Here is a 112,324-nt window from a genome sequence, read left to right as displayed (position 1 = left end):
AGGGCATCGTGGCGACCGTCAACGGCCAGCAGGTGGCGAACATCGTGCCCGCCGATTCCAACGCCATCGCCTTTGTCCGCACGCCGGGCCAGGTGTTGAACGTCGTCTATCTAAACAAGGCAGCGGTGACGGGCGGGGGCTTCTTCCCCGGCGGCCTGAACGGCACCGTCCGCACCAGCGCCGCCAGCGGATAACCCTCTCCCTCCCAAGGGCTCCTTGGCCCCGGTCGGTCCCTAGTCCCCTGGCCGATCGGGGCTTTTTTGTCTTTCGTCGGGATGTGGAGGCGTGCTGGCGCGAAACCCCTTCTTATCCGCCGCAATTCCGCCTATGCAGGGTCCATCCCCGGGGGAGCGCTGGCCTGCGCTTGAGAGGGGGGCAGGAGCCCCCGACCCGCTGAACCTGATCCGGCTGACACCGGCGTAGGGAGGGAGCGGCCCCGCCTCTCACGGTCCGTTTCCTCCGCATGGAGTGGACTATGGCAGATATCCCCGCAAAGGCCGAAATCGGCGTGACGACCGGCCCCATTCGTGGCTCGAAGAAGATCCATGTCGGCCCATTGGGCGTCGCGATGCGCGAAATCCATCTCGATCCGTCCTCGGGCGAGCCTCCCTTGCGCGTCTATGACACCAGCGGTCCCTATACCGATCCGACCGCGCGCATCGACATCATGGCGGGCCTGCCGCAAATCCGCCGTGACTGGATCGAGGGGCGTGGCGATGTCGAGGCCTATGACGGCCGCGCCATCCGCCCCGAGGATAATGGCCAGCTCGGCCCCGACCGCTCGGGCGGCGTGCCGCAATTCCCGCGCACCGGCCTCAACCGCCCCTTGCGGGCCAAGCCCGGCATGAACGTCAGCCAGATGCACTATGCCCGCCAAGGCATCATCACGCCGGAAATGGAATATGTCGCGACCCGCGAGAATCTGGGCCGCGAGATGCTGAAAGACTATGTCCGCGACGGCGAGAGTTTCGGCGCGGCCATTCCCGATTACGTCACGCCCGAATTCGTCCGCGACGAAGTGGCACGCGGTCGGGCGATCATCCCCAACAATATCAATCACCCCGAATCCGAGCCGATGGCGATCGGCCGCAACTTCCTGGTCAAGATCAACGCCAATATCGGCAATTCGGCGGTCGCCAGCAACGTCGCCACCGAGGTCGACAAGCTGGTCTGGTCGATCCGCTGGGGCGCGGATACGGTCATGGACCTGTCGACGGGGCGCAACATCCACGACACGCGCGAGTGGATCATCCGCAACTCGCCGGTGCCGATCGGCACGGTGCCCATCTATCAGGCGCTGGAAAAGGTCGGCGGCATCGCCGAGGATCTCACCTGGGAGATTTTCCGCGACACGCTGATCGAACAGGCCGAGCAGGGCGTCGACTATTTCACCATCCATGCGGGCGTGCGCCTGCCGTACATTCCGCTGACCGCCAAGCGCGTGACCGGCATCGTGTCGCGCGGCGGCTCGATCATGGCGAAATGGTGCCTGGCGCATCACAAGGAGTCGTTCCTCTACGAGCGCTTCGACGAGATCACCGAGATCATGAAGGCGTATGACATCGCCTATTCGCTGGGCGACGGCCTGCGTCCCGGTGCGATCGCCGACGCCAATGACGAGGCGCAGTTCGCCGAGCTCTACACGCTGGGCGAACTGACCAAGCGCGCCTGGGCGCAGGACGTGCAGGTGATGATCGAAGGCCCCGGCCATGTGCCGATGCACAAGATCAAGCAGAATATGGACAAGCAGCTGGAGGCGTGCGGCGAGGCGCCCTTCTACACGCTCGGGCCGCTGACCACCGATATCGCACCGGGGTACGACCATATCACCAGCGGCATCGGTGCGGCGATGATCGGTTGGTACGGTACGGCGATGCTCTGTTATGTTACGCCCAAGGAGCATCTGGGCTTGCCCGACCGCGACGACGTGAAGGTCGGCGTCGTCACCTACAAGCTGGCCGCCCACGCCGCCGACCTGGCCAAGGGGCACCCCGCCGCCAAGATGCGCGACGATGCGCTCAGCCGCGCCCGCTTCGAGTTCCGCTGGCGCGACCAGTTCAACCTGTCGCTCGACCCCGACACGGCGGAGTCGTACCACGACCAGACCTTGCCAGCGGAGGGCGCCAAGACCGCACATTTTTGTTCGATGTGCGGCCCGAAATTCTGTTCGATGAAGATCACGCAGGAAGTTCGGGAATTCGCGGCCAAGCAGAACGCGCCGGTCGAAACCTTCGTCGCGGCCGAGGACGCCGAGGCGGGGATGCAGCAGATGAGCGAGAAATTCCGCGAGAAGGGCGGGGAGGTTTATCTTCCGGCGGAGTGATAGCCGGCCAGCTTTACGCTGGCCGGTCTTACATCACTTAAGGCTAGGGTCCGCATAGACCGCAAGCCGCCATTTTATGGGTTGGCTCGTGGCATGTTGATGATGATTTTGAGGGGGGAAGGGGTCGCCTTTGTTAGACGCAATCTCACGACCACAGCCTTGGCACCTATAAATGCCCGAATGCGGCACAGTGGCCCCGGGTCCATAGGTCAGGTCGTAGGCGTCGCTATTAGATTTTTGCAAATACTGATCATACTTGTAGTATGCCATTTTAGCCTCTGAGTCTTACCGCTCCGGCACCAAGGGCGGGTTGCTTTGCAATCGGAGGCCCACTAAAGTCTCATACGCTTTGTGAAGCATGAGGTGGGATGCCTGCCTCCATCAGGGCCGTCGTTGGCGCGGCGGCCCTGATTTCGTTCGGCTGTCAAATCGGCCCATGCCTAACCCACGAGAGCATTGGCATTGGCGTCTTTGACGGCGTAAAAATGTCCCCGCTCGTGCGGGGGAATCGTGCCCGCACAACCGTGCATCGAAGCCTAGCGTGGGCCATTCCCGCGGGCGCGGGAGAGGCTTGTGCTTCGACTTTACAAACTTTTCATAAAAATATGTCGGGGTCAATATCGAAGCATAGCGGTTCAGTCAATTTGTTCAGGCTGTGAAAACACGACGCTCGGGGTTCGCTCCCCAATGCAAATGGGTCACGTTCTTTAGCCCCCGGGAGGATGTAAGGCCTCCTCGATCGACGCCCATTCGCTGGCCGAGATCAGCACGGCGCCTTCGCCCCGTTCAAGCGTGATCGCGAGGGGCGCGCGGTCGGCGACGACCTTGTCGATCATCGCCTCCAGATTTTCGGCTGCTTCATCGTAGGAGACTGCCTGCATAGGGCCATGCTCTCCCACGACACGCCGAACGTCAACCTCACCGCTTCCGCACAAACTCCGCCCTCAACACCAACCCCTTGATCCCGTCAAACTTGCAGTCGATTTCCTGCGCGTCGCCGGTCAGGCGGATCGACTTGATGAGGGTGCCGCGCTTCAGCGTCTGGCCTGCGCCCTTGACGGTCAGGTCCTTGATCAGCGTCACCTGGTCGCCGTCGCTCAGCACATTGCCGACCGAGTCGCGCACCACGACCGCATCGTCGTCGCTGGCCGCGGCACCCTTGGCAGCAGCGTCGGCGGCGCTGATCCATTCGCCGGTCGCTTCGTCATAGACATATTCGTCGTCGGCCATCGCCGGTGGTCCTTATTCTATCGGTGGAATGGCGGGCGCTATGCGCGCTTGCACCAAATGATGCCAGTGTGATTACAGATCGGGATCAGGACAGCGGCGGCAGCGCCCAGTCGATCGGCGGCTGGCCGTGCTCGACCAGAAAGTCATTGGCGCGCGAAAAGGGCTTCGAGCCGAAAAAGCCGCCCCGCGCCGACAAAGGCGAGGGGTGGACCGAGGTCAGGACACAGTGCCGCCCCGCGCCCATCTCACGAACGAAGCCCGCCTTTTTCTGGGCATAGGCGCCCCACAGGATGAAGACCACCGGCTCGGGCCTGGCGGCCACGGCGCGGATCACGGCGTCGGTGAACCGCTCCCACCCGCGCCCCTGATGCGAGGCGGCCTGTCCCATCCGCACGGTCAGCACGGAGTTGAGCAAGAGCACCCCCTGCCGCGCCCAGTGATCGAGCAGGCCGTGGGAGGGCGGGGCGATGCCCAGATCACTCGCCATCTCCTTGTAGATATTGACCAGGCTGGGCGGCGGGCGGACGCCCGGCTGGACCGAGAAGGCCAGGCCATGCGCCTGCCCCTCGCCATGATAGGGGTCCTGCCCCAGGATCACGACCCGCACCTGGTCGAGCGGCGTCAGGTCGAGCGCGCGAAACCATTCGGACGGGCGAGGGAAGATGCGCTGGCCGCCCTCGCGCTCTTCGGCGAGGAAGGTCTTCAATGCCTTCATATAGGGCTCGTCGAATTCGGGCCGCAGCACCGACAGCCAGCTTTCGTGCAATCGAACGTCGCTCATCGAGATGTCTTGCCGTTCGCGGCGGATGCGCGCAACTGGCGACGCCGATGATCGTTATGCAGGCGATACGGTCGCTCTCCCGCGGCCGCCACTTAGGGAAAGGAACTGGATCATGCAGCGTTCCACGATTCTCCTGGCCGTAATGGCCGCCGCGCTGCCGCTGGCGGCGTGCGGGTCCTCGACTGAACCAGCCAATAACAGCGCCGCCGCTGCCACCAGCAATGGCACGGAAATGAGCGCCGATACGCTGGGCGCCAAGGTTCGTGCGCTGCCCGAGGGCCAGCGTCGCGGCGTCCTGTTCCGTGCGATCCGCGATGCGGGGCCGAACGGGTCGAGCTGCCAGTCGGTGACGGCCATGAAGGAGGCCGCGCCTACCAACGGCAATCCGACTTGGGATGCGGTGTGCGACGATAAAACCCAATGGACGATCGTGCTGACCGCAGACCAGTCGGCGAGCGTCACCGGCCCAGGCCCCGTAACCATCAAGAAGTGAACCGGACAGAGGCTCGACCGTCACCGCCGGTGATGGTCGAGCCTCGTCAGGGTTGCCGGATCGTCCTGCCCGTCGAAGAAGCGCTCGAGCCCCTGGCGAAACGGCGCGGGGTCATCCGCGACGGCGGCAAACAGGGTCAGCGACGATCGCAGCTTCATCGCGTCGATCGCGCCGAATACCGCCTCGGCCGAACCAGGCGCTGCCACGGCGGCGGCCACGACCTGATGCAGACGCGGCCCCAGCACCGGATGCGCCAGATAGGCCCGCGCTTCCTCGGCATCGGCGATCGCATAGAATATCGCGGTGGGGCTGCGGCCAAGCCCGGCGATCTGCGGGAATATGTACCACATCCAATGGCTTTGCTTCCGGCCCGCGCGCAATTCGGCGAGGGCGGTGGCGAAACTGTTCGCCTGGGCCTCGACAAAGCGGACCAGTGCGGCATCATGGGCAGGCGGGGATGTCATGAACGGGCAACCGGCCGCCCCCTCAAAGCGTTCCCGCCTATAAGAGATTCGTCAGGAGAGAGACATGCGCCGTTTCGCCATCCTTGCCCCCTTGGCTCTGCTCGCATTGTCGGCGTGCGGCGGTCGGGGTGAGGATACCGACTCGGATGTCGCACCCGGCAACTTCACCCCGCCGGGCACCGCGCGGCCGACCCCACTGCCGGGCGTGGCGCAGGTCAATCCGCTGACCGCCTATATCGGCCATTATCCCGGAGACGCGGTGGACGGGGTCAGCTTCTTCGACCGGACCGAGGTGGCGACCGCGCTGCACGATGCGGTCGGCGATCAGAAGCTGGTCCAGCGGATGATGTCGCGCGGCGCGGTGACGGTGCCGATCTTCCGCCAGGGCGAACAGGGGATCGCCGCGCATGGCTGCACCCCGCATGACTGCGCCGACAATAACTGGACGGTCGAGCTGGACTTGAAGACGTCCAAGGCGCGGGTCTGCTACCATGACCGCGAGACGATGGGCGACCGCAGCCACTGGTATATGGGCGGCGCGCCGGTGACCCAGCCGGGGGAATGCCCGCAGGCGTGACAATCCTCCCCGGCACGGGGAGGGGGACCACCGCGAAGCGGTGGTGGAGGGGGGATCGCCGCCAAGGGACGTCCTATGTGGTAAGCCCCCCTCCGTCAGGCCTTCGGCCTGCCACCTCCCCTTGCAGGGGAGGATCGAAACTCAGAACGTGTACGCCAGCCCCAGCGCGCTCAGCCACTGGCTGCGCGATCCGGCCTGCGATACGATGGGGCTGTCCCCGAAATCGTTCACCATCCGGCCATAGGTCAGGCCGCCGACGACCTTCCATCCCTTCAACAGGTTGCCGGTGATCGAATAGGTGGCGAGCCCGCCGACCGACCAGTCCTTCCACCCGGACCGGGCGTTGTAGACGGGCAGGCCGCTTGCTGCGCTCTGGTCCGGCGTGATCGAGAAATAGCGGCGGGCATAGCCACGGCCGACATGCTCGGCGGTGGCGAACAGGCCGACCGCCGCCTTGGTCGACAGCGGGGTGAAGTAATTGACCGAAGGCTGCCAGATGCCGCTGTCATGTACGCCGGTCACGTCATGGCGATAGCTGACCGAGACGGAGAGCCGGTCATAGGGGCTGGTGACGACGCCGATCTTGCCAATGCCGACATAGCCGCCCAGCTCGACCGCCGCGCCGATCTTGCCCAGCGCGCGGACGCGGGGATCATCGATCCCCGAGGTGGTCGTGCGGTCGAGATTGACGACGCCGATCGGCCCGGCCTGGATATCCCAGTCGCGATTGGCCTTGTCGCCGATCAGGTCGACCGACAGGCGGTTGCCGATATAGGTGATGGTATGCCCGTCGATATAGGCGAGCGCGGCGGGCGCGGGGCTGAACTGGTAATCCTTCGACCCCTCATAGGACGGCAGATAGGCCGCGCCCAAGCCGACGGTGACGGTGTTCTTGCCCAGCTGGCCCGCCATTTCGGTGGCGGCCGGATTGCTGGAGGACGAGGCGTCCTGCGCAAGGGCGGGCGCCGACAGGGACAGCACGCCCAGAGCGATCAGCGTAGCGGAGACGCGCGGAAATTGGCGCAAGACGGAAAACTCCCTGAATTCGGTTATCCGAAATGCAACGTTACGGTGACGATTTTGCTCCGGCAATTGTGTCAGAAGATGTACCGCATCCTGATCTGTTGTGTTTCGGCAACAGAATCGAGCGTGAACCGCGCCGCCGAAAAGCGCGGCGGGCCGAAACGGATCACCGGATTGCGCGAAAATCCGAAACCCTCGCGCGGGATGCCTGCCAGCGTGTCGAGCTTGGCGTTGTTGTTCTCATCATGGATGACGGCGGCGGCATAGGTGCCATGCGGCAGGCCATCCAGACCGATACTCCGCTGGCCGGCGGGGACCGACCGGGTCAGCGCGCGGGCATCGTCGACGCATTGCGGGAAGTTATCCGGGTCGGCGGTCAGGCACAGCCGGATCATCCCCTTGGCCGAGCGCAACTGGTCGATCCCGATGTCCAAACGGCTGACCGGCGCGGCGCTCACCAGCGGCAGGGCGGCCAGCATCAGCGCTAAGCCCCGCCACACGGCGCGCGGCCTGCGCATGGGCGCGTCCGAAATCGCCGAGTCCGTGGTCCGTCCCGCACAGTCGATCCCAGAACCGGAAATAGAGTCCATAATTGCACCCATATTGCTCATGATGCCGCTGATGATGACTGGCCGTGATGAGCCACCCCCCCAGGTGCCCCTGCCACAGGAATCGCGGAAAGATCTCCCAACCCATGTGGTTGGTCACGCCCATAACGGTCATGACGGTCAGCACCAAGCCGAGCGCGCCGATATGAATCGGAATCAGAAAGACGAGTAGCGGAATTACCACAGCGCCGGTCACCGCCTCGATCGGGTGGAAGGCCATCGCGGCCCAGGCGGTCGGCGGGCGGCTGGCATGATGGACGGCGTGCGCGGCCTTGAAGACGGCGGGCCGATGCATCCAGCGATGCGTCCAGTAGAACCAGGTATCGTGTGCGACCAGATAAAGCAGGACCGATACCGGCCAGTACCAGAGCGGATAGGCGTGGACGTCGGCGTAAATCCGTGTCCATCCGCGATTTTGCCAGCCCCAGGCGACGATGCCTGCCGGCACACCGTAAATGGCGGCGGAGGCGAGGCTCCAGCCGATCTCCCGCCGGATCTGCGGATCGAGCCCGGTATAGAGATTCGGATGCCGCGCCCTGGTCGCCAGCGCGAACGCCCCGGATGCGAGCAGATAGCGCACGCCGACGATCAGAGTCATGGCGATGGCGGACAGGATCAGGGCAAGCGTCACGGGGGTCTTGTACCCTATCGGGGGCGGGGCTTGAACCGCGAACGTCTTGGCTCCGGGCTTTTGTTTGAGCGAACGCTACCCGACGTCGGTGAGGCGGAGCGAAATCGAAACCTATGCCCCCCAAAAAGTTTCATTGCTCAAAAAAAGCGACATCAATGTCACCTATTAGATAGACCCCCTGTTAAACTATTAACTCAATGCATAGATGGGCCACATGATTGATCCGGTTTCCCCTTCAACGATGGGCTCTCTAAGTGACCATGAGACGCTTGAAGAAGCGAAGATCACCGTGAAGGAAAAGTGGCAGGGCGCGGTCAACGAAGGATCCGGCTTTGTCGCTGTCCCGATGTCGCTGCTACGGCTCCAGTCGAAGTATCAGCTAAATCCGACCGACATGCTGGTCCTGATCAACCTGCTTGCGCACTGGTGGGATCCTAAGAAGCCCGTATTTCCTCGCTCGACCACGATCGCCAAGCGGATGGGCGTCGACCTTCGCACCGTCCAGCGCGCCACTCACAAGATGGTGAAGGCAGGATTGATCGAACGTGACAAACTGACAGACGGCAAACGTGTGTTTGCGTTCGACAATCTCGCAAAACGTCTAGCGGCTGACATGCCTCTAGCCTTCGTGGCGCAAGCACAGGAGACTTTTGGATCATGATCAGCTGATGGCTTCCCGCCTCGATCTCGCCGCAGAAAACAACGCTACTCCTCCGAGTCGGCGATCGAAGGCTGCTGGCAAGACGGCCGGGGCGAAGTCAACATTTTCTGCTGGGCAGACTTGCTCAACGACCATTCATTGGGATGTCGCTGCTGTAGTTAGATGGGCACTCTTCGGAACTGCTGCAGTGGTGTTAGCAATAGCTACGCTAATCATCGCAATTCGCGGCGAAGAAAATTACCCTGCTGCCACCGCAATCAAAGCAATTGGTTCGGTAGGCCAGGACGTCGCCACCCATCGCACAATTCGGCAATAGCTTTTACATCATCGAACTGTTGCTCTGCGCGCCCATATGCCGGACGACCTCCATTGCATGACCATAGGCATCAGCTAGCCTCGTTCTTTTTTGGATAGCGTTAATCAAGGAGGAGTAAACTGAACGTTGATCGGGTCACTGAGGCTTGTCACCCCCGGTGAAAAACCAAAATGACCCGGTCGTGATAAACCCCCTCGACCGGCGCGGCGTAACCCAGCTTCTCCGCCAGTCGGATCGACGCGGCGTTACCCGGATCGATGATGCAGCATGTCCGGCTGATCCCCTGCGCCTCCGCCCAACCGAGTACCGCGCGCATCGCCTCGCCGGCATAGCCCTTGCCATGCGCCGCCGGGGACAGCGTCCACCCCACCTCCGGCACGGTCAGTTCGGGTACGATCGCGCGCCGCGATTCGAGCAGGCCGATGTCACCCAACACCTCGCCGGTCTCACGGTCGCACACGACCCAGGCACCATAGCCGAACACGCTCCACTGCCCGACCGAGCGGAGCAGCCGAATCCAAACCTCTTCCCGAGGTCGAGGCTTGCCGCCGATCATCCCATACACCGCCGGATCGGCCCACATGGCCGTCAGCGCGTCCAGATCGTCGGGCCGATGGCCACGCAGGGTCAGCCGGTCTGTGGTCAGGGTAGGGGCACTCATGCCCGGCAACTTAGCCTGCGTCGCGGATCACCGCCAGAAACGCCTCGCCATAAGCATCCAGCTTGCGCGCGCCGATGCCGGACAGTAGCGACAGCGCGGCCCGGCTGGCCGGGCGCTGCGCCGCCATGTCGCGCAAGACCGAGTCGTGGAAAATGACATAAGGCGGCACGCCCGCCTCCTGCGCCAGCTCGCGGCGCTTGGCGCGTAGCGCCTCGAACAGCGGATTGTCCGCCGGATTGGCGGCGGCGGGGGCCGCACGACGCCCTTTTCGCTCGCGCTTGGGCGGCAGGACCAGCGACAGCCGTGCCTCGCCCTTGATGAGCGCGCGGGCGGCGGGACCGAACTCCAGTCCGCCATGATGATTGGTGCGCAGCGCGTCGCGTAGCAACAGTGCGCGGTGGACGGGCTTGAGCAGCGCCACCTCTTCGCCCTCCACGATATTCCATACCGACAGCGCCTCATGCCCGTTCATCAGGCTGCGCTCGCTCGACTGGCCGGTCAGCACTTGTTCGATATAGCCCGCGCCGAACATCTGCCCGGTGCGGAACACGGCGGACAGGAATTTCTGCGCGGTGGTCGTCGCGTCGACCGCATCGGGTGATCCCAGGCAATTGTCGCAATTGCCGCAATCCTCAGGCAAATCCTCGCCGAAATGGCGCAGCAGAATGCGGCGGCGGCACCCGCCCGTCTCGACCAGCGCGCCCAGCGCCGACAGCCGCGCCCGCTCGCCAGCCTGCCGTTCGGGTTCGACCTCGGCCATGCGCTGGCGCGCGCGGGCGAAGTCGTCCGCGCCCCAGAACAGATGCGCGACCGACGGATCGCCGTCGCGCCCCGCGCGCCCCGTCTCCTGATAATAGGCCTCGATCGACTTGGGCAGCCCGGCATGGGCGACGAAGCGGACATCGGGTTTGTCGATGCCCATGCCGAAGGCGACGGTGGCGCAGATCACCATGTCCTCGCTCGCCACGAAATCGGCCTGGTTCTTCGCGCGCACCGCCGGATCGAGCCCGGCGTGATAGGCGCGCACCGGACGGCCGGTCCGCGCGAGCGCCTCGGCCAGTTTTTCGGTCGCCGCGCGCGTCTGGGCATAGACGATGCCGGGGCCGGGCGTCTCTGCGACCACCCGCGCGATCTGAAGGTTCACATTCGACTTGGGACTAATCGCGTAGCGGATATTGGGCCGATCGAAGCCCGAGACGATCATCCCCTCGGTGGGGATGCCCAGCTGTTTGGCGATATCGGCGCGGGTATGCGCGTCGGCGGTCGCGGTCAGCGCGAGCCGGGGCACCTCGGGAAAGGCGTCCATTAGCGGTTCGAGCAGCCGGTAATCGGGGCGGAAGTCATGCCCCCATTCGCTGACGCAGTGGGCTTCGTCGATCGCGAACAGGCTGAGTGGCGCGGAGGCGAGGAGTTCGCGGAAATGCCCCGAGGAGGCGCGTTCGGGCGCGACATAGAGCAGGTCGAGCTGTCCGTCGCGGAATCGCGCGACCGTTTCGGCCCGGTTCTGGTCGACGCTGGTCAGCGTGGCGGCACGGATGCCGACCGCCTCGGCCGCGCGCAACTGGTCGTGCATCAGCGCGATCAGCGGGCTGACCACGACGCAACAGCCGTCCATCATCACGGCGGGAAGCTGGTAGCAGAGCGACTTGCCAGCGCCGGTCGGCATGACGGCCAGAGTGCGCTGCCGGGCGAGCACGCGGTCTACCACCTGTTCCTGCACCCCGCGGAACTGGCTGTACCCGAAAACTTCGTGGAGCTTGGCAAGGGGGTCGGCGACCATCGGGGCTGCATGTAGCGAGCGCATGGGGGCGGGGAAAGGGCAGCGATCCGATTGTCGTGACGACCGGATAGCCGGTTCCCGATCGCTTTCCTGCGATCCCGCCCGGGAAACATCGGCGGTTTGCGGGGTTTCCACGCTCCGTCACCCCTGGTTTCCCAAGAGGAGGTTTTCATGAATACCGACACGATCAATGGCACGGCCACGGATTTCGGCGGCAAGGTCAAGGAAGGCCTGGGAGTCGCGATGAACGACAAGACCATGCAGGCCGAAGGCAAGGGCGAGCAGCTGAGCGGCAAGACCCAGAAGGTATTCGGCGACGCCAAGGACAGCGTCGATCAGGCGGTTCGCCCGCTGTTCGATCAGGCGCGTCAGTTCGTCCGCGATCGTCCCTTTGCCTCGGCGGCGCTGGGCGGCGTGCTGGGCCTGGCGCTCATCAACACGCTGCGCGGCAAGTAAGCCGTGAACATGGGCGGCAAGGGGGCGGCTTTTCCGTCCGCGCCGCCCATGGTCATTCGAGCCGCCCGATCGGCTAAGCGTGCCGTTCGATGACCGTCTGCCCATCGGCAATGCAGCGTATCGGGCATCTGAGGGTCGCAGCAGAAGGGGGCATCCACCCCGGGCTTCCCGCTGCGCCCGCCGAACGGCACGCCTTTCCGGCGTGAACCCTGGCGAACCGACCGCAACCCCGCTTGCCCCACCCGGCCCCATCGCCTAGCGGTTTTCCCATGAAGCGATTGGCCATCTACTGTGGGTCGGCGACCCCCTCCGACCCGCAATATATCGAGACGGCGCGCGACGTGGGGCGCGGCTTGGCGGAGCGGGGGATCGGCGTCGTCTATGGCGGCGGGCGACTGGGCCTGATGGGCGCGGTGGCCGATGCGGCGCTGGCGGCGGGCGGTGAGGTGATCGGCATCATCCCCCAGGCGCTGGTCGATGCCGAGGTCGCGCATCGTGGCCTGACCGAACTCCATGTCGTACCCGGGATGCACGAGCGCAAAAAGGCGTTCACCGATCTGTCCGACGGTTTCATCACCATCGCGGGCGGCACCGGCACGATGGACGAGTTGTGGGAAGCGCTGAGCTGGGCGCAACTCGGCTATCACGCCGATCCGGTCGGGCTGCTCAATACGGGCGGCTATTACGACCATCTCGTCGCCTTCTGGGACAAGATGGGCGAAGTCGGTTTCCTGCGGCCGCAGCACCGCGAGTTGCTGATCGTCGACAGCACGCTCGACGGGCTGCTCGACCGGATGGGTGCGCATGTGCCGACCCAACCCATTGTACGCATGAACGCGGACGACCTGTGAGCAGCGTCGCCGCTCCCACCGAGCGCGACGCGCTGGTGGCGGCGGCGCGGGCCTCGATCGCTAGGGGCTCTAAGAGTTTCGCGGCGGCCAGCCTGTTGTTCGATCCCGAAACGCGCGCGCGGGCCTGGCTGCTTTATGCCTGGTGCCGCCGCTGCGACGATATCGCCGACGGGCAGGATCATGGCCATGGCATGACCCCCGTCGCCGACGCGCCCGCGCGGCTGGCCGAGCTGACCGCCAAGACCGAGGCGGCGCTGGCGGGGCAGGTGGTCGGCGACCCGGCCTTCGATGCGCTGCGCGTCGTGGTGGCGGAGACGGGGATGCCGCATCGCTGGCCGCGCGATCTGATCGCCGGGTTCGCGCTGGACGCGCGGGACTGGCGGCCCGAGACCGAGGAGGATCTCTACCGTTATTGCTATCATGTCGCGGGCGTGGTCGGCTGCATGATGGCGGTGACCATGGGCGTCGCGCCCGATGACGAAGCGACCCTGGATCGGGCCTGCGATCTGGGCATGGCGTTTCAGCTTGCCAATATCGCGCGCGACATCGCCGAGGATGCGGGCGCGGGACGGCATTACCTGCCGCGCCAGTGGCTGGCGGAAAAGAGCATCGCGGCCGATGCGATCATGTCCCCCTCGCACCGGCCCGGCCTGAGCGCGCTGGCGCGGCGGCTGACCGAACGCGCGGCGATGTTCGAGGCGAGCGCGCGGATGGGCACGCCCGCCTTGTCCTATCGCTCGGCCTGGGCCGTGCTGTCGGCCGCGGCGATCTATGGCGCGATCGGGCGCAAGGTCGCCAAGCGGGGGCGCCGGGCCTGGGATAGCCGGGTTGGCACGGGCAAGCTGGAAAAGCTGGGCTTCATGACCCGCGCAAGCGTGCAGGCGGCGCGGCGTAACACGATGCGGATCGCACCACGCGACGCGGCGCTGTGGACGCGGCCGCGCTAAAGTCCTGGCCTACGCCCATGGGCCGCTCGGGCCGAACGGAGCGGCGATCGGGTCAGCCCCTGCTGGGCTTGCGCTCCGCCTTGGCCATCTGTGCGCCCATGCGGCGGCAGTCGGCGCCGATCACGGGATAGGGGACATCGGTATTGGCGGCGATCCGGTTGGCCAGGTCGGCCCGGCATTGCGCCATGGTCTGGTACCGGGCTGGCACGACCCGTGCCTCGGTGCAGTCGACGCTGGCGTCGCCGCAGCCCAATATTGCCATCACATAGAAAATCGGTTCCATCTAACCGCCTCCAGTTAAAGGTAAAACGTGGGTAAGCGGTGAGTGGTTCCGGGCTTCCGACGACCGCTGGTGGCTCCTCTTGCATTTGCGGCCATTGAAGTTGGCCGCGCCTGGTCCGACATGATGCCCACATGCCCCCACTCGACCCCACCGCCGGGACGGCCGACCGGCCGCTGATCCCGACGCTCCGCCGCTTCCTCCCTTATCTCTGGCCCGCCGGAGAGCCCGGCTTACGCGTGCGGATCGTGGCGGCGATGGCGCTCGTCATCCTGTCGAAGCTCGTCCAGGTGCTGGGCGCTGCCTATACCTTCAAATATGCGGTCGACCGGATGGCGGGTGGCGACCGGGGAGCAGTGACGCTCGTGATCCTGCTTGTCGTCGGCTATGCGGCCGCGCGGTTCGGCACGACGCTGTTCGACAATTTGCGCAATGCGGTGTTCGAGATGGTCGGGCAGGATGCGACCCGGCGGCTCTCGGCGGACGTGTTCCGCCATCTCCACCGCCTGTCGCTGCGTTTCCATCTGGAGCGGCGGACGGGCGCCGTCACCAAGGTCGTCGAGCGGGGGACCAAAAGCATTGACACGATGCTCTATTTCCTTCTTTTCAACATCGCGCCGACGGTACTGGAGCTGGCGCTGGTGCTGACCATCTTCGGACGCAGCTTCGGGCCGGTGCTGGTCGTCACGACGATCGCGATGGTCGTCCTTTACATCGGCTTCACCCGCAAGGTGACCGATTGGCGCAACGCCTTGCGCAACCAGATGAACGATCTGGATACCGGGGCGGTGGCCCATGCCGTCGACTCGCTGCTGAATTTCGAGACGGTCAAATATTTCAACGCCGAGGAGCGCGAGGCCAAGCGCTATGAGACCGGCGTCGCCGCCTATGCGCGGGCCGCCACCAAGTCGGAAAATTCGCTCGCCTGGCTGAACGTCGGGCAGGCTTTGATTACCAGCCTGATGCTGGGCTTCGCCATGGCCTGGGTGGTGCGCGAATGGAGCCGGGGGGCGGCGTCGGCGGGTGACGTGGTGCTGGTGTCGACCTTGCTGTCGCAGCTGTTCCGGCCGCTCGACCTGCTCGGCATGGTCTATCGCACCATTCGGCAGGGGGTGATCGACATGGGCGCGATGTTCGACCTGATCGACACGCCCGCCGAAGTGGTCGACACGCCGGGCGCGCCGCCGCTGGTGGTGACGGGCGGGCATGTCCGGTTCGACAATGTCGTCTTCGGCTATGATCCCGAACGCACCATATTGAAGGGGCTGACGCTCGATGTGCCCGCGGGCACGACCTGTGCGGTGGTGGGACCGTCGGGCGCGGGCAAATCGACGCTCGCGCGGCTGCTCTATCGCTTTTACGACGTGAATCAGGGCGCGATCACCATCGACGGCCAGCCGGTCTCGGTGGTCGCGCAGGACTCGCTTCGTGCCGCGATCGGGATCGTGCCGCAGGACACGGTGCTGTTCAACGAAACGATCGGCTACAATATCGCCTATGGCCGTGAGGGCGCAGGAGAGGACGATGTCGAGCGCGCGGCGAAGGGCGCGGCCATTGCCGACTTCATTGAGCGTCAGCCGCACGGCTACGCCACGCGGGTCGGCGAGCGGGGGCTGAAACTGTCGGGCGGCGAAAAGCAGCGAGTCGCCATCGCGCGGACCTTGCTCAAGAACCCGCCCATCCTGATCCTCGACGAGGCGACCAGCGCGCTCGACAGCCGGACCGAGGCGGATATCCTGGCCACGCTCCAGGCGATCGAGCGCGGTCGCACTACGCTGGTCATCGCGCATCGGCTGTCGACCGTGGTCCATGCCGACCAGATCGTCGTGCTGGACGGCGGCCGGGTGGCCGAACGCGGCACGCATGGCGAGTTGCTGGCCAAGGGTGGGCTTTATGCCGAGATGTGGGCAAGGCAGGCCGCCGAGGTCGAGCAGTTGGAGGAAGACGCGCTGCTGGCGTGAGCCTTTCCGGTAACGCCGTTGATCGCTGCGGGCACCATTCGGGCCGCTCCGCCCATCAAGCCAGACGGCGCATCATGCGCCAGCTTTTTGGCCGAAGCGGATTTTATCGTGTTGGGTGGTCTTGAATGAAATCCGCCACCGCCGTCACCACGCCGGGCGCGATCGGGAGGTTGGGATCGGCATAGGTCGCCAGGTTCGCGCCGCGGCTGTCGCCTTCCACCGTCTTCAACACATGACTGACCTTGGGCAGCAGCACCAAGGTCGCCTTGGGTTGACCGGCCTTCAGAGCCTGGGCGTCCTCGACCGTCACCTGCAGATCGGCCTCGCCCTGCACGATAAGCATCGGCCGGGTGACGGCGGCGGCTAGCCTGGCTGGGTTCTTGGCAAAGGCGTTGACGAGAAAGGGCTGGACCGCGTCGGCGAAGATCCTCGGCAGGGGCGGGGTCAGGCTGGCTGCCGGAATGGTGCGCCCCGCCGCCAGCGTGTCGATCACGCGGTCGGCATCGGCCAGGAAGGGCGCATTTGCGGGATTGGCGTGGAACTGTGCCCTCATCACCTCGCCCAGCGGCCGTCCGGGGGCGGAGACGGTGATGACGCCGCACAATGCCCTGGCGTCGGCGGCGGCGGTGGCCAGCGCGACCAGCGCGCCCTCGCTATGGCCCAGCACCCAGACGCAGGGCGCGCCCGTCTTCGCGCGGATCGCGGCGACCCAGGCGCGGACGTCCGTGACATAATCGTCGATCGTGACGCGATTGGCGTCGGGAATCGCGCCCGCGCTGGCGAACATGCCGCGCTTGTCGATGCGTACGCTGGCAATGCCCTTGGCCGCCAGTCCTTCGGCCAGCAGGCGCAGCGAGGCGGCCTTCAGCCCGTGCGGACTGTTGCCGTCCCGGTCGGTCGGCCCCGATCCGGGGATCATCAGAACCACCGGCACCTTTGCACTTTCCGGCCCGGTCCAGCTGCCTTTCAGCGGCCCCTGTGGGCCGGGGGCGGCGATGTCCCGGTCCGCGATCGGCATGGCGGCGGTGATCAGAGCGGCGAGCAGCGTGACGAACGGCATGACCTACCTCTGTTTGAAGACCAAAACTTACCTCCGTTCAGCCTGAACGGAGGGTGGGTGCGCCGTTACTGCCGCTCCTGCATCAGCGCGGCGGTCGCCTTGGCGCTGCCGACCACGCCCGGAATGCCTGCGCCCGGATGGGTGCCCGCGCCGACGAAATACAGGTTCGGGATCGAATCGTCGCGGTTGTGGACCCGGAAATAGGCGCTTTGGGTCAGGATCGGCTCCAGCGAGAAGGCCGAGCCCATATGCGCGTTCAGATCGGTTGCGAAGTCCGCCGGGGCATAATGGAACTTGGTGACGATCCGCTCGTGTATGTCGGGGATCAGACGGCGGCCGATCTCGTCCAGGATGCGCTTTTCCAGGATCGGCCCGACCTCGTCCCAGTTCATCGGGAACTTGCCCATGTGCGGCACGGGCGCGAGCGCATAGAAGGTCGAATGCCCCTCGGGCGCCAGGCTGGGGTCGGTGACGGTCGGGTGGTGGAGGTAGAGCGAGAAATCCTCCGACAGCACGCCGGTGTCGTAGATATCGGTCAGCAGGCCCTTATAGCGCGGGCCGAACAGGATCATGTGGTGCGGGATGCCCGGCCATGCGCCCTTGATGCCGAAATGGACGACGAACAGCGACGGCGAATAGCGCTTGCGCTCCAGCCGGTTGACCGTGCGCCGTGCCGAACGATTGTCGGCCAGCAGATCGCGATAGCTGTGCATGATATCGGCATTGGTCGCGACCGCATCGGCCGGGATGGTCAGGCCGCTCTTGGTCACGACGCCCGTTGCGCGGTCGCCCAGCGTCTCGATCCGGGTCACGGGATCGCCCAGCCGGAGGACGCCGCCGATCCGCTCGAACTGCGCGACCATGCCCGCCACGAGGCGATTGGTGCCGCCGCGCGCGAACCAGACGCCGCCGTCACGCTCCAGCTTGTGGATCAGCGCATAGATGGCGCTGGTCGTCATCGGATTGCCGCCGACGAGAAGGGTGTGGAAGGACAAGGCCTCGCGGAGCTTCTCCGACTTCACGAATTTCGACACCATGGCATAGACCGAGTTCCATGCCTGGTACTTCGCCAGCGCGGGCGCGGCCTTCACCATCGAGGCGAAGTCGAGAAACGCGACATGGCCGAGCTTCTCATAGCCTTCGCGGTACACGCCCTCGGCATAGTCGAGGAACTTGCCATAGCCAGCGATGTCGTCGGGGTTCAGCTTGGCGATTTCGGAACGCAACTGGGTGTCGTCGTTGCTGTAATCGAAATTGGTGCCGTCGACCCAGTTGAGCCGGTAAAAGGGGTGGACCGGATCAAGCGTCACATCCTCGGACATCGACCGCCCGGTCAGCGCCCAGAGTTCCTCCAGACAGGCCGGGTCGGTGATGACCGTAGGACCTGCGTCGAAGGTGAAGCCGTCGCGCTCCCAATAATAGGCACGCCCGCCCGGCTTGTCGCGCGCTTCGACGATCGTCGTCTGCACGCCCGCCGATTGCAGGCGGATGGCCAGCGCCAGCCCGCCAAAACCCGATCCGATGACGACCGCGCTCTTCATGCGCGACCCCTGAGCGCCGCGATCGCGCGCAGGATCGGCACCGGCGGCCGTCCGGTCAAAACTCGTGCCTTGTCGGCCATGGTCGATTGCCCCGCATAAAATCGCCCGATCAGGTCGGGCGGAAGTCGATAGAAACGCTCGAGAACGCGGTATCGCTCATCGGGCTCCGCCGCCTTGAACAACATCGTGTCGAGCATACGGTAAAAGCCGCGTGCGTCCCAGGCGTCGCGCGCCATGCGATAGGTCGCGTCGTGCAGATCGGCGCCTGCAAAATCGCGCCGCTCGGCCAGCATCGCCGCCATGCGGATCGCATCGGGCAGCGAATAGCCGGTGGTCGGGTGGAACAGCCCGGCGCGCATTCCGGCCTTGGGCGTCTTGGCCCCGCCGCTGCGCCAGTAGCCGTCGAAATCGCCGCCCATCGCGACCGGCAGCACGCCCGCCTCCTCGCGCACCACTTCGGTCGTGATCCAGTGGCGACTGTCGGCGTAGCGCTCGATCCGCTGGACGATGGCACGGCGGTTCAACTCGGCCGAAGTCGAGTAATAGGTGTCCTCGACGAAGATCCGGTCCTCGGCGAAGGGCAGGGTATAGACGAAGCGATAGCCGTCGATCTGCTTGACGGTCGCGTCCATCACCACCGGCCGCTCGACCCCGTGCGGGCGCGCGAGGCGCAGTTCCTGACCGACGAATTTCTGCCAGCCGCAGGACAAAGAGGACAGGTCGCCCGCCCCGCGCGCGTCGATGACGCCCGTCGCCTCCACCCGGTCGCCATCGGCGAAGACCGCGGCGGTGGCCGATACCGCCAGCACCTTGCGGCCCAGGACCAGGGCTTCGGGCGGCAGCACCCTGCGGACCTCGGCGTCGAGGCGGTGGCTCTCGATCGAATAATAGGTCTGGTTGATGGTGCGCGAATGCGCCGGAAAGGCGACGTCATAGCCGCGCCAGCCATGCGCGACGAGCCGCTCGACGATCCAGCGATCGCGCTTGGCCACGTCGCTGCCGAAAAAGGACCAGAGGTGGTTGCCGCCGATCGTCTCGCCCGCGTCGACCAGCCGCACATCGAGCGAGGGGTGCCGCGCTTTCAGCGCGAGCGCGATCAGGCCCCCGGCCAGGCCTGCACCAATGATCGCGACATCGCAGGAGATTTTGGCAGCCATCGGCTTACCGCTACCGTAAAGCGGGGCCAAGGCAAAGGGCCGGTGCCATTACAGAAGGACGGCGGTGTCGGGCGCGTCGCCGGTCGCGAAGCCGCCGGTGATCTTCCAGCCTGCCAGATCGACGATGGCGATCCGGTTATTCTCCAGCGCGGCATAGAGGATCGAGCCCCCGACAGGCAGATTCAACCCCGGCGCGGCGGCGGGCAGGGGCAGCCGTGCTTCCTCGGCCAGCGTCGCGGGCGAATGGCGGGTCAGGCTCTTGTCGGCGGTGTTCGACACGATCAGACGGCCGTCCGGCTGCACGATCACCCGCACCGCCTCGCCGCGCAGGGTCTTACGGGCGCGGGGACGCAGCGTCACCGCGTCGAGCGCGTGGAGGATGCCTGCCGGGCGGTCGACGACATAGAGCGTCCGCTCGTCTGGGCTGAGCGCCAGGCCCTCGGGCGCGATGCCGATATGCTGTTTGACCGGCGCGAAGCTGGCATCGTCGGGGTTCACCATGATGACCATGCCGCTCATCGTATCGGCGACATAGGCGCGGCTGCCGTTGCCCTTCACCACGAAATAATGGCTGCGCGCGCCGCCGACCGGGATCATCCGGTCGGGACTGTCCGCCGTGGCGGGCTTGTCGAAGCGGGCCAGCAGGCTGTCGGTCTCGGACAGCGCGTAAAGGCGGCCCTTGGCGTCCATCCGCATCCCGTGCCAGCGCCGGTGCGGCGACAGGTCGATGGTGCGGGCGAGCTTGCGCGCCTCCAGATCGATCACCCATAGCTGGTGCCCGCCCTCGCCGCCGAACTGCCAGCCCTTGACGCCATATCCGCCGATATAGGCGAAACGGCCCGCCGCATCGGCGACCATCTCGTGCGGCTGGACGCCCAGCGGCACCTGGCCCAGCCGCTCGCCATCGGGCAGCCGGTAGAAGGCGACGCGACCTTCGCCCTTTTCGACCACGGCCAGCACGCCGCCGCGCGGCACCGCCTGCGCCCGGCGCGCCCAGGCAAGTGGCAGGGTGGAGGCCAAACCCAGGGCGGCGAGGCTCCAAAGGCCCTGTCGGCGATCGATCGGCGGCATGGGGCCAGCTCCTGGACAATGAGGGACGGCAACCAGACGTGGCGCGGGGCGGTATGTTCCGTCGGTGGCCGGACCCGATGCGCCACTGATGCGTCTTTTCCGGCAAAGCGGGGCTGGCACCGGTTGCGGTGAAACGGCCCATTGAATAGGTGAACCGCATGATCCGCCCAATCAATGAAAGCGTCGCCGTCGCTCCCCAGATCCGGCCCGAGGATGTCGCCGCGATCAAGGCGGCGGGCTATTCCGCCATCGTCAACAACCGTCCCGACGGCGAGGAACCGGGCCAGCCGACCGGCGACTCGATTCGCGCGGCGGCCGAGGACCATGGTCTGGCCTATACCGCCATTCCCGTGACGCCCGGTGGGTTCAGCCATGAGATGGTCGATCAGATGACCCAGGCGCTGGTCGAGGCCAAGGGGCCAGTGCTGGCCTATTGCCGGTCCGGTACGCGCAGCTGCAACCTGTGGGCGCTGGCGGCGGCCAAGGCGGGGCGCAATCCGACCCTGATCGTGATGCAGGCCGAAGGGGCAGGTTATGACCTGTCCGGCCTGCGGCCGACCCTGGATGCGCTGGCGGGCAACGCCGGATGATCCTGCCGCTCGCCGGTGCGGTGACGCCCTGGGCGCTGGCCGGGCTGGGCGTCGGCGTGGGGCTCGGCGGTGCCGGTGTCGCCTGGCTGTGCACCCGCCGCCGCGACCGCCGCATCGGCTCGCCCGAGGATGTGGCGGCCGCCGCCGAGTCGGCGTTGACGGGTTTTACCGTGGCCGGAGCCGTGGTCGGTGCCGATGGGCAGGGTGCGCTGGCGGTGGCGACCGATGGCCGGGTCGCGGCGGTCAAGCTGCACGGCCGCCGCATGGTGGTACGCGAAATTCCCTGGGCGCGCGTGCGCTCGACCACCAAGGGCATCGTCGCCGAGGTCGAAGGGCGCTTCGGGCCGGTGATGCTGGCCGGGGTGGACGTGCTCGACATCCGGCGGCTGGCCCCGCGATGACTGCGGGGGGAATGCCTTTCCACCACCCGGCCGGGCCGGGCGGTCTCCTTCTCCAAGCGCCGCTTAGGGAGGATTTTGCAGCCCTGTCCGTCCCCAGGTGGTGCTTACGGAAGGGGACCATCGTGCCAGCGATGGTGGAGGGACAAACTTCCCCCATTACGCGTTACCGTCCCCGATGATCGACTGGACCTTTCTTGCGCTGGCGGCCGTTGGCGGCTTTGTCGGCGGCGCGATGAATGCGCTGGCGGGGGGCGGCAGCTTTTCGACCATGCCGACGCTGATCGCGCTGGGATTGCCCTCCACCATTGCCAATGCCACCTCCAATGTCGCGCTGCAGCCCGCCGCCATGGCGAGCGTCTGGGCCTATCGGCACGGGCTGGAGCCCGTAATGGGCGTGTCGATGCGGCGGATGGCGGCGCTGACCTTCGTATTTGCGCTGCTGGGCAGCATCCTGTTGTTCCTGACGCCACCACGCGCCTTCGACCTGATCGTGCCCTGGCTGCTCCTGACCGCGACGCTCGCGATCGCGGGCGGGCGGCACGCCTCGGACTGGCTGGCCCGTATCGCCCGACCGGGACCGCGCGCGCTGATGGGGGCGCAGGCGGTGTTGGGCATCTATGGCGGCTATTTCGGCGGTGGCATCGGCATGATGTTGACGGCGGCATGGGGCCTGTTGTCCGGACGCAACCCGGCCCAGCTTGCCGCGCCCCGCACCCTGATGCTGGCCACGGCCAATGCCGCCGCGACGCTCGTGTTCGTCGTCACCGGCATGGTTGCCTGGGCTCAATGCCTGCCCATGCTGGCGGGCGGCGTCCTGGGCGGGTGGAGCGGCGCGATCATCGGGCGCAAACTGCCCGCCGGTTTGATCCGGGGCTGGACCCTGTTGCTTACGACGGTGACGACTCTCGTCTTTTTCTGGCGCGGCTATTCCTGATCGGACGGCGGCGACGAACCGGCCGCCCGCCCGCCGATCGCCTGCTCCAGACGCAACAGGCTGTCGCGGATGTCGATCAGAACCTGTCGATCCGATGACGGCGCGGTGCCGGAGCTGTCCGTCAAAGCCAGCCGGTCGCGCTGTTCCAGGATCCGATCCCGCACCGCGCGGGCGTCGACCAGGCCGATCAGGTCGGCGTCGGACTTGCCCGACGCCGATTGGCTTTGCCCGGCCGTTTCCACGCGCAACTGCAAAAGGCCGAATTTCTTGAGCAGCGGCCCCTCACGGATCGATATGTCCTGAATCTTGTCCAGCGGGATGGTCAGTTCGCGACGAAAGATCAGTCCCTTGGCGATGACCACGCTGCGTTCCGTCAGATCGCATCGCAACGCGGCGTGATAGCGTCGGATCCAGGGCGGACCGATCACCAGCCAGATCGGCAAGAGAAGGATGCCCACGATGGACGCGACGACCGTCACCGTCCAATAGGCCAGGAAATAGAGGCGAAGCTGGGGACTGAACTGTCCCCGCAACAGGATCACGGGAGTTTCCCCGTGGCGTTCTACCTCTACCCCCATGCCATGCTCCCGATCGGCCGCCGCCGACTCTACCGATTTCCGCTGGCATGTCACGGTATCCAGCAAGGCGAAGCCTGCAACCGCTTGGGATCAACCCGGGCGCCGCATTTCGAACCGGGCCGCCTCCGTCACCTCGAAATAATCGACCGGTCCGCCGCCGCGCAGGATCGGGCGGGCGCTGGCGGTCTGGTAGATGCCGTTTTCGATCAGGTCGGCGGCGATATGGATGCCCACCGCCTCGCCGATGACCAGCCACTGGTCGAGTTCGTGGCCCTCCTTGGTCTCCAGCCGGATCAACTGGGTCAGGCGGCATTCGAACGACACCGGGCTTTCCGCCACGCGTGGCGCCGCGACCAGCTTGCCTTCCTCGGCTGTCACCCCGGCCAGGGCGAACTCGTCCACGTCCGCGGCCACGCTCGTCGCGCTGGCGTTCATCGCCTCGGCCAGCGTCATGGTGGCGAGGTTCCAGGTGAACACCTTGGTCTCGGCGATATTGGCGACCGAGTCCTTCCATCCTTGCGACGAAAAGCCGATCAGCGGCGGACGGTAGTTGAAGACGTTGAAAAAGCTGTAGGGTGCCAGATTATTGACGCCCGCCCCCGACCGGCTGCCGATCCAGCCGATCGGGCGGGGGGCCACGATCGCGTTCAAGGGATCATGCGCCAGTCCATGACCGTTGACGGGTTCGTAGAAATGCCAGTTGTCGATCATGGATGGTCACCGAAAGGGAGTGTGGATGGAAGCCGGAACGCCGACCGAGCCGGAAAGAGCCCCGGAGGCACCAGGCGCCGTCATCCCCCGCCATGGCTGGGTGACGCGCATCTGGCATTGGGTCAATGCGGTGGCGGTGCTGATCCTGCTGGGATCGGGGCTGGGCATCTCCAATGCGCATCCCCGGCTATATTGGGGGCGTTACGGCGCCAATTTCGATCACGCCTGGGCGAGCCTGCCGCATTTCCCGGCCTGGCTGACCATCCCGGCGCGCTACAATCTGGCGATCTCGCGGCGTTGGCATCTGTTTTTCGCGCTGGTGCTGGGCTTCGGCCTGCTCGCCTATATGATCGGCGGGCTGGTCACGCGGCATTTCCAGCGCGACCTGCGCATCCGGGGGCGGGAGCTTCGCCCTGCTGCCATATGGGCGGATTTCCGGCGGCATCTGGTATTCCGCTTTCATGACGAGCGCGATCCGAGGCGCTACAATCTGTTCCAGAAGCTGAGCTATGTGGCCGTGTTGTTCGTCGCCCTGCCGCTCGCCATCCTGACCGGCATCGCGCTGTCGCCCGGCATGAACGCCGCCTGGCCCTGGGTGCTGGAGCTGCTGGGCGGGCGACAATCGGCGCGGTCGATCCACTTCATCACCGCGACATTGCTCGCGCTGTTCACCATCGTCCATCTGGTGCTGGTCATCCTGGCCGGGCCGCTCAACGAAATGCGGTCGATGATTACCGGCCGCTGGAGGGTTCCGGAATGATCAGGCGGCGTACCATCCTCACCGGCGGCGCTGGGCTGCTTCTGGCAGGCTGCGACAGGGTCATCCAGCAGCCGACCGCGCGCAAGATCCTGTTCGCGGGCGAGGACATGCAAAAGGGGCTGCAACGCGCGCTGATGGATCGCGGGGCACTCGCGCCTGAATATCGTCGCGACCAGATGTCACCGATCTTCCGCACCAACGGCACCCGCAATCCGGGCACGCCCGAATATGCCGCGCTCGCCGCCAACCGTTTTCAGGACTGGCGGCTGACGGTCGGCGGGCTGGTCGGCAAGCCGCTGTCGCTCTCGCTGCGCCAGATCGGCGAGTTCCCGGCGCGTCGCCAGATCACCCGCCACGACTGTGTCGAGGGATGGAGCGCGATCGGCGAGTGGATGGGGCCGATGCTGGGCAATATCCTGAAGGCCGCCGATATCAGCACGCGGGCGCGCTATGTCGTCTTCACCTGTGCCGACCTCTATGGCGGGCAGCCCTATTACGAGTCCATCGACCTGATCGATGCCTTCCATCCCCAGACGATCCTGGCCTGGGGCATGAACGGGCGGATGCTGGACATCGGCCACGGCGCGCCCTTGCGACTGCGGGTCGAGCGGCAACTGGGCTACAAGCACGCCAAATATCTGATGCGGATCGATGCCGTGCAAAGTCTGGATAACATAGGTTTGGGCAAGGGCGGATACTGGGAAGATCACGTCGATTATGACTGGTACGCCGGAATTTAAGGCACTAGGGCGTGCCATATGGCGCTGATCGATCTCTTTCTGTCGCGCGCGGTCCGCAAGGGCCGCCTGTCCCTTACCCATCATGACGGCACGGTCCGCGAGTTCGGCTCGCCCGAGCCCGGTTATCCGGATGTTGCGATCCGCTTCACCGACGGCCGCGTCGCCGGGCAGATCGTCCGTAATCCTGCGCTGGCGGCGGGCGAATGCTTCATGGACGGCCGCCTGGTCGTCGAGAAGGGCGATGTCCGCGACCTGGTCGAACTGCTGACCGCCAACGACAAGTGGGAAGCGGGCCGCGCAAACCTGAACCCCTCGCGACTGGTCCGCACGGTGGGCGCGATCAAGCATCGCATCGACCGGATCAACATGGAGCGCCGGTCGAAGAAGAACGTCGCGCACCATTACGACCTGTCGGGCACATTGTACGAACTCTTTCTCGACACCGACAAGCAATATAGCTGCGCCTATTTCACCGACCCGCAGAATGATCTGGAACGCGCGCAACGCGACAAGAAGGCGCATATCGCCGCCAAGCTGGCGATCGAGCCGGGGATGAAGGTCCTCGACATCGGCTGTGGCTGGGGCGGCATGGCGCTGTACCTGCACCAGAAATGCGGCGCGGAAGTGCTGGGCGTCACCCTGTCCGAGGAACAGCTCAAGGTCGCGCGCGCGCGGGCCGAGGCGCTGGGCGTGTCGGACAAGGTGAAGTTCGAGCTGATCGACTATCGCCGCGTGGAGGGCCAGTTCGACCGCATCGTCTCGGTCGGCATGTTCGAGCATGTCGGCCCGCCGCAATATCGCACCTTCTTCCGCAAGTGCCGCGACCTGCTGACCGAGGACGGCGTGATGCTGCTCCATACGATCGGGCGGCTGAACGGGCCGGGCGTCACCGACGACTGGACGACCAAATATATCTTCCCCGGCGGCTATAACCCTGCGCTGTCGGAGATCGTGCGTGCGCAGGAAGGCTTGCGCATGTTCCTGACCGATGTCGAGGTGCTGCGCTGCCATTATGGCTGGACGCTCGACATCTGGTACGATCGCACCGTGGCGGCGAAGGACCGCATCGTCGAGCTGTATGACGAGCGTTTCTATCGGATGTGGCTGTTCTATCTGGCGGGCGCGGGCGCGGCGTTCCGCAATGGCGGGCTGTGCAACTATCAGGTGCAGCTAACGCGCGGGCGGCTCTCGGTGCCGGTAACGCGGGATTATATGTTCGAAGGCGAGCGCGCGCTGCGGGACTAAAATCCTCCCCGCAAGCGGGGAGGGGGACCATGCGAAGCATGGTGGAGGGGGTTCGCCGCAAAGGACACCCTTAGTGGAAGCCCCCCTCCGTCAGCGCGCCGCGCTGCCACCTCCCCGTGCCGGGGAGGATTGCCTTACCCCAAAGCCGCGAACTTCTCTTCCGCCTCGCGGTCGAGCTGCGCGCGGCTCTTCTTCTCGGCGGCGGTCTTCAGCTGGCCACAGGCCGCATCGATGTCGCGGCCGCGCGGCGTGCGGACGGGGGCGGAGATGCCGCCCTCGAACACGATGTCGGAGAACCGGCGAATCCGCTCCGGCGTCGAGCATTCGTAATCGGCGCCGGGCCAGGGATTGAACGGAATCAGGTTCACCTTGGCGGGCAGGTCGTAATGGCGCAGCAGCCGGACCAGTTCGTGCGCATCGGCGTCCGAGTCGTTCTTGTCCTTCAGCATCACATATTCAAAGGTGATGCGCCGCGCGTTGTTGGCACCCGGATAGTCGGCGCAGGCCTGCAGCAATTCCTCGATGCCGTATTTCTTGTTGAGCGGCACCAGCTCGTCGCGCACGTCCTTGGTGACGGCATGGAGCGACACGGCCAGGTTCACGCCGATCTCCGCGCCCGCGCGCGCCATCATCGGCACGACGCCGCTGGTCGACAGGGTGATGCGACGCTTGGACAGCGCCAGGCCATCGCCGTCCATCACCAGCTTCAGCGCGTCGCGCACCGCATCGAAATTATAGAGCGGCTCGCCCATGCCCATCATGACGATGTTGGTCAGCATCCGCCCCTCGGGCTGGCTGGGCCATTCGCCAAGCGAGTCGCGCGCCAGCATGACCTGCCCGACGATCTCGCCCGCGGTCAGGTTGCGGACAAGGCGCATCGTGCCGGTGTGGCAGAAGCGGCAGTTGAGCGTGCAGCCGACCTGGCTCGACACGCATAGCGTTCCCCGATCGGCGTCGGGGATGAACACCATCTCATAATCCTGCCCGTCGGCCGAACGCAGCAGCCACTTGCGCGTGCCGTCGTTCGACACCTGCGCCTCGACCACTTCGGGGCGGCCGATGACGAAGCGCTCCTCCAGCCAGGGATGCTGCGCCTTGGCGATGTCGGTCATGTCGGCGAAACGGGTCGCGCCGCGATTATAGAGCCAGTGCCAGATCTGCTTGGAGCGCAGCTTGGCCTGCTTCAGCTCCATGCCGCCAGACAGCAGCGCCTCGCGAAGCTGGTCCTTGGTCAGGCCGATCAGGTCGACGCGACCATCGGGACGCGGTTGCACCCCGCGCGGCACGGGCACGGGATCGATGTGCCCCGGAATGGGCATGAGGGCGGCCGAAACTGTCTGCATCGCGCAGCCATAGCGCAAAATCGGGGGGATTTCCATCCTCCCCTGCAAGGGGAGATGGCAGCGCGTAGCGCTGACGGAGGGGGCTTCCCCACCGGGTGTCCTATGTGGTGATCCCCCTCCACCATGCTGCGCATGGTCCCCCTCCCCTTGCCGGGGAGGAATAAGCGTTACCCCACACACGCCAAGGTCGCCGCATCGATCGCCGCCGCCGCCCCCGCCAGCGCATAGGTGTCGGCGAAGGGGCGGTGGCGTGGATCGACGGCGGAGATGCTCATGCTGCGGCCGGAGCGCATCGCCATGACCAGCGCGTGGTCGGTGGCGGCGTCGGGTGCCCAGACGTCCTGGGGGGTGCCGACCAGCGGAAAGCGGCGCTCGCCGATCGCCAGCGTGACGGCTGCGGCGCGGTCGCGGGGGAGGCTCAGATGCGCGTGGAAAGATTCGCGCAGCCGCTTGGCGGGCCAGGTGCCGACGCTGGCGAATCCGCCGACGCGTCCGTTCGCCAGCACAGGCTTGGCAATGGCATAGCAGCGGTCGGGATCGCGGAATGCGCCCCAGCCCTTGTAGATGCCGATCGTCTCGCGGGCGAGGACGGGCGCGGCGATCAGCGCCAGACACAGACCTAGGGCAAGATGACATGAGATGGGCCTACCCCTCCCCTTCAGGGGAGGGGCCGGGGGCGGGGCGGACCCGCAAGCGTGCGGTTCGGGGCGACCCCTCACCCCAACCCCTCCCCTGAAGGGGAGGGGCTCATAATGGTTCAATGGGATGTCATCATGGTCCAGCCGCTTCATGGGCCAGCCCGGTGGATCATCGTCTCGACCCCGCCCTCGATCATCACGATCGATCCCTGTGGCAGGCGCTCCGCCACCGGAACGCCGCACAGCGCGTCGTCGGGCAACCCCAACAGCAGCCCGCGCAGCACCCGGCTGGACAGGCCATGCATCAGGATCAGCCGGTCGCCGTCATGCTCGGCCGTGTCGTCCGACCAGGCCGACAGCCGGGCCGCCATCGCCGCATAGCTTTCGCCATCGGGCGCGCCCACCGCCATGCCGTGCGGATGGACGATGGGGCCGTGAATCGCAGTCAGCGCGGCGAAATCCTGTCCGCCCCAGCTGCCGAAACCCAGCTCGATCAGCCGGAGGTCCTGCCGCGTTTCGTGCCAGTCGAGCGTCAGATGCTCGGCGATCACCGCCAAGGTCTGGAGCGCGCGCCCTGTCGGCGAGGACCAGAGGGTCAGCGCGGGCATCGTGCCCAGCCGCTCGCGCAGGGCTTCGCCGATCGCCTCGGCTTGTGCGAATCCCTGCCGGGTCAGCGGTGTGTGCAGCTCGACCCGGTCGCCCTGGATGCGTCCGATCCGGTTGAAGACCGTCTCGCCATGGCGGGCGACATAATCGCGGCCTTTCCGGGCGAACGGGGCGGGGCGGGTGGTCATGACCCGTCATCCCTGTCGCGGCTGTTGCGTCTATGCAACGCTTTTTCCTGTTTAGCTGAGGTTCATGCAACGACCGCGCTTTCGCGCCATTGGTGCGGCAACCGCCGAATGTAAGGGCGGCCGGTACAGTAATGGAGTATAGTGTATGCGTAAGCTCATGCTCGCCGCCCTGGCGACCTCGGCAGCCATCGCCGCTGCGGCCCCCGCCGCCGCGCAGACCGCGCAGCCCTTCACGGGTTTCCGGGTCGAGGGCCTGATCGGCTATGACAGCCTCAACGATCGTCAGGGTCAGGACAAGAGTTCGAGCGACGGCGTGCTCTATGGCGCCGCGATCGGTTACGACATTCCGGCAGGCCCAGTGGTGCTGGGCGCCGAGGGCGAGATTTCGGGCAGCAGCTCGGACACGCGCAGCAACGGCATCCGCGTGCCCGGCGACGAGTTCCGCCTGGGCGCGGGACGCGACCTCTATGCCGGTGCGCGCGTCGGCTATATCATTTCGCCGGTCGCGATGGGCTATCTGAAGGGCGGTTACACCAACGCCAAGTTCGATGCGCGCTACACCACGGCGGGTGTCACGACGTCCAACGAGCAGGAAGTCGGCGGCTATCGCCTGGGCGCAGGGCTCGAATATGCGATCAGCCCCAACACCTTCGTAAAGGGTGAATATCGCTATTCGCACTATGACGAGCTGGACGGCGTTGGCATCAACCCGAACCGTCACCAGCTGATGGCGGGTCTGGGCCTGCGCTTCTAAATCGGGATTCTTTTCCACATTAACGGTGGTTTTACTCCCAATGTAAGAGGGGTCGGAGCCTTGCTCCGGCCCCTTCTTAGCGGGTAGGAACCAAGGCCATTTATCATTCGGACTCGGGGACCATGCGGTCGTTCCGGCGGGGGATCAGGAAATGAAGGCGACGATCGAACGCGCAACGCTGCTCAAGGGTTTGAGCCATGTCCAGTCGGTGGTGGAGCGGCGGAACACGATTCCGATCCTCTCCAACGTGCTGCTGGAAGCCACCGCCGAAGGCCAGCTGCGCATGATGGCGACCGACCTGGACCTGCAGATCAACGACAGCGTCGCCGCCGCCGTCGACCAGCCAGGATCGACCACCGTGTCGGCGCACACGCTGTTCGACATTGCGCGCAAGCTGCCCGAGGGCGCGCAGGTCCAGCTGACCGCGGCCGAGGGGCGCATGACCATCGTGGCGGGCCGCGCGCGCTTCTCGCTCGGCACCCTGCCGCGCGACGACTTCCCCGTCATTGCCGAGGGCGAGCTGCCGACCCAGTTCGAGCTGCCGGTCGAACTCCTCAAGCAGATCATCGACAAGACGCGCTTCGCCATCTCGACCGAAGAGACCCGCTATTATCTCAACGGCATCTTCCTGCACGTCGCCGAGGATAACGGCGCGCCGGTGCTGAAGGCCGCCGCCACCGATGGTCACCGTCTGGCGCGCGTCACCATCGAGCGCCCCAATGGCGCCGAGGGGATGCCCGACGTGATCGTGCCGCGGAAGTGCGTGGGCGAGCTGCGCAAGCTGCTCGACGAGGTGGACGGCTCGGTCGGCGTGTCGCTGTCGGGCACCAAGATCCGCTTCGACCTGGGCCAGGCGATCCTGACCTCCAAGCTGATCGACGGCACCTTCCCCGACTATAGCCGCGTCATCCCGACCGCGAACGACAAGATCCTGAAGCTGGACCCCAAGGCGTTCATGCAGGGCGTCGACCGCGTGTCGACCATCGCGACGGAAAAGACCCGCGCGGTGAAGATGGCGCTGGACCGCGACCGGATCACCCTGTCGGTGACAAGCCCCGAAAACGGCACCGCGTCCGAAGAAGTGCCGGGCGAATACACGTCGCTGGGCTTCGAGATCGGTTTCAACAGCCGCTATCTGCTCGACATTCTCGGCCAGATCGACAGTGACCTGGTCGAGGTCCATCTCGCCGACGCCGCCGCGCCGACCCTGATCCGCGAGAATGACAAGGCGCCGGCGCTCTACGTGCTGATGCCGATGCGGGTGTGATTGAATCCTCCCCGGTACGGGGAGGTGGCAGGCTGAAAGCCTGACGGAGGGGGCTTTGGCACAGGATGACCTGTCCGGAGATCCCCCTCCACCACCGCTTTGCGGTGGTCCCCCTCCCCGTGCCGGGGAGGATGTTCTAAGGCGGTCATAATGCTCACCCGCCTTGTCCTGACCGATTTCCGCAATCATGCCGACCTCACGCTGACCCCCAGCGCAGGGTTCGTCGTGCTGACCGGCCAGAATGGCGCGGGGAAAACCAACGTCCTGGAGGCGGTATCGCTACTCGCCCCCGGCCGAGGGCTGCGCCGCGCGGCGCTGTCGGCGATGGCGCGGCAGGAGGGCAAGGGTGGGTTCGGGGTCGCCGCGACGCTGGACGGTGATGTCGAGATCGCGACCGGCGCGCTGCCGTCCGCGCCCGAGCGGCGCGTGGTCAGGGTTCAGGGGGCGGGGGCGAGCGCCAACGCGCTGGCCGACTGGCTGTCGGTGCTGTGGCTGACCCCGGCGATGGACCGGCTGTTCGTCGAGCCTGCGTCCGAGCGGCGGCGATTTCTCGACCGGTTGGTGCTGGCGCTCGCTCCGGCGCACGGGATGCACGCGACCCGCTATGAAGCAGCCATGCGCGAGCGCAACCGGCTGTTGGCCAGCGAAGGCCCGGTCGATCCCGACTGGCTGAGCGCGCTGGAGGCGCGGATGGTCGAGCATGGCGTGGCGGTCGATGCCGCCCGCGTTGCGGCGGTCGCGGCGCTCGACCAGCGGCTCGCCGAGGCTCCCGACAGCGTGTTCGCGCGCGCCGCGCTTGCCCTGGAGGGCGAGGCGGTCGATCCGGCGGCGTTCGCCCATGCGCTGGCCATGGGGCGCAGGCGCGATGCGGCGGCGGGGCGGACGCTGGTGGGGCCGCATCGTGCCGACCTGTCCGTGGTCCATGTGGCGAAGGGACAGGCGGCGGCGCTGTGTTCGACCGGCGAGCAAAAGGCATTGTTGCTGGGCATCGTGCTGGCCCATGCCGATCTCGTCACCGAACAGCGCGGAGTGCCGCCGGTGCTGCTGCTCGACGAGGTGGCGGCGCATCTCGACCCCGCACGCCGCGCGGCGCTGTTCGAGCGGCTCGCCGGCCGGGGCCAGGTCTGGATGACCGGAACCGAGGCCGCGTTGTTCACCGACGTACCGGGGGACGCGACGCGGATAGAATTCTGATCCCGTCGCTCACCACCCAGGGCATCGATCAGCGGCAAATTGCCGTCGCTACCATATCCAAGGCACGGTCATAACTGGCGACTTCGCCCGCGCTCAGGAAGCCTTGTTTCGCCACGGCCGCATCGGTGTCGCGGCGGACCTGCTCGACACGCTGCCACAACTTTTGCGCTTGGGGCTGGGCCAGGCGGCGGGCCTTGCGGGCGTTGCCGATGTCCGCCTCCAGGATATTGGCGCGCATCGAGATATGCGCCTGGCGGATGTCGCGGATCGAGCCGCCGGTCTGGCCGCGGACGCGGTGCTGCTGCGCCAGATTGCAACTGGGATAGTCGCGCCGCACCGAAGTCGATTGCGCCGACGCCTGGCTGACGCCCAGCGAGAGCAGCGCGGTGGCAAGAATCAAGGATTGGCCGATCACAAGCATATCTCCCGACCGATTGGGTACACAGGCATACGCATAAGGTTCATGAACGGCCCGGTCCGGCGGGTGAATTCGGTGTCAGGAAAGCCGCGCGGCCAGCGCGGCATTCCCCTGCATCAGCGCCAGCCGCTGTGCCGTATTGCCCGCTGCGTCCGCGATGCCAAGGTCTGCGCCGCGCTCGATCAGCAGGTCGAGAATGGCGGCCTGGTTGAACAGGGTCGCCATCATCGCGGCGGTCTGCCCGGCCCGGTTCTGATAGTTCACGTCCGCTCCCCGGTCGATCAGCAGCCGGGCGATATCCGGATAGCCCTTGAACGCCACGCCCATCAGCGCCGAATTGCCCTGCGCATCGGTCGCGCCTTCGGGCCGCGCACCGGCATCGAGCAGCAGCGCGGTGGTCGACAGATGGCCGTTATAGCTGGACAGCACCAGCGCGGTATAACCGCGCGCATCCGCCCCCTCGATATCCGCGCCCGCCCGCAGCAGCGCGCCCACCGCTTGGTCATCGCCGATGCGCACCGCGTCGAAGAACAGCGACTGGATCTGTGCGCTGTCGGGTAATGCGGGAGTGGCGAAGCTGTCGGTCATGGCCGTTCAAACGCCATGAAAGCGCCCCCGTTGCAAGAGGACATGAAAGGGCCGCGTCGCCTTCCATTTTGCTTCCCCTTAACAGCGGGAATTCCTATATACTCGCTATGGCAGATACCCCCCAGACGAATGAGTACGGCGCCTCCTCGATCAAGGTGCTGAAGGGCCTCGACGCGGTGCGCAAGCGGCCGGGCATGTATATCGGCGACACCGACGACGGTTCGGGCCTTCACCATATGGTGTTCGAGGTGTCGGACAATGCGATCGACGAAGCGCTGGCGGGGCATTGCGACCGCATCGACATCCAGCTGAACGCCGACGGCTCGGTCAGCGTGACCGACAATGGGCGCGGCATCCCGACCGGCATCCACCCCGAAGAGGGCGTGTCGGCGGCCGAGGTCATCATGACCCAGCTGCACGCGGGCGGTAAATTCGAGAATACCAGCGACGACAACGCCTATAAGGTGTCGGGCGGTCTGCACGGCGTCGGCGTGTCGGTGGTGAACGCGCTGTCCGAGTTCCTGGACCTGACCATCTGGCGCGACGGCGAGGAGCATTATATGCGCTTCGCGCACGGCGATGCGGTCGCGCCGCTGAAGGTCGTCGGCAAGGCCGAGCCGGGGCAGAAGGGCACCCGCGTCACCTTCCTGCCCAGCCCCGCGACCTTCAAGATCGTCGAGTTCGACTTTGCGAAGCTCGAGCATCGCTATCGCGAGCTCGCCTTCCTGAACTCGGGCGTGCGCCTGTTCCTGACCGATGCGCGGCACGAAGAGCCCAAGACGATCGAGCTCTATTATGAGGGCGGCATCGCCGCCTTCGTGAAGTGGCTGGACCGGTCCAAGTCGCCGCTCTTCCCCGAACCCATCGCCATCCATGGCCAGCGCGATGCGATCGGCATGGACGTCGCGCTGGAGTGGAATGACAGCTATTACGAGAACGTCCTGGCGTTCACCAACAACATACCCCAGCGCGACGGCGGCACGCATATCGCGGCCTTCCGCGCCGCGCTGACCCGCACGCTCAACAATTATGCCGACAAGTCGGGTCTTCTGAAGAAGGAGAAGGTGACGCTGACCGGCGACGACATGCGTGAAGGGCTGACCGCGATCGTCTCGGTCAAGCTGCCCGATCCGAAGTTCAGCAGCCAGACCAAGGACAAGCTGGTCTCCTCCGAGGTGCGCCAGCCGCTGGAATCGCTAATCGCCGACAAGCTGGCCGACTGGTTGGAGGAAAATCCGCAGAACGCGCGCGCCATCATCGCGAAGGTGATCGACGCCGCCGCCGCGCGTGAGGCCGCCAAGCGCGCCCGCGAGCTGACGCGGCGCAAGGGCGTGATGGACATCGCCTCGCTGCCCGGCAAGCTCGCCGATTGCCAGGAGCGCGATCCCGCCAAGTCCGAACTGTTCCTGGTCGAGGGTGACTCGGCCGGTGGGTCGGCCAAGCAGGGGCGCAACCGCCATTTCCAGGCGATCCTCCCCTTGCGCGGCAAAATCCTGAACACCGAGCGTGCGCGGTTCGACCGCATGATCTCGTCCAAGGAAATCGGCACGCTGATCCAGGCGATGGGGACCGGCATCGGCCGCGACGATTTCAACGCGGACAAACTGCGTTACCACAAGATCGTCATCATGACCGACGCAGACGTCGACGGCGCGCATATCCGCACGCTGCTGCTGACCTTCTTCTACCGCCAGATGCCCGAGCTGATCGAGCGCGGGCACCTCTACATCGCCCAGCCGCCGCTCTACAAAGCGACCAAGGGGCGGTCGGAAGTGTACCTCAAGGACGACACCGCGCTCGACGAATATCTGGTCGAGGCGGGTGTTTCCACCATGGTGCTGGAGGGCGCGGGCGGTGCGCGTTCGGGCAACGACCTCAAGACGCTGGTCGACCATGCGCGGCGGATGCGCACGCTGATGCGCTATGTGCCCCGGCGCTACGACGCCTCGATCATCGAAGTGCTGGCGCTGGCTGGCGCGCTAGACCCTGTGCTGACCCGCGAGCAGCGGATGGCGACGGTGGTCGAAACCACGCGGCGGTTGGAGTCGGGCGATCACGAGGCGCGCTGGTCGGCGCGGCTGACCGAGGATGGCGGCGTGCATTTCGAGCGACTGTGGCGCGGCGTGACCGATCACCACATCGTCGAGGCCAGCTTCATCGCTTCGGCAGAAGCGCGCAAGCTGCACTCGCTGGCCGCCGAACAGGCGGAGAGCTTCACCCACGCCGCCAAGCTGGTGCCGCTGCGCAGCGCCGCGACCGAGCCCTCGACCGATGTCGTGCCGACCGATGAGGAGGGCAACATGACGACCCTGGCGCGCGGCGAAACCCGCGTGGCGCGGCCGAGCCAGTTGCTCGAGGCGATCCTGACCGCCGGCCGCAAGGGGCTGGCGATCCAGCGCTACAAAGGCTTGGGCGAGATGAATGCCGAACAGCTGTGGGAAACCACGCTGGACCCGGCGGTCCGCTCGATGCTGCGCGTGACGTCGGACGATGTCGCGGCGGCGGACGAGGTGTTCAGCCGGTTGATGGGTGAAGTCGTCGAACCGCGCCGCGAGTTCATCCAGGACAATGCGCTGAACGTCGCGAATCTGGACGTGTAAGCCAACATCCCGCCCGCGGGGAAATATTGGTCAAGGAGAGAGCAGGCATGAAGGCGATCGCACTGGGACTGATGCTGGCGGCGGGCACGACCGTCGCGGTGGCGCAGCAAAAGCCTGCCGCTCCGGCGAAAGTCCCCGCCGCTATCGCCGCCGCGCTGGCCGATCCGGCGCGCGCCGACCAGGCGGGCGACGACGAACGGCGCCAGGCGGCGGCGGTCCTTGCCTTTTCCGGGGTGAAGCCCGGCGACACGGTGATCGATTACCTGCCGGGCAAGGGCTATTGGACCCGCATTTTCTCCGGCATCGTCGGCCCCAAGGGGCATGTCTATGCCTATTGGCCCGCCGCCGGGCAGAAATATGCCGAGAAGTCGCTGCCCATGATCCAGGGCTGGAAGCTGCCCAACGCAACCGCGCAGGTGCAGGCGGTGAACCTGCCCGCCTCCGACAAGCCGGTCGACCTGTTCTGGACCGTCCAGAATTATCATGACGTTGCCAATAATGCGGGCGAACCGGCGCTGCGCGCCTTCGACCAGGCGGTGTTCAAGCTGCTCAAGTCGGGCGGCACCTATGTCATCATCGATCATGCGGACACGGTGGGCAAGGGGCTGGCCAACACCAATACGACGCACCGGATCGACCCGGATGCCGTCAAGCGCCAGGTCCAGTCGGTCGGCTTCCGCTTCGTCGGCGAGAGCAAGGTGCTGCGTAACGCTGAGGACGATCATTCGAAGAATGTGTTCGATCCCGCCATTCGCGGGCGGACGGACCAGTTCGTTTATAAATTCCGCAAGCCTTGATTGGGGAAGGTGGCGGGGGGCAGTCTCGGTGAGACATCTTGCCCTCCCCCATCCCCCTCCCGCCTGCGGGAGGGGAGCGGCCAGAGTTGAGGGTAGGGCGTGGCCTTCGGCTGAACGGGGTTCAGTACCGAGGCCCGTTCAGCCTGAGCGAAGTCGAAGGCCACGCCTCGCTAGCAGCCGCAAATCCTAAACCGGCACCCGCAACACCGCCCGGACCCCGGAATGCGCGGGATCATATTCCACCGCGGTCTGCAGGCTCTGCGCCATCGCCCGGATCAGTTTTGCGCCCAGCCCGGTGCCTTGCGGCTTCTGGTCCGCCGCCATGCCGCAACCGTCATCCTCGACCGCCAATACGCAATGCTCGTCGGCGCGCGTCACCAGAATCCGCACCTCGCCACCGCCATCGGGATAGGCATATTTGCAGGCATTGGTCACGAGTTCGGTAACGATCACCCCGATCGACACTGCACGGTCCGTCTTTACACGGATCGGCTCGGCCGACAGGGTCAGGGTGCGGGGCAGCGCGTCGCTCGACCAGCTTTCGCCCAGTTCCTCGATCAGCGCGCCCAAATAGTCGCGCAGGTCGACCTGCTCGACGTCATTGGCGGTGTAGAGCCGGCGGTGCACCTGCGCGATGGCGCGGATGCGACGCTGCGTATCCTCCAGCGCATCGCGGGCGCGGGTGTCGGTCAACACCCCCTTCTGCAACCCGATCATTGCCGAGACGAGTTGCAGCGAGTTGGCGACACGGTGGTTCACCTCGCTCAGCATCGCCTCCAGACGAGCGTTGGTGGCGCGCAACTCGGCCTCTGCAGAGGCCTTGCCCCGTTCCAGCCGCGCGCGGTCGAGCACCTGCGCAAAGGTGGCGGACAGCAGGTCGAAGAAATCCTCGCCGACCGTCTTCACCACATAATCGGCGGCTCCCGCCTTCAGCGCGGCGACGGCGATACGCCCCTCGTCCGACCCGGTGACATAGACGACAGGCGGCGACTCCGGCAGCGCGGTGATCGCAGCCAGCGTCTCCAGCCCGTCCATGCCGGGCATATAATGGTCGACCGCAACCAGATCGAACCCGCCATCCGCCGCCATTGCGACACCCTGGGTCCCCGAGGCGGCGCATGCCACCTCATAACCGTGCCGCCTCAGCGCGCGCGACACCAGTCGCCGCAGCGCGTCGTCGTCATCGATATAGAGGATGCGGGGGGCGGCGCCGCTCGTCATGGCGGGGCGTTCAGCCCTCGACCTCGGGCACCTGGATCACCGACAGGAACAGGCCGAGCTGGCGGATCGCCTGGGCGAAATTTTCGTAATTCACCGGCTTGGTGATGTAGACGTTGCAGCCCAGATCGTAGCAGCGCTGGATCTCCACCTTGTCGTCGGTGGTGGTCAGCACGACGACCGGCGCGCGGCGCAGCGGGCTGCTCTCGTCCTTGATCTTCGCCAGGATGTCGGTGCCGCTCATGTCGGGCAGGTTCAGGTCGAGCAGGACCATCGCCGGGCCGCTCTTGGCCGGACCGTCGGGCGCGTTGAACAGATAGTCGAGCGCGGTCGTGCCGTCGGTGAAGTGGCGGATGTCGTTCAGGATGCCCGCCCGGCGGATATTCTTCTCGATCAGGCGGGCATGGCCCTCGTCATCCTCGATCATGACGATGCCAACGGAGCGATGGTCGTTCATTCAAGCACTTTCGATGGCAAGGGTGGGGGGTAGCGACAGGAAGAAGGTTGCGCCCTCACCCAGTTGGGATTCGACGGAAATCGTGCCGCCCAGACGATAGGCGAGGGCGCGGACATGGGCGAGGCCGATGCCTTCGCCCGGCTGGTCCTGCTGCCCCGACCGGCGGAACAGGTCGAAAACGCGCTGATGGTCGCGCGGATCGATACCGCGGCCATTGTCGCGCACCGCCACGATCACCCGGCCGGGCGTCGCCTGCGCGGAGACGTGCACCTCGGCGGCGCGCGCGGGATGGCGATATTTGGTGGCGTTCTCGATCAGGTTGGAAAGAATCTGTTCCAGCGCGATCCGGTCGCTGACGACGACCGGCATGGGACGCTCGATGGTGACGGTGACGCCACGATCGTCGATGACGTGGCGGATCGAATCGGTGATCTGTTCGACCAGCTGGTCCAGCGCGATCATTTCGGGCGCAAGAACCCGCCGCCCCTCGCGGCTCAGCTTCAGGATGGCGTTGATGAGCCGGTCCATCTTGGCGGTCGAGGTGCGGATGAAGCCGATCGCCTCGGGCAGATCCTCCCGCGCGGCAAGACGGGCTTCCTCGGTCACGATATGCGGCGCCTCCGCCTCGGCGCGGTCGATCAGTTCGGCCAGCGGCCCGGTCGCGGCCGACAGCTCGGCGGTGAAGCCCATGACGTTGACCAGCGGCGAACGTAGATCGTGGCTGACGATATAGGCGAAGCGCTGGATTTCCTCATTCGCCAGCGCCAGATCGGCGGTGCGTTCCTTGACCTGTTCCTCCAGCGTCGCGTTGAGGTCGGCCAGCGCCACGCGCGAACGCTGAAGGTCGCGGGTATAGCGGCGCACGGTCAGGAACGAGAGAATCGATACCAGAAGGAACAACAGGATCGAAACTGCCGCCACGATCGAGAAACGGTGGCGGCTGGCGGTCTGTTCGGCATCGCGCAGCGCCAGCAGGCGGCGTTCCTCGCGCGCCATGAGGTCGAAGACGGCGCGCAGCTTCTGCATCCGCAGCAGCCCGCTGTCCGCGTGGAACAGGCGCAGCGCCTCTGCTCCGCGTCCCTGCCGAACCAGTTCGTTGGTCGCGCGCTGCGCGGCATCGAGTTCGGCCAGTCGCCGGACGACCATGGCCAGCGGCGCGCGCTGGTGCACATTGTCGGCGGTCAGCCGGCGGAGTTCGACGATCTGCGGGACCAGCGCGGCGTGGGCGCGCTCGAAACTGTCGAGAAAGGCTGGCGTCCCCGCCAGCATATAGCCCCGGCGCGCCGTCTCCTTCTGCTCGACCAGCCGCCGCGCTTCGATCAGAACGGTTTCGACGTGATAGGTATGGATGACCCAGTCGCTGTGCCGGTTTTCCTGACGGATGGCATAGCCGGCCGCCACTGCCGCCGCGAGCAACGCCAGAAAGCCCGTCGCCATGGCAGCGATCAGGACCCGACCGACGGGTATCCCGCCAAAAGGCGTACGAGCCAACCCTTGCATGGATCATGCCTTATCGAAGGAGAAGCGACGACGCCAGAGCGGTTACGTCATGGTTATCATGACGATTAAAGCAGAAGTTCCTGCGGGCTGGGGCGGCCGACATGCCCGCCGCCCCGCCGCCTGGCCATCTCGGTCTCGGCGGTGAAGCGGACATCGGGGTCGCGGTCGCCGAGGAAGCCGATCAGCGAGTCCTCGTCGATCTCGCGCCAGTCCTTGCCGCGATCGGGGCCATAGCGGACGCGCGGCAGCAGGCCGGGGCTGCGCGACCATTCCAGCAGCTGCGCCAGGCTCGCCTCGTTCAGCTGATCGCGCAGGTGATGCGCGGTCACATAGGCGTCGGGAAAGGCGCGGTGGATGGGCAAGCCGCGCTCATGCTCCAGCCCCTCGGGTTTGCGCCAGTATCGCAGCACCTGGTTGGAAAAGCTGGGGCTGTCGGGCCAGAGCCGCAGCGCGCATTTCCAGGTGCAGATCCAGTCGGCCGACCGGGTCATGGCGGGGGTGCAGAATTGCTGCTCGAAATCCGCGCGGTGCGCCGCCAGCGCCAAGCGGCGCGGCCAGGGGTCGAGCACGCGGCGCGCGACGTCATGCCACCAGGGCGCGTCGGCGACCTGCTCGTCCAGGATATGGTGGATCGCCTGGGTGATCGGCGGGATGGGTCGACCTGGATTGACCAGGATGCTGCCGCCTTCGCCCTCCAGCTCCCAGCGCCCGTCCTTGCCCAGCGCCACATCCTGCCAGCCGATCTCGCAGACGCCATGGGTGGGTGGGGCCTGTCCGGTCGTCTCCAGGTCGATGACGCGGATAATCTGGGGCTGCGGGCGTTGCATCGCCTCTATGTGGGCGTTTGGCCCGCGAAAAGCGAGGGGCCTTGTTCCAGGGTTATCCCAGCAGGGCGCGGTCGCGCAGCCCGCGCCAGACATGCAGCGCCTGTACCGTTTCCGCCACGTCATGGACGCGGATCAGCTGCACCCCCGCCTCCGCCCCTTTCAGCGCGAGTGCGAGGGAACCGCCGAGCCGCGCATCGACGGGCGCCTCGTTCGACAGCGCGCCGATCATCCGCTTGCGGCTGGCGCCCAGCATGATCGGGCAGCCAAGGCCGTGGAAGATCGCCAGCCCATTGATAAGGGCCAGATTGTCGGCCAGCGACTTGCCGAAGCCGATCCCCGGATCGACCATGATGCGCGAGCGGGAAACGCCCGCTGCCTCGACCGCCGCGATCCGTGTCTCCAGCCAGTCGAACACGTCCGTCAGCACGTCCGCATAACCGATACGGCCGTGCCCGCCCTTGGCCGGATCGGGCGAGTGCATCAGGATGACCGGGCAGCCCGCCCTGGCCACCACCTCCAGCGCGCGGTCGTCCCAGAGCAGCGCCGCGACATCGTTGACGATGCCTGCGCCCGATGCCAGCGCCGCCTCCATCACGGCGGCCTTGCGCGTGTCGATCGACACCAGTGCGCCGCCGCGTGCCAGCCGCTCGATGACGGGGGCGGTGCGGGCGATCTCGTCGCCTTCCCAGACGGGCGCCGCGCCGGGGCGGGTGGATTCGCCGCCCAGGTCGATCACCGCCGCACCTTGCGCCGCCATCGCCATGCCGCTGTCGGCCGCCGCCGCCGGATCGCCGATATGCTGGCCGCCGTCGGAGAAGCTGTCGGGGGTGACGTTCAGGATGGCGGCGACCTGCGGCTGGTCGAAGCGCAGGGTGCGGGCGTCCATCACCCAGGGGGTACGGGGGGTGGTGAAGGCGGTGTGCAGCGTCTCGGCCCGGGGCGAACCGCCCAGTTCCTGCGCAAACCGCGCGATGGGGACAATACGGCGGCTGATACCCTCGCGGACCTCATAGGCCGCGAACCACTGCATCCCGCCCGCCAGCCGTGCGACGCTGCCCTCCTCCAGCCCGACGGGGGTGTCGACGAATTGGACGGGGCGCAGGTGCATGGTCGTGTTCCTAAAATCCTCTCCGGTATGGGGAGGGGGACCAGCGCGAAGCGGTGGTGGAGGGGGCGTGCCGCTAGGCAAGTCCTTTGTGGAAGCCCCCCTCCGTCAGGCCTGCGCCTGCCACCTCCCCGTGCCGGGGAGGATCAGGTTACGGCTGCGTCGCCAGCAGCCAGGTCTGGCGCATCGCGTCGATCGGCTTCAGCGCACCTTCCAGCTCATAATGCCAGAAGGTCCAGCCATTGCAGGTCGGCCGGTTCTGCAGCAGCGACCCCAGCCGGTGGATCGATCCCGCCTGCCCGCATTCGGACAGGAGCGACCCGTCCGCGCGCACCGTCGCGCGCCATTTGCGCTTGGCATCCATCAACGGCATCCCCGGCAGCAGATAGCCATTTTCGACCAACGTCCCGAAGGCGACCTTGGGCTGCGCCTTGGGGCTCTGCATCGTTGCCAGCGCGCTTTCGTCGAGCGGCAGGGCGGCCTCGATCCGCTCGATCGCGGCGGCGCAATAGGTCGGCTCGCGCTCGATCCCGATCCAGCGGCGGCCGAGCCGCCTGGCGACCGCGCCGGTGGTGCCGGTGCCGAAGAACGGGTCGGCGATCACGTCGCCCGGCCGGGTGCAGGCCAGCAGGATGCGATAGAGCAGGGCCTCGGGCTTCTGGGTCGGGTGGACCTTGTGCCCGTCCTTCTTCAGCCTTTCCTGCCCGCCGCAGATCGGGAATTCCCAATCCGATCGCATCTGGATCTCGTCGTTCAGCGTCTTCATCGAACGATAGTTGAAGGTGTATTTCGCCTTCTCGCCCTTCGATGCCCAGATCAGCGTTTCATGCGCGTTGGTGAAGCGGGTGCCCTTGAAATTGGGCATGGGGTTGGACTTGCGCCAGATGATGTCGTTGAGGATCCAGAAGCCCAGATCCTGCACCGCGGTCCCGACGCGGAAGATGTTGTGATAGCTGCCGATGACCCAGAGCGAGCCATTGTCCTTGAGTACGCGATAGCATTCGGCCAGCCAGGTGCGGGTGAAGGCGTCATAGGCGGCGAAGGTGTCGAACTTGTCCCAGGCATCGGTGACGGCGTCGACATGACTGCCATCGGGCCGGAACAACTCGCCGCCGAGCTGAAGGTTATAGGGCGGGTCGGCAAAGACCATGTCGACCGACTTGTCGGGCAGCGAGCGGAGCGCCGCGATACAGTCGCCCATCAGGATCTGGTCGAGCGGCAGGTCGCTTTCGCGGTGTGCCGCTACCGGCCGCGTCCCGATCGGCCTTCCCACCGTCTGGATCACCCCCATGCTCACCGTCCCTTCTACCCTCGAACCTTCGCATCCACCCGGAACGAGTCCGTCGTCAAGAGGCGATTCGCCTTGGCGACTCGCGGGAATCCGCCAGATTCGACGACGTGTTGCGATTTCGTGGCAGATATGGGGGCTGTGGATAACTCTGCCCCCAAGGGAGTGGGGTGTGGCGATTGCGACTCAATTCGCCGTTAAATCCCCCCATCGGACGATGGAAAGGAATTCAGAGGTCCAGATAACATTGCGCCACGGGCGCGAAGCTGCGGCGGTGGAGTGGCGTCGGCCCATGTTCGCGGAGAGCCGCCAAATGCGTCGCGGAGCCATAACCCTTGTTGGAATGCCAGCCATAAGCGGGCCATGCCTCGGCGGCGGCGATCATCATCTCGTCGCGGACATGCTTGGCGACGATCGAGGCAGCGCCGATCGCCAGCGACTTGGCATCGCCGCCGACGATCGCGGTCGCGCTATAGCCCCATTTGGGCAGGCGGTTACCGTCGACCAGCACATGCGCCGGATGGCACCCCAGCGCCTCGACCACCGCATCGACCGCCAGCGTCATCGCCTTCATCGTTGCCCAATAGATGTTGAGCCGGTCGATCTCCGCCGGTTCGACCACTCCGACCCCCACGATCGCGCAGGCGCGGATTTCGGCGCAGAGCCGCGCGCGCGTCTTTTCGGTCAGCTTCTTGGAATCATTGATGCCGCCGGGGCAGTCCCGCTCGGGAAGGATGACGGCGGCCGCGACCACCGGCCCCGCCAGCGGCCCGCGCCCCGCCTCGTCCACGCCGCATAGGGGCATGGGAAAACCGGTATCGACCATGAGGGCGCTTTATCGTGGAGGAGAAAGGTCCACAAGGTATCCTCCCCGGCGCGGAGAGGGTCAGCTTTACCCCCAACGCGCGGCAAAGGCCGCTGCATTCCAGCCTTCGCGGCTGATCGCGGCGAGCAGATGGTAGAAGGGCACCATGCCCAGCCCATGCCCCATCGGCCCATGCCCCTGGCCCAGTCCCGGCGCGGCGGCAAGCGCGGCCTGGACGAAGGCGATGGCGCGGTCGACCGAATCCGCCAGCGGCAGGCCCTGCCCTAGCCCGGTGGCGATCGCGCTGGCGAGCGTGCACCCGGTACCGTGGGTCGAGTTCGTATCCAGCCGGGGATGCTGCCAGCGCTGTTCGCCGCCCGGCTCGACGAGCCGGTCCTCGATCACCGGGCCTTCGCCATGCCCGCCCTTGACCAGCAACGCTCGGGTCTGGTGCCGCACCACCGCCTCGCCGCCCAGCGCCGCCAGTTCGGGCAGATTGGGGGTGGTCAGCGCGGCGAGGGCCAGGAAGCGGCGAAAGGCCGCGATCACGTCCGCGTCCGCCAACACCGATCCGCTGGTCGCGATCATGACGGGATCGAACACCACCGGCAATTCCAGCGTCTCCAGCCGGTCGGCGAGCGCGTGCGCGGTCTCGGCCGATCCGATCATGCCGATCTTCACCGCGTCGGCGCCGATGTCGGACAGCACGCTGTCGATCTGCGCCATCACCATGTCGGTGGGGACCGGGTGCACCGCTTGTACCCCCAGGGTGTTCTGCGCGGTGATCGCGGTAATCGCGGTCATCGGATGGCCGCCGAGCATCGCGACCGTCTTGATGTCGGCCTGTATGCCCGCCCCCCCTCCGGAATCGGAGCCGGCGACGATGAGGATGCGGGATGGGGTCGGCACGGTCATATTATTTCTGCCATGCCTTTTCGACCGGGTAGGGGCAAGCCGAACGGTGGCCGATCATCGGCCGGCCGTCGCCCATCCCTTGGGAAAAGTAAAGCGATCAACGACTTGAGTGTCTGACGGCCTGGCTTCCGATGTGGCAAGTCGATGGCGGCTTCGTAACGTTTCGTTGCCCGTCCAGGCCAGGCTCTTTCCTCGCCGTACCACCCCATTATTTCGGCGCGCATCCAACCAGCGGCTGTCGCGTTGCTGCGCCTTGGAACACCGTCTGGGTGACCGCGTAAGGGAGACCGAATTTGATCGTCGATGCCGTACCCCGCACCCGCATCATCATTGCGGAGGTCTGGCGTCCTTTGGTGGCGCTGTTCGTCTGGGACGTGATCGTCACGGTCGCTTATTACGTCCTGCCGTTCAAGGCGCCCTCGCTGCCGCTGACCCTGTTCGGCACCGCGCTGGCGCTGTTCCTGGGGTTCCGTACCAATTCGGCCTATCAGCGCTGGTGGGAGGGGCGGCAGCTCTGGGGCCTGATGATCAACGCCTCGCGCAACATTGCCCGCAGCGCGCGCAACTTCCTGCCCGATCCGGATGCGCACGACCTGAAGCGGTCGATCGTGCTGCGCCAGATCGCCTATGTGAACGCGCTGCGCTGCCAGTTGCGCAAGCAACCGGTCGATGGCGAAGTGCTGCGCTTCCTGTCGCGCGGCGAGGCGGAGCCTGCGCTCCAGCGGACCAATACCGCCAACGGCCTGCTCGACGGCACGGGCCGTAGGATCGACGATGCACGCCGCAAAGGCTGGATCGACACCATCCAGCAGACCCAGATGGAATCGGTCCTGGTCGACATCGCCAATTCGCAAGGCGGCATGGAACGGTTGAAGAATACGCCGCTGCCCAACCAGTATCGCTTCATCCCGGCCTTCTTCACTCGGCTGTTCTGCGTGCTGCTGCCGATCGGGCTGGTCGAGACTTTGGGGTTCGCGACCCCGGTGGGTTCGTCGATCGCGGGGTTGATGTTCCTGGCGGCGCTACAGATCGGCGACGACCTGGTTGATCCCTTCTCCGACACGGTCCACGACCTGCCGCTCAGCGCGATGTGCCGGACGATCGAGATCGACCTGCTCCAGGCGATCGGTGATCCCGCGCCGGAGCCGATGAAGCCGGTCGACGGGGTGCTTTGGTAAGAAAATACTTCTCCCCGGCACGGGGAGGATGATGTCAGGCCGCGTTGTCGATGCCCAGTTCGCTCAGCTTGCGATACAGCGTCGACCGGCCGATCCCCAGCCGCCGGGCCACTTCGGTCATGCGGCCGCGATAATGGCCGATGGCCAGGCGTATGACATCGGCCTCGATATCCTCCAGCGGGCGCAGATGGCCATCGGGACGGAACAGGCTGACCCCGCCATTCGGGCCGCTCGCCGAGGGTCCCGCCGTAACCGAAGAACGATCCCCGAGCGAGGCGATCTGCGGGAAATCGTCGGTGGTCAGCGCATCGCCCTCGCACAGCACCGCGGCGCGGAAGAGCGCGTTTTGCAACTGGCGGACATTGCCCGGCCAGTCATAGCGGCGCAGCAGCGCGAGCGCATCGTCGGTGATGTCGAGATGGCGCAGGCCCGGCTGCTGCGCGATGCGTTCGAGCAGATGATGGGTCAGCGCGGATATGTCGTCGGCCCGGTCGCGCAGCGGCGGCACCGCGACATGGACGACGTTCAGTTTGTAATACAGGTCCTCGCGGAAACGCCCCGCCTCGACGGCCTCGATCAGCCGGACGTCGCTGGCGGCGATGATCCGGACATCGACTTCGCGCGCATGGCGGGCGCCCAGCGGCAGGATCGCGCCGGTCTGGAGCATGTCGAGCAGCCGCGCCTGGGTTTCGGGGGGCATTCCCGACACCTCGTCCAGGAACAATGTCGAACCGTGCGCCTCCACCATCTTGCCGATGCGGCGCTCGAACGCGCCCGCAAAGGCACCTTCCTCATGGCCGAAGATGACGCTGTCGAGCAGATTGGTGGCGACCGTCGCGCAGTTGACGCGGATCATCGGCCGTTCGCCACGGGAAGAGGCGACGTGGATCGCCTTGGCCAGCGATTCCTTGCCGACGCCGCCCTCGCCTTCGATCAGGACGGCGGCACGGGTGTGCGCGGCCTTGGACGCGATGGCGAGCGCGGCGCGGAAATCGGGCGCGTCGCCCACAATCTCGTCAAAGGCGAGGAGCGCGGGAATTTTTTCGGTCAGCGGGCGAAGCTCGCCGCTCGTCTGACCCGCGACACAGGCCTCCAGCGCGGCGAGCAGCCGTTCGGGGGCCAGCGGCTTGACCAGGAAATCGGTCGCGCCCGCACGCATCGCCGCCACCGCCTGCGCCACCGAATCGTTGGCGGTCAGCATCAGGATGGGCAGTTCGGGGCGAAGCGCGTGGCAATCGGCGATCAAGGACGTGGCATCGGCACCCGGCGCCCAATGGTCGATCAGCACCGCGTCGAGTTCGCGCCCCTGCGCCGATCCCAGGACCGAGGCCGCCATGTCGGCGTCCGTCGCGAACAGGGTGCGCCAACCGCCGCGCTGCGCCAGCGCCGCGATCAGGCGTTGCTGCGCAGGCTCGTCATCGATCAGCAGCAGCAAACGTTGGCCGTTGCGCGTCATAATGTGTCCTGTTGACCCCTTTTGCGACTTTATAGCGCAACTTTGTTAAAATCTGCGTTAATTCGGGACAATCCCTCTTGCACGCCCGCCGGGTCCCGAACTGCTTTTGAGACTGGCCGGCGTCACGCCGGGTGTTGCCGGGATCCTGCCCGGTCGTTTCGGGGTTGATCCCGGTGCGCTGGTGAATAAGCTTCGACCTGGATCATGCGGCGCGGTCGACGGCGGCAGGCCGATAGCGGAGGTGAGGATCATGGCGGGCAATGAGACCGGCATCAAGGACGGCCCCGGCGGCATGAAGGCGCATGTCGCCACTTATGACCTGATGATCGGAATGCTCAAATGGGGCGCGGTCGTTGCCGCCATCCTGGTGGGCATCGTCCTCTGGCTGATCGCCTGATCCGATGGGTCTGCGCATCGCGGTCCTGCGCGAAACCGCGCCCGACGAGGCGCGGGTCGCCGCCACGCCGGAAACCGTCAAGAAGCTGACCGCGCTGGGCGCCACGCTGGCGGTGGAGCGGGGCGCGGGGACAGCGGCGGGTATCGCCGACAGCGATTACGAACAGGCGGGCGCCGAGGTCGGCGAACGCGCGCAGGTGCTGGCGGGCGCGGCGATCGTGCTGGCCGTCCAGGCGCCCGAGCCCGCGACCCTGGCCGGAACCGCGCCCGACGCCTGGGTAATCGCGGCGTTCGATCCCTTCCGCAGGCAGGCGACGGTTTCGGCCTATGCGGCGGCGGGGCTGGAGGCGCTGGCGATGGACTGGATGCCGCGAATCACCCGCGCCCAGTCGATGGACATCTTGTCGTCCCAGTCGAATCTCGCGGGTTACAAGGCGGTGCTGGAGGCGGCGGGCACCTATGGTCGTGCCTTTCCGATGATGATGACGGCGGCGGGGACGATCCCTGCGGCGCGCGTCTTCGTCATGGGGGTGGGCGTTGCGGGGCTGCAGGCGATCGCGACCGCCCGGCGGCTGGGCGCGCAGGTCTCGGCGACCGATGTGCGTTCGGCCACCAAGGAGCAGATCCAGTCGCTCGGCGCCAAGCCGATCTTCGTCGAGGGCGTGGCGGGCATCGAAGGCGAGGGCACCGGCGGCTATGCGGGCGAGACGAGCGAGGAATATCGCGCGGCGCAAGCCGAACTGGTCGCGGGGCATATCGCCAAGCAGGACATCGTCATCACCACCGCGCTGATCCCCGGCCGCGCCGCGCCGCGCCTCGTCACCGATGCACAGATCGCGACGATGCGCGCCGGCAGCGTCATCGTCGACCTGGCGGTCGAGGCGGGCGGCAATGTCGAGGGTGCGATTGCGGGCGAAGTGATCGAGCGGCACGGCGTAAAGATCATCGGCCACCGCAACATGCCCAGCCGACTGGCGGCAGACGCCTCCGCGCTGTTCGCGCGCAACCTGCACAATTTCCTGGCGGCGTTCTGGGACAAGGACGCCGGGCGGCCGGTGCTCGACGCCGAGATCGGCGACGCGATCCGGCTGACCCGAGGCGGGCAGGTGGTGAACCCAAGGTTGCAGTCGTGACGATCCTCCCCGTAACGGGGAGGGGGACCGGCGAAGCCGGTGGAGGGGGCGTCCGGCAAATGCCTCGGCCCGAAGTATCGCTGGCGCGTAAATTGCGACGGACGATGACGCTGCCTGAAGTGCTTCTTTGGCAACAGCTTCGCGGCTCGCCCGGCGGTTTACGATTCCGGCGACAGCATCCGGTCGGATGCTACATTGCCGATTTTTATTGCTCAAAAGCGCGCCCGATGGTCGAAGTCGACGGTGCCATACATGGCGTTGAAGCGCGGCCCAGCCGCGACGTCGCGCGCGATCAATATTTGAACGAAAACGGGTACAGGGTCATGCGGATCGGGGCCGCCGATATCCTGCGCGATGCCGAGGCGGTTGCCGCCTCGATCGTCTCGCTGGCGGCGGCCCTCCTCCACCACTCGCCTGCGGCGAGCGGTCCCCCTCCCCGTGCCGGGGAGGATATATCATGGACTTCATAGCGATCCTGTCGATCTTCGTGCTGGCGTGTTTCGTCGGCTATTACGTCGTCTGGTCGGTGACGCCCGCGCTGCACACGCCGTTGATGGCGGTGACCAACGCCATTTCCTCGGTCATCATCGTCGGCGCGCTGATCGCGGCGGCCGCGACGTCGGGGGCGACCGGATCGGGCGTCGCCAAATGGCTGGGGCTAGGCGCGGTGGTGCTGGCCAGCATCAACATCTTCGGCGGCTTTGCGGTGACGCAGCGGATGCTCGCCATGTACCGCAAGAAGGAGAAGCGCTCGTGATCGCCCCCGTGCCGCCCGCGCCGCTTGCCCCGGCGGTCGAAGCCGTTGCCGCGAACCCCTGGGTTTCGCTCGCCTATCTGGTGGCGGGGGTATGCTTCATTCTGGCGCTGCGCGGGCTGTCCAGCCCGACGACCAGCCAGCGAGGCAATCGCTTCGGCATGATCGGCATGGCGATCGCGGTCGTGACGACGCTGGTGACGCATGTGCCCCTACGAGCCGACGCCCTACCTCCAGGCAATCCCCATGATCTGATGATCGACTGGACGGCGGCCTTCGAAATCCTCGCCGCCATCGGCTTGGGCGCGGTAATCGGTATCGTCACCGCCCGCCGCATCGCGATGACCGCGATGCCGCAGCTGGTCGCGGCGTTCCACTCGCTGGTCGGGCTCGCCGCCGTGGCGGTCGCCTGCGCGGCCTTCCTGAACCCGGTCGCCTTCGACATTGCCGACATGGTGGTGCCGATGATCGGACAGCCCTTTGCCAGCATCCATGTCGTCAGCCGGGTCGAGATGGCGCTCGGCGTGGCGATCGGCGCGATCACCTTCTCCGGCTCGGTCATCGCCTTCCTGAAGCTCAACGGCAATATGGGCGGCAAGCCGATCATGCTCCCGGGCCGCCATGCGCTGAACCTCGGCATATTGGGCGCGATCGTCATCCTGGTGGCGATGTTCACCCGCGATCAGGCGCCGTGGATCTTCTGGACGATCACCGTCCTGTCCTTCGTCATCGGCTTCCTGCTGATCATCCCCATCGGCGGCGCCGACATGCCGGTCGTGGTGTCGATGCTGAACAGCTATTCGGGCTGGGCGGCGGCCGCGATGGGTTTCACGCTGCACAACAGCGCGATGATCATCACCGGCGCGCTGGTCGGTTCGTCGGGCGCGATCCTGTCCTATATCATGTGCCGGGCGATGAACCGCAGCTTCATCAGCGTGATCGCGGGCGGCTTCGGCAGCAGCGATGCGGGGGGTAGCGGCGGCGGCGCTGCGGTCGACCGGCCGTGGAAGCGCGGCAGCGCCGAGGATGCGGCCTTCCTGATGAGCCAGGCCGAACAGGTCGTGATCGTCCCCGGTTACGGCATGGCGGTGGCCCAAGCCCAGCATGTCCTGCGCGAGATGGCCGATCTGCTCAAGAAGGAAGGCGTGCGCGTCAAATACGCCATCCATCCGGTCGCCGGCCGGATGCCCGGCCATATGAACGTTCTGCTGGCCGAGGCGAACGTGCCCTATGACGAGGTGTTCGAGCTGGAGGACATCAACGCCGAGTTCGCGCAGACCGACGTCGCCTTCGTCATCGGCGCGAACGACGTGACCAATCCGGCGGCCAAGACCGACAAGTCCTCGCCCATCTACGGCATGCCGGTGCTCGACGTGGAAAAGGCCAAGACGGTGCTGTTCATCAAGCGCTCGATGGGCGGCGTCGGCTATGCGGGTGTCGATAACGAGCTATTTTATCGCGACAACACCATGATGCTGCTGGCGGATGCCAAGAAGATGGTCGAAGAGATCGTCAAGGCACTCGGCTGAGTGTCGGATTCGTAACTGACGTCGACTCCCGGACGTCGGTTGGGGTCGCATCGCTGGCATGGGCAAAGGGGCGGGGCCTCGCGCCTTTCGCCGCCTTGCGACCATGACGAAGGCCCGCCGCATGGCGGGTAGCGGGGAGCGGCATGGACGATCAGGATATTTACGGCACCGGCTTTGCGGTCGTGGTGATCGGCGCGCCCGCGCTGGCCCAGGCGGCGGGTGATCTGGTGCGGCAGGCAGGCGGCCGGGTGTTGCGCAACGTCGCCTGGCCTGCGGTGGCGGAGGAGATCGGGCAACAGGCGGGGCGGCCGCTGCTGCTGGTCGACACACACGGTGCCGAGGCGGCAACGATCGAGATCGCACTGGCCCGAATCGACGCGGTCGCCACCGCGCTCGACCTGCCCATCGTGGTCAGTATGGCGACGGATGACATCGATCTGGTCGCCGCGATGCTGCTTGGCCCGCGTGTCGCCATGCTGTGCGATGCCAGCCCGCTCGAACTGGTCGCCGCGCTGGCGGTGGCAGGGGCCAGCAATGGCGGGGCGACCATGCTCCACAGCCATGTCCGCGAGGGCGAGTCCGAACGGCTGCGCAAGCTGAACGCCGAGGTGGCGCGCATCGCCGAGGCGCTGGCCAGATTGTCGGTGCAGGAGGATGAGAACCGGGGCGGCGGTGTCGGCGACCGGCATCAGAGCTTCCACGCCGCCCCGCCCCGCGCCCAGCCGGGCGATGCCGAAATGGTCCGCCGGATGATCCGCGCCCGGCGGTTGCGGGACAGGTTTTTCCAGGGTGGGCTGTTCGAGGAACCGGCCTGGGACATGCTGCTCGATCTTTATGCCGCGCATCTCGAAGGGGTGCGGGTGTCGGTGTCGAGCCTGTGCATCGCCGCCGCCGTCGCGCCGACCACCGCGCTACGCTGGATCGGAAAGCTGACCGAGGTGGGGCTCTTCGCACGCCAACCCGATCCCGTCGATCGCCGCCGCGCCTTCATGATCTTGACCGAGCGCGCGCTGGAAGGGATGCGGGGCTATCTGAACGCGCTGCACGGGCTGGGACGCCTGTAATCCTATCCCGCCAGCGCCCAGCGGATCGCGCCGCCCAGCCCGCGCGTACCCGCCCGGATGGCCGGTTTTACCGCGCCATAGCCATCCAGCCCGTGGAGCCGCGCCGCCCAATCGGGCAGCAACGCGATCCCCGCCTGGGTCAGCCAGCTGCTGACCGGAGCCAGGGCGGGGCTGGGTGCCGGTTGGTTGAGCAATGTGCGGGCGACCGCCCGGGTGCGCGCATCGACGCGAAGTTCGGGGCGGATCGAAGCCAGGAACTGCGCCAGTTCCCGCCGGTTCTCGGGCACGTCTTCGGCCCCCAGCCGCCGGGCGATCGTCGCCATCTCGGCCAGATAGCGGTCGGCCTCGGCATCCGGGAAGTCGGGATTGCGATAGGTTCGGTGCGCGCGCAGAAAGCTGTCGACCTCGGCGGCATGGACGAAGGTCAACAGATGCGGGTCGTTTGCATCATAGGGCGTGCCGTCCGGCAGCGTGCCGCTGACCCGGTCATGGACGGCCCGCACCCGGGCGATCATCCGTTCGGCTGCGTGCGTGGCGCCATAGGTGGTGACGGAGATGAACCCCGCCGTCCGCCGCAGCCGCCCGGCCATGTCGCGGCGAAAATCGCTATGGTCCCACACCCCTGCCAGCGCGGCGGGATGCAGCATCTGGATCAGCAGCGAGGCGATCCCGCCCGCCATCATCGCGGTGAAGTCGCCATGTACGAGCCAGGTGGCGGAGCCCGGGCCGAACAACCCGTCATCGCCCGGTGGCCGAGTCAGGTCGAGGTCGCGGCTGCCGACCACGTCGCGTATCTGGTCGGCGATCTGGCGGCGGACGGGTAGCATGCGGTGAGAACGCGCCGCGGGGCGGGGTGTTGCGTCGGGTTGGACTTCTCGGTCCCAGCGTTCGCTCAGGCTGAACGGAGTGGGGGGCGAGCGGATAGCCCCGTCTCTGCCCGCCGCTCACCCCCGCTTGACGGCATCCCAGGCGGCGATCTCCTCGGGGAAGCGCCGCTCCACGACAAGATCGCTCGCCGTCTCGGTCGCCAGGTCGACCGTGACCGAGCCGGCCCATTCATAGGTCGCATTGCCCGACAGCGTGACCATCCCGTCTTCACCCGCAAAGGCGCGGACCAGTCCGCCGCGATTGAACACCACGGTCGGTACGTCCCAGGCGATCCGCCCGGTCAGGCACGCCGCATAGGTCGACGCCGCCATCGCGCTGCCGCAGCTGTCGGTCAGGCCGACCCCGCGCTCGAAGGTTCGCACGAACAGCGCGTCCCCACGCAGCTCGACAAAGGACACGTTGGCCCGGTTGGGGAGCCAGTCGGGCGCGGCTTCGCAGATTTCGCCCAGGCGGACGAGTTCGGCTTCGTCCACCGTCTCGACGAAATGGACCAGATGCGGGTTGGGCATGGTAACGGCGGTGAAGCGCTTGTCCGCGTCGAGCATCGGCAGCACTGCCTCGACCAGCCGATCGTGCGCGCCGTGGATCGGCCAGGCGGCGGTCGACAGACCGGCCGGGCCGGCGGTTTCGCGCACCGTATAGACGCCGGGCGCGAGATCGACGTCGTGGACCGCGTCGGCGTGCGAGGTCTTCAGCCGCACCGTCGCCGCCTCGATCCCCATCGCCTCGAACCCCGCCCGCGCGACACAGCGCACGCCGTTGAGGCAGGTTTCCGCCTCGCTGCCGTCGCTGTTGCGCATCACCATGCCGAAGGCGGCACGGTCGTCGCCGGGCACCAGCAGGAGCAGACCGTCGCCCCCGACCGGCCCGTGCCGGTCGGCCAGCGCGCGCGCCACGCCCGCCCATTCGCCCTCGGACAGCGACAGGTCGCGGGCGTCGATCATCGGGAAATCATTGCCCGATCCATGGCATTTGACGAGTCCGAACCGCATGGCGATAACTCCGACAGGATAGGAAGGGGCGCTTAGCCCAGCCGAACCGGCTTCGCCAGATGCGCGGAACCGGCCTTCATCGCTGGACAGACGGAAAGGGAAAAGGAGGGATGATTACCGCGATCCGCGAGGTGCGGCGGGCCAAGGGGATGACCTTGGACGATGTCGCCCGCGCCTGTTGCCCACCCACCACCCCGCAGACGATCGGACGGTTGGAGATGGGCACGCGCACCGTATCACTGCCCTGGCTGAATCGCATTGCCGCCGCTTTGGGTTGCACGCCCGCCGATCTGGTGACGCTGCCGATCCGCGAAACCTTGCCGGTCGCGGCGCTGCTTGGCCCGCGCGGGGCGGTGGCACCGCGCAGCGCGCGCTCGATATCGCCGCCCTGCGCGACGCCGGGAATGCTGGCGGTGACGGTGAGCGGCGCGGTCGGTGATTATCGTGCGGGCGATGAGCTCTGGTGCGAGCCGCTGGCGCCCGATAGGTTCGCCGATGCCATGAATCGCGATATCCTCGTGCCCCGCTCCGCCGGTGGCTATGTCTTTGCCCGGCTGGCGGGTGTGATGCCCGACGCGCTGCACCTGTTGCCGCTGGAGCCGGGGGCGGCGGGGGTGACGGTGTCCGCACCCGCCTGGATCGCGCGGGTGGCGCGGCTGGTGCGCACGCTATGATCCGCGCGATTCTGCCGCTGGTCCTGGCCCTCGCGCTGCCCGCCGCCGCGCAGCAGCAGGCCGCGCCCGTCGCCGCAATCCCGGCCCCGCCGCCGATCGAAAAGCCCGTGATGGTCCACGCCTTCCCGCACGACCCCACCGCCTTCACCGAAGGCCTGCTGATCGCCGACGGCGCGCTTTACGAAAGCACCGGGCGCGAGGGGGAGAGCTTCATCCGTCAGGTCGACATGACGACCGGCAAGACGCTGCGCCGCGCGACCGTGCCTGACGGCCTGTTCGGCGAGGGTATCGTCGCCTGGGGGCCGGAGCTGCGCAGCGTCACCTGGCATGGCGGCCGGGGTTTCCGCTGGAGCCGCCCGGCGCTGAAGAAGCTAGGTGAATGGCGCTATGACGGCGAAGGCTGGGCGATGACCGATGATGGGCATCACATCATCCTGTCGGACGGCACGCCGCGCCTGCGCTTCTTGGACCCCGCGACGATGAAGGTGGTCCGCACGCTGGACGTGACGGTCAACGGGCGGCCGCTCAAGAACCTGAACGAGCTGGAATATATCGACGGACAGGTCTGGGCCAATGTCTGGATGACCCCCTATATCGTGCGGATCGATCCCAAGACCGGCGTGGTGGCGGGTGTGGTCGACCTCAGCGATCTGGTCGCGCGGGTCGGGTTGACCGATCGGGATTCGGTCGCCAACGGCATCGCCTATGACCGGGCAAAGCACCGCATCTTCGTGACCGGCAAGAACTGGCCCGAGCTGTTCGAGATACGACTGGCCAAGACGGCGCGCTGATCCCGGTCGGGCGATGGCCCGTCAGCCCGATGCCCGGCCCCTGGGCACGAGGTCGGACCCAAGCGATGGGCGACCATGGCAACGGACCATGGCCACCATATTGCCGCGCTGCCGCGTCGCGGTGCCTCGCCCTGTCATCCAGGCTGGCACAGGCTCGTTTCACTGGCCCGTTGCGTGGCCGCATTCCCACAGCCTCCATGCCAAGGATCGGGATACCAGGAAGGACTGGCGCGTTAACGCAGTATATTTATAGAAACATAACATGGATTATAGTGTGTAACGCCGTCATGAACCGATCATGATGAAATCCCGCGTCGCGGCCCGGTGGGTCGGCTGGCGCGGGGCAGGTGGATAAGGAGCGCCGTTTCTTGCCGACCAGTACTCGTTTTGTCGTCTCGCTCCACATGCTTGCGCTGATGGCGGAGCATGGCAACACGCCGCTGCGCTCCGAAGATATCGCGGTCAGCGTCAATTCCAACGCGGCGGTGGTGCGCGCGCTGTTGCTGCGGCTGGCGGCGGCGGGGTTGACCCGGTCGCAACTGGGCAATCGCGGCGGCGCGATGCTCGCCAAGCCCTCATCCGACATCCGGCTGGTCGATGTGTACCAGGCGGTCGAGGACCGAAACTTCTTCGCCTTCCACCGCCAGCCGCCCGAGGGCGAGGGGATGATCGACCGGCACATCACCCCCAGCCTGGAATCGATCCTGACCCCGGTGCGCGAGGCGCTGGAGGACAAGCTGGCCGGGCTGACGCTGGACGATGTGCTGGGGGATATCCGCGCGCGTGCCGGGATCGGGCTAGACGAGCTGCAGGTCGACCGGCCGCGTGTCGGGAAAGAGCGTCGCCAGGCGGTCGCCTGACAGGCCGAATTGGCGCTGGACCAGCCCGCCGATCAGCGTGCGGTAATCGGTCAGCACCGGCAGGTCGCGATTCTGGTTGAGCGTGGCGGCGGACAGGGCGACCTGCTCGCCCGCCATGCGTCCGCCCGACACGCCGCCGCCCATCACCCAATAGATGCTGCCATGGCCGTGATCGGTGCCCCGATCGCCATTCTCGCGGAAGGTGCGGCCGAACTCGGACACGACGACGACGGTGGTGGATCGCCACGCATCCGGCCCGATCGCCTGGGCAAAGCTGGCGAGGCCGCGCCCCAGATCGCCCATCCGGTCGGCGAGATAGCCGGTGGCGCCGCCCTGATTGACGTGCGTGTCCCAGCCGCCGACATCGACGAACGCCAGGTTGAACCGATCACGCATCAGCGTGCCGATCCGCTGCGCCGATAGCGCAAAGCCCTTGGCAGAGACGGCACCCCGGCTAGCGGCCTTCATCTCCTGATCCAGCGTCTTGTACACCGTGTCGCGCACATTGAAGCCCTCGCTGACCGAGCGGGCGAGGTCGGGGTGCCCGGCATACATGCTTTGGATCAGGGATGCCTGGCGCTGGTCGATCGGCTTGCCGACATTGGCGAGCGCGAGGTTGGGGATCGGGTCCTCACCGCCGCGAAAGCACAGCGGCAGCTGGTCGGTAAAGGCGATCGGCTTGTCACCCGTGCCCAATATGCCCGCCAGCCGCGCCATGAAGCCCGAGCCATAGTCGCGGTGGCCGCCGACCGGCTGGCCCAGTTCGATCGTGTCCTGCGTCTCGAAATGGCTGCGGCTCATATCGTCGGTGCCCGCAAAGGGTATGAAGGCGATCTGCTTGGCCTGCCATAGCGGCAGGATCGAGTCCTTCAGCGCGGGGTGCAGCGCCCAGTCGGCGTCGAGCGGGAGCGGCGCGTTCGGGTTCGCTGGATCGGGCTTGGGCAGCGCGATGGTGGGGCGCGACTGGTGATAGAAATCGCTGCCGCTGGGCACGACGATGTTCACTGCGTCATAGGCGCCGCGCAGGAAGACGACCAGCAAACGGCTGCCCGCCTGGGGCGCGGCAAAGGCGCGGCCGGCCATCACCATGGGGGCGAGCGCGGCGGCGCCCAGCAGCAGGTCACGGCGGTGGACATGAGGGATTCTCATGCGATCCTCCTATCGGTGCATGAATTCGGGTGAGGAGAAATAGAGCGCGTTCCACTCGGCGGGGGAGCGCGCCTGGCCCAGCGCGGCGAGCGTCGGCTTGCCCAGCATCGGCATCCGCGCGGCGATGATGGGGGAATCCTTCAGCACCGGCACCTGGGCGGGCGGCGGCGGGGTGCCCGGCGCGGCGTCGGCGGGCTGGAACAACCGGGCCGCGCCGTTGCCCAGCTGGCGCGCGATGTCGAACCGCGTCGCCATCTGCCCCGGCGCGGACCAGGCGGCGCTCGACAGGTCATAGCCGTCGGGCGTTTCGTGATCGTACAGCCCTTCGCCCATCTGGCGGATCCAGCCGACCACCGGCTGCGGGTTGGTGATCGCCCGGTCGCCATAGGCCAGACGCACCGTCGACAATGTATAGCCAACCGGGTCCTTGAACCCGCTGCCCAGCGAACCGGAAAATTCGCGCGAGCGGATCATGGTCTTCAGCACCTCCGCGATGTCGCCGTGACTCTGGCGGAACTTCGCCGCCATTCGGTCGACCAGAGCGGACGGCGGCTTGTCGCCCATGAAATAGGTCGCCAGCTTGAGCGAGACGTGATGCGCGGTCGCCGGGCTGTCGGCGATCAGGTCCAGCGCCTGCTCGACCTCGCCGAAGCCCGATCCCTGGATGGTGTGGCCGAGGAAATGCTTGGTGCCGAAATCGTGGCGCGCCGGATTGAATTCGAACAGTCCCGCCCGGATGTAGAGCGGCTGAAGCTCGGGCTTCAGCCTGGGCGCATCGGGTTTCTGGTCGACGCCGACGCCGGTCAGGATGCGCGCCAGCTCCTGCACGTCCGCTTGGCTATAGCCCGAGCCGACGCCCATCGAGTGCAGCTCCATGATCTCGCGCGCGTAATTCTCGTTGATCTTGCCCTTCGCGTTCTGGTCATTGTCCAGATAGCGCAGCATCGCCGGGTGGCGCAGCGTCGCCTCCAGCAGGTCGCGATACCGGCCCAACGCATGGGCGCGGATCGTCTCTTCATAATCGCCGACCATCGCGCGAATGTCGCGCTTGCCCGCCTGGACGTTGAAATGGTTGAACCAGAACCAGGTCATCCGCTCGCGCAGCTGGTCGGGGGAATAGAGCGCGCGTAGGACGAAGCGTCGCCGAGCCTCGTCGGCCAGCCCGTTCATCGCCTTCTGATAGGCCTCGCGCGCGGCCTTTTTCTGCTCCGGGTCGGTGATCGCCTTCAGGTCGCGCTGCATCGCGTCGGTTTCGACCACCAGCGCGGCGACGCGTTCCTGCGAGATGCGCATGGCGTCGATCTGCGCCTGCACCGCCGGGGGCAGGGGATCGGGGCGGTCGTCGAGCTGGTGCCGCAGCCAAGCGTCGCTGCCCGGCGCGGGGCCGGTGCCGGGCGCGGCGGACGGTCCCCAGCCCAGCCGCTCCGCCCAGGCCGCGTCACGCGCGGGGTCGGCGGCATAGGCCGGAATTGGGGCGATCAGCGCCGACAAGCATATCCAGGAAGCGATCCGCGCCATGCCTCGCTCTCCATTTCCGCCTGCCGCCAACGGGTTGGGCGCAGGCTTCTTCGGAGGCTAATGTGCCGTGGGGAGGCTGAACCCCGGCTTGCCCGGACATGAAAAGGGCGTCAGCGGCCCTCCACCTTTTCCTCTCCTGCAAGGGGAGGGGGACCAGCGAAGCTGGTGGAGGGGTGTCACCCTATCGAGAGCGCGACACCCCTCCGTCAGGCTGCGCCTGCCACCTCCCCTTACAGGGGAGGAACGACATCTATTTCGGCAGCTTGCACCCTGCGGCTTGCGTCACCGGGTTGCAGCGTTCCATCACCCCGTCGGGCAGGGTCACGGTGAAGCCCTTGCTCCAGCCCCGCGTCGGTGCGCCGGGATAATAGTCGGTCGACACGGCCTGCGCACCGCTGTCGATCGCGGCCTGTTGGCGGGCGTAGTCGTTCTCGCGCGCTTCCCGGGTGTCGGCGTCGCTGCGGGTGCGGACGATGAACCCCTGTTTCACCCACGCCTTGATCTTGGCGCCATCGGTGCGCGGATCGCCGACGATCTCGACCGAGGCTTCGGGCTGGTCGGTATCGTACCAGCCGAAGATCGGACGACCTTTGAGCGAGGGATGCCCGGCGCGGTAGCGATCGGACACGTCCGCAGGCGTATCCAGCACGAACCAGATCTTGCCCCGCGCGCTTTCCAGCGTCGGCCAGCCCTTTGTCGTAACCGCTTCGCGAAGGGTGGCGGCGTTCCCGCGCACGTCATCGGGGGTGATGATCCGGCTCGGTTTCAGCACGTCACGGATTTCCGCGTCCAGCGCATCGAGCAGCGGCGCGGTCAGCGGCAAGGGATCGGTGACGCCGGGCTTGTTGATCGGCCGGTCGGCCGCGTTGATCGTCACCATGATCGGCAGATGGCGCGGATGCGCGCGCGACCAGGTGTCGATCTGGCCGATGCACTGTTTGAAGGTACCACAGGAGCGATAATCGACTTCCGGGATGTGGAAGACCTTGAAGCCAGGCTTCATCATCGTGGGTGCGTCGAAGCCGGTCTGTTCGCCTTCGGCCTTAGCCAACGTCTCACCCATCGGATGCGCGAAACGCCCCCCTTGCGGGTCGGCGAAGATGTCGATCTCCAACTGGCGCAGGCCCCGGTCTAGCTGCTGCGCCAGCGTCAGATGGTCGTAATCCAGCGCGGCGGCGAGTTTGGGGTCGCGGCGTTCCAGTTCGGCGAAGACGGCGGGCGCGATCCGCTTCTTGTAGCTGTTGTGCGAGCCGACGACCTGGATGTCGTTCATGCGCAAGGGGGCCTGCGGCGCCGGGGCGGCGGCGGTCGCGAGGACCGCCGCCAGGGTGAGTAAGACCTTCATCAGAACTCCGCCCGCACGCCGAACAGGATCGTCCGGCCATAATAGTTGATCTCGCCGAAGCGCAGATTGCTGTCGTTATAGGTGTTCTGACGCGCCCCCGCGATGTTGATGCCCTCCAGGCTGAGCGTCAGGTTCTCGGCGGCGCGCACCGATAGCTGGCCATCGAGCGACCCGAAGGCCGCGACGTACGTAGGCGCCTGCACCGTGCTGCCCGTGCTCGACAGATATTTGTCGCGCCAGACATAGGACAGTCGCGCCGACAGCGGCCCCTTGTCGTAGAAGCCGACCAGGTTGAAGCTGTTCTTCGACAGGCCGATCAGCTGGTCCTTGATGCTGCGCGATCCGGCCATGTAGTCGGCCTTCACCTCGGTGTGCGTGTAAGACCCCTGCACGCCGAAGCCGTCAAAGGGCTTCGGCAGGAAGGTGAAGACCTGGCTATAGGCGGCTTCCGCGCCGTACACCTTGGCGTTGCCGCCGTTTACCGAGCTGGAGAGGCGGACGATGCCGCGACCCGGAATAGTGATCTCGGTATTCGACTGGGTGATGTAATCGTCCATCGCCTTGTAGAAGACCGCGCCCGACAGCATCCCCGACGGCGCGAAATACCATTCCAGCGAGCCGTCGAACTGCGTCGCCAGGAACGGCACCAGCTGCGGGTTGCCGCCGCTGGCGGTCGGCGCGTCGGTCGACACGGTGATGCGCGGCGCGGTGTCGGTGACGTTGGGGCGGGTCAGCACCCGGCTGGCGGCGAGACGACCGACGAGCTTTTGCGACAGGTCGGCGCGCAGGTTGAAGCTGGGCAGGACGTTGTTGAACGTCTTCGGATAGCTGACCGGGGTCGCGGTATTGCCGCTGGTCAGCGTGCCGCTCGCCACCTGATCGGTATGGACATAGCGGACGCCCAGATTGCCGGTCACGGGCACGCTACCCGCATCGAACTGGTAATCGGCGCGCAAATAAGCCGCCGCGATCTTTTCCGACACGACGAAGGACGAACGGCGATCGGCGTTGTTGATCGGCTGCGCCTGAATGGCCGGCGTGAAGAAGTCGCCGACATAGGCCTGGGTGACGGGCACCAGCCAGTTGCGGAAGCCATTGCCGCCGACCCCCTTCAGGAAGTCGTCATAGGGCAGCTGCTGATAGGCCCCCGCGCCCAGGTTGGTCAGTGGCTGGTTGGTCGCGGTGTCGATCAGGTAATCGCGACGGAAATAGTCGCGCTTGCGCCAGTGATATTCGCCGCCCACCGCCAGCTTCGACAGGAAGCCGTCGAAATCATGCGCGACGTCGAGGCGCGAATAGAAATCCCAGTCCTTGCTGTCCTTGGGCGCGATGTTGAACTGGAACAGCTTGTAATTGGCCGGGTTGGTGACGTCGACCGGCGTGGTGAAGGTCGGCATCGTCTGATAGCCGCCGCTGGCGTCATAGGTCAGCGGCGCGACGAAATAGGCGCGGCTGCGTACCGTGCCGGTGCGGTAATCGGGATGATAGCTGTGCGCCGCCGACCAGTTGACGTTGGCGGTGACGTGCCAGCGGTCCGGATTCCAGGCCTGCTTCAGGCCGATGGTCAGCAGGTCGTGGCGGTTAAGGCTATATTCGCGCGTGCCCATGAAGCGGACATTGTTGATCGTCGCCTTGGTGATGGTGTCGCCGACGACCGTATAGCCGGGCTGGATCTGGGCCGGAGGGCCGCCCGCCGTGCCGCCGTCGTCGGGATAGATGTCGAGGCCGAACTCGTCATACGCGACGTCGAGGCGCGTCGCGACGACGTCCAGCGTCGTCTGAAGCTCGGGCGTCGGCTGCCACTGCGCCGAAACGATGCCCGAGATGCGCTTGCGGTCTTCGGTTTCCACGGTGGGGCGGGTCCGGGTCGGCGAATAAAGGCCGCTCGGAATGCCGCCTGTCGCCGCCGAGGTATAGCGGTTGAGCAGCCAGCCGAAATTCATGAAGCGGTCATTGCGAACCGTCTTGCCCCAATATTGCGCACCCGCCAGAATGCCGAAGGTGCCGTCGCTATTCTTCGCGCTGGTCAGCACGGTGACGTTGGGGCGCACGTCCTTGGTCTGCGTCGTATAGGTGCCGCGCATGTTGACGGTCGTCTTGTTGCCGACTTCCAGCGGGCGGAAGGTCTTGACGTCGATATTGCCGCCCAGCGCGCCCTCGCTCATGTCGGCGGTCGGGGTCTTGACCACGTCGATGCTGGAGGTGAACTCGGCGGGCAGCATTTCGAAGCGGAACTGACGTCCGGCCGCGCCGCCATTCTCGATCAGGTCGTTCAGCGCGATGGTGCGGCCGTTCATCAACGTATTCTGGAACTGCGGCCCCAAGCCGCGCACGCTGACATACAGCCCTTCGCCGCGCGGGCGGGTGATGGCCACGCCGGGGACGAGCTGGAGCGCTTCGGCGACGTTCTGTGTCGGGAACTTGCCGATATCGGTCGAGCTGATCGAATCGACGCCGTAAGCGGCGCGGCGTTTGGTTTCGATCCCGGCCGCGAGGCTGCGGGCATAGGTGCCGTTGACGACAATATCCTCGCCCTCGGTGCCCGCATCACTTGCCTGCGGTCCAGCGGCGGCGGCGGTGGTGGTGGTGCCTTCCTGCGCGTGGGCGATGAGCGGCCCGGTTACCAGGATAAGCGAAACCGATGCCTTCAGCAGGCTGCGAAACGTCAACATGTCATTGATCCCCCATCGGCTCTCTTGCCGGTTCGGCGGGGGCGTTAGGATCGGCAGGTGTCAGATTGACGAAGAATTGATGACGGCTGTGTGAAATGAGCCAAATAGGTCAAAAAGCCATCAAAACGGTGAAGAAGTGGTGGCTATTCGTACCCAGTATTTCCTCCCCTGTGAGGGGAGGAAAATACCACATTAGCCTGCGCTCGCCTGTGCCATGGTCTGGGTGCCGGTCACTTGCGGACTCACCCGCCCGATCGTGCGCGCGGTACGCTCGGGATCGCGGAGCAGGACGCGGCCAGACTTCCACATCAGGTCGCCGTCGCGCCGCGCCTGCTGGATCATGCGGTTGACGTGCACCGGCGTCAGCCCCAGCGCGTCGGCCAGCATTTCCTGGGTCAGCGGCATCTCGAAACTGCCGCCCACGGTCAGCCCGGCCAGCGAGAGCCGCTCATAGATTTCGAGCAGGAAGTCGCCGATCCGTTCCTGCGCGTTCAACCGGCCGAGTTGGACGACACGGCCCAGCAGATAGGCCTCGTCCAGCGCCTCGCTGACGGCATAGGCCTGGGCCAGACCCGATCCGGCAGGGCCGGTGGGGGCGGGGCAGGCGAGACATTCCGTCAGCGCCACCACCGTCGCGGTGGCGATGGGCTGCTCGTGATGCGCCGGGCCGATAATGTCGCCGGGCAGGTAGAAGCTCATGAACTGCCGCCGCCCGTCGGGCAGGATGCGCACCCGTGCGGCCCAGCCCTGCAGCACCAGCAGCGGATCGGCCATGGGGCGACCGATCGTCTGAAAGGCGTGACGCAAGGGATAGGTCAGCGCGCGATCGGCTGCGGTGTCGAGCAGGCGCAGGTCGGCATCATCCAGCGGGGTCAACGCGGTCAGCCGACGGATCGCGGCAGCGGCGATCCCCCCCCGAGCCGGGGACGACGAGGAGGAAGGCGACAGGGCGGCGGGGAAAGAAGTCATGCGCATCCTTTGTCGGGTATCAGGGCGCCGATCGCGCGGATGATGCGGTCGGGCTGGAACGGCTTGGCGACGATCGACGCGGATCGATAGGGCGCGGGGAGCGCCCACTCGTCATAGCCGGTCAGGAACGCCCAGGGCACGTCGCGTGCCGATAGCCGGTCGGCGATCTCGAAGGCGCGCTCGCCCGCCAGATCGACGTCGAGCACCGCCGCGTCGAGCGTCTGGCTCTCGGCCAGGTCCAGGCCCTGTTCCAGTGTGGCGACGGGGCCGACCACGATCGCATCAGCCGCCTGCAGCGCCCGTTCCAGGTCGCGGGCGATGAAATACTCGTCCTCAACCACAAGGATACGCTTGTCGGCCAGCGGCGATCGGCGGTTCATCCCTCGGTGCTCCGGTTCAGCGGCGCGGCATCATCTGCGATCCATGGTATCGTTATCACGCACAGGACGCCGCCACCGCGAAATTCCAATCTGGTCCGTGCGCCCAGACCATAAGGAAGGGCCTCGCGGATCAGCTCGGTCCCGAATCCATGACGAACAGGCGGGACCGGCATCGCTGGTACACCTGTTTCGTCCCATTTTACAATCAGTTCGCATTTGCTATTTGATTTAAGTTCAATCGCCCAGGCGATGGACAACCGTCCGGCAGGGTGGCGCAATGCCCCATATTTGAGCGCGTTGGTGGTCAATTCGTGGATCGCCAGGCCCATGGTTTCGGCCGTATCCGCGGGCAAAGAGACGTCCGGCCCCTGAATCGAAAGCCGGTCATCCTCGATGGCGCCGACGCCCAGAAGCTCGTCCCGGATCAGATTTTCCAGGTCGACCCGGCCTGATCGGCTCTGGGTCGCGACGAGCTGGGTGCGGGCCAGCGAGTCGAGCCGTCCGCGAAAATGATCCGCAATTTCGTCGATCGGTCCGCCGCTGTCGACCGTACGGGTGAAGATGGAGCGGATGATGGTCAGGATGTTGCGGACCCGGTGCTGCAGTTCGGCGACCAGGGTTTCCTGCCGTTCGCGCAGCCGGCGCAGCGCGTCGATGTCGGTCGAGGTGCCGAACCATTCGACGATCGTACCATGATCGTCGCGTACCGGGGTCGCACGCGTCTTGAACCACCGATAGCGGCCGGTCTGTACATGACGCAGCCGTCCCTCCATCGCGAGATTGCCGCGCTCGCCCGCTCCCTCCCAGAATCGCCGTGCCGCGTCGCGATCATCGGGATGGACCGCGGCCAGCCAGCCATGGCCCAGGCTTTGTTCGACGTTCAGCCCCGTCATCTCCACCCATTGCGGGCTGGCCCAGGTCCAATGGCCGCCCTGCGTCGCGGTCCAGACGAGCTGGGGTATTCCCTCGATCAGGCTCAGCAGCCGCCGCTGGCTCGCGCGCGAGGCGACCTCGGCCCGCTTGCGCAGCAGCGCCTGGACGATGGCGGGGGCCAGTTCCTCGGCAATGGCGCGCTCCCGCTCGGTAAAGCCGGTCGGATGGTTGCCCAGCGCGAACATCGCGAAGGTCTCTCCATCGCGGCGCAGCGGCACGCCCAGGAAGTTGCGCAAGGCCGGATGCCCGTCCGGCGTGCCCACCCGGTCGGGATGGTTGGCGGGATCGTTGACGATCATGCTGCGATCCTGAAGGATCACCTGGCCGAAAATTCCGTGAATCTTCATGCCGCCGGGTAGCTCGCGCTTGACGAAATGAGGATCGTTACCGGTATAGGCGGCCCAGCCGCGCTCGCTGATCGCGATATGGTCCAGCCGGTCGTCCGAACCGCCCCGCTCGCCGAAAAAGCTGAACGCCGCGCCGGTCAGGTCCTCGGCCACCGCCAGGCACAGCTGCCCCAGCTCCTCCTCGGTCGAGGCGCGCAGGGCCTCCTGAAGGATCCGGTTGATCCCCGCCAGCACATGCGAATCATGCGGCAGCGGCCCCAGCGGGGGGGCGGACAGGGGCGTTTGTCCCTGGAGGGAAGTGAGTTCAGTCATGCGCGAAACTGTCCGATCGTCATCAACGATCCCGGCCGGTGCGGGCTCCCCGATACACACGATTTCGGACCAACTGGCAAATGCGGCGGATGGATCGAGCGCCGCGCCGCCCTGTGCGGCTCTCGCCTGACGGGCGGAGCGGGGCTATGACCCACCTATCTGCAACAACGGCCCGGTCCATGTCCGCATCCTTTTCGTTCCCGCGCGCCATCATGCGTCTGATCCTGCTGTCATGCGCCATGATCGGGCTGGTCGCGACTGGCGGGGCGGTGTCGGCGCAAAGCAATCCGGCGGCCGCCTCCGCCACCCGCATTGCTCAGGCCGAGGTGGAGGTGCGCGCCGTCGACCGGGCGCTCGACGCGCGGGTCGATGACGAAGACCGGCGGGGGCTGCGCGACCGGGCGCAGGGTGCCAAGGACGCGACCGATCAGGCGGTATCCGACCTGTCCGCACAGCTGGCGCTGGTCAACGCCCGGATCACCGGGCTGGGTACGCCGACGCCGGGCGAGGTCGAGGCGCCCGAGTTGGTCGCGCAGCGCAAGGCCCTGGCGACGCTGCGCGCCACGCTCGACGCCGCGATCAAGCGCGGGCGACTGGCGGGGGTCGAGGCGGGGCAGCTGATCGACGAGATCGACCAGAGCCAGGCCGCGCAGTTCAATGAAAAACTGTCGACCAAGACGCCATCGCCGCTCAGTCCGGCCTTTTGGAGCATCGTTCTGGAACAGGCGCCGCGCGACGGGCGCCGGGTGGGGCTGTTCCTGAAACAAGGCGGCGAGCAGATCGCGGCGCAATGGCGCGGCGGCATCCCGTGGCAGGCGCTACTGGGCTTGGCATTGGCGATCGTCCTGATCGGCCCGGTGCGGGTGGGCGCGCACCGACTGGCGCAGCGCCGCCTGATCGCCGAGGCGCCGCCCAGCCGGGTGCGGCGGTCGGCCTATACCTTCTGGCGGGTGGCGGTAGGCACGCTCTGCCCGCTCGCCGCCGCCTTCATCCTGGTCCAGGGGCTGCGCTGGGCGGGACTACTGCCGCAACGCTGGACGAGTTTCCTCGACGGCTTCGTCTTCGCCTCGGGCGTGGCGGGGTTCACGGCGGCGGTAACGGGCGCCGTCCTGATGCGCAGCCAGCCCTCGTGGCGGATCGCGCCGCTCGAAGACGAAACCGCTCAGCGCCTGCGCCCCTTGTCCTGGGTGCTGACGCTGCTGACCTTCACGACCGCGATGGTCGGATATTTCGAGGGCGCGATCGGTAGCAGCCGCAGCGCGGTGATCGCCACCCAAGCGGTCGAGGCGCTGCTCCACCTGCTGCTGATCGTCGCGACGCTGGTGGTGCTCGGCCAGTTGCGCGCACGCCGCGCCGCGCAAGCGGGGGAGGCGACCCATGTCGGGGTCAGCGCAGGGCTGAGCATCGCGACGCTCATCGCCTGGATCGCGGTCGGGGTCGCGGGGCTGGCGCTGCTGGTCGGCTATATCTGGTTCAGCTGGTTCGTCTCGCTGATGATCGGATGGACGGTGTTGCTCGGATCGGCGCTCTATCTGATGCTGGTCGCCGCCGACGATATCGCTACCAGCATCTTCGTGCGTGACAGCAAGGTCGGCGTGACCTTGACCGGTGCGCTGGGCGTGCGCGGCAGCATGATCGATCAGTTCGGGCTGGTCCTGTCGGGCATGATAAGGCTGGCGCTCGTCCTGCTGGCGCTGGGCGTGCTGCTCAAGCCCTTCGGCGCGAGCGGCGATCCGGGCGCCATCTTCGACCAGATCGCCAGCGTCGCCGACGGGATCAAGGTCGGCAATGTCTGGATCTCGCCCGGCGCGATCCTGCGCGGCTTGGTGGTGCTGTTCGTCGGACTGGCGCTGGTACGCGCCTTCATGCGCTGGCTGGAGCAACGCTATCTGCCTGCCACCGACCTTGACGGGTCGGGGCGCAACTCGGTCAGTCTGGTCGCGCGCTATATCGGTATCGCCCTGGCGGTCATCTGGGCGCTGGCGTCGCTGGGGATCGGGGTCGAGCGGATCGCGCTCCTACTGTCCGCTTTGTCGGTCGGCATCGGTTTCGGTCTTCAGGCGATCACCCAGAATTTCGTCTCCGGCCTGATCCTGTTGGCCGAGCGACCGATCAAGATCGGCGACCTGATCCGGGTCGGCACCGACGAGGGCGATGTGAAGCGGATCAGCGTCCGCTCGACCGAGATCGAGTTGCCCGACCATTCGACGCTGATCGTCCCCAATTCCGAACTCATCACCAAATCGGTGCTCAACAAGACGCTGGCGGGGCCGCTGGGGCGCATCCAGATCCAGTTCTCGATCCCGATCGAGGAGGATGCCGAGGTGGTGCGTGGCATCGTCTTGAGCTGTTTCACCGCCGAGGACACGGTGCTGGCCGATCCGGCCCCCGCCGCCTTCATCGACTCGATCGCCGACGGGCGCATCCGGTTCAACTGCTTCGCCCATGTCGCCAGCCCGCGTGCGGCCTATGGCGCACGCAGCGCGGTGCTGCTGGCGCTCCTGTCCACCTTGCGCCAGCGGGGGATCGAGATCGGAACCGTGCCGCAGAAGATGGAGCTGGTGCGTCAGGGCGGAACGACGGCGCAGCCTGCACCCGCCAAAGATGAAACCGAGATGAAATGAACAAGTCCGGACCGGTCATGGAAAGGTAACACCAGCTTCTTGGAGCGCCCCTATCCGCGCGGCCAGCGACGACCGGAAGGTCGATCGGGGGATAGGGATAATAACCACCATGAACACCAATTTCGTTCGCGCCGCGCTGCTGGGCGGTTCCGCGCTTCTGGCGCTTTCTGCCACGCCGGCATTTGCGGCCGACACCAAGCCTGCCGCCGATCCGGCCCCGGCGGCCCCGGCGGCGGCCGATCCCGCCACCGATTCCGGTGAACTGAAGGACATCGTCGTCACCGCGACCAAGCGCGAGACCAGCCTTCAAAAGACGCCGATCGCGATTTCGGTCATCGATCCGACCGTCCTGAAGGACCGCCACGTCCAGAGCCTGCTCGACCTGGCCGATGGCACCGTGCCCAGCTTGCGCGTCGCGACCTTCGAGGCGCGCCAGTCGGCGCTGACCGTGGGTATCCGCGGCATCGTGCCGTTCGACCAGAACCAGACGGCGCGCGACACCGGCGTCGGCGTCTATTTCGACGGCGTGTATCTGGGGCGTTCGCAGGGCCTGAACGCCGCGCTGTTCGACATCGAGCGCGTGGAAGTGCTGCGCGGCCCGCAGGGCACGCTGTTCGGCCGCAACACCGAGGGCGGCGCGCTGTCGATCGTCACCGCCAAGCCGACCGGCAAGTTCGGCGGCTCGCTGACCGCGGGCTTTGGCAATTACGGCGCCTACAACACGTCGGCGCACGTCAACCTGCCCGAGTTCAACAATATCTCGGTCAAGCTGGACGGCGTGATCCAGCACCAGGATCCGTTCGTGAAGAACCCGCTGCCGGGCAGCGTGGGCTGGGGCGCATACAACCGTGCGGGTGGCCATGTCGCCGCCGTCTGGAAGCCGGTGGACGGTTTCTCGGCCGAGCTGTCCTATGACCAGGCCAAGGACGAGAACACGCCGTTCTACAGCCAGCTGATCAACTACAACCCGCGCGGCCTTCCCGTCGCGACGATCGCGCAGATCAACGCCAATGGCGGCAAGCTGCCCGCCGGGACCATCGCCCCCTTGTCGCCGCTGGTCGTCGTGTCGGGCGACGACCGCATGAAGACCGCCGATATCGGCGTGCCGCAGCAATATAGCGTCGATCGCACCCACGGCTTCTCGGCCAAGCTGAACTATGACGTCGCGCCGGGGCTCGAACTGCGCTCGATCACCGCATGGCGCGGCGTATCGACCGACCAATGGGACAATTCGGGCGGCGCACACCGCACCGTATTCCTGCCGAACAGCAAGTTCAGCCGCTACAGCCTGTCCTTCATGCAGCAGCACCAGTTCAGCCAGGAGTTCCAGGCGGTGGGCAGCCTGCCGCAGCTCGATTACGTGGCGGGCCTGTTCTACTTCACCGAAAACGCCCGCGAAGTGGCCGCGACGCCGTCGACCAACCAGTGGAATGCGGACGGCACCGGCTACACCATCGTGTCGCAGACTGCGCTGGGGGCCATCGGTTCGGGCAACCAGGGCTGGGCGCCGGGGTCGTTCTTCCTCCAGCGGGGCAGCTTCGCACGCGCCTATAGCTATGCCGCCTTCGCGCAGGCCACTTATACCCCGGCGGGCTTCGATGCCTTCCACCTGACGCTGGGCGGTCGCTACACCCACGACAAGCGCAACGGCACGCTGTATCTGGTGCAGGGCAAGTCGACCAACTTCCCCTTCACCTTCGACAACAACCGGTTCGATCCGATGGTGACGGCGGCATTCGACGCGACCGACACGATCCATCTCTATGCCAAATATTCGACCGGCTATCGTGCGGGCGGCGCCAATGACCGGTCGCAGACCTTCGCCGCCTTTGGTCCCGAAGCGGTCAAGTCCTATGAGATCGGGTCGAAGATGGACCTGTTTGAGCACCGCGTCCGCCTGAACCTGGCGGGCTATATCATGGACCGCACCGGGACCCAGATCGACTTCGACAATGTCGACACCAACCCGGCGAGCCCGACCTATAATCTGCATACCGAGGAAACCCGCAACGCGCCGGGCACGTCCAAGATTCGCGGGATCGAGGCGGACATCACGACCAACCCGGTCGAGGGGATGACGGTCGGCGCATCCTATGCCTACACCTATACCAATGTGCCGCTGACCCCGAACCCGTTCCTGGGCAACGCGCTGACCCAGGTGTTCGTGGTCTATACGCCGCGCAACGCCGCCTCGGCCTATGCCGACTATGAAGTGCCGCTGGCGGGCTCCGAGGCCAAGGTGCGTTTCCACCTGGACGCCAACTATGCCGACCCGTCGTACAGCTTCCAGAACGAGACGACGCGCACCGACAAGACCTTCGTCATGAACGGCCGCATCGCGCTCGCCGATCTACCGCTGACCGAGGGCGGAACGAAGATGACGCTGTCGCTGTGGAGCCGCAACCTGCTCAACAACACCTTCATCTATCGCCGCTCGGCGGCCAATGCGACGACGCTGGGCGATTACGGCAACTTGAACCCGCCGCGCACCATCGGCCTGGAGGGCACGGTCCGCTTCTGATCCTGACAGGATACCCCAACTCGGGCCGCCCCCTTCGGGCGGCCCATTTTGTTTGGAGCTTTCGGAAGGAAGGAATGTCGCTCTGCTGTGGATTGTGATGCCATGGCATCGGCTTGATGCAAGCCCCTCCCCTGAGGGGGGGTGGGCGAATTCATCTCATGCCGCTCCGCCCTATCGCCTTGGCAGGATCAGCGACACCACCAAGCCCGGCGCGGCATCGCCCAGCGTCAGGCGTCCGCGATGCAATCGCGCGATCGCCTCGACCAGCGGCAGGCCCAGGCCATGTCCTCCCACCGCTTCCCGCGCGGTATCCAGCCGCCCGAAGCGGCGCAGCGCTTGGGAGCGATCCTCGGGCGCGATGCCGGGGCCGTTATCGACGACGTGCAAGCTCACGCCCTCTTCGCTGGCGTCGAGTGATACGGTGATTGTGTCGCCGCCATATTTGATTGCATTGCCGATCAGGTTGACCAGCGCCTGGGGCAGCAACTGCCGGTCGCCGGTGAAATCCGGGACCACGATATTCACGTCCACGCCCAGACGACGCCCTGCATCCTCGGCGACCGGGATCATCATCGATGCGGTGTCGCGGACGAGTGTGGACAGGTCGAAGCGCGCGAACCCCGCCTGGCGCTGGCGCGTTTCGATCTCGGCGATGCGCAGCAGCGCGGCGAACATGGCGAGCAGCGCGTCGCATTGGGCCAGCGCGGCGCTGGCGCGCTCGGCCTGAACGGGATCCCGGGCGTCCGCGACCATGTGCGCCAATTGTCCCCGCAGCCGCGACAAGGGCGTACGCAGGTCATGCGCGATGTCGTTGGACTGGCCGCGCATCGCCTCCATCAACTCGGCGATACGGTCGAGCATCCGGTTGAAGGCGGCGGCCTGGCGGTCGAACTCGTCGTCGGATCCGCTCACGGGGACGCGGTGGCGAATATCCCCGGCGATGATCGCCTCGACCGTGGCGCGCTGGTCGCCGATCCGGCGGCCGACCAGCATCGAAAAGGCGACGACCCCACCGATGACGATCAGGATGATCGAGCCGAACCCGATCAGGTAGATGCGCGTCCGTGCCGCGCGATAGCTGTCGAACGGCTCGGTTTCGGCCACCACCGCCAGCCGCCGTCCTTCGCCCGCGTCGCGGACCAGCGCACGCCCATGCGACAGGCCGATGATCCCGTCGCGCCGGCGCAGGTCGGACCAGCCCATCGGCAGGGTGAAGCGCGGCGCGATATTGCCGCCGAGCCGCTGGTTGTCCGCCCCCAGCAGCAACAGCCCGATATCGCCGGTGTCGCGCTGGCCCGACAGGGCCGCGATCCGCGTGAGCAGCAAGGGGGTAGGGAGTCGCGTCTCGCCTGCATCGCGCTCCAGCACCAGATCGGCGACGACCGCGATCCGGCGGTCGACCGCGCGCGCGACCGTGACCCGGTTGGCGGTCAGGATCGAGATGCCGGTGGCCACCGTCGCGATCAGGAACAGGGCCAGGACACCGACGGTCAGCCCGCGCAGCGACAGACGGCGGATCGCGGCCCCGATCATGGTTTCAGCGAATAGCCGATCCCGCGCACCGTTTCGATCGGATCGGCGCCGCCCTGTTCGGTCAGCTTCATTCGCAACCGCCGGATATAGACGTCGACGATGTTGGTCTCGGGCTCGAAATCATAGCCCCAGACCCGCTCGATCAGCATCGCGCGGGTCAACACCTCGCCCGCATGGCGCGCCAGTTCGGCGAGCAGCTTCAGTTCCAGATTGGCCAGCGTGATCGGCTGGCCAGCGCGCCAGGCGCGAAAGCTGGTCGGGCTGACCACGATGTCGCCTGCGCGGATCGTGTCGCTTTCGCTCGCCGTCCAGCGGCGCCCCCGGATCACCGCCTGGACGCGCGCGATCAGTTCGTGCGGATCGACCGGTTTGACGACATAATCGTCCGCGCCGGCCTCCAGCCCGTCGACCTTGTCTGAGGCCATGGATAGAGCGGTCAGCATGACGATCGGCACGGTGATGCCGCTGGCGCGCAGCATCTCGACCACCGACAGTCCGTCCAGGCGCGGCATCATCCGGTCCAGGATCACCGCGTCATACTGCTCTCGGTCGATCGCGGCGAGGGCCAAGCGCCCGTCGAAGACGTGTTCAACCCGGTGGCCCAGCCCGATCAGGTCGGCGGCGAGCCCATGGGCGTAGGTGGCGTCGTCCTCGACCAGAAGCAGGTGCAGGCTCATCGATATTTTCCAAACCGTGATCGCATTCGCCCTACCGGGCAAAAGCGCGGTGGCAAGTCCTACTCCGCCAGCGGGGCCAGCCTTTCACGGAACAGCCGGACGAACGCGTCGAGCGGACAGGGCGCATCGACCGGGCAACCCCGCACCTGCACCGGCCGGATCGAGACGGCGGCGGCATGGGCGCGGATGTGTTCAGGCGACTGGGTGCGATAGCGGACGGTGACGAAGGCGCGGCCCTTCGCGTCATGCCAGCGTTCGATCATGATCGCCCCGCCGGGTGCTGCGTCATTGGTCGCATAGCCCGGCGCCACCAGATCGAAGCCGAGCAGGGCGGCGAGCGCGGTGACGTTGGTGTCGTGCCCGACCAGCATGTCGAGCGTCGTGCCGTCCCGCCGCGTCAGGGCGTCGATCATGTGCCGCCCGAACGCCGCCGACTGGTGCGCGGCCATATAGGGCGAGCGCGAATAGACGTCGAACAGCGCGGCATGGACCGTGCCCAGCCGCGCCAGCACGGCGCTATCGACCGGCAGCCCGCCGACCGAGGGCGACAGCCCTTCGGCATATTGCAGCAACAGCACCTGCGCGGTGCCCGAGGCGGTGCGGATCGGCCCGGTGAGGTCGATGCCATGCCCATCCGCCGAAGGCGTCAGCCGTGCCGGTCCTGCCGGATCGCAGCCCTTGGGATCGTCGCAGCCCAGCACCTGATTCAGCAATTGCAGGGCAGGGCGGTGGCGCGCGACCAGCGCGTCCATGCCGCCGGTAAAGCGGTCGATATCCGCCACCGCCACCTTTGCATCGAAATGCGTGGCACGGGCGCGCAGCGGCTCGAACAGCGGATCGGCCTGGCCTAGCGGCTTGTGATCGACCGGCACCGCGCAACCGGGGGCAAGACCCCGGGCATAGGCCTCGCCGCTCGCGATGGTGCGCGAGGAACTGTTGGTCCAGATGCGGATGCTGCCGGGGGCGGGGCAGCCCTGCGACAACAGGCCGCGCGCGATCCAGTCGGCGCGGTCTGCGCGTGCCTCGGCCGCGAGCGCTTCGGCGCCGTGCGGGGTCAACTCGCTTTCCGGCGTGGTCCAGGTCGGCCAGGGCTTGGCGGTGCGGGTGCCGTGCGGAACTTCGCCATCCAGCGGCGCACGGACGCCGTGTCGCATCAGCACCACCACCCGGTCGAGAATCAGACCCTTGGGCGCAGGAGCCCTCTGCGCGGTGACCGGCACCGCCAGCATGGCAAGGACAAACAGGGCGAGCGGCGCGCGCAGGTGGCGGGGGAGAGCGATCATCGCGCGGCTTTGGACCGATTTCGGGTCAGGACTGTGACATTGCTCGCCGATCCCATCTGCGTCGTGAGTTGGGAAGCCAAGAAATTTCCAAAGTCATCAAAAGTCGGTCAATAAGTCATCGGATTGTCACAGGGCATCCCTAGCGGAGCCGTCGAAGGCGCCCGGGGGGCGTCGCCATCAGAATTGACCCAGGGGGAATATCATGACCGCTTCGTCCAAGCGGGCGCATGTCGTGCGCCTGTTGTGCAGCACCGCCGCCACTTTGCTTGTCGCCGCACCCGCATTCGCCGCCGATCCGGTCGTGGCCGGCGACGAACCGGCGATCGCTTCGGCCGATCCGCAGGTTGGCGAGGATGTGGTCGTCAAGGGCCATCGTCAGGCGGTGGTCGACGCGCAGGACGAACAGCTGCGTAGCCAGTCGCTCGCTACGGTCGTGTCGGGTGAGGAACTGCGCCTTCAGCCGCAGCAGAATCTGGCGGACCTGCTGACGCGGCTGCCGGGGATCAGCGCCTCGGTCGACCAGTCGCGCAACGCGGCCGCCACGGGCGAGGCGCAATATGTCTCGATCCGCGGTCTCGACACCTCGTACAACGCCTATTCGTTCGACGGCGTGCGGCTGGCACAGACCGATGCGCGCACGCGCGCCATCTCGATGAACCTGCTCTCGCCCTTCTCGCTCCAGACGGTGCGCGTCGACAAGGCGCCGACCGCCCGATATGACGGTGACGCGATCGCGGGCATCATCGACATGGTGCCGATCACCGCCTTCGACCTGCCCAATCATCGCAGCCAGATCCGCCTTCAGGGCCAGGTCGCGGGCCGTGCGGCGGCGCGGGGCGAGGACCCCTGGGGCGGTGTCGCCCAGGTCGAGACGGCGCAGCGCTTAGGGGATTTCGGCGTCTATGCCTCAGCCTATTACGGGCTGAAGCATGTGCTGGGCGAATCCACTGCGGTCCAGCATGACTGGGAAAAGTATAACAACAATATTCCCGGCATGATCCGCGACAATCTGGACAATCTGTTTGCGCGCGGTGTCCAGTGGCAGGCATTCCGCAACCGTATCCAGCGGCTGGGCGGCACGTTGAACCTCGACTGGAAGGGGGAGACGACCGACCTTTACTGGCACTCGACCTATGGCCAGTACAATCTCAAGAGCTGGATGGACCAGACCGCGCTGCGCCAGACCAGCCTCGCGCCCTCTCAGATCAATCCGAACCCCAATAACGGCTCGTATGATGCCGCCGGCTACCGCGCCGATTACGGCCTGACCGCGACCGATTATTTCCGCACCGAGCATAGCAATCAGACGCTGGTGACGAGCAAGATCGGCGGCCAGACCCGCTCGGGCGACTTCACCTTCGACTATCACGGCGCCTATTCGCGGGGCACCCAGGATTATCCCTTGCGGATCCAGTCGGGCTTTGCCGGCGCGCCCTATATCGGCACCGCCAACAATATGGGCGTCGCCAACTACCGGATGGTCACTTCGATCGGCCAGCGGACCTTCCCGCAGGTCGTGCTGACCGACGCGGCGCGCGCCTATCTGACCGACCTGACCAAGCTGAAGCAGTGGTACGTCACCCAGCAGTTCGAGAACACCTGGGAGCGCCGCCTGGAGGGGCAGTTCGACACGACCTGGCACCATGCCGACCAGGGCCTGGTGTCGATCTCGGCGGGGGCCAAGGTCGAGGATGCCAAGCGTTATGCCAATGCCCTGGGTGATGACGGCGCGCTGCAATATACCTTCCCCAACGCCGATGGTTCGGCCTCGCCGCGCTATGCCGCGACGGGTCCGGGTCTGATGACGCTGCCCGGCCGGATGCTCGGCGGGTTTATGAACGGCGCGGCACAGGTGCCGATCTTCCTGATCGATACCCGCTTCATCGAGGATCAGGTCGCGCGCCTGTCGACCCCCAAGATTGCCGGGCTCGATCCGGTCAAGCTGAAGGAAAACCGCCTCGACGGGCGGGAGAACCGGTTGTCGGGCTATGTGATGGCGACGATGCAGTTCGGCGACCTTCAGGTCGTACCTGGCGTGCGCTACGAATATAACCGCTTCAAGGGCACCTATTGGCAGGACCAGGGCAACGACACCGGTCGGTTCGCCACCTCCAGCCGCAACTATGACATGTGGCTGCCCAGTGTCATCGCCAATTACCGCCCCAATGACGACATGGTGGTCCGCGCCTCGATCCGCAAAAGCTATTCGCGGCCGGCCTTCGACCTGTTGCTCGGCCCGACGCAGGTGTCACGCAACGATCTGGGCGAGGTGACGGGGGTCTTTATTCCCAACCCCAATCTGAACGCGCAGACCTCGTGGAATTACGACGCTTCGGTGGAGTATAAGGGGCAGGGCACCGACTTCTTCTCGATCAGCCCCTTCTACAAGGATCTGAATCACGTCCTGTTCGCGACCGGAACCACCAACGCGACCGGCGACTATAATATCTGGGGCAATCCGCAGTCGGAACAGCAGGGCGGGGTCGAGGTGTCGAGCCTGACCACCAATGCGACCGGCAAGATCTATGGCGTCGAACTGTTCGGGCGTTATTCGCTCAAAGGTCTGCCGGGGCTGCTCGACGGGCTGGGGCTGCAAGCCAATGTGACGGTGCAGCGCGCCACGGCGCGGGTGTTCGTCAACGGTCAGATGCGCGACCAGCGCATGACCCAGGCGCCCAAGATCATGTACAACGCCGCGCTGTTCTATGCCCATGGCCCGTTGTCGGCGGAGTGGAACTACAACTACACCGGCGACCGGCTGTACGATCTGCGTTCCAGCCGCCCGGACACCTATATCCAGCCGACGACCATCTCGAACCTGATCGTCAACTATGTCCTGCCGTCGGGCCTGACGGTCGGCGCGTCGGTGCAGAACCTGTTCGACGAACACAGCTATTGGGCGACGACCAGCGAGCGCAAGGCGTACCTCTCGAACGACCGCAAGGGCGGCTATGTCGAGACGGGGCGCATCTACATGCTCAACCTGACCTACGCCTTCTGACCTTACCCCTCCCCGATCCGGCGCCCGCCCCCATGGGTGCCGGACCGCTCCTGCGCCGACGGTGCGTTCGCTCGCGCCGTCGGCGGTTTTGTGTGGGGTTCCTGACCGAATGGTCGCACGCTAGCATGGCCGGAACGAGAGGATCCGCAAGACATGATGAAACGCCAGCGCCGCCAGCATGAGATCGTGGCGTTACTTGGGGAAGGCGGGTTTCGCGGCATCGGCGAGCTGGCCGAGGCGCTGTCGGTGTCCGAAGAGACGGTGCGGCGCGAGCTGCGCGTCCTGGAGGCGTCCGGAACGGTGGTGCGGGCGCACGGCGCGGTGCGGATCGCCAAGGTCGAGACGGAGGGTTCCTTCGCCACCCGGCTGCAGCGCCATGCCGAGGCCAAGCAGCGGATCGCCGCCGCCGTCGCGCAGCTCGTGGCCGACGGGCAAACCATCTATATCGATGCCAGTACCACCGGTCATTATGTGTCGCGCGCGCTTCGCGATCATCAGGGGCTGACCGTCGTGACCAATGCGGTGGGCGTCGCGGCCGAACTGGGCGGCCGCAACGACAACCGCATCATGCTGGCGGGCGGCGAGATGGATTATGAATATCGGGCCTGTTTCGACGCCACCGCGCGCGATTTCCTGAGCATGTTCACGCCTGCGCTGGCCATATTGTCGGTGGAATCGGTCAATCTCGACCATGGTTTCGCCGACTATCACGCGGGCGAGGCGGCGGTGTGCCGGATGATGATCGCCCGGGCGCGCCGCACCCTGATCGCCGCCGACCAGAGTAAGTTCGATCGCCCCGGCACGATCCAGGTCGCCGCGCTCGACGCGGTGGCGATGCTGGTGACCGACGCGCCCCTGTCGCCCGCTTATGCCGGGGCGCTGGCCGGGGTGGAGGTGGTGGTCGCCTGACCGCGCGGGATCATGAGGGCGACGGCCGCGCCCGCCAGCGCGAATGCGGCGTGAATGGCCCAGAAATGCGGTTGCGCCATGCGGGGATAGAGTGCGCCCAGCTCGCCCACGACGAGGTGCGCGACGAAGCCATGGAGATAGAACAGCCCGGTCATCAGCCCGCGCCGTGACGGCGGTGCGGCGGCGGCGACGATCGCCAGCGCCGAGGGCCAGGACAGCACGACGCCGAGCGAGAGCAGCGCGGCGACACAGATCGGCCCACCCAGCCCGATCGCCCCCGCCGCACCCGACAGCCATGCCAACAGGCCATAGGCCAGCGCGATCGCCATCCCCCCGGCGACCAGCTTGAGCGCAGGATCGGGCTCATGGGGCAGGCGCGGCCAGACCCGATAGGCGATCATCGCCAGCGCGATGGTGAACAGCCCGTCCATCGCCGCCAGCCAGCTGGGCGGGACGGTCAGCCCGGCGATGGTCAGGTCGACGCGCTCCTCCGCCCAGAGCAGCACCATATTGGTCAACTGCTCATAGGCACAAAAGCATAGGGTCACGGCGACAATGGCCAGAATGACGCGCGGCCAGTCGGTGCCATGGCGGTCCGTCACGGGAACGTCGACGAGGCGGACGGGCTGCGCCGTGCGCAGGATCAGGATCGCCGCGATCATGCTGCCCGCCATTGCGACAAAGGCGGCGGCAAAACCGACCCGAAGCGCCAGCCATCCGCCGATCAGCGGCCCCAATAGCGCGCCGCCATTGAGGAAGGCCAGATAGGCGGCATAGAGGCGCTCGCCGCCCGAACCGCCCCGCAAGGCGCCCACTTCGGCGGCCAGATTGCCCTTGAGCAGGCCGATGCCGCCGATCAGGAATGCCAGACCCGGCAGCGCCCAGCTGCGGCTGGCCAGCGCCAGCAGCCCCAACGTCATCAACGCGGCCCCGACATACATGGCGCGCCGTCGCTGCCCGCTGCGATCCGCGATCCATCCGCCGAGCGGCAGGACCAGATAGGTTAGTGCGCCGTACAGCCCATAGAGCTGCGAGGCGAAGGCGATGTCGCCATGTGCGCCGGTAACGCCCTCGATCGCGGCACGCAGCCGCGCCATGCCCAGCACCGTGCCCCCGCCCCGGGTCAGCAAATCGGTCACGAGGAACAGCGTCAGCAACGATTTCGCGCCCTGAATCGCGAATCTCTCCCAGCCCTCGACGCTGGCGAGCGTCCAGAACCCGGGGGCGGGCGGGGCGGTATCCCTGTCGCGCATGATGATGCTGTTGGTCCGTTTGGATGCTTTGGGAGGAAGCGAAGGCTCCCTAGCGGCATTTTGTGACGGGTTCGCGGCGGCTCGACAAAGCAGGGCCGGCGCGGCACGACGAGCGTCATGGACCTGTCCGCGATCGTGGCCGATATCGCCGCCGAGATGGCCGAGGCGCCCGACCGGGGCACACCGGCCGATTATATCCCCGCACTGGCGGGCATCGACCCGCGTCGCTTCGGCATCGCCATCGTCGAGGCGGACGGCCAGTGCCATCTGGCGGGCGATGCCGAGGACAGTTTTTCGATCCAGAGCATCTCCAAGGTCTTCGCGCTGACCCTGGCGCTGGGTGCGGTCGGCGACCAGCTGTGGCGGCGGGTGGGGCGCGAGCCGTCGGGAACCGCGTTCAACTCGATCGTGCAGCTGGAGACCGAACAGGGCATCCCGCGCAATCCGTTCATCAATGCGGGCGCGATCGTGGTCGCCGACGTGCTGCTCGGCGGATACGAGCCGCGCGAGGCGATCGGCGAAATGCTGCGCTTCGTCCGTGCGCTGGCGGGGGAGGACGACATCGTCATCGATGCCGCCGTAGCGCAAGCCGAGATGGAGACGGGCCACCGCAACCAGGCGCTGGCCCATTACATGCGCGCCTTCGGCAATTTGCATCACCCCGTCGAGCGGGTGCTGGGCGTCTATTTCCACTTCTGCGCGCTCGCCATGAGCTGTCGGCAGCTGGCGCTCGCGGGGCGTTACCTGATGGCGCGGGGCCTCCATCCGGGCACGGGCCGCTCGGTCGTGTCACCGCAGCGGGCGCGGCGCATCAACGCGCTGATGATGAGCTGCGGCCATTATGACGGGTCGGGCGAGTTCGCCTTTCGCGTCGGCCTGCCGGGCAAGTCGGGGGTGGGTGGCGGCATCCTGGCGATCGTGCCCGGCCGGGCCTCGATCGCCGTCTGGTCGCCCGGCCTCAACGCGCGCGGGAATTCGCAGCTTGGTACGCTGGCGCTCGAACGGCTGGTGCAGCGGACGGGCTGGTCCGTGTTCGACCCACAAGCCGGTTGACCGCGCGCAAGGGGGCAAAGGCCGCGCGCCCCCGCACCGACAGGATCAGGTTGAGCGCAACCCCGGCGATCGAGGCCGCACCGAACATGCGCACGACCCGCTCGCCCGTGACCGCCGTGCCACAGGACGACAGCGCCAGCAGCAGCACCGCACCGCCGAGCAGCTTCAGGCCCATGCGCAGCCGCGCATCATGGTGCGTCCCCGCCTCCTTGGCATGGCGATAGGATCCGGCCGCGAGCAGCCAGAAGCCGACGAAGCAAAGGACGATCGTATCAAGCATGAGCAGGCTCCATGGACCGGCGCGAACGGCCGGGCGTTTTGGGGGCGGGGCGGGCACTGACGCGGGCGGCGACGGCAAAGCCGATACCGATGGCGAGGCAAGACAGGTCGAAGGCGACGAACAGCCGGTCGCCGTCTAGCAGCGAGGGGACCAGCCAGCGCGAGGTGGTCAGCGCGTTGGCCACCGGAATGGCGGCCCAGAAGGCGGCGGCGATGCCGAACAGCGCCGTCCAGGCGCGCCGGGCGGGCAGGCCGAGTTGGACGAGCGCGAGCAGGCCCCAGGTCCAGAACATTGCCGACACTTCCATGTCGGCGCGACCCTCCATGGCGGCGGGGATCAGCCGGTTGGCGAGCAGATAGGCGGCCATGCCCGCCGGGAAGGCGGCGATGACCGCGATGTTCAGTCGCTCGGCCAGTTTCAGCCCGAAAAAGGGTGCCGCACCCGGCTTGCGCCGCTTGGCGGTCCACAGCAGCAGGCCGGTGCCGACCATCGCGGCGCCGGTCAGTCCCATCACGAAATAGGCCCAGCGCAGCGCGATGCCCGCGAAGGTGGCGAGGTGCAGGCCCAGCATCACGCCGGCCGTATTGATCGCCACAGCGGGATCGCCGCTACGGCTGACGAAGCGGCCGGTCGCGCCGTCATAGGTCGCGACGGGGGTGCGCGAACTGATTGCGCCACGCTTGGCCTGGGCGATGGCGATACGCGCCGCCGCATCGCCGGGATGCTGGATGATGACGCGGGTCGCGGGGCCGCCCAGCCGGCGTTCGGCATCGCGGATCAGCGGCGCGATCGCGACCAGCGGCTGGCGCACGCCGCTGGCGGAGACGTCCGCCGGGGTGCCGTACGCGGTCTGCATGAACTGGGCGGGCTTGGCATAGTTCATCAGCACCGGCCAGGGCATGTACATGGTGATCAGCGTGATGAGCCCGGTATAGGTAATCATCGCATGATAGGGCAGGCCGAGCACCGCCGAGACGTTGTGCGCGTCGAGCCAGCTGCGCTGCCCCTTGTTCCAGCGCAGCGTGAAAAAGTCGGCGAAGATGCGCTTATGGGTGATGACGCCGGAGATGATCGCGCCCAGCATCGCCATCGCGCACAGCCCGGCCAGCCAGCGTCCCCAGGGATGCGGCAGCTGAAGCTGGAAATGGAAGCGATAAAATTGCTCGCCGCCCCGCGTCTCGCGCGCGGTCAGGGGCGTTCCGCTGACCGGATCGAGGTCCAGCTCGGCCTTGCGATGCCTGGGATCGGGCTTGGCGGGCGCGCGGAACACACGGGTCGCGACCGTCCGCTCGTCGGGCAGATAGATATACCATTGCAGGTCGTCGGGTCCGACCCGCGACAGATAACGGATTGCCGAATTCGCCGCCTGTGTCGGGGAGGCGGCCTGGGCATGGATTTCGGGCTGCATCCACCGGGTGATCTCGGGTCGGAAATAGGCCGAAGTGCCGGTCAGGAACATGGTAAAGAGGATCCAGCCGGCGATCAGCCCCAGCCAGCCATGCGCCCAGGCCATGGTTTGTCGCCAGCCGCGCTGCGCCCCCGTATCGTTCATGCCGGTACCGTTCATGCCCGTACGCCCAGCAGCTTGAGCAGGATCGCCATCACCAGCGCCCCGCCCCAGATCACCATGCTGATCCGGCCCAGCCGAACCTCGTGCAGCGCCCAGAGCCCGATTCCGGCATAAAGCAGGAAGGACAGCAGCATCGGCCAACCGGTCGCTTCGATCCGGGCCGACGCATCGGGCGCGGGCAATATGCGCGCGGACAGCATCGCGGCGGCGACCGTAAAACCATAACCGCCCAGAATCGCGGTGATCCATCGCCACGCCATGGCGATGCCGCCGCGCCACCGGCGTCCGGCTTGTCCGTCAATGGTCTGGCCCGATGCCACCTGCGCTTTCCCCTTGTCATCCCGATGCCGCGGCTTTAGCAGCATTTGAGAGTCACTATCAATAGCAGGGAGTAAATTTATGCGCAGCTTTCGCGGGGCGCTGCTGGCCGCCTGTGCGGCGGGAACGATGCTGGGGAGTGCGCTTCCCGCTCATGCGCTGACCGTGTCGGACGACGATCCCCAGCGGCTGCGCAACGAGGACATCGTGGTCGAGGGACAGCGCGAAAAGAAGAGCGCATCGTCCGGCACCAAGACCGATGTGCCACTGATCGCGACACCGCAGAGCATCGCGGTGATCGACCAGGAGGAGCTGACCCGGCGCAACGCGCTGTCGATCAACCAGGCGCTCGGCTATGTCGCGGGCGTCGCGCCCAATCAGCGCGGCAATGTCGCGACGCGTTACGACCAGCTGTTCCTGCGCGGCTTCGCGCCGGGCATTTTCATGGACGGGATGCGGCTGCTCGGTGGCGTCTATGCCAGCCCGCAGGTCGACTTTCACCTCGTCGAGTCGGTCGATGTCGTGAAGGGGCCGGCGGGCGTCACCTATGGCTCGGGCACGCCGGGCGGGCTTATCAACCTGACCAGCAAGCTGCCCTATGCGGGGTCGGGCGGGCGGATCGAGCTGGCGGCGGGCAATTATGCGCTGCTGCGTTCCAGCATCGACGTGAATCAGCCGCTGGATGCGAACGATCGCTGGCTCTTCCGCATGATTGCGGGGGCCGAGGAGTCGGACGGCTTCATCAAATACACCGCCAATCGCCGCTATTATGCGCGTCCCATGCTCACCTTCGCCCCCGACAAGGCGACCAGCGTGACGCTGATCCTGAATTATCAGCGCGATCCCGAATCGGGCTCCTATAGCGGCGTGCCGGTCTATGGCTCGGCGCTGCCCAATCCGTTCGGGGTGCTGCCGGTCGATTTCAACACGTCCGAGCCTGCGTACGAGGCGTTCGACCGGACGCAGAAATCGGCGACGATCCTGTTCCGCCACGACCTGAACGACCGGCTGAGCTGGACCACGAACGCACGCTACCTCGCGATCGGACTGCATTATCGGCAGATCTACGGATCGGGCTATGTGACCCGCGGCACGGGTGCGAATGCAAATAGCGACTTTTCAACCCTGCAACGCGGCGGCGGCGGGTCGGACGAGGCGTTCCAGACCTTCACCGTCGACAATCATCTGGTCGGCAAGCTCGACACCGGCCCGGTCCGCCACACCATCCTGGGCGGCGTCGACTGGCAGCATAATCGCGGCGAAAATTACCAGGCCTTCTTCACCGGTACGAACCCCAATCCGGTGTTCAACATCCCCGATCTCAGCCTGTTCGCGCCGGTTTACGGCGTGCCGTTGCCGAGCTTCCCGATCGCCCAGACGCACAATTACACCAAGCGCGATCAGGTCGGCGTCTATCTGCAGGATCAGATCGCGATCGGTGGGCTGCAACTGATCGCCAGCGGGCGCTGGGATACGTACAGCCAGACCACGCAGAATTTGAACACGAATGCCGTCTCCCGCCTGAACCAGACGGCGTTCACCACCCGGTTGGGCGCGCTGTACGAGACGAAGATCGGCCTCTCGCCCTTTGTCAGCTATTCGGAGAGTTTCGAGCCGCAGGCGGGCAGCACCTGGGACGGCAGCAACTTCATTCCCGTCACCGGCCGCCAATATGAGGCGGGGCTGAAATACCAGCCGCGTGGCACGACCGCCCTGTTCACCCTGTCCGCCTTCGACCTGCGCCGCCGCAACGTGCCGGTCGCCGATCCGCGCGCGGGCACTGGCAATATCCCCAGCAACTCGCAGGTGCAGATCGGCGAGGTGTCGATCCGGGGCATCGAACTGGACGGGCGTGGGACGGTGGCGCCCGGCTTCGACGTGGTCGTCGCCGCCACCTATAACGATCCCTATGTCCGGCAGGGGACGCCCGTGGTCGGCACCGGCGACCAGTTGAGCGGCGTCACCGGCACGCGTCCGCTGGGCGTGCCGCAATGGAGCGCGTCGAGCTTCCTGTCCTATGACCTGGGCAAGGCGGGTGTCGGCAGCGCGCTGGGCGGCCTCAGCCTGGGCGCGGGCGTACGCTATGTCGGCGAATCGGACGGGACCGCGACCACGGTGGCTTCGGGCCGCACCGTCGTCCGCCGCTTCCAATCGCCCGATTACTGGCTGGCCGACCTGATGCTGGGTTACGATCTCGGCCGGGTCAGCCCGGCGATGGAGGGGTTGAGCCTGACCGCCAATGTCGCCAATCTGTTCGACAAGCGCCACATCACCAGCTGTTTCTTCAACAATGGCTGCTATTACGGGGCATCGCGGACCTTTGTAGGCAGCCTGCGCTATTCTTGGTAAGGGCGCATCCGATTCATTCGAACACGACCATGTTCGCCCCCTCCGCCGGACGATCGGCGGGCGGGGGCGCAAAGGAGTTTTGAGGTTTGTCGACCGATACTGTCCTGCCCGAACTGACCCCGACCACGGCGCTCAGCGTCGAGACGGTTCAGAGCGTCCATCACTGGAACGAGCATCTCTTTTCCTTCTCGGTGTCGCGCCCCGACAGCTTCCGCTTCCGCTCGGGCGAGTTCGTGATGATCGGGCTGCAGGGCGACAACGGCAAGCCGCTGCTGCGCGCCTATTCCGTGGCGAGCCCCTCCTATGACGAGAAGCTCGATTTCCTGTCGATCAAGGTCCAGGACGGGCCGCTGACCAGCAAGCTCCAAAAGGTGCAGCCGGGCGACCAGATCTATCTGGGTCGCAAGCCCACCGGCACGCTGGTCGCCGACGCGCTGCTGCCCGGCAAGCGGTTGTTCATGCTGTCGACCGGCACGGGCCTGGCGCCGTTCCTGTCGGTCGCGCGTGACCCGGACATTTACGACATGTTCGACGAGGTGGTGATCGTCCACTCGGTCCGCCGGGTCAGCGACCTGGCCTTCCACGACGAACTGGCGGGCAAGCTGGCCGATGATCCTTTGGTCGGGGACGTCGCGGCGGAGAAGTTCCACTATGTCCCGACCGTCACGCGCGAGCCGTTCCACACCTCGGGCCGCATCGACGCACTGATCGACGATGGCCGGTTGTTCGCCGGGCTGCCCAGCGCGCACGGCTTCAACCCGGAAACCGACCGGATCATGATGTGCGGCAGCATGGAGATGATCAAGTCGCTGGGCGCCAAGTTCGAGGAAATGGGCTTCCCCGAAGGCTCGAACGCGCAGCCGGGCGCCTATGTGATCGAAAAGGCGTTCGCGGGCTGATCCTTTCCTCCCCTGCAAGGGGAGGGGGACCAGCGAAGCATGGTGGAGGGGGCTATCCGCCAAGGCCATCCTGCGCGGAAGCCCCCCTCCGTCAGGCCTTCGGCCTGCCACCTCCCCGTGCCGGGGAGGAATGTGCATTTACCCCGCGACATTTGTCGGTGCGGGCGGCACATTTGTGCGACATTTGCGTCCTAACGCCCGAACCCTCGGATAAGGGAAAAGGGACGGACATGCGGCTTTTGGCGGGTTTGATGCTGGCGAGCGCGATGCCGGCGATCGCACAGGCGCAGGTGACGTCGGAGCCTGCACCGCAAGCTCCCGCGCAACAGCCCCCGGCGACCGCTTCCGCACCGGCGACGGCCGCGACCGCGGCGCCGCAGGGACAGGCGAGCGGTGCCGCTCGCTCCCCGGTCCAGACCCCGCCCGAGGCCGAGGACGAAGGCGAAGAGGCCGAGCCCGATGTCGTCGTCACCGCGCGCCGCGAACCGGGCAAGGTGATCGGCGACATCCCGCCCGACCAGCAGCTCAGCCCCGCCGATGTCCGCTCCTATGGCGTGTCGAGCGTCTCCGACCTGCTCACCGAGCTCGCGCCGCAGACGACCAGCGGGCGCGGCGGATCGCCGGTCATCCTGCTCAATGGCCGCCGCATCGCGGGCTTCCAGGAAATCCGCGACCTGCCGACCGAGGCTATCCTGCGCGTCGACATCTTCCCCGAAGAGGTCGCGCTGAAATATGGCTATAGCGCCGACCAGAAGGTCGTGAACTTCGTCCTGCGCCCGCGCTTCCGCTCGCTGGCGGCCGAGGCGATCGGCACGGTGCCGACGCAGGGTGGTTCGGCGACCGGGCAGGGGAAGCTCGACTGGTTGCAGATCCGCCGCGACAAGCGGCTGAGCATCCACACCGATTATTCCGAAAATTCGCGCCTGACCGAGGCGGAGCGCGGCATCATCGCGCCGACCTCCAACGCCTCGCTGGGCGGCAATATCGTCACCGCCGATCCTGGACTGACCGCCCTGACCGGGACCAGCCCCAGCGTCGTCGGCGTGCCTGCGGGCCTGACCGCCGCACCCAGCCTTGCGCAACTGGCGGGCAGCCCGGCGACCAGCACCGACGTCACCCCCTATCGCACGCTGCAATCGGCCCAGCGGCAATGGGACGCCAATATCGTCTATGCGCGCAACATCTTCGACAAGGTGGCCGCCTCGTTCAATGCGGAGATCCAGACGACGCAGAGCAACAGCTGGAACGGCCTGCCCTCGGCCAATCTGGTGCTGCCTGCGGGCAATCCCTATTCGCCGTTCGGGACCAGCGCGACGGTCAGCCGCCTGACCGATGCCTATGGCCCGCTGGTCCAGAACAATACCGGGCTGACCGCGCATTTCGGCACGGTGTTCAACGGCGATCTGGGCAAATGGCGCTGGTCGGTGACGGGAGCCTATGACCGGGCGGAGAGCCGGGTGGCGACCGATACCGGGCTGGACCTCGCCGGGTTCCAGGCCAGGCTCAATGCGGGCGATCCGACCGCCAATCCTTACGGGCCGCTCGACGGCTTAAGTCTGGCGGCGCGCAATTTCGCGCGTTCGACCTCCTCCACCGGGCAGGTCGATGCGCTGCTCAACGGTCGAGTCTTCGCGCTGCCTGCGGGCGATGTGCAGGCCAGCGTCAAGGTCGGCGGCCAGACCAGCGACTTCTCCAGCAGTTCGACCCGGTTCGGCATCTTCCAGTCGGGTGACGTGTCGCGCGACATCGTCAACGGTCAGGTCAATCTGGACCTGCCGATCGCCAATCGCGACCGCCAGGTGCTGGGCGCGATCGGCGACCTGTCGCTGAACTTCAATGCCGGGGCCAATCACCTGTCGGATTTCGGCACGCTGACCACGGTCGGCTATGGCGCCAACTGGTCGCCGCTGGAGGGCGTGCGGGTCATCGCCTCCTGGACCGATCAGGAGGATGCACCGACCGCGCAGCAACTGGGCAATCCGACGATCACCACGCCCAATGTCCGCCTGTTCGATTATGTGCGCGGCACCACCGCGACGATCACCGCGATCACGGGCGGCAATCCGAACCTGGTCGCGGACAACCGGCACGTCATGAAGCTGGGCCTGACGGTGAAGCCCTGGCGTGCCCGCGACATCAACCTGACCGCCAACTATTACCGGATCAACACCGACGATCCGATCGCGTCCTTCCCGACGCCGACCGCCGCGATCGAGGCGGCCTTTCCGGGGCGCTTCACCCGCGACGCGGCGGGCAATCTGCTGAGCGTCGATTCGCGCCCGATCAACTTCGCCCGGACCGAGCGGTCGCAGCTGCGCTGGGGCTTCAACTTCTCCAAGCCGATCAAGTCGAAAATCCAGAAGGAGCTGGAGGCGTTCCGCGCCGGGACCGGCCCCAATCCGTTCGCCGGGCTGAACTTCCCCGGTCGTCGTGGTGGCAACGGGGAAGGCCCGCGTCGCGAAGGGCAGGGCGGCCCCGGTGGGCAGGGCGCTGGTGGTCCTGGTGGTCCTGGTGGCCCCGGTGCAGGCGGTCCCGGTGGTGGACCGGGCGGCGGCGGCTTCCGGGGCGGCGGCTTTGGTGGTGGTCGGGGCGGTGGCGGCGGGCGCGTGCAGTTCGCGCTTTATCACACCTGGACCTTTGCGGATCGGGTGACGGTGGCGAATGGCGGCCCGGTGCTCGACCTGCTGCGCGGCGATGCGATCGGGTCGAGCGGCGGCACCTCGCGCCATCAGGTGCAGGCGCAGGCAGGCTATTCCAACAATGGCGTCGGCGTGCGCCTGTCGGGCAACTGGCAGAGCGCAACGCGGGTCAATGGCGGCACCCCGGCCAATCCCCAGGCGCTCGACTTCGGCAGCCTGGCGACGGTTGATCTTCGGCTGTTCGCCGATCTGGGCCAGCGGCTGGATCTGCTCAAGGCCCATCCCTGGCTGCGCGGCACGCGGGTCAGCCTGTCGTTCGACAATCTGTTCAACCAGCGCCAGCGCGTGACCGATGCCAACGGCACCGTGCCGATCGGCTATCAGCCCGGCTATCTCGATCCGCTCGGCCGGACCGTCCGGCTGTCGATCCGCAAGCTCTTCTTCTGATGCCGGGCGCGAGATGGGACGTAATCGTTTACAAAAATCATGTCCGAACCGGTTTCAATAGGCCAGTCCGACCAGATTTTCATTAACCTGGTCTAGTTTTTTCGTCTTCCCTTCACTTCTGGAATTGCGGCGCGGAGGCGGAAACAGGATAGGTTGGGCAAAGGCGCGTCGTCTCGCGTCAGTGGCGGAAGAAACAGGAATTGGGCGGAGATGTCATGAGCGACCGCTATGGCGGCCGGGATGAGGGCATGACGGACGGAATCAACGATCGAATTCGTCGAATTCGCGACGAACTCGCCATATTGGAATCCATGGTCCGCGAAGAGAATGAAAAGCGGATCAGCCCCGTCGATATCGGCGCGATCATCCGCGCCGCGCGCGAGGGGATCGGGGGTTTCTTTGGCGGGGACCTGTTCGCCGATCCGGCGTTTGATATGCTGCTGTTCGTCTTTCTGGAAGAGGAAGCGGGGCGCAGCGTGGAAACCAGCGCCTGCTACCGCGCGTCGGGCGTGCCGCGCACCACCGCCGTCCGCTGGATCAACATGCTGGTGTCGATGGGCATGTTCCAAAGCACCCCCCATCCGACCGATCGTCGGCTGGGGTTGCTGAGCCTGAGCGACGAGGCGCGCGTTTCGGTTCGGCAATGGCTGGAGGGGCTGCGTCCGTTGGTCGAGCGGATCGCGGCGCCCAGTGCCGTCACGAAGAAGAAGCCCGCCGCCTGACGCCCCCCGCTCGGCGCTAAGCCGCCTTGGCCATCCGCGTGCGTAGCCGGTCGGCGAGCGTCTCCAGCGTCACGCCGTCGATCCGCGCCGACGCGGGCGCGTCGGAGCGCAGGATGTCCGCGATCGCCAGTTGCGACTGGGTGATCCGGTCGACGTCCTGGATGCTGACCATGTGGCGGCGCAGCGTGTCGGGATCGCTGCCCAGCTCATAGGCTAGGTCGGCGAGCGAACGGGTCAGGTCGACCAGTTCGTCCGCCAGTGCCCGGGCGAGGACCGGGTCCATGCCCGAGGCCGTCATTTGCTGCACAGCTTCATGATGTTGGCGAAGATCGCATCCCCCGCCACCGGCTGCGATACCGCGCCCTTGTTCAGCGTGAAGTCGGTACCGTTGCGACCGATGGCATAGGCGCCCCCTGCCAGCATGGCGCGCAAGCCCGCTGAGCCGTCCTCGTCGTCCAGCGCCAGCAATACGCCCAGGCTGTTGCTGCCCGCCGCCTTGGCGACCGACGCGAAGAGCAGCGAGATGGACGGCCGCTCGCCCGCCACCGGCTCGCGCGCGAGCAGGCGGAGCGTGCCTTCGGGCCAGCTGTCGACGACCATGTGCGTTTCGCCCTGCGGCGCGAAATAGATGGTGCCCTGTTCCACCTTCATCCCGTCGGTCGCCTCGACGATCTTGGGCGCGATCTGCTCGCGCAACTGCTCGATCATCGGTGTCAGCAGGCCGGGCGACATTTGCTGCACGACCAGGGTCGGCGGGCAGTTGGCGGGGAAGCTCTGGAACAGCTCGAACAGCGCCTGGGTATTGGCGGCATCCGCGCCGATCGCGAGCAGGCGGCCGTTCCAGTTGATGTCGGGCGTGGGCAGCTTGCGCGCCGCCGCCGCTTTGCCCGCCATGGCGCGCTTCAGATCGGCGTTGCGCGCCGACTTGATCCGCTTGCCCAGCTTGCCGATGATCGCGTCCAGTTCGGCTTGAACCGCCACCTTGGGCTTGGGGAAACAGTCGATCGCGCCCAGTCGCAACGCCTCGACCGACTCGGCGGCGCCCGCGGCGGTCCGGGTCGAGAACATGATGACCGGCATCGGCCGCTCCTCCATGATCTCGGCCAGATATTCCAGCCCGCTCATGCCCGGCATCTCGACGTCCAGCGTCATCACCTCTGGCCGATACTGGTCGACCATCTTGCGCGCTTCGGCCGCTCCGTCGGCGGCGCCCACGACCTGGACGCCCTTGATGCGTTCGAGCGCGCCCGAGATGAGAACCCGCATCGTCAGCGAGTCGTCCACGACCAGAACCTTAACGTCCGCCATTACTCAATACCTTCCAACGGAAACGCCGTTACGTCTTGAAAAACATGGGATTACGCGGCTTCGGCCGTCAATGTCACGCTATCGGTCAGGCGATCAAGCGCCAGGATCAGGATCAGCCGCTGTTCGATGGTGGCCAGCCCCTCCAGATAATGCGCTGCCGTTGCGTCGCCCATGTCGGGCAGCGGCTGCATCGCTTCGGGCGGGACGGTCACGATGTCGTTGACCGCATCGACGATCAGACCCTGCAGCTGCTCGCCGATCCGAACCACGATGATGACGTGGCGCGCGCTGGGATCGGTCACACCCCAGCCCAGCCGGTGGCGCAGGTCGAGCACCGGCAGGACGACGCCGCGCAGGTTCACGACGCCGCGAACATGGGCGGGCACATTGGGCAGCGGGGTAGCTGGCGACCAGGCGCGGATCTCGCGGATGGCCATGATGTCGACGCCCAGGATCTGGTCGCCGAGCTGGAACGTGATGAGCTGACGCGACATGGTCGGATTCCTCTGGAAGAGTGGATCAGTGCAGCACGCGGCGGATGGCCGCGGCGAGCTTTTCGGGATTGAAGGGCTTGACGATCCAACCGGTCGCGCCCGCCTCACGCGCGCGCGCCTTCTTCTCGTCGGAACTCTCGGTGGTCAGCACCAGGATGGGCAGGTTGCGGCGGTCGGGCTGACGACGCAGGGCCTCGATCAGGCCGAAGCCATCCATGCGGGGCATGTTGATGTCGGTGATGACCAGGTCCGGCACGGTGTCGGCCGTCACCCCCTCCAGCGTATCGAGCGCATGAACGCCGTCCTCGGCCTCCAGCACGCGATATCCCATATCGGTGAGCGCGGCGCGCAGAAGCATTCTCATGCTGGGCGAATCGTCCACGGTCATGATGAGTTGGGACACGAACTGGCCTTTCCGGTAAGGATCGAGAGACATTAGAAAAACTCCACATCGCCGGTGGCGGCGGGTGGCGGCGGCGGGGCGGGGCGGGCGGCGCGCGGCGGGGGTGGCAGCGCGGTATCGGTGACGTGGCGGCAACGGGCCAGGCCCAGCGCCGGACGAAACTCGACCCGGCGCGCGCTGACTCCGCCAACATCCTCGCCGACCAGCGCGATCCGTTCGTCCGCCAGGAAGCGGCGCGCGAACTGCGCATTGGCCGAGCCGATGTCGCGAAAGCCGTCGCGCATCATCGCGCCGCCGAACAGCCTGGCCTTCAGGCTGTGCCGCTGCGCCCCGAGCGCCATCATCGCGTTGATCAGAACTTCCATCGCATACACGCCATAGCGCTGCATGGATTTAGGATCGGTTTCCGCGACACCCGGTTCGGCGAGCAAAAAGTGATTCAATCCGCCGATTCCGGCGATCGGATCGTAAAGACAGGCCGAAATGCAGCTGCCCAGCACGGTGGTCAGCACGACGTCCTTGTCCTGGCTGACCCGCGTCTCGCCCTGGATGACGTTGATTCGGCGCAGGCCGTCGCGGTGTGCCAGCCGGGTCAGGGGCGGCGGGGTGAAGGGCGGCGGGGATTGCTGGGTCATGACGGGGATCACGCCCGGCACCGGTCGATCAGCGCGGGCGCGATCCGGGTCAGCGTCAACTGCTTGGTCACTGCCCCAATGTCCTGGGCGACGCCGGGCATGCCATAGACGACGCAGCTGTCGCGGTCCTGGCCGACGGTAAAGCAGCCCTTGTCGCGCATCGCGAGCAGGCCGTCGGCCCCGTCGCGGCCCATGCCGGTCAGGATGGCGCCCACTGCCTTGGCTCCGACCGTCTTGGCGACGCTGTGGAACATGCGGTCGACCGATGGACGATGACCGCTCATCGGATCGTCGGGGATCAGCCGAGCGCGATACTGGCCGTCGCTGCCGCTGACCTCCATATGATGGGTGCCGCCGGGTGCCAGATAGACATGGCCCGCCACCAGTGGCTGGCCATGCCGTGCCTCGGCCACGGTCGGCTTGGACAGCCGGTCGAGCCGCGCGGCGAAACTGGTCGTGAAGGTCGCGGGCATATGCTGGACGATGACGGTCGGCGGACAGTTCGCCGGAAAGACGCTCAGCAGCTGGATCAGCGCCTCCACCCCGCCGGTGGATGCGCCGATCGCGATCAGCGAACCTGGGATCGGCTTGAAATCGGCCATCGGCACGGGGGCCGCGGGCGCCATGTCGCGGACGCGGATGCGACGGCTGCTGGCGGCGGCCTTGACGCTTTCGGCGATGCGGGGGTCGACGCAATTGGTTGCGGGCTTGGCGCAGCATTCGACCGCGCCCAGTTCCAGCGCGCGGATCGTCGTGTCCGCGCCCGCCTGGGTCAGCGTCGACAGCATGACGACCGGCATCGGGCGCAGCCGCATGACGCGCTCCAGGAAGTCGAGGCCGTTCATGTCGGGCATTTCGACGTCCAGGGTGATGACGTCGGGGTCGAGCGCCTTGATCATCTCACGCGCCTGGTGTGGACCGTTGGCGGCACCGACCACTTCGATTTCGGGGTCGCGACTGAGCATCCCCGCGATCAGCGCGCGCATCGTGGGAGAGTCGTCGACAATCAGTGTACGTACGGCCATCAGGATACTTTCTGGAAAGCGGTGCGACCGATGCAGTGAAAGCGCGCCGATACTTCCGGCGGGATGCGTTCGGCGTGACCAATATAAAGGATGCCGCCGTCGACCAATTGGTCTGCAAAGCGGGCGAGCAATTGGGCCTTGGTCGGTTCGTCGAAGTAGATCATGACGTTACGGCAAAAGATGACATCGAAGGGCCGCCGCATCGGCCAGTTGCGAAGCAGGTTGAGTTCGCGAAACGTGATGGCTTGACGGAGCGCGGGCGACAGTTCGTCCATGTCGCCGACCCGGCGACACCAGGTCGAACGCATGGCCGCGGGCATGGCGCGGGTGGTCTCCAGCGGATAGCGGCCCGCACGCGCGGTCGCGATCACGCTGGGCGACAGGTCGGTCGCCAGCAATCGGAAATCCTGGGTCGCCAGCTTCTCGGCGGCGCGGGTGTCCTGGCCCGCGATCGTCATCATCAGCGAATAGGGTTCCTCGCCGCTGGAGCAGGCCGCGGACCAGATCCGCACCCGCCCGCCGCTCGCCAGACGCTGCGAGAAGCCAGGCCAGAGCTGGTCGCGGAAATGCTCGAAATGATGGTTTTCGCGAAAGAAGGAGGTGTGGTTGGTGGTCAGCGAGTCGACCGCGCGGGCGCGCTCGGCCGCATCATTCTTGATGAGCGCCAGATAATCGGGAAAGTTGTTGAGGCCGCACGCGCGCAGCCGCCGTGCCAGCCGTCCATAGATGAGCTTCGCCTTGCTTTCGGGCAGCAAAATGCCCGATTCGGCGTAGATGAGGTCGGCGATCGCGCGGTGGTCGGACGCCGAGAAGGCGAATTCCAACTCCCGTTCGGTCTCGCGTGACGACAGGGCGGCGATTGCGTTCACGCAGCCATATCCTCAATGAAGGGGCTTGGTCCGCGACCATCACGGCGCCAGCGCCCGATCAGCGCATCGACGTCGAGGATCAGTGCGACCCGGCCGTCGCCCAGGATGGTGGCCCCGGCAAGGCCATGAATGGCCCGGTAATTGGCCTCCAGGCTCTTCACGACCACCTGCCGCTGGTCCTGGATCGAATCGACCATCAGGACGGCCTGGCCCTGGTCGCTTTCGACCACGATCAGCACCGCATTTTCGGGCTTGGCGATCGCGCCGGTCACGCCCAGCTGTTCCCCGACCCGGTGCACCGGGACATAGGTACCGCGCACGTCGAGCAGCGGCGACTGCCCGCCCACCACATGCACCTCATCGATGCCCGGGCGCAGGCTCTCGACGATATGGGTCAGCGGGATGACGAAGGTCTGGTCGCCGACCGTGACGATCATGCCGTCGAGCACGGCGAGCGTCAGCGGCAGGCTGAGCGAGAAGCTGGACCCCTTGCCCAGTTCGGACTGGATGCCGATGCGGCCGCCCAGCGCCTGGATGTTCTTGCGCACCACGTCCATGCCGACGCCGCGACCCGAAATGTTGGAGACGACGGCGGCGGTCGAGAAGCCGGGGGCGAAGATCAGATTGTCGATCTCTTCCTCGGACAGCTGCGCATCGGGTGCGATGATGCCGCGTTCGATCGCCTTGGCCTTGACGCGCGCACGGTCGATGCCGCGCCCGTCATCGGCGACGGTGATGACGATCCGGCCCGACTGGTGCGCGGCCGACAGGGTAACGACGCCCTCGCTGTCCTTGCCCGCCGCCTTGCGATCGGCGGGGGTTTCCAGGCCATGATCGACGGCGTTGCGGATCAGGTGGGTCAGCGGCTCGCCGATGCGTTCGACCACGGTCTTGTCGACCTCGGTCATCTCGCCCTCGACTTCCAGGCGGACGCGCTTGCCGGTCTCTACCTCCAATTCGCGGATGATACGCGGCACGCGGCTGAAGACCGTCTTCATCGGCTGCGCGCGGATCGCCATGGTCGAATCCTGAAGCTCGCGCGTCAGATGGTCGAGGTCGGACAGCTCGGGGATCGAGCCCATCTCATTTTCCGACAGGCGCTGCGCCAGCATCGCCTGGGTGATGACCAACTCGCCAACCAGGTTGACCAGCCGGTCCAGCTTGTCGAGGTCGACACGGATCGTCTGCGCGGCGGCGGCGGCGACCCGCGGGCTGCTCGCCGCCTCGACGACCGACACGGCCGGGGCGGACGTGGCGGCGGCCGGAGCGGGGGCGATCACAGGCGGCGGCGCGGCCGCGACGACCGGAGCAGGGGCGGGCGCGGCGACCGGCACGGCGGCGGGCGCCTCGGCCGGCGCGACCGGCAGCGGGATCACCTCGGCCATCGGCTGGGCGACTGCCGGTTCGACCGCGGCTTCGGCTTCGACCTCGGGCTGGGCGACGGCGGTGGCGGTTTCGGCCCGCGTGACGGTCAGGCGGCATTGCGGATCGGCAAAGTCGAAGACCGCGCGAATATCGTCCTCGTCCAGCGTGCCGGGCATCGCCATGGTCACGCCGATATAGGCGCGCTCGGCGTCCAGGACGTCGAGCAGCGGCAGCTCGGACAGATCGGCGGACAGCGTCCGGCCGCCCATGCGCGACAATTCGCGCAACGCCAGCATCGGTTCGGCGCCATGGTCGAAGGCACGCGGGCCGGGATGAATGGTCACGATCCATTCGGCCGGGCCGGTCGGCTCAGCAGCGGGGGCCGGATCTTCGAGCATCGCGAACAGCGCATCGAAATCATCGAGCGCGGCGGCGGCGGCTTCGGACGTGGGGGCGGGCTGGGCGACAGCTTCGGGCTCGGGCTCGGACGCGCTGGTGCCGACATCGCCTTCGGCGGCGGCGGCCAGCCGATCGAGCATCGCCTGATCGGCAGGCGTCGCGCCTTCGCCCCGCGCGGCCGCGACATGGTCGGCCAGCGTGTCGAACGCCGCGACGATTAGGTCGATCAGCGGCTCGCTGAGCGGCAGCGTGCCGTTGCGGATCAGGTCGAGCACGGTTTCGTAATGGTGCGAGAAATGCTGAAGCCGCTCGTGCCCGAACGCACCCGCGCCGCCCTTGATCGAATGGACCGACCGGAAGACGGTGTTGATGGTCTCGTCGTCCTGGCGGCCACGCTTCAGGTCGGCAAAGGCGGTTTCCAGGGTGCCGAGACCTTCTTCGCATTCCTGGAAGAAAATCTGCTGAATCTCGTCGAGGTTCATCGGGTCAGGCCTTTCAGGCAGCGGCGACGAGGCTGTCGAGCCCCGCCAGCGCGATCATCGAAGCCAGCGGCTCGGATGGGCTGTTCAGTTCGAAATCGGTCGGGATCGACGCGGCCATCGCCTGCGCGCTGGCCAGCACCTGGAGGCAGGCCTGGCCTGCCTGCGTCACCTGCGATCCGTCGAGCGTGATCGGGTCGCCCGACGCGATCAGGTCGAGCAACGCCTGACGCAGCGGAACGGCGGCGGCGGTGTCGAGCACGGAGGTAAGGGACAGAGCGGTCAAGGCGAGACTCCAGTCGCGGGTTTCGGTGCGCAGCATGGCGCGAAGGTCGTTAAAAAAGCGTGGGTTAACCGATTTTTACGAATTTCCCCCGGGCCGAAGCGGTTTATCGCGCCGGCGCCGGGGGCAGGCCGATCAGAATTCCGTCCAGTCGTCATCGCTGACCGCCAGCGCGGTATTGCCCATCGTCTGCGGAACGGCCTGGACCGGGGCGGCGGCGGGACGCGCGCTCTGAACGATTCGCCGTCCCGCGGCGGCGGCGCGCTGCTGCAACTGGTGGACCGGCTGGGCGGGTGTGGGGACGTGGCCCGGCTGATTCTCGACGCGGAAGCGCGAGATTTCGCGCGCCAGGCCATCGGCCTCAATCGCCAGCGAGCGGGCCGCGGCGGTGGCTTGTTCGACCATCGCGGCATTCTGCTGGGTTACGCCGTCCATCGCGGACACGGCGGTGTTGACCTCCTGAAGCCCGATCGCCTGCTTCTCGGCCGAGCTGGCGATGTTTTCGACCAGCGTGCTGATCTCGGCGATCTGGCCGATGATCCGCTCCAGCGCCTTGCCGGTCTCGCTGACCAGGGTGACGCCCGATTCGACCTGTTCGGAACTGGCGAGGATCCGCGACTTCACATCCTTGGCGGCGTCGGCCGAACGCTGGGCGAGCGCACGGACCTCGGAGGCGACCACCGCGAAGCCCTTGCCCGCGTCACCGGCGCGGGCCGCTTCGACGCCCGCGTTGAGCGCGAGCAGATTGGTCTGGAAGGCGATGCCGTCGATCACGCTGATGATCTCGGAGATTTCGCTCGACGCGCGTTCGATCCCGGCCATGGCGTCGACCGCGCGGCGTACGACCTGGCCCGACTGCTCGGCTTCGATCCGGGCATCGGCGACGGCGTGGTTGGCGCGGTTGGCGCCCTCGGCGGTCTGGCGGACGGTCGAGGTGATCTCGTCCATCGCGGCGGCGGTTTCCTCCAGGCTGGCGGCCTGCTGTTCGGTGCGCTGTGACAGGTCGTCGGAGGCCTGGCGGATATCGCTGGCGCCCGCATTGATGCCGTGCGTGGCGACCGAGACGGCGCTCATGGCGCGGCCCATCGATTCCATCGCCCGGTTGAAGTCGCTGCGCAGCTTTTCATATTCGGCGGGGAAGGGGGTGGGGATTGTCTCGGTCAGGTTGCCTGCGGCCAGTTCGCCCAGGCCCTTGCCCAACGCGGTGACGACGATCTGCTGCGCCTGCGCGGCGTTGCGGACATCCTTGGCGTTGCGCTGGAAGACGTGAATCGCCTTGGCGATCCGCCCGATACAATCTTGGTAATCGGTGTACAGAATCTCGCGATCGGCTTCGCCCGCAGCGAGCGCCTCCATCGCGATGACCGAGCCGACATAGGGATCGCAGATCAGCTTGCGGCTGACGCGGGTCACGACGATCGCGGCCAGCAATGCGAGCGCCGCCGCGATGACCGGCGCGGTCAGCGTCAGTCCACCGCTGGCGGCGATGGTCGCTCCCAGGCCGATGGCAGCGATGCCGCCATAGACAAGGGTCAATACGTCGAACTTTGTACGAATCGGTGCCGTCTTAGCGAACCAGGACAACATAGCGGCATACCCTCCAATACCTCTAGGCGAGCGGGAGCACTCGCCTGGCGCGGCGGGGGATGCGGGCGGTCACCAATCCCTCCGGCGTGTGTGACCATAATGGGCAGTAACGGTAAATATCCCGTTTCGATTTCGTCACAACGCCGGGGAGCAAGCCGGATTTACGCGTTCGCCGCGAGGCTTTGTGCCATGCCGTTCGCCGACAATATCTCTATCCAATAGCCATCCGGATCGGTGATGAAGGCGATGTCCTTCATCGTCCCGTCCTGGGGGCGCTTCTTGAAGGTAACGCCCAGGCTTTCGAATCGCGAACAGGCGGCGGCGACATCGTCGACGCTGATTCCGATATGGCCAAAGCCACGCGGTTCGTTGTTGCCGTGGTGATACCCCTGGAAATCAGGGTCCGATTCGGTCCCCCAATTATGGGTCAGCTCCAATGTCGTTTCCCGGTTGAAGATGAACCGGGCGCGCTCGACGGGGTCTTTGGGGATCGTCTCTCCCTCTGTCAGATAAGCGAGGAAATAGAGGGAGAAGCGCATCTCCTCGAAATCCAGCTTCTGAAGCAGTGTCATGCCCAGCACGTCCTGGTAAAAGGCGAGCGACGGCTTGGGATCACGGATGCGCAGCATCGTCTGGTTGAGCGTGAAGCTCTCGGTTCCGGCGGGACGGGTCGTCATCATTCGGGTCCTTGAAAACGGCAAGGCCCTCCGCCGCGGGGGCGAAGGGCCTCGGATCGGGAAGGGGCGGCGCTCAGGCGAGCGTCAGGCCGACATCCACATTGTTGCGGGTCGCGTTGGAATAGGGGCAGACCTGATGCGCGGCGTGCATCAGCCGCTCGCCATCGGAGCGATCGACGCCCGGCAAAGTCGCCAGCAGGTCGACGGTGATGCCATATCCGCCCTCCTCGCGCGGGCCGAAGCCGACCTCGGCGGTGACGGTGGCATCCTGCGGCACCTTCACGCCTTCCTTGCCGGAAACCGCCTTCATCGCGCCCAGGAAACAGGCGGAATAGCCCGCGGCGAACAGCTTTTCCGGGTTGGCGCCATCGCCGCCGGGACCGCCCATTTCCTTCGGAACGACGAGCTTGACGTCGACCGAGCCGTCCTCCGACCGCGCCGCGCCGTCGCGACCGCCGGTCGCCGTCGCCTTGGTCTTGTAGATCACATTCACGCCCATATCGGATCTCCCTCTGGTGAGACACTCAGCATTGTCGGTTCGCGGGGCTCAGCGCGCAAGCCCACCCCCGCGTTCCATCGGCCGATCCGGACCGTCCAAGCGATTGCGGTGGTCGCCGCCGGAATCGCGATCTGTCGCCTCGATCGCTATCGGCCTGTCGCCTGGATCGCGTCAGGGGACCAGCCGCCGCCCATAGCCTGATAGAGCGCGATATAGGCGGTCAGCTGATTGGCCTGCGCCTCCGCCAGCGCCAGTTCGGCGTTCAGCAGACCCCGCTGCGCATCGAGCTGTTCCAGATAGGAGGAATAGCCCGCGCGGTAACGGTTGGACGCGATACGCAGCGCGTCGGCCTGCGCCGCGCGCTGCCCGGCCAGCGCCGCGGCCTGCTCGCCGGATCGGCGGACCGAGGCGAGGCTGTCGTCCACCTCGCGAAAGGCAGTGAGCGCGGTGCGGCGATAGGCGAAGGCCGCCTGGTCCCGCCGCGCCGCACTGGCATCGGCCTGGGCGCGCAGCCGCCCCGCGTCGAACAGGGGGGCGAGTACGCTGCCGCCGATCGAGAAGAGGGTGATCGGATTGTCGAGGGCATTGGACAAGGCCACGCCTGCCGATCCGGTCAGTCCCAGGCTGGGCAGCATCGCTGCCCGCGCGCTATCGAGCGAACGGTCGGCGGCGACCAGCGCCTGTTCGGCCTGGAACAGGTCGGGACGGCGACGCAACAGGTCGGCGGGCAGGCCGTCGGGGATGGCGGGGCGGACCAGCCGGTCGATCGACAGGCCGCGCGGGATCGGGCCGGGCGCACCGCCGATCAGGACGCTCAAGCCATTTTCCTGCCGGGTGACGGCCAGTCTGGCGGCGGCGACCAGCTGTTCGGTCGCGTGATATTCGGCCTCCGCCTGTCGCAGTTCGAGATGGGAGGTATAGCCCGTGTCCGCCCGCCGCCGGGCAATGCGCAGCGCGTCGGCGCGGGCGGCCAGCGTCTGCTCGGCGATGTGCAGCCGGTGGTCGAGCGCGCGCAGGGTGACATAGCCGCTCGCCACCCCGGCGGCGAGCGCGAGGCGGACGGTGTCGCGCGCCGCCTCGGTCGCCAGCAACTGCGCACGGGCGGCGGCGCGAGCGTTGCGCAACCGTCCGAACAGATCGAAATCATAGCTTGCCTGGACCACAGGCTGCGCTCCGAACTGATCCAGCCCGGTGCCGAACGCGCTGACGGTGCGCCCCTCGGTCAGTGGCAGACCCGCCGTGACGTTGGGCGAAAGCTGCGCCCGCGCCAGCCGTTCCTGCGCGCGCGCCTCCTCGATCCGCGCCGCCGCGCTGCCCAGATCGGGGCTGTCGGCCAGGGCGCGGGCGACGAGCGCCGTCAGTTGCGGATCGCCGAACGCCTGCCACCAATCGGCCGCGATCGGGCTGCCCGGCCCCAGCATGGTGCGCCAGGCGGGCGGCGGCACGACGGCGCTGGCGGTGGGCGCTGCGGGACGCGGGCCGATGCACCCGGCGAGCAGCAGCGCGGCGGTGAGGGGAAGGGCGGCGTTCCTCATCGCACCTTCGGCCCACCCGCCGTGTCGACGCTCGCCTGCACCGACATGCCGGGACGCAGGCGTGCCGCTAATGGCTGGCCCGGATCGACGCGGATGCGCACCGCGATACGCTGCGGCACCTTGGTGAAATTGCCGGTGGCGTTATCCGACTTGAGCACCGCGAATTCGGAACCGGCGGCGGGCGAGATCCGCTCGACATGACCTTTCAGCCGCGCATTGCTCAAGCCGTCGACAGTGAAGCTGGCGGGCTGTCCCACCGCCATGCGGGCGGTCTGGGCTTCCTTGAAATTGGCGATGATCCAGGTTTCGGGCGGCACCAGGAACATGAGTTGCGATCCCGCCGTGACATATTGCCCCAGCCGCACGCCGACTTCGGACAGGCGGCCATCCTCCGGCGCACGGATGATGGTGTTGGCGAGGTCGATCTGCGCCAGCCGCCGGGCCGCTTCGGCACCCGACACGCCTGCCTGCTGCCCGCCGCGCCCGACCTGGACGGTGCGGACGTCCTGCCGGGCGATCTCGCGCGCCGCCCGGGCCTGACGCAGCGCCGCCTGCGCCTGGCGGAGCGAGGCGAGCGTCTGGTCGCGTTCGCGCAGGGACACAGAGCCGTCGGTAACGAGGTCGTTGACCCGCGCCATGTCGGCCTGCGCGCGCATCAACTGTGCCTCGGCATTGCTGACCGCGGCGTCCTGCGCGGCCAGGCTAGCGGTGCGCGAGGCCTGCGCCTGGCGGCTGTTGGCGAGCGTCGCTGCCTGCGCCGCGACCTGTGCGCTCGCCTGGTCGACGCGCTGGCGATAGATGCGGTCGTCGATCTTCACCAGCGGCTGGCCTGCGCGCACCGTCTCGAAATCCTTGACCAGCACGGCGGTGACATAGCCGCTGACCTGCGGTGCGATCACCGTCGTCCGGCCACGCACATAGGCATTGTCGGTCGACTGGCGGTCGGTGGAAAAGGGCGGCAGCCGCCATGCCGCCAGAACCGCCGCGATGCCGCCGACGACCAGCAGTGCGATCAGTGCCAGCGAACGCCAGCCACCCGAGGGCGGGCGCCAGCCGGAGGCCAGCGCGGGTGCGGGCGGCGGCGTCGGCGCGGGGGCGGGCGGGGGTACGCCCGCTTCGGCGGCGGCCTGCTCGGTCATCGGCGTGGGGGAGACGGGCGATCGGGTGTCGGTCATGGCTGCACCTTGGCCGCGCGGGCGCGATGCGCGCGCCGCCAGGTCAGCAGCGCGAGGAAAAGGGTGACGGCCGCCGCCAGCGCTGCGACCAGTCGAAAGACGTCGTTATAGGCGCGGATATTCGCCTCGCGCGTGGCGGCTTGCGACAGCAGCGCGGCCCCCTCGGCGCGGGAGAGCGCGGGGTCGCCGATCACGCCCGACACCCGCGCGCCGCCCGCCTGAATACGCTGGGTCACCTGCGGGTCGGTAGGGTCGATATTCTGGACGATGGCGGCGCTGTGGGTCTTTTCGCGCATCACCTGATAGGTGCCGAGCAGCGCGGTGCCGCCCAGGCCGCCCACCGAGTTGAGCATCCCGAACAGCGCGATGAAGCTGATGACATGCCCCGCCCCCTGTTGCAGCGCGCGGGTCATGCCGAACAACAGCGACGGGCCGAGGAAAAAGGTGGTCGAAAAGGCGATCACCGCCTGCGTCACATAAAGCTCGGGCGCGCGGGTCAGATTGGTCGAGAAACTGTCGGCATAGGCGGCGACCGCAACCAGGCCGATCGCGAACATCACGGGATGGGTCAGCCGCGTCACGTCCAGCGTCACTGCGCTCATGATGACGCCGGCCACCGAGGCGAGGAACGCGATGGTGAAAAGCGTCCCGAACTGGTCATTATTCTGGCCCAGCACGGTCAGCAGGCCCACCGCCCCGAAATTCTGTTCCGACAGCACGATGCGCGCCATCAGCGTGACGATGGCGAAGCGCACGATGTCGATCGACCCCAGCCAGCGGGTGTTGAGCAGCGGATTGGCGCGGTAATGCTCGATCCACAGGGCCAGCGCGAGCAGCGGGATGGCGATGACCAGCGCCCAGCCGATCCATGCCGCCTGCGTCCACCAGACCAGCCGCCCCTGGCCCAGCACCGCGCAGAACAGTCCGATCGCGGGCGCGTAAAGGGCAAAGGTCAGGAAATCGAGCGGTTCGAACGCCTTGAGCCGCTGCGTCGGGGGCAGGCGTAGCGCGATGATCGCGGCCAGGCTGATCGCGGCCAGTCCGAACTCGAACAGATACAGCGTGCGCCACTGCGACATGGCCAGCAGATCGGGCGAGAATAGCCGCGCCAGCGGTGTCGCGCATTGCGGCACGCCGATGCCCAGCACGATCGCCTTCAACCGCCATTTCGCGGGCAGCGCCTGCATCATGTAATAAAGGCCCAGCGACGACAGCGCGGCGGCGGCCATGCCGCTGGCCCCGCGCACCGCAATGGCGGTCGTGAAATCGCGCACGAACAGATGCGCGAAGGCCAGGATCGTATAAAGGCCCGAGAACAGCAGCGCGAAGGGGCGCAGGCCGAATTGTTGGCGAAACTTGATGAGCAGCAGGTTGATCGACGCGTTGGTCATCACATAGGCGATGGGCAGCCATGCGATCTCGGTCGGGTCGAGCCCGAGCGCGCCCTGCAACTGTACCGTATTGACCTGGACCAGCGCGTTGCCGAGCCCGCCGGTCAGCCCGATCAGCACCGCTATCACGCCATAGGCGATACGCCGCCTGTGGGGGTGATCGAAATTGCCCGGCGAGCCGGGAATGGTCGGCCGTTCATGGGGGGCGAAGGACCATTCCTCCTCGCTCCAGAATTGCCGAAACCGTGATGCCATCCCTGTCCTCTCTGTGCGCCGCGTTGAACGCGCAAATCGCCATCTCGGGTGCGTGGCGCCGACGGAGGCGCGCGGATCGCCGTAACTCTATATCAAAGCCGGCGGACTGGAGCCTCAGGAGGTCGTGGAATGCCCGGACGTCCTGGGCCGGTTCGGCGGCTCAACCGTCGAGCATGGCCCGAATGCGCGCCGCCAGGTCGGCAAAGTCGAACGGCTTGGTAATGAGTGCGACCCCGGCGTCCAGCCGTCCGCCATGGACGATCACGTCGCGGGCATAGCCGGTGGTGAACAGCACTTTCAGTTCAGGATGCAACGACCGCGCGGCGGAGGCCAGGTCGGCCCCCGTCATCCCGCCGGGCAGCACCACGTCTGAAAAGAGCAGCGCGATGCGCGACGCATCGGGTGCATCGAGCAGCGCCAGCGCCGAGGCGCCGTCCTCGGCCTCGACCACATCATAGCCCAGTTCGCGCAAGGCTTCGGTCGAATAGTTGCGCACATCGGCATCGTCCTCGACCACCAGGATCGTCTCCGACCCGCGGGTGGGGTGCGATGCGGGTTGAGGGGGCTCCCCCGGCGCGTGTTCCTGGCCCATGAAGCGCGGCAGGAACAGGGATACGCAGGTTCCCTCGCCGGGATGCGAGTCGATCTGCACCTGGCCGCCCGACTGTTTCGCGAAGCCATAGACCATCGACAGGCCCAGGCCCGTGCCCTTGCCGACCTCCTTGGTGGTGAAGAACGGCTCGAACACCCGGCCCAGTGTCGCGCGGTCCATGCCGATGCCGGTGTCGCTGACGTCGATCGCGACATAATCGCCCGGATCGGTGGGATAGGGGACCGGCCCCGCCGCCATCGTCGCCAGCCCGTCGAGCGTCGCGTTGCGCATGGTGATCGACAAGGTGCCGCCATGCGGCATGGCGTCGCGCGCATTGACCGCGAGGTTCAGGATCGCGCTTTCCAGCTGGTTGGGATCGGCCTCCACGGCCCAGAGGTCGGGGGCGGATTCGACCGCCAGGCTGACCTGCTCGCCCAGCGTGCGGGTCAGAAGATCCGACAGGCCGTCGACCAGCCGCCGGGCATCGACCGATTGCGGCGCCAGCGGTTGCCGTCGGGAAAAAGCCAGCAGTCGCTGGGTCAACGTCGCGGCGCGGCGTGCGCCGGTCATCGCATTGGTCGCGGCCCGCCTGGCGCGCGGATGTTCGTCGGCCGGCAGGAAACGGTCGAGCATCTCCAGATTGCCGACCACGACCTGGAGCAGATTGTTGAAATCGTGCGCGATGCCGCCGGTCAACTGACCGACCGCTTCCATCTTCTGGCTCTGGCGCAGCTGCGCCTCCATGTCCGACAGGCGCTCCTGCTGTGCCAGCCAATCCGAGACATCGGTCGCGAATTGATAGGCGCCGATCGGGGTCCCCTCGGCGGAGACCAGCGGGCTGAAGCGCAATTCATAATGCCGCCGCTCGCCGCTCTGGTCGTCCATCGCCTGGATGACCGAGAATTCCTCGCCCGCCAGCGCGCGGGTCCAATAGTCGCGCATGATCGACAGGATCTCGGGCCGGCGGGCCATCGCCTCGCTCTTGTGCTGCCCGATCTGTGGGCGGAGGCCGAAAATGCGTTCGAAATCCTCGGCGGCGGCGCGATTGATCGCCAGATAGCGATGGTCGAAGCCCAGGACCTGCACCATCGTACCGGCCGAATCGATGATGTCGGCGAACAGCTTGCGCTCCGCCAGCGCCTCCATCACCCGGCGCTCCAGCACCGCATTGACATCGCGCAGCGTCGCCTCGGCCCGGCGGCGCTCGTCAATGTCGATCACCGAGCCGATCATGCCGAGATAGGCGCCATCGTCATCGAAGCGCGGGATGGCGGTCACCATCGTCCAGTGATAGCCGCCCGTCGCCTGGGCGAGGCGGAATTCGGTCTGGAATGCGCGCGTTTCGGCGATGGCGGAGCGGAAGGCCTGTTCGACCGTCTGACGATCTTCGGCATGGACCGTCTTGATCCAGCCGAAGCCCATGCCCTGGTCGACGCTCTGCCCAGTCTGCACGCTCCAGGCGCGGTTGATATAGGTGCAATGCCCATCGGCATCGGTCACCCACATGATGATCGGGGCATGGTCGGCGACGTTGCGGAACCGGGCCTCGCTCTCACGCGCGGCGGACAGCGCGATCTCGCGATCCTGCCGATCGCGCATCCGGGCGCTGCTGTCGATCACCGTCGCCATGATCCCCGCCGGGCGGCCGGTTTCGTCGGCGATGGGGGTATAGTCCAGGTCCAGCCAATGCTGCTCGGGCCGGCCGTCGCGATCGAGCAGCATCGCCTGATCCCGATAGGCGAGCGTGCGGCCTGCCAGCCCCTCTACGATGACCTGCGCGTTGAAGGGCGCCGCCTCGGGCCATATCCCGACCAGCGGCGCGCCCAGCATCGCCGGATGCCGGTCGCCCGAAAACTCGGCATAGCCCGCATTGTAGATCAGGATGCCCTCCGGCCCCCAGATGGTGGCGATCGGAATCGAGGAGGCGAGCGCGATGGCGATCGCGGTCAGCCGGCTTTGCGGCCACTGAGAAATCGGTCCCAGCGGGGTCGCGGCCCAGTCATGGCCCGCGATCAGCCGACCGATCTCGCCACTGCGCGCCAGAACAGCGGCAAAACCGGCGGGGATGTCGGCAGGGTCGTGGGCAGTCGCGATCATGCTCGGTCCGTCTCCCCTCGAAACCCGGCGCCCTTATCGCTGTAGCGTTGCTTTTACGGCAGGAATAGAGGGACCGGGCGGCATCTTGCTCTGGATGGATGGAAATGTGGCAGCAGTGCCACTCTTGTCTTGATAGAGCCGGCCAGCCATTATGCCGATCAGTCGCCACGGCGACGACATTTTGATCGGCCATGCATAGCGCTTCACATGACACGCTTTGTCACGGAGCCGATAGGCAATTGTGATGTTCGACTGCTAAAGCTTCGCAAAACATAAAGGAGAGACAGGCATGAGCGTCCATGTTCACCCCGTTCCCGAATGGGCCGATAGCGCGTCCATGGATGCCGAGGGCTATGCCCGCGCCTATGACGCCGCAAGGACCGACGCGGACGGCTTCTGGCGCCAGCAGGCCGAGCGGCTTGACTGGATCGTACCGTTCACGCGCGTGAAGGACACCAGCTTCGACGAGGCGGATTTCCGCATCAACTGGTTCGCGGACGGACAGCTCAACGTCGCGGCCAACTGTATCGACCGTCATCTGGAAACCCGGGCCGATCAGGTCGCGATCCTGTGGGAGGGCGATACGCCCGGCACCGATCGCCGCATCACCTATTGCGAACTTCACGAACAGGTCTGTCGCCTGGCCAATGCGCTCAAGGGGCTGGGCGTCGCCAAGGGGGACCGCGTCACCCTCTATCTGCCGATGATCCCCGAGGCGGCCTTCGCGATGCTCGCCTGCGCGCGGATCGGGGCGATCCATTCGATCGTGTTCGGCGGCTTCTCCCCCGAAAGCCTCGCCAACCGCATCGTTGATTGCGACTCGCGCATCGTCATCACCGCCGATGGCGGCTGTCGCGGGGGCAAGGCCGTGCCGCTCAAGGCCAATGTCGATGCCGCGCTGAAGCATGACGGCGTTACGGTCGACCATGTCGTCGTCGTCCGCCACAGTGGCGCCGAGGTGACGATGCAGGAAGGCCGCGACCTTTGGTACGGCGATCTGGTCGATGCTGCCTCCACCCATTGCCCGGCAGAGCCGATGGGGGCGGAGGACCCGCTGTTCATCCTTTATACCAGCGGTTCGACCGGCAAGCCCAAGGGCGTGCTCCACACCAGCGGCGGCTATCTGCTCTGGGCATCCTATACCCACCAGCACGTCTTTGATTATCGCGACGGCGAGGTCTTCTGGTGTGCCGCCGATGTCGGCTGGGTCACGGGGCACAGCTATATCGTCTATGGCGCGCTCGCCAACGGCGCGACGACGCTGATGTATGAAGGGGTTCCCAATTACCCCGATCACAGCCGCTTCTGGCAGATCGTCGACAAGTACAAGGTCGCGACCTTCTATGCCGCGCCGACGGCCTTGCGCGCGCTGATGCGTGAGGGCGACGGATGGGTCAAGAAGACCGACCGCTCCTCGCTTCGCGTGCTGGGTTCGGTGGGCGAGCCGATCAATCCCGAAGCCTGGGAATGGTATTATCATGTGGTGGGCGAGGGCCGCTGCCCGATCGTCGATACCTGGTGGCAGACCGAGACCGGCGGTCATATGATCGCGCCGATCCCGGGCGCGGTGGCGCTCAAGCCGGGTTCGGCCACCCTTCCGCTGCCCGGCATCCTGCCCGAGATTGTCGATGCCGAGGGCAGGGTGCTGGAGGGTGCGGTCGAGGGCAATCTGGTCATCGCCGACAGCTGGCCGGGGCAGATGCGCACCGTCTGGGGCGATCATGACCGCTTTTTCCAGACCTATTTCACCACCTATCCCGGCAAATATTTCACCGGCGACGGATGCCGCCGCGACGAGGACGATTATTACTGGATCACTGGCCGGGTCGACGATGTCATCAACGTCTCGGGCCACCGCATGGGCACCGCCGAGGTCGAATCCGCGCTGGTTGCCCATGCCAAGGTTGCCGAGGCCGCCGTGGTCGGTATGCCGCATGACGTGAAGGGGCAGGGCATTTACGCCTTCGTCACGTTGAACGCGGGTGTCGAAGAAGACGAGGCCTTACGCGCCGAACTGGTTCAGTGGGTGCGCCGCGAGATCGGCCCGATCGCCACGCCGGACGCGCTGCAATTCGCGCCCGCGCTTCCCAAGACCCGCTCGGGAAAGATCATGCGCCGTATCCTGCGCAAGATCGCCGAGAATCAGGTCGACGCGCTGGGTGATACCTCGACCCTGGCCGATCCGGCGGTGGTGGACCATCTGGTCGCCAATCGAATCGGGTCGGGGAAGAAGGCGGCTTGATTTGGGGCGGGGCTGCTTCGGTGAAGCGGCCCCGTTTCCGCTCAGGTTGAACGGCTGTTGGAGGCGATCTGCATTCGCTCGCCCCGTTCACCCTGAGCGAATTCAGAGGCCACGCCCGATCGAATCAAGGGGCTTTCCGAACCGGCGGCAAAGCTGCGCAAATATCCACACCCCCCGCAGGCACGGTGAAGAAGTCGTTGTTCCGATTCTCCCGTCCCTTGATCCACGCGGCAAAGCGCGGCGAGGCGGTCTCGCGATACTGGAAATGCGGGCGCTGGGCGGCGGGCAGATCGCTCGCCAGTCGCGCCGAGACGATGGCCAGCCGTTGCCCTTCGTCCTTGTAGAACCCCAGGTCGCCCGTCCCGCGCGGCAGGGTGGAAAGCGCATCCATCCCGTCGACCACCCGGCCGACCACCGCGATATTGCGGTCCAGCCCACGCGGCGAGTGGCCGATGATCGTATAGAGCTCGGCGCCGCTCCCCGTGCTGGGCGCCAGGTCGCGGGCGACCCCGACCATGCCATAACAATGCGGCACCCACTCGCTGGTGGCGTCCCCCGCCAGCGGCCAGCCGTCAAGGCTATAGCCCGCCCAGGCTGCATAGGGGTCGGGCTTGCTCAACCGGGCAGTCGCGCTGTTGCCGCTGCGGACATATTCGGCCGGGGGATTGGCGACGATGCCGACGGGCAGCGACTTCTTTTCGGTCGCGTCGCCCCATTGCGCGACGTAATTCTCTTGCACGCGATAGACGCTGGTCCCCGCATCCCACCAATGGGCGCGCGCCAATGCCCGGATATTGGCGACATGGACCGGCGCCCGCCCCGGCGCCAGCCGCACCGTCACCGTCCGCCCATTGGCCAGCGTGAAGACCAGCAACTCGTCATCGGGCACCGCGATCCAGTCGCCAGGCAAGGGATCACCCGCCTGTGCGGCGGGAGCGGGGGAGGGCGAAGCCTGCGCCAGAAGCGCGGCGAACAAGAGCGCGATCGTCATCGCCGAGCAGACTGCCCCAGCAAAGCGGCACACGCAATTGCTTGCGCGGGGCGTGGAAGCGCATTAGGGGCGCGTCTTCCAGGCATGGACTCATGCGGAGCGGTGGCCGAGTGGTCGAAGGCGCTCGCCTGGAAAGTGAGTATACGGCAAAACCGTATCGAGGGTTCGAATCCCTCCCGCTCCGCCATTTTCATGCCCTGTGGGGCTCGCGAAACTCCCAAAAACCTGCCATAAGAGCCCAGAAATCAGCGGTTTTTTGGTGTCGCTGCGTTTCACTCGATCCGACGCAATCCCACGTGAAGTGTGGGGAAGAGTTTGGGGAAAAACTGAGGTGAGGTGGCATGGGAAAGCTCACTGCGCTCAAGATCCGATCGCTGATCGAGCCCGGGCGCTATTCGGACGGGGACGGCGTGTTTCTCGAAATCAACGGTAAAAGGGGCAGCCAGCTGGGTCCTTCGCGTTCAGAATAAGGGAAAACGCCAGGATATCGGGCTGGGCTCACTAAAAGCAGTTTCTCTCAAAGACGCCAGGTAGGCTGCGTTCCTCACGCGCCAGAAGATCGCACAAGGCATCGACCCTGTCGCGGAGCGGAAGCAGGAGCGGCAGGTGATTCCGACGTTCCGCAGGGCCGCTGAGATGGTCCATGAGGAACACAAGGAAGCTTGGAAGAACGGCAAGCATCAGGATCAGTGGATAGCGACGCTGAAGACCTGCGCTTTCCCCAAAATGGGCGATCGTTTGGTCAGCGAAATCGAAGACCCCCTAATACGGGACGTATTGGCTCCCATCTGGCTGACGAAGCCAGAAACGGCGCGCCGCGTTCGGCAACGCATCGGTACCGTTCTTGACTGGTCCTACGCACGCGGGTTCCGCGCGACCGAAGCGCCGATGCGGTCGCTTTCCAAGGGGCTGCCTCGTCAGCCCAAGAAGGAAAGCCATTTTGCGGCCCTGCCTTATGCATCCGTGCCAAAATTCCTCGAGAAGCTGGGCGAGCGGGCGACCGTTGGCCGCGTTGCGCTGGAAGCGCTCATCCTGGCGGCGGCGCGGTCGGGCGAAATCCGGGGGGCGACTTGGTCGGAGCTCGACCTTGAAGCAGCATTGTGGACGATCCCCGCCCAGCGGATGAAAATGGGGCGCGTGCATTGATCTGGCCCCCGTTTCACCGGACGGGTTCAAGCGGTTGCAGAAACCAGTGCGCGATGCTCGCGCGGTGAACGCATTTTGAGCCCTGAATGGGGGTGGTTGTCGTTGTAGTCCTCGATCCAT

General features: G+C 66.5%; 105 protein-coding genes, 1 tRNA gene and 1 riboswitch (1 of these 107 cut by a window edge). Of the genes, 43 read left to right on the top strand and 63 right to left on the bottom strand.

Annotation, left to right across the window (positions count from 1 at the left end):
* Both GGR45_RS11770 and thiC read left to right on the top strand, forming a co-directional pair.
* On the top strand, window positions 1-194 hold the 3' portion of the coding sequence (locus GGR45_RS11770) for a ferritin-like domain-containing protein (RefSeq protein ID WP_175311929.1). Its footprint begins 841 nt before the window's first position; 194 of the gene's 1,035 nt are visible here — the last part of the coding sequence; its start codon lies beyond the left edge, outside the window; its stop codon occupies window positions 192-194.
* 145 nt (window positions 195-339) lie between these two features.
* A riboswitch (TPP riboswitch) is annotated at window positions 340-430 on the top strand.
* Between the two features lie 45 nt (window positions 431-475).
* Complete coding sequence (thiC, locus tag GGR45_RS11765; protein ID WP_175311930.1) at window positions 476-2,323, top strand: phosphomethylpyrimidine synthase ThiC; 1,848 nt, start codon at window positions 476-478, stop codon at window positions 2,321-2,323.
* 707 nt (window positions 2,324-3,030) lie between these two features.
* Here thiC and GGR45_RS11760 read toward each other — a convergent pair.
* The 3 genes from GGR45_RS11760 to ung all read right to left on the bottom strand — a co-directional run bounded on the left by GGR45_RS11760 (window position 3,031) and on the right by ung (window position 4,334).
* Window positions 3,031-3,204: a type II toxin-antitoxin system Phd/YefM family antitoxin gene (locus GGR45_RS11760; protein ID WP_175311931.1), complete on the bottom strand. Its 174-nt coding sequence runs from the start codon at window positions 3,202-3,204 to the stop codon at window positions 3,031-3,033.
* A 37-nt stretch (window positions 3,205-3,241) separates the two neighbouring features.
* Window positions 3,242-3,553, bottom strand: coding sequence for a zinc ribbon domain-containing protein YjdM (locus GGR45_RS11755; RefSeq protein WP_175311932.1), 312 nt, complete (start codon window positions 3,551-3,553; stop codon window positions 3,242-3,244).
* Window positions 3,554-3,638: 85 nt separating this feature from the next.
* On the bottom strand, window positions 3,639-4,334 hold the full coding sequence (gene ung / locus GGR45_RS11750) for a uracil-DNA glycosylase (RefSeq protein WP_175311933.1): 696 nt from the start codon (window positions 4,332-4,334) through the stop codon (window positions 3,639-3,641).
* A 112-nt stretch (window positions 4,335-4,446) separates the two neighbouring features.
* Between ung and GGR45_RS11745 the strand changes: the two genes are divergently transcribed.
* On the top strand, window positions 4,447-4,827 hold the full coding sequence (locus GGR45_RS11745; protein WP_175311934.1) for a hypothetical protein: 381 nt from the start codon (window positions 4,447-4,449) through the stop codon (window positions 4,825-4,827).
* Between the two features lie 20 nt (window positions 4,828-4,847).
* On the opposite strand, the gene GGR45_RS11740 is transcribed toward GGR45_RS11745, so the two are convergent.
* Entirely contained in the window at window positions 4,848-5,291 is a 444-nt protein-coding gene (locus tag GGR45_RS11740; protein ID WP_175311935.1) for a DUF1810 domain-containing protein, read from the bottom strand.
* Window positions 5,292-5,355: 64 nt separating this feature from the next.
* Between GGR45_RS11740 and GGR45_RS11735 the strand changes: the two genes are divergently transcribed.
* Complete coding sequence (locus GGR45_RS11735; RefSeq protein WP_175311936.1) at window positions 5,356-5,868, top strand: hypothetical protein; 513 nt, start codon at window positions 5,356-5,358, stop codon at window positions 5,866-5,868.
* Window positions 5,869-6,009: 141 nt separating this feature from the next.
* Here the strand turns inward: GGR45_RS11735 and GGR45_RS11730 are convergent, their stop codons facing one another.
* The 3 genes from GGR45_RS11730 to GGR45_RS11720 form a co-directional block, all read right to left on the bottom strand.
* Entirely contained in the window at window positions 6,010-6,894 is an 885-nt protein-coding gene (locus tag GGR45_RS11730; protein ID WP_175311937.1) for a MipA/OmpV family protein, read from the bottom strand.
* 71 nt (window positions 6,895-6,965) lie between these two features.
* Entirely contained in the window at window positions 6,966-7,286 is a 321-nt protein-coding gene (locus tag GGR45_RS11725; protein WP_415640747.1) for a DUF2141 domain-containing protein, read from the bottom strand.
* Window positions 7,252-8,097, bottom strand: coding sequence for a sterol desaturase family protein (locus tag GGR45_RS11720; RefSeq protein ID WP_217498010.1), 846 nt, complete (start codon window positions 8,095-8,097; stop codon window positions 7,252-7,254). The genes GGR45_RS11725 and GGR45_RS11720 overlap by 35 nt, the downstream gene beginning before the upstream one ends.
* A 247-nt stretch (window positions 8,098-8,344) precedes the next feature.
* Here GGR45_RS11720 and GGR45_RS11715 point away from each other — a divergent pair, with 247 nt between their 5' ends.
* Window positions 8,345-8,791 (top strand): helix-turn-helix domain-containing protein, encoded by a 447-nt coding sequence (locus GGR45_RS11715; protein ID WP_175311939.1) that lies wholly within the window; start codon window positions 8,345-8,347, stop codon window positions 8,789-8,791.
* Window positions 8,792-9,255: 464 nt separating this feature from the next.
* Here the strand turns inward: GGR45_RS11715 and GGR45_RS11710 are convergent, their stop codons facing one another.
* Both GGR45_RS11710 and recQ read right to left on the bottom strand, forming a co-directional pair.
* Window positions 9,256-9,768 carry a GNAT family N-acetyltransferase gene (locus GGR45_RS11710; RefSeq protein WP_175311940.1) on the bottom strand — a complete coding sequence of 171 codons (513 nt, stop codon included), beginning with the start codon at window positions 9,766-9,768 and terminating at the stop codon, window positions 9,256-9,258.
* 10 nt (window positions 9,769-9,778) lie between these two features.
* Window positions 9,779-11,548: a DNA helicase RecQ gene (gene recQ / locus GGR45_RS11705; protein WP_175311941.1), complete on the bottom strand. Its 1,770-nt coding sequence runs from the start codon at window positions 11,546-11,548 to the stop codon at window positions 9,779-9,781.
* A gap of 171 nt (window positions 11,549-11,719) precedes the next feature.
* On the opposite strand from recQ, the gene GGR45_RS11700 reads away from it, so the two are divergent.
* The 3 genes from GGR45_RS11700 to GGR45_RS11690 all read left to right on the top strand — a co-directional run bounded on the left by GGR45_RS11700 (window position 11,720) and on the right by GGR45_RS11690 (window position 13,802).
* Window positions 11,720-12,004: a CsbD family protein gene (locus GGR45_RS11700; RefSeq protein WP_175311942.1), complete on the top strand. Its 285-nt coding sequence runs from the start codon at window positions 11,720-11,722 to the stop codon at window positions 12,002-12,004.
* A gap of 269 nt (window positions 12,005-12,273) precedes the next feature.
* Entirely contained in the window at window positions 12,274-12,855 is a 582-nt protein-coding gene (locus tag GGR45_RS11695; protein ID WP_175311943.1) for an LOG family protein, read from the top strand.
* Window positions 12,852-13,802 carry a phytoene/squalene synthase family protein gene (locus GGR45_RS11690; RefSeq protein ID WP_175311944.1) on the top strand — a complete coding sequence of 317 codons (951 nt, stop codon included), beginning with the start codon at window positions 12,852-12,854 and terminating at the stop codon, window positions 13,800-13,802. Before GGR45_RS11695 ends, GGR45_RS11690 begins: the two co-directional genes overlap by 4 nt.
* 52 nt (window positions 13,803-13,854) lie before the next feature.
* On the opposite strand, the gene GGR45_RS11685 is transcribed toward GGR45_RS11690, so the two are convergent.
* Entirely contained in the window at window positions 13,855-14,085 is a 231-nt protein-coding gene (locus GGR45_RS11685; RefSeq protein WP_175311945.1) for a hypothetical protein, read from the bottom strand.
* A gap of 131 nt (window positions 14,086-14,216) precedes the next feature.
* Between GGR45_RS11685 and GGR45_RS11680 the strand changes: the two genes are divergently transcribed.
* Window positions 14,217-16,043, top strand: coding sequence for an ABCB family ABC transporter ATP-binding protein/permease (locus tag GGR45_RS11680; protein WP_175311946.1), 1,827 nt, complete (start codon window positions 14,217-14,219; stop codon window positions 16,041-16,043).
* A 103-nt stretch (window positions 16,044-16,146) separates the two neighbouring features.
* Here GGR45_RS11680 and GGR45_RS11675 read toward each other — a convergent pair whose 3' ends face one another.
* The 4 genes from GGR45_RS11675 to GGR45_RS11660 form a co-directional block, all read right to left on the bottom strand.
* Window positions 16,147-17,103 carry an alpha/beta hydrolase gene (locus GGR45_RS11675; protein ID WP_217497993.1) on the bottom strand — a complete coding sequence of 319 codons (957 nt, stop codon included), beginning with the start codon at window positions 17,101-17,103 and terminating at the stop codon, window positions 16,147-16,149.
* 65 nt (window positions 17,104-17,168) lie between these two features.
* On the bottom strand, window positions 17,169-18,644 hold the full coding sequence (locus GGR45_RS11670) for a phytoene desaturase (RefSeq protein ID WP_175311947.1): 1,476 nt from the start codon (window positions 18,642-18,644) through the stop codon (window positions 17,169-17,171).
* The gene (gene crtY, locus GGR45_RS11665; protein ID WP_175311948.1) at window positions 18,641-19,801 is read right to left on the bottom strand and encodes a lycopene beta-cyclase CrtY; all 1,161 of its coding nucleotides are present in this window, start codon (window positions 19,799-19,801) and stop codon (window positions 18,641-18,643) included. The genes GGR45_RS11670 and crtY overlap by 4 nt, the downstream gene beginning before the upstream one ends.
* 48 nt (window positions 19,802-19,849) lie before the next feature.
* On the bottom strand, window positions 19,850-20,872 hold the full coding sequence (locus GGR45_RS11660) for an NHL repeat-containing protein (protein WP_175311949.1): 1,023 nt from the start codon (window positions 20,870-20,872) through the stop codon (window positions 19,850-19,852).
* A 158-nt stretch (window positions 20,873-21,030) separates the two neighbouring features.
* Here GGR45_RS11660 and GGR45_RS11655 point away from each other — a divergent pair, with 158 nt between their 5' ends.
* The 3 genes from GGR45_RS11655 (at window position 21,031) to GGR45_RS11645 (ending at window position 22,797) form a co-directional block, all read left to right on the top strand.
* Window positions 21,031-21,462, top strand: coding sequence for a protein tyrosine phosphatase family protein (locus GGR45_RS11655; RefSeq protein ID WP_175311950.1), 432 nt, complete (start codon window positions 21,031-21,033; stop codon window positions 21,460-21,462).
* A complete protein-coding gene (locus GGR45_RS11650; protein WP_175311951.1) occupies window positions 21,459-21,863 on the top strand; it encodes a hypothetical protein in 405 nt (134 codons plus the stop codon). Before GGR45_RS11655 ends, GGR45_RS11650 begins: the two co-directional genes overlap by 4 nt.
* 175 nt (window positions 21,864-22,038) lie before the next feature.
* On the top strand, window positions 22,039-22,797 hold the full coding sequence (locus GGR45_RS11645; protein ID WP_175311952.1) for a sulfite exporter TauE/SafE family protein: 759 nt from the start codon (window positions 22,039-22,041) through the stop codon (window positions 22,795-22,797).
* On the opposite strand, the gene GGR45_RS11640 is transcribed toward GGR45_RS11645, so the two are convergent.
* Both GGR45_RS11640 and GGR45_RS11635 read right to left on the bottom strand, forming a co-directional pair.
* Window positions 22,788-23,339 (bottom strand): PH domain-containing protein, encoded by a 552-nt coding sequence (locus GGR45_RS11640; protein ID WP_175311953.1) that lies wholly within the window; start codon window positions 23,337-23,339, stop codon window positions 22,788-22,790. The two genes, GGR45_RS11645 and GGR45_RS11640, sit on opposite strands and share 10 nt — an antisense overlap.
* A 126-nt stretch (window positions 23,340-23,465) precedes the next feature.
* A complete protein-coding gene (locus GGR45_RS11635; RefSeq protein ID WP_175311954.1) occupies window positions 23,466-24,086 on the bottom strand; it encodes a flavin reductase family protein in 621 nt (206 codons plus the stop codon).
* A gap of 25 nt (window positions 24,087-24,111) precedes the next feature.
* On the opposite strand from GGR45_RS11635, the gene GGR45_RS11630 reads away from it, so the two are divergent.
* From GGR45_RS11630 to GGR45_RS11620, 3 genes are read left to right on the top strand one after another with little or no spacing between them, the layout of a single operon-like run.
* Entirely contained in the window at window positions 24,112-24,846 is a 735-nt protein-coding gene (locus GGR45_RS11630) for a cytochrome b/b6 domain-containing protein (protein ID WP_175311955.1), read from the top strand.
* A complete protein-coding gene (locus tag GGR45_RS11625; protein ID WP_175311956.1) occupies window positions 24,843-25,586 on the top strand; it encodes a molybdopterin-dependent oxidoreductase in 744 nt (247 codons plus the stop codon). Before GGR45_RS11630 ends, GGR45_RS11625 begins: the two co-directional genes overlap by 4 nt.
* Window positions 25,587-25,604: 18 nt before the next feature.
* The gene (locus GGR45_RS11620) at window positions 25,605-26,831 is read left to right on the top strand and encodes an SAM-dependent methyltransferase (RefSeq protein WP_175311957.1); all 1,227 of its coding nucleotides are present in this window, start codon (window positions 25,605-25,607) and stop codon (window positions 26,829-26,831) included.
* A gap of 134 nt (window positions 26,832-26,965) precedes the next feature.
* On the opposite strand, the gene rlmN is transcribed toward GGR45_RS11620, so the two are convergent.
* The 3 genes from rlmN to GGR45_RS11605 all read right to left on the bottom strand — a co-directional run bounded on the left by rlmN (window position 26,966) and on the right by GGR45_RS11605 (window position 29,606).
* Window positions 26,966-28,174: a dual-specificity RNA methyltransferase RlmN gene (rlmN, locus tag GGR45_RS11615; protein ID WP_042485348.1), complete on the bottom strand. Its 1,209-nt coding sequence runs from the start codon at window positions 28,172-28,174 to the stop codon at window positions 26,966-26,968.
* Between the two features lie 167 nt (window positions 28,175-28,341).
* Complete coding sequence (locus GGR45_RS11610; RefSeq protein WP_419789994.1) at window positions 28,342-28,893, bottom strand: hypothetical protein; 552 nt, start codon at window positions 28,891-28,893, stop codon at window positions 28,342-28,344.
* 68 nt (window positions 28,894-28,961) lie between these two features.
* Window positions 28,962-29,606 carry a histidine phosphatase family protein gene (locus tag GGR45_RS11605; protein ID WP_175311958.1) on the bottom strand — a complete coding sequence of 215 codons (645 nt, stop codon included), beginning with the start codon at window positions 29,604-29,606 and terminating at the stop codon, window positions 28,962-28,964.
* A 145-nt stretch (window positions 29,607-29,751) separates the two neighbouring features.
* On the opposite strand from GGR45_RS11605, the gene GGR45_RS11600 reads away from it, so the two are divergent.
* The 3 genes from GGR45_RS11600 to recF all read left to right on the top strand — a co-directional run bounded on the left by GGR45_RS11600 (window position 29,752) and on the right by recF (window position 32,821).
* The gene (locus tag GGR45_RS11600; RefSeq protein WP_246358191.1) at window positions 29,752-30,360 is read left to right on the top strand and encodes an outer membrane protein; all 609 of its coding nucleotides are present in this window, start codon (window positions 29,752-29,754) and stop codon (window positions 30,358-30,360) included.
* A 151-nt stretch (window positions 30,361-30,511) separates the two neighbouring features.
* Window positions 30,512-31,627: a DNA polymerase III subunit beta gene (gene dnaN, locus GGR45_RS11595; protein ID WP_175311959.1), complete on the top strand. Its 1,116-nt coding sequence runs from the start codon at window positions 30,512-30,514 to the stop codon at window positions 31,625-31,627.
* 150 nt (window positions 31,628-31,777) lie between these two features.
* Window positions 31,778-32,821 (top strand): DNA replication/repair protein RecF, encoded by a 1,044-nt coding sequence (gene recF / locus GGR45_RS11590; protein ID WP_175311960.1) that lies wholly within the window; start codon window positions 31,778-31,780, stop codon window positions 32,819-32,821.
* 28 nt (window positions 32,822-32,849) lie between these two features.
* On the opposite strand, the gene GGR45_RS11585 is transcribed toward recF, so the two are convergent.
* On the bottom strand, window positions 32,850-33,242 hold the full coding sequence (locus tag GGR45_RS11585; protein WP_217497994.1) for a hypothetical protein: 393 nt from the start codon (window positions 33,240-33,242) through the stop codon (window positions 32,850-32,852).
* A gap of 75 nt (window positions 33,243-33,317) precedes the next feature.
* On the bottom strand, window positions 33,318-33,827 hold the full coding sequence (locus GGR45_RS11580) for an ankyrin repeat domain-containing protein (RefSeq protein ID WP_175311962.1): 510 nt from the start codon (window positions 33,825-33,827) through the stop codon (window positions 33,318-33,320).
* A gap of 107 nt (window positions 33,828-33,934) precedes the next feature.
* Here GGR45_RS11580 and gyrB point away from each other — a divergent pair, with 107 nt between their 5' ends.
* A complete protein-coding gene (gene gyrB / locus GGR45_RS11575) occupies window positions 33,935-36,427 on the top strand; it encodes a DNA topoisomerase (ATP-hydrolyzing) subunit B (protein ID WP_175311963.1) in 2,493 nt (830 codons plus the stop codon).
* A gap of 47 nt (window positions 36,428-36,474) precedes the next feature.
* Window positions 36,475-37,224, top strand: coding sequence for a class I SAM-dependent methyltransferase (locus GGR45_RS11570; protein WP_175311964.1), 750 nt, complete (start codon window positions 36,475-36,477; stop codon window positions 37,222-37,224).
* Between the two features lie 186 nt (window positions 37,225-37,410).
* Here the strand turns inward: GGR45_RS11570 and GGR45_RS11565 are convergent, their stop codons facing one another.
* The 8 genes from GGR45_RS11565 to thiD form a co-directional block, all read right to left on the bottom strand.
* Complete coding sequence (locus GGR45_RS11565; RefSeq protein WP_175311965.1) at window positions 37,411-38,445, bottom strand: sensor histidine kinase; 1,035 nt, start codon at window positions 38,443-38,445, stop codon at window positions 37,411-37,413.
* Window positions 38,446-38,455: 10 nt separating this feature from the next.
* Window positions 38,456-38,899: a response regulator gene (locus GGR45_RS11560; protein ID WP_175311966.1), complete on the bottom strand. Its 444-nt coding sequence runs from the start codon at window positions 38,897-38,899 to the stop codon at window positions 38,456-38,458.
* Window positions 38,900-40,399, bottom strand: coding sequence for a sensor histidine kinase (locus tag GGR45_RS11555; protein WP_175311967.1), 1,500 nt, complete (start codon window positions 40,397-40,399; stop codon window positions 38,900-38,902). It lies immediately after the preceding gene.
* 65 nt (window positions 40,400-40,464) lie between these two features.
* Window positions 40,465-41,226, bottom strand: a complete 762-nt coding sequence (locus tag GGR45_RS11550; protein ID WP_175311968.1) for an exonuclease domain-containing protein — start codon at window positions 41,224-41,226, stop codon at window positions 40,465-40,467.
* Between the two features lie 52 nt (window positions 41,227-41,278).
* Window positions 41,279-42,334, bottom strand: coding sequence for a dihydropteroate synthase (gene folP / locus GGR45_RS11545; RefSeq protein ID WP_175311969.1), 1,056 nt, complete (start codon window positions 42,332-42,334; stop codon window positions 41,279-41,281).
* 148 nt (window positions 42,335-42,482) lie between these two features.
* Entirely contained in the window at window positions 42,483-43,622 is a 1,140-nt protein-coding gene (locus GGR45_RS11540) for a site-specific DNA-methyltransferase (protein ID WP_281394131.1), read from the bottom strand.
* A 226-nt stretch (window positions 43,623-43,848) separates the two neighbouring features.
* The gene (locus tag GGR45_RS11535) at window positions 43,849-44,445 is read right to left on the bottom strand and encodes a ribonuclease HII (RefSeq protein ID WP_175311970.1); all 597 of its coding nucleotides are present in this window, start codon (window positions 44,443-44,445) and stop codon (window positions 43,849-43,851) included.
* Between the two features lie 66 nt (window positions 44,446-44,511).
* Complete coding sequence (thiD, locus tag GGR45_RS11530) at window positions 44,512-45,339, bottom strand: bifunctional hydroxymethylpyrimidine kinase/phosphomethylpyrimidine kinase (RefSeq protein WP_175311971.1); 828 nt, start codon at window positions 45,337-45,339, stop codon at window positions 44,512-44,514.
* A 293-nt stretch (window positions 45,340-45,632) separates the two neighbouring features.
* Here thiD and GGR45_RS11525 point away from each other — a divergent pair, with 293 nt between their 5' ends.
* On the top strand, window positions 45,633-46,517 hold the full coding sequence (locus tag GGR45_RS11525) for a bestrophin family protein (protein ID WP_175311972.1): 885 nt from the start codon (window positions 45,633-45,635) through the stop codon (window positions 46,515-46,517).
* Between the two features lie 34 nt (window positions 46,518-46,551).
* Here the strand turns inward: GGR45_RS11525 and GGR45_RS11520 are convergent, their stop codons facing one another.
* On the bottom strand, window positions 46,552-47,973 hold the full coding sequence (locus tag GGR45_RS11520; RefSeq protein ID WP_175311973.1) for a sigma-54-dependent transcriptional regulator: 1,422 nt from the start codon (window positions 47,971-47,973) through the stop codon (window positions 46,552-46,554).
* Window positions 47,974-48,223: 250 nt separating this feature from the next.
* Here GGR45_RS11520 and GGR45_RS11515 point away from each other — a divergent pair, with 250 nt between their 5' ends.
* The 6 genes from GGR45_RS11515 (at window position 48,224) to GGR45_RS11490 (ending at window position 52,849) form a co-directional block, all read left to right on the top strand.
* Window positions 48,224-48,370, top strand: a complete 147-nt coding sequence (locus tag GGR45_RS11515; protein WP_246358190.1) for an aa3-type cytochrome c oxidase subunit IV — start codon at window positions 48,224-48,226, stop codon at window positions 48,368-48,370.
* Window positions 48,371-48,380: 10 nt separating this feature from the next.
* Window positions 48,381-49,502, top strand: a complete 1,122-nt coding sequence (locus tag GGR45_RS11510; RefSeq protein WP_175312041.1) for an NAD(P) transhydrogenase subunit alpha — start codon at window positions 48,381-48,383, stop codon at window positions 49,500-49,502.
* 59 nt (window positions 49,503-49,561) lie between these two features.
* The gene (locus GGR45_RS11505) at window positions 49,562-49,972 is read left to right on the top strand and encodes an endonuclease domain-containing protein (RefSeq protein ID WP_175311974.1); all 411 of its coding nucleotides are present in this window, start codon (window positions 49,562-49,564) and stop codon (window positions 49,970-49,972) included.
* Window positions 49,960-50,259, top strand: a complete 300-nt coding sequence (locus tag GGR45_RS11500) for a proton-translocating transhydrogenase family protein (protein WP_042485369.1) — start codon at window positions 49,960-49,962, stop codon at window positions 50,257-50,259. Before GGR45_RS11505 ends, GGR45_RS11500 begins: the two co-directional genes overlap by 13 nt.
* Before the next feature lie 8 nt (window positions 50,260-50,267).
* On the top strand, window positions 50,268-51,785 hold the full coding sequence (locus tag GGR45_RS11495; RefSeq protein WP_175312042.1) for an NAD(P)(+) transhydrogenase (Re/Si-specific) subunit beta: 1,518 nt from the start codon (window positions 50,268-50,270) through the stop codon (window positions 51,783-51,785).
* 143 nt (window positions 51,786-51,928) lie between these two features.
* Window positions 51,929-52,849, top strand: a complete 921-nt coding sequence (locus GGR45_RS11490) for a helix-turn-helix domain-containing protein (RefSeq protein ID WP_175311975.1) — start codon at window positions 51,929-51,931, stop codon at window positions 52,847-52,849.
* 2 nt (window positions 52,850-52,851) lie between these two features.
* Here GGR45_RS11490 and GGR45_RS11485 read toward each other — a convergent pair whose 3' ends face one another.
* Window positions 52,852-53,676: an oxygenase MpaB family protein gene (locus GGR45_RS11485; protein ID WP_175311976.1), complete on the bottom strand. Its 825-nt coding sequence runs from the start codon at window positions 53,674-53,676 to the stop codon at window positions 52,852-52,854.
* Between the two features lie 117 nt (window positions 53,677-53,793).
* The gene (dapF, locus tag GGR45_RS11480; protein ID WP_175311977.1) at window positions 53,794-54,729 is read right to left on the bottom strand and encodes a diaminopimelate epimerase; all 936 of its coding nucleotides are present in this window, start codon (window positions 54,727-54,729) and stop codon (window positions 53,794-53,796) included.
* Between the two features lie 110 nt (window positions 54,730-54,839).
* On the opposite strand from dapF, the gene GGR45_RS11475 reads away from it, so the two are divergent.
* The 3 genes from GGR45_RS11475 to GGR45_RS11465 all read left to right on the top strand — a co-directional run bounded on the left by GGR45_RS11475 (window position 54,840) and on the right by GGR45_RS11465 (window position 57,054).
* Window positions 54,840-55,403 carry a helix-turn-helix domain-containing protein gene (locus tag GGR45_RS11475; protein ID WP_175311978.1) on the top strand — a complete coding sequence of 188 codons (564 nt, stop codon included), beginning with the start codon at window positions 54,840-54,842 and terminating at the stop codon, window positions 55,401-55,403.
* The gene (locus GGR45_RS11470) at window positions 55,400-56,194 is read left to right on the top strand and encodes a glutaminyl-peptide cyclotransferase (RefSeq protein WP_175311979.1); all 795 of its coding nucleotides are present in this window, start codon (window positions 55,400-55,402) and stop codon (window positions 56,192-56,194) included. Before GGR45_RS11475 ends, GGR45_RS11470 begins: the two co-directional genes overlap by 4 nt.
* Window positions 56,195-56,562: 368 nt before the next feature.
* Window positions 56,563-57,054, top strand: coding sequence for an Rrf2 family transcriptional regulator (locus GGR45_RS11465; protein ID WP_175311980.1), 492 nt, complete (start codon window positions 56,563-56,565; stop codon window positions 57,052-57,054).
* Here GGR45_RS11465 and GGR45_RS11460 read toward each other — a convergent pair.
* The 7 genes from GGR45_RS11460 to GGR45_RS11430 form a co-directional block, all read right to left on the bottom strand.
* On the bottom strand, window positions 56,992-58,203 hold the full coding sequence (locus GGR45_RS11460) for a DUF1501 domain-containing protein (RefSeq protein ID WP_175311981.1): 1,212 nt from the start codon (window positions 58,201-58,203) through the stop codon (window positions 56,992-56,994). The genes GGR45_RS11465 and GGR45_RS11460 overlap by 63 nt on opposite strands.
* A 9-nt stretch (window positions 58,204-58,212) precedes the next feature.
* On the bottom strand, window positions 58,213-59,721 hold the full coding sequence (locus tag GGR45_RS11455; protein WP_175311982.1) for a DUF1800 domain-containing protein: 1,509 nt from the start codon (window positions 59,719-59,721) through the stop codon (window positions 58,213-58,215).
* 250 nt (window positions 59,722-59,971) lie between these two features.
* Window positions 59,972-61,066 (bottom strand): phosphatidylinositol-specific phospholipase C1-like protein, encoded by a 1,095-nt coding sequence (locus GGR45_RS11450; protein WP_246358189.1) that lies wholly within the window; start codon window positions 61,064-61,066, stop codon window positions 59,972-59,974.
* Window positions 61,066-63,738 (bottom strand): TonB-dependent receptor, encoded by a 2,673-nt coding sequence (locus GGR45_RS11445; RefSeq protein ID WP_175311983.1) that lies wholly within the window; start codon window positions 63,736-63,738, stop codon window positions 61,066-61,068. The genes GGR45_RS11450 and GGR45_RS11445 overlap by 1 nt, the downstream gene beginning before the upstream one ends.
* Window positions 63,739-63,930: 192 nt before the next feature.
* Entirely contained in the window at window positions 63,931-64,707 is a 777-nt protein-coding gene (locus tag GGR45_RS11440; protein WP_175311984.1) for a Crp/Fnr family transcriptional regulator, read from the bottom strand.
* Window positions 64,704-65,087, bottom strand: coding sequence for a response regulator (locus GGR45_RS11435; protein ID WP_175311985.1), 384 nt, complete (start codon window positions 65,085-65,087; stop codon window positions 64,704-64,706). The genes GGR45_RS11440 and GGR45_RS11435 overlap by 4 nt, the downstream gene beginning before the upstream one ends.
* Window positions 65,084-66,679: a sensor histidine kinase gene (locus GGR45_RS11430; protein ID WP_175311986.1), complete on the bottom strand. Its 1,596-nt coding sequence runs from the start codon at window positions 66,677-66,679 to the stop codon at window positions 65,084-65,086. Before GGR45_RS11430 ends, GGR45_RS11435 begins: the two co-directional genes overlap by 4 nt.
* A 179-nt stretch (window positions 66,680-66,858) precedes the next feature.
* Here GGR45_RS11430 and GGR45_RS11425 point away from each other — a divergent pair, with 179 nt between their 5' ends.
* Window positions 66,859-69,303, top strand: a complete 2,445-nt coding sequence (locus GGR45_RS11425; protein ID WP_246358188.1) for a DUF3772 domain-containing protein — start codon at window positions 66,859-66,861, stop codon at window positions 69,301-69,303.
* Between the two features lie 109 nt (window positions 69,304-69,412).
* On the top strand, window positions 69,413-71,824 hold the full coding sequence (locus tag GGR45_RS11420) for a TonB-dependent receptor (RefSeq protein ID WP_175311987.1): 2,412 nt from the start codon (window positions 69,413-69,415) through the stop codon (window positions 71,822-71,824).
* A gap of 171 nt (window positions 71,825-71,995) precedes the next feature.
* On the opposite strand, the gene GGR45_RS11415 is transcribed toward GGR45_RS11420, so the two are convergent.
* From GGR45_RS11415 to GGR45_RS11405, 3 genes are read right to left on the bottom strand one after another with little or no spacing between them, the layout of a single operon-like run.
* Window positions 71,996-73,357: a sensor histidine kinase gene (locus GGR45_RS11415; protein WP_175311988.1), complete on the bottom strand. Its 1,362-nt coding sequence runs from the start codon at window positions 73,355-73,357 to the stop codon at window positions 71,996-71,998.
* On the bottom strand, window positions 73,354-74,034 hold the full coding sequence (locus GGR45_RS11410; RefSeq protein WP_175311989.1) for a response regulator transcription factor: 681 nt from the start codon (window positions 74,032-74,034) through the stop codon (window positions 73,354-73,356). The genes GGR45_RS11415 and GGR45_RS11410 overlap by 4 nt, the downstream gene beginning before the upstream one ends.
* Window positions 74,035-74,093: 59 nt before the next feature.
* The gene (locus GGR45_RS11405) at window positions 74,094-75,317 is read right to left on the bottom strand and encodes a histidine-type phosphatase (protein ID WP_175311990.1); all 1,224 of its coding nucleotides are present in this window, start codon (window positions 75,315-75,317) and stop codon (window positions 74,094-74,096) included.
* 202 nt (window positions 75,318-75,519) lie between these two features.
* Between GGR45_RS11405 and GGR45_RS11400 the strand changes: the two genes are divergently transcribed.
* Both GGR45_RS11400 and GGR45_RS11395 read left to right on the top strand, forming a co-directional pair.
* The gene (locus tag GGR45_RS11400; RefSeq protein WP_175311991.1) at window positions 75,520-78,318 is read left to right on the top strand and encodes a TonB-dependent receptor; all 2,799 of its coding nucleotides are present in this window, start codon (window positions 75,520-75,522) and stop codon (window positions 78,316-78,318) included.
* A 153-nt stretch (window positions 78,319-78,471) separates the two neighbouring features.
* Entirely contained in the window at window positions 78,472-79,227 is a 756-nt protein-coding gene (locus tag GGR45_RS11395; protein WP_175311992.1) for a DeoR/GlpR family DNA-binding transcription regulator, read from the top strand.
* On the opposite strand, the gene GGR45_RS11390 is transcribed toward GGR45_RS11395, so the two are convergent.
* Window positions 79,185-80,480: an MFS transporter gene (locus GGR45_RS11390; RefSeq protein ID WP_175311993.1), complete on the bottom strand. Its 1,296-nt coding sequence runs from the start codon at window positions 80,478-80,480 to the stop codon at window positions 79,185-79,187. The genes GGR45_RS11395 and GGR45_RS11390 overlap by 43 nt on opposite strands.
* A 117-nt stretch (window positions 80,481-80,597) precedes the next feature.
* Here GGR45_RS11390 and GGR45_RS11385 point away from each other — a divergent pair, with 117 nt between their 5' ends.
* Window positions 80,598-81,533, top strand: coding sequence for a glutaminase (locus tag GGR45_RS11385; protein ID WP_175311994.1), 936 nt, complete (start codon window positions 80,598-80,600; stop codon window positions 81,531-81,533).
* Here GGR45_RS11385 and GGR45_RS11380 read toward each other — a convergent pair.
* The 3 genes from GGR45_RS11380 to GGR45_RS11370 are packed head-to-tail and all read right to left on the bottom strand — an operon-like array spanning window position 81,439 to window position 83,703.
* Window positions 81,439-81,813 (bottom strand): DUF3325 family protein, encoded by a 375-nt coding sequence (locus GGR45_RS11380; protein ID WP_175311995.1) that lies wholly within the window; start codon window positions 81,811-81,813, stop codon window positions 81,439-81,441. The two genes, GGR45_RS11385 and GGR45_RS11380, sit on opposite strands and share 95 nt — an antisense overlap.
* A complete protein-coding gene (locus GGR45_RS11375) occupies window positions 81,806-83,380 on the bottom strand; it encodes a PepSY-associated TM helix domain-containing protein (RefSeq protein WP_175311996.1) in 1,575 nt (524 codons plus the stop codon). Before GGR45_RS11375 ends, GGR45_RS11380 begins: the two co-directional genes overlap by 8 nt.
* Window positions 83,377-83,703 carry an iron transporter gene (locus tag GGR45_RS11370; protein ID WP_175311997.1) on the bottom strand — a complete coding sequence of 109 codons (327 nt, stop codon included), beginning with the start codon at window positions 83,701-83,703 and terminating at the stop codon, window positions 83,377-83,379. The genes GGR45_RS11375 and GGR45_RS11370 overlap by 4 nt, the downstream gene beginning before the upstream one ends.
* Window positions 83,704-83,782: 79 nt before the next feature.
* On the opposite strand from GGR45_RS11370, the gene GGR45_RS11365 reads away from it, so the two are divergent.
* The 4 genes from GGR45_RS11365 (at window position 83,783) to GGR45_RS11350 (ending at window position 90,757) form a co-directional block, all read left to right on the top strand.
* Window positions 83,783-86,050: a TonB-dependent siderophore receptor gene (locus GGR45_RS11365; protein WP_175311998.1), complete on the top strand. Its 2,268-nt coding sequence runs from the start codon at window positions 83,783-83,785 to the stop codon at window positions 86,048-86,050.
* Between the two features lie 86 nt (window positions 86,051-86,136).
* Window positions 86,137-86,949, top strand: coding sequence for a ferredoxin--NADP reductase (locus GGR45_RS11360; RefSeq protein ID WP_175311999.1), 813 nt, complete (start codon window positions 86,137-86,139; stop codon window positions 86,947-86,949).
* A 230-nt stretch (window positions 86,950-87,179) separates the two neighbouring features.
* Window positions 87,180-90,035: a porin family protein gene (locus tag GGR45_RS11355; protein ID WP_175312000.1), complete on the top strand. Its 2,856-nt coding sequence runs from the start codon at window positions 87,180-87,182 to the stop codon at window positions 90,033-90,035.
* A gap of 215 nt (window positions 90,036-90,250) precedes the next feature.
* The gene (locus tag GGR45_RS11350; RefSeq protein WP_175312001.1) at window positions 90,251-90,757 is read left to right on the top strand and encodes a helix-turn-helix domain-containing protein; all 507 of its coding nucleotides are present in this window, start codon (window positions 90,251-90,253) and stop codon (window positions 90,755-90,757) included.
* 16 nt (window positions 90,758-90,773) lie between these two features.
* Here the strand turns inward: GGR45_RS11350 and GGR45_RS11345 are convergent, their stop codons facing one another.
* The 16 genes from GGR45_RS11345 to GGR45_RS11270 all read right to left on the bottom strand — a co-directional run bounded on the left by GGR45_RS11345 (window position 90,774) and on the right by GGR45_RS11270 (window position 107,825).
* The gene (locus GGR45_RS11345; protein ID WP_175312002.1) at window positions 90,774-91,055 is read right to left on the bottom strand and encodes a hypothetical protein; all 282 of its coding nucleotides are present in this window, start codon (window positions 91,053-91,055) and stop codon (window positions 90,774-90,776) included.
* Entirely contained in the window at window positions 91,052-92,065 is a 1,014-nt protein-coding gene (locus GGR45_RS11340; RefSeq protein WP_175312003.1) for a chemotaxis protein CheB, read from the bottom strand. Before GGR45_RS11340 ends, GGR45_RS11345 begins: the two co-directional genes overlap by 4 nt.
* 50 nt (window positions 92,066-92,115) lie before the next feature.
* Entirely contained in the window at window positions 92,116-92,559 is a 444-nt protein-coding gene (locus tag GGR45_RS11335; RefSeq protein ID WP_175312004.1) for a chemotaxis protein CheW, read from the bottom strand.
* A 25-nt stretch (window positions 92,560-92,584) separates the two neighbouring features.
* Window positions 92,585-92,962 (bottom strand): response regulator, encoded by a 378-nt coding sequence (locus GGR45_RS11330; protein ID WP_175312005.1) that lies wholly within the window; start codon window positions 92,960-92,962, stop codon window positions 92,585-92,587.
* A gap of 32 nt (window positions 92,963-92,994) precedes the next feature.
* On the bottom strand, window positions 92,995-93,597 hold the full coding sequence (locus GGR45_RS11325) for a chemotaxis protein CheD (protein ID WP_246358187.1): 603 nt from the start codon (window positions 93,595-93,597) through the stop codon (window positions 92,995-92,997).
* An 8-nt stretch (window positions 93,598-93,605) separates the two neighbouring features.
* Window positions 93,606-94,622: a protein-glutamate methylesterase/protein-glutamine glutaminase gene (locus GGR45_RS11320; RefSeq protein WP_175312006.1), complete on the bottom strand. Its 1,017-nt coding sequence runs from the start codon at window positions 94,620-94,622 to the stop codon at window positions 93,606-93,608.
* Window positions 94,622-95,491 carry a CheR family methyltransferase gene (locus GGR45_RS11315; protein WP_175312007.1) on the bottom strand — a complete coding sequence of 290 codons (870 nt, stop codon included), beginning with the start codon at window positions 95,489-95,491 and terminating at the stop codon, window positions 94,622-94,624. Before GGR45_RS11315 ends, GGR45_RS11320 begins: the two co-directional genes overlap by 1 nt.
* Window positions 95,488-97,737: a chemotaxis protein CheA gene (locus tag GGR45_RS11310; protein ID WP_175312008.1), complete on the bottom strand. Its 2,250-nt coding sequence runs from the start codon at window positions 97,735-97,737 to the stop codon at window positions 95,488-95,490. The genes GGR45_RS11315 and GGR45_RS11310 overlap by 4 nt, the downstream gene beginning before the upstream one ends.
* A gap of 13 nt (window positions 97,738-97,750) precedes the next feature.
* Window positions 97,751-98,056, bottom strand: a complete 306-nt coding sequence (locus tag GGR45_RS11305) for an STAS domain-containing protein (RefSeq protein WP_217497996.1) — start codon at window positions 98,054-98,056, stop codon at window positions 97,751-97,753.
* 96 nt (window positions 98,057-98,152) lie between these two features.
* Window positions 98,153-99,604: a methyl-accepting chemotaxis protein gene (locus GGR45_RS11300; protein ID WP_175312009.1), complete on the bottom strand. Its 1,452-nt coding sequence runs from the start codon at window positions 99,602-99,604 to the stop codon at window positions 98,153-98,155.
* A gap of 161 nt (window positions 99,605-99,765) precedes the next feature.
* On the bottom strand, window positions 99,766-100,281 hold the full coding sequence (gene gloA / locus GGR45_RS11295) for a lactoylglutathione lyase (protein WP_217497997.1): 516 nt from the start codon (window positions 100,279-100,281) through the stop codon (window positions 99,766-99,768).
* A 73-nt stretch (window positions 100,282-100,354) separates the two neighbouring features.
* Window positions 100,355-100,780 (bottom strand): organic hydroperoxide resistance protein, encoded by a 426-nt coding sequence (locus GGR45_RS11290; protein ID WP_175312011.1) that lies wholly within the window; start codon window positions 100,778-100,780, stop codon window positions 100,355-100,357.
* 146 nt (window positions 100,781-100,926) lie between these two features.
* Complete coding sequence (locus GGR45_RS11285) at window positions 100,927-102,315, bottom strand: efflux transporter outer membrane subunit (RefSeq protein WP_175312012.1); 1,389 nt, start codon at window positions 102,313-102,315, stop codon at window positions 100,927-100,929.
* Window positions 102,312-103,490, bottom strand: a complete 1,179-nt coding sequence (locus GGR45_RS11280) for an HlyD family secretion protein (protein ID WP_175312013.1) — start codon at window positions 103,488-103,490, stop codon at window positions 102,312-102,314. The genes GGR45_RS11285 and GGR45_RS11280 overlap by 4 nt, the downstream gene beginning before the upstream one ends.
* Window positions 103,487-105,136 (bottom strand): MFS transporter, encoded by a 1,650-nt coding sequence (locus GGR45_RS11275; protein WP_175312014.1) that lies wholly within the window; start codon window positions 105,134-105,136, stop codon window positions 103,487-103,489. The genes GGR45_RS11280 and GGR45_RS11275 overlap by 4 nt, the downstream gene beginning before the upstream one ends.
* A 160-nt stretch (window positions 105,137-105,296) precedes the next feature.
* A complete protein-coding gene (locus tag GGR45_RS11270; RefSeq protein ID WP_175312015.1) occupies window positions 105,297-107,825 on the bottom strand; it encodes a PAS domain S-box protein in 2,529 nt (842 codons plus the stop codon).
* A gap of 289 nt (window positions 107,826-108,114) precedes the next feature.
* Here GGR45_RS11270 and acs point away from each other — a divergent pair, with 289 nt between their 5' ends.
* The gene (gene acs, locus GGR45_RS11265; protein WP_175312016.1) at window positions 108,115-110,067 is read left to right on the top strand and encodes an acetate--CoA ligase; all 1,953 of its coding nucleotides are present in this window, start codon (window positions 108,115-108,117) and stop codon (window positions 110,065-110,067) included.
* Window positions 110,068-110,191: 124 nt separating this feature from the next.
* Here acs and GGR45_RS11260 read toward each other — a convergent pair whose 3' ends face one another.
* The gene (locus tag GGR45_RS11260) at window positions 110,192-111,058 is read right to left on the bottom strand and encodes a peptidylprolyl isomerase (protein ID WP_175312017.1); all 867 of its coding nucleotides are present in this window, start codon (window positions 111,056-111,058) and stop codon (window positions 110,192-110,194) included.
* A gap of 96 nt (window positions 111,059-111,154) precedes the next feature.
* On the opposite strand from GGR45_RS11260, the gene GGR45_RS11255 reads away from it, so the two are divergent.
* From GGR45_RS11255 to GGR45_RS11250, 3 genes are all read left to right on the top strand, one after another.
* A tRNA-Ser gene (locus GGR45_RS11255) sits at window positions 111,155-111,245 on the top strand.
* 206 nt (window positions 111,246-111,451) lie between these two features.
* The gene (locus GGR45_RS20020) at window positions 111,452-111,592 is read left to right on the top strand and encodes an integrase arm-type DNA-binding domain-containing protein (RefSeq protein ID WP_367890207.1); all 141 of its coding nucleotides are present in this window, start codon (window positions 111,452-111,454) and stop codon (window positions 111,590-111,592) included.
* Window positions 111,593-111,694: 102 nt separating this feature from the next.
* Window positions 111,695-112,204, top strand: a complete 510-nt coding sequence (locus GGR45_RS11250; protein ID WP_425505880.1) for a tyrosine-type recombinase/integrase — start codon at window positions 111,695-111,697, stop codon at window positions 112,202-112,204.
* Window positions 112,205-112,324: the final 120 nt, after the last annotated feature.

This window comes from Sphingomonas zeae (assembly GCF_014197135.1).
Taxonomy (GTDB): Bacteria; Pseudomonadota; Alphaproteobacteria; order Sphingomonadales; family Sphingomonadaceae; genus Sphingomonas; species Sphingomonas zeae.
This window is presented reverse-complemented; position numbering and strand designations above follow the sequence as displayed.

Coding starts and splice junctions, on each gene's coding strand:
- thiC (WP_175311930.1), top strand. CDS start 476: ATGGCAGATATCCCCGCAAAGGCCGAAATCGGCGTGACGACCGGCCCC.
- GGR45_RS11760 (WP_175311931.1), bottom strand. CDS start 3,204: ATGCAGGCAGTCTCCTACGATGAAGCAGCCGAAAATCTGGAGGCGATG.
- GGR45_RS11755 (WP_175311932.1), bottom strand. CDS start 3,553: ATGGCCGACGACGAATATGTCTATGACGAAGCGACCGGCGAATGGATC.
- ung (WP_175311933.1), bottom strand. CDS start 4,334: ATGAGCGACGTTCGATTGCACGAAAGCTGGCTGTCGGTGCTGCGGCCC.
- GGR45_RS11745 (WP_175311934.1), top strand. CDS start 4,447: ATGCAGCGTTCCACGATTCTCCTGGCCGTAATGGCCGCCGCGCTGCCG.
- GGR45_RS11740 (WP_175311935.1), bottom strand. CDS start 5,291: ATGACATCCCCGCCTGCCCATGATGCCGCACTGGTCCGCTTTGTCGAG.
- GGR45_RS11735 (WP_175311936.1), top strand. CDS start 5,356: ATGCGCCGTTTCGCCATCCTTGCCCCCTTGGCTCTGCTCGCATTGTCG.
- GGR45_RS11725 (WP_415640747.1), bottom strand. CDS start 7,286: ATGATCCGGCTGTGCCTGACCGCCGACCCGGATAACTTCCCGCAATGC.
- GGR45_RS11720 (WP_217498010.1), bottom strand. CDS start 8,097: ATGACTCTGATCGTCGGCGTGCGCTATCTGCTCGCATCCGGGGCGTTC.
- GGR45_RS11715 (WP_175311939.1), top strand. CDS start 8,345: ATGATTGATCCGGTTTCCCCTTCAACGATGGGCTCTCTAAGTGACCAT.
- GGR45_RS11710 (WP_175311940.1), bottom strand. CDS start 9,768: ATGAGTGCCCCTACCCTGACCACAGACCGGCTGACCCTGCGTGGCCAT.
- recQ (WP_175311941.1), bottom strand. CDS start 11,548: ATGGTCGCCGACCCCCTTGCCAAGCTCCACGAAGTTTTCGGGTACAGC.
- GGR45_RS11700 (WP_175311942.1), top strand. CDS start 11,720: ATGAATACCGACACGATCAATGGCACGGCCACGGATTTCGGCGGCAAG.
- GGR45_RS11695 (WP_175311943.1), top strand. CDS start 12,274: ATGAAGCGATTGGCCATCTACTGTGGGTCGGCGACCCCCTCCGACCCG.
- GGR45_RS11685 (WP_175311945.1), bottom strand. CDS start 14,085: ATGGAACCGATTTTCTATGTGATGGCAATATTGGGCTGCGGCGACGCC.
- GGR45_RS11680 (WP_175311946.1), top strand. CDS start 14,217: ATGCCCCCACTCGACCCCACCGCCGGGACGGCCGACCGGCCGCTGATC.
- GGR45_RS11675 (WP_217497993.1), bottom strand. CDS start 17,103: ATGCCGTTCGTCACGCTGCTCGCCGCTCTGATCACCGCCGCCATGCCG.
- GGR45_RS11670 (WP_175311947.1), bottom strand. CDS start 18,644: ATGAAGAGCGCGGTCGTCATCGGATCGGGTTTTGGCGGGCTGGCGCTG.
- crtY (WP_175311948.1), bottom strand. CDS start 19,801: ATGGCTGCCAAAATCTCCTGCGATGTCGCGATCATTGGTGCAGGCCTG.
- GGR45_RS11660 (WP_175311949.1), bottom strand. CDS start 20,872: ATGCCGCCGATCGATCGCCGACAGGGCCTTTGGAGCCTCGCCGCCCTG.
- GGR45_RS11655 (WP_175311950.1), top strand. CDS start 21,031: ATGATCCGCCCAATCAATGAAAGCGTCGCCGTCGCTCCCCAGATCCGG.
- GGR45_RS11650 (WP_175311951.1), top strand. CDS start 21,459: ATGATCCTGCCGCTCGCCGGTGCGGTGACGCCCTGGGCGCTGGCCGGG.
- GGR45_RS11645 (WP_175311952.1), top strand. CDS start 22,039: ATGATCGACTGGACCTTTCTTGCGCTGGCGGCCGTTGGCGGCTTTGTC.
- GGR45_RS11635 (WP_175311954.1), bottom strand. CDS start 24,086: ATGATCGACAACTGGCATTTCTACGAACCCGTCAACGGTCATGGACTG.
- GGR45_RS11630 (WP_175311955.1), top strand. CDS start 24,112: ATGGAAGCCGGAACGCCGACCGAGCCGGAAAGAGCCCCGGAGGCACCA.
- GGR45_RS11625 (WP_175311956.1), top strand. CDS start 24,843: ATGATCAGGCGGCGTACCATCCTCACCGGCGGCGCTGGGCTGCTTCTG.
- GGR45_RS11620 (WP_175311957.1), top strand. CDS start 25,605: ATGGCGCTGATCGATCTCTTTCTGTCGCGCGCGGTCCGCAAGGGCCGC.
- rlmN (WP_042485348.1), bottom strand. CDS start 28,174: ATGCAGACAGTTTCGGCCGCCCTCATGCCCATTCCGGGGCACATCGAT.
- GGR45_RS11605 (WP_175311958.1), bottom strand. CDS start 29,606: ATGACCACCCGCCCCGCCCCGTTCGCCCGGAAAGGCCGCGATTATGTC.
- GGR45_RS11600 (WP_246358191.1), top strand. CDS start 29,752: ATGCGTAAGCTCATGCTCGCCGCCCTGGCGACCTCGGCAGCCATCGCC.
- dnaN (WP_175311959.1), top strand. CDS start 30,512: ATGAAGGCGACGATCGAACGCGCAACGCTGCTCAAGGGTTTGAGCCAT.
- recF (WP_175311960.1), top strand. CDS start 31,778: ATGCTCACCCGCCTTGTCCTGACCGATTTCCGCAATCATGCCGACCTC.
- GGR45_RS11585 (WP_217497994.1), bottom strand. CDS start 33,242: ATGCTTGTGATCGGCCAATCCTTGATTCTTGCCACCGCGCTGCTCTCG.
- GGR45_RS11580 (WP_175311962.1), bottom strand. CDS start 33,827: ATGACCGACAGCTTCGCCACTCCCGCATTACCCGACAGCGCACAGATC.
- gyrB (WP_175311963.1), top strand. CDS start 33,935: ATGGCAGATACCCCCCAGACGAATGAGTACGGCGCCTCCTCGATCAAG.
- GGR45_RS11570 (WP_175311964.1), top strand. CDS start 36,475: ATGAAGGCGATCGCACTGGGACTGATGCTGGCGGCGGGCACGACCGTC.
- GGR45_RS11565 (WP_175311965.1), bottom strand. CDS start 38,445: ATGACGAGCGGCGCCGCCCCCCGCATCCTCTATATCGATGACGACGAC.
- GGR45_RS11560 (WP_175311966.1), bottom strand. CDS start 38,899: ATGAACGACCATCGCTCCGTTGGCATCGTCATGATCGAGGATGACGAG.
- GGR45_RS11555 (WP_175311967.1), bottom strand. CDS start 40,399: ATGCAAGGGTTGGCTCGTACGCCTTTTGGCGGGATACCCGTCGGTCGG.
- GGR45_RS11550 (WP_175311968.1), bottom strand. CDS start 41,226: ATGCAACGCCCGCAGCCCCAGATTATCCGCGTCATCGACCTGGAGACG.
- folP (WP_175311969.1), bottom strand. CDS start 42,334: ATGCACCTGCGCCCCGTCCAATTCGTCGACACCCCCGTCGGGCTGGAG.
- GGR45_RS11540 (WP_281394131.1), bottom strand. CDS start 43,622: ATGGGGGTGATCCAGACGGTGGGAAGGCCGATCGGGACGCGGCCGGTA.
- GGR45_RS11535 (WP_175311970.1), bottom strand. CDS start 44,445: ATGGTCGATACCGGTTTTCCCATGCCCCTATGCGGCGTGGACGAGGCG.
- thiD (WP_175311971.1), bottom strand. CDS start 45,339: ATGACCGTGCCGACCCCATCCCGCATCCTCATCGTCGCCGGCTCCGAT.
- GGR45_RS11520 (WP_175311973.1), bottom strand. CDS start 47,973: ATGACGCGCAACGGCCAACGTTTGCTGCTGCTGATCGATGACGAGCCT.
- GGR45_RS11515 (WP_246358190.1), top strand. CDS start 48,224: ATGGCGGGCAATGAGACCGGCATCAAGGACGGCCCCGGCGGCATGAAG.
- GGR45_RS11505 (WP_175311974.1), top strand. CDS start 49,562: ATGCCTCGGCCCGAAGTATCGCTGGCGCGTAAATTGCGACGGACGATG.
- GGR45_RS11500 (WP_042485369.1), top strand. CDS start 49,960: ATGGACTTCATAGCGATCCTGTCGATCTTCGTGCTGGCGTGTTTCGTC.
- GGR45_RS11490 (WP_175311975.1), top strand. CDS start 51,929: ATGGACGATCAGGATATTTACGGCACCGGCTTTGCGGTCGTGGTGATC.
- GGR45_RS11485 (WP_175311976.1), bottom strand. CDS start 53,676: ATGCTACCCGTCCGCCGCCAGATCGCCGACCAGATACGCGACGTGGTC.
- dapF (WP_175311977.1), bottom strand. CDS start 54,729: ATGCGGTTCGGACTCGTCAAATGCCATGGATCGGGCAATGATTTCCCG.
- GGR45_RS11475 (WP_175311978.1), top strand. CDS start 54,840: ATGATTACCGCGATCCGCGAGGTGCGGCGGGCCAAGGGGATGACCTTG.
- GGR45_RS11470 (WP_175311979.1), top strand. CDS start 55,400: ATGATCCGCGCGATTCTGCCGCTGGTCCTGGCCCTCGCGCTGCCCGCC.
- GGR45_RS11460 (WP_175311981.1), bottom strand. CDS start 58,203: ATGAGAATCCCTCATGTCCACCGCCGTGACCTGCTGCTGGGCGCCGCC.
- GGR45_RS11455 (WP_175311982.1), bottom strand. CDS start 59,721: ATGGCGCGGATCGCTTCCTGGATATGCTTGTCGGCGCTGATCGCCCCA.
- GGR45_RS11450 (WP_246358189.1), bottom strand. CDS start 61,066: ATGAAGGTCTTACTCACCCTGGCGGCGGTCCTCGCGACCGCCGCCGCC.
- GGR45_RS11445 (WP_175311983.1), bottom strand. CDS start 63,738: ATGTTGACGTTTCGCAGCCTGCTGAAGGCATCGGTTTCGCTTATCCTG.
- GGR45_RS11440 (WP_175311984.1), bottom strand. CDS start 64,707: ATGACTTCTTTCCCCGCCGCCCTGTCGCCTTCCTCCTCGTCGTCCCCG.
- GGR45_RS11435 (WP_175311985.1), bottom strand. CDS start 65,087: ATGAACCGCCGATCGCCGCTGGCCGACAAGCGTATCCTTGTGGTTGAG.
- GGR45_RS11430 (WP_175311986.1), bottom strand. CDS start 66,679: ATGACTGAACTCACTTCCCTCCAGGGACAAACGCCCCTGTCCGCCCCC.
- GGR45_RS11425 (WP_246358188.1), top strand. CDS start 66,859: ATGTCCGCATCCTTTTCGTTCCCGCGCGCCATCATGCGTCTGATCCTG.
- GGR45_RS11420 (WP_175311987.1), top strand. CDS start 69,413: ATGAACACCAATTTCGTTCGCGCCGCGCTGCTGGGCGGTTCCGCGCTT.
- GGR45_RS11415 (WP_175311988.1), bottom strand. CDS start 73,357: ATGATCGGGGCCGCGATCCGCCGTCTGTCGCTGCGCGGGCTGACCGTC.
- GGR45_RS11410 (WP_175311989.1), bottom strand. CDS start 74,034: ATGAGCCTGCACCTGCTTCTGGTCGAGGACGACGCCACCTACGCCCAT.
- GGR45_RS11405 (WP_175311990.1), bottom strand. CDS start 75,317: ATGATCGCTCTCCCCCGCCACCTGCGCGCGCCGCTCGCCCTGTTTGTC.
- GGR45_RS11400 (WP_175311991.1), top strand. CDS start 75,520: ATGACCGCTTCGTCCAAGCGGGCGCATGTCGTGCGCCTGTTGTGCAGC.
- GGR45_RS11395 (WP_175311992.1), top strand. CDS start 78,472: ATGATGAAACGCCAGCGCCGCCAGCATGAGATCGTGGCGTTACTTGGG.
- GGR45_RS11390 (WP_175311993.1), bottom strand. CDS start 80,480: ATGCGCGACAGGGATACCGCCCCGCCCGCCCCCGGGTTCTGGACGCTC.
- GGR45_RS11385 (WP_175311994.1), top strand. CDS start 80,598: ATGGACCTGTCCGCGATCGTGGCCGATATCGCCGCCGAGATGGCCGAG.
- GGR45_RS11380 (WP_175311995.1), bottom strand. CDS start 81,813: ATGCTTGATACGATCGTCCTTTGCTTCGTCGGCTTCTGGCTGCTCGCG.
- GGR45_RS11375 (WP_175311996.1), bottom strand. CDS start 83,380: ATGAACGGTACCGGCATGAACGATACGGGGGCGCAGCGCGGCTGGCGA.
- GGR45_RS11365 (WP_175311998.1), top strand. CDS start 83,783: ATGCGCAGCTTTCGCGGGGCGCTGCTGGCCGCCTGTGCGGCGGGAACG.
- GGR45_RS11355 (WP_175312000.1), top strand. CDS start 87,180: ATGCGGCTTTTGGCGGGTTTGATGCTGGCGAGCGCGATGCCGGCGATC.
- GGR45_RS11350 (WP_175312001.1), top strand. CDS start 90,251: ATGAGCGACCGCTATGGCGGCCGGGATGAGGGCATGACGGACGGAATC.
- GGR45_RS11345 (WP_175312002.1), bottom strand. CDS start 91,055: ATGACGGCCTCGGGCATGGACCCGGTCCTCGCCCGGGCACTGGCGGAC.
- GGR45_RS11340 (WP_175312003.1), bottom strand. CDS start 92,065: ATGGCGGACGTTAAGGTTCTGGTCGTGGACGACTCGCTGACGATGCGG.
- GGR45_RS11335 (WP_175312004.1), bottom strand. CDS start 92,559: ATGTCGCGTCAGCTCATCACGTTCCAGCTCGGCGACCAGATCCTGGGC.
- GGR45_RS11325 (WP_246358187.1), bottom strand. CDS start 93,597: ATGACCCAGCAATCCCCGCCGCCCTTCACCCCGCCGCCCCTGACCCGG.
- GGR45_RS11320 (WP_175312006.1), bottom strand. CDS start 94,622: ATGGCCGTACGTACACTGATTGTCGACGACTCTCCCACGATGCGCGCG.
- GGR45_RS11310 (WP_175312008.1), bottom strand. CDS start 97,737: ATGAACCTCGACGAGATTCAGCAGATTTTCTTCCAGGAATGCGAAGAA.
- GGR45_RS11305 (WP_217497996.1), bottom strand. CDS start 98,056: ATGCTGCGCACCGAAACCCGCGACTGGAGTCTCGCCTTGACCGCTCTG.
- GGR45_RS11300 (WP_175312009.1), bottom strand. CDS start 99,604: ATGTTGTCCTGGTTCGCTAAGACGGCACCGATTCGTACAAAGTTCGAC.
- gloA (WP_217497997.1), bottom strand. CDS start 100,281: ATGACGACCCGTCCCGCCGGAACCGAGAGCTTCACGCTCAACCAGACG.
- GGR45_RS11290 (WP_175312011.1), bottom strand. CDS start 100,780: ATGGGCGTGAATGTGATCTACAAGACCAAGGCGACGGCGACCGGCGGT.
- GGR45_RS11285 (WP_175312012.1), bottom strand. CDS start 102,315: ATGAGGAACGCCGCCCTTCCCCTCACCGCCGCGCTGCTGCTCGCCGGG.
- GGR45_RS11280 (WP_175312013.1), bottom strand. CDS start 103,490: ATGACCGACACCCGATCGCCCGTCTCCCCCACGCCGATGACCGAGCAG.
- GGR45_RS11275 (WP_175312014.1), bottom strand. CDS start 105,136: ATGGCATCACGGTTTCGGCAATTCTGGAGCGAGGAGGAATGGTCCTTC.
- GGR45_RS11270 (WP_175312015.1), bottom strand. CDS start 107,825: ATGATCGCGACTGCCCACGACCCTGCCGACATCCCCGCCGGTTTTGCC.
- acs (WP_175312016.1), top strand. CDS start 108,115: ATGAGCGTCCATGTTCACCCCGTTCCCGAATGGGCCGATAGCGCGTCC.
- GGR45_RS11260 (WP_175312017.1), bottom strand. CDS start 111,058: ATGACGATCGCGCTCTTGTTCGCCGCGCTTCTGGCGCAGGCTTCGCCC.
- GGR45_RS11250 (WP_425505880.1), top strand. CDS start 111,695: ATGGTCCATGAGGAACACAAGGAAGCTTGGAAGAACGGCAAGCATCAG.